Consider the following 115,343-nt stretch of genomic DNA (forward strand, 5'->3'; position numbering starts at 1 on the left):
GTTACGAGATAGATAAAAGTGGAATCCCTACTTTTTTGAGGAAAATGGAATCCAAAGTAATCATGGATAAAATGGTTCCATCTACAAATGAACGAAAATTAAACCGAACTATATTAACTAGCGGTGAAGGTGAAATTTGGCATAAAGTTGCATCAGGAGAAGCTATAGAGAAGCTCCCGGATGGTTCATATATCGTTAACGACGAAAGTTATTTTGTGAATTTTTCAGACGACAGTCTTGTTCCTACAATTAGTGAAGCGAATGGGATTGATGAACTATTGGTGAAAATTCCAACAGGAGAGCAAAAGGTTGAGTATAGTATCATTTGGTAAAAAACAGAGCATGCAGACTTTATATAAAACAATATTTTTTTTAGTACTATTTGGTAGTTGTCAATTTGGAGTGGCTCAATCGGCCATGGCCAAAAAAGAAGCTCAATTCTATGACATTGTTGATGTGCCCATTCCGGATGATGTTATTTTGGAGGTTGGTGGTTTAGCTCTTACAGACGATGATAAATTGGGTGTTTCAACCAGAAGGGGGGAAGTTTGGGTTATAGATAACCCGTATAGTAAATCGCCTTCCTATACAAAATTTGCGAGCGGGATGCATGAAGCTTTAGGTCTAAATTATAAAGACAAAAGTTTTTATCTCGCACAAAGAGGTGAGCTTACCAAGCTAACGGATAAGGACAATAATGACGTTGCAGACGTGTACAAGACCATTTATTCCTGGCCGCTTTCGGGTAATTATCACGATTATTCGTACGGTCCAAAATTTACGGAGAATGGTGATATGTTGGTCACGCTGAATTTATCTTGGATAGGTCATGGAGCTAGTTTGGTAAAATGGCGAGGATGGATGTTGAGAATAACACCGGAAGGACAAATGACTCCGATCGCAACTGGTTTGCGTTCCCCATCAGGATTTGTTATTAATGGTGCTGGAGATGTTTTTTACTCGGAAAACCAAGGAGACTGGGTAGGCTCAGGAAGAATAACCCACTTAGAGAAAGGAACCTTTGCTGGTAATCCTGAAGGGTTGGTTTGGACAGGTGACCCTCAATCCCCATTAAAACTTAAAAAAGAGGATATTGAGGAACAATCTGGATTAAGTCTATATGAGTATTCAAAAAAAGTTCCGGAATTAAGAGCGCCTGCTATTTGGCTGCCACATACTATATTGGGTATTTCTACTTCGGATATGATTTATGATACCACTGAGGGCAAGTTTGGCCCATTTGAAGGACAAATGTTCGTGGGTGATCAGGGACATAGCAAAATTATGAGGGTTTACATGGAGAAGATAAATGGAGTTTACCAAGGTGCCGTTTTCCCCTTTGTAGAGGGATTCTCATCCGGGATTTTAAGAATGTTATGGGGAAGCGATAACAGTATGTTCGTAGGGATGACAAGTAGAGGTTGGTCATCTACAGGAAGAAAAATGTTCGGTTTACAGAGATTGAAATGGAATGGAAAGATTCCTTTTGAGATTAAAACCATGAAGGCCGAAGATGATGGTTTTCTTTTGGAGTTCACGAAGCCTGTAAATAAAAAAATGGCCACGGATATTTCTAGTTACCAAATTACAACCTTTAATTATTTGTACCATAATACTTATGGTAGTCCTATTGTTGACCAACAAAAGGCCAAGGTAACAAGCGTCAAAGTTTCGGAAGACGGCCTTTCCGCTCGTTTAACGGTTAGTGGTATGAAATTGGGTTTTATTCACCAGTTAAAAATTCCTGATCTAAAAGCAACTACGGGAGAAAAACTTTTACATGATACGGGCTACTATACGCTAAATGAGGTTCCTGGTGGTACCTTAAAATCTGTTCCAATTGAAACTGAATCCGGTAAAGGTGGTTTGGCGCAGCCTAAAAGAGTAAACGAGATGCCGTTAACTTGGGTTAATGGACCGGACAAGAAAATCGTAATCAGTACTAAGCCAGGTCTTAAATATGATATAACCGAGTTAAAACTCAAAAGAAAATCCAAGGTAGAAATTACGTTTAATAATAATGATGATATGCTTCACAATCTCGTGATTACGGATAGAGGAGAAAGTTCGGTAAACGAAGTAGGCGATTTGGCGCTGCACTTGGGGCTTGATGGGGCGGACTTAAATTATGTACCCGATTCCGATTTGGTATTGGTTCATACCGGTATCGTTCAACCAGAATCAGAAGAGACTATCTATTTTGATACTCCCCAATTTGCCGGTGAATATTGGATTGTTTGTACTTTTCCCGGACACTCGGCTTCAATGCGTATTAAACTAATCGTTGAATAATCGATTTCAAGTTTTTACAGGACTTTCATGTAATGGCAGTAAAAGATTTCTTTTGAAAAAACATGAGGAAATAGTGCTTCATTCTAAAGTGGAGCACTATTTTGTTACAAATAGAGGCTCATGTATTTCTGTTTGTTGAATTACTTAAAACCTTCTGTAATCTTGACCTTTAACATACATCTCACTTTATAAAAAGATTTTCTTTATTATTTTAAACGATGCCGGTTATCACTGGTTTCTCATGTATTTGATCACTGTTTAGTGTATCTTTAAACGATATTAGTATAGCATAAAGATTTTGTGTAGAATGAAGTTATTTACATCCCCTATTTTTCTTGGTACCCTCCTTATTTTTTTGACTAATTGTACAACTTCTTATGATGAACCACGTATCTCTTTAGAGGGTTATGAGGTGGAATCCGGTTTTGAGTTGGATGTTGTAGCTTCAGAACCCTATTTAAAAGCTCCTGTAGCTATTGATTTTGATAATCAAGGTAGAATTTGGGTGGTACAAATGCCGGGTTATATGAACGATATGCAGGGCAGTGATGAGACCAAACCGATAGGAAGTATTGATATATTGGAAGATTTGGATAATGACGGAATTGTAGATCATACCAAAACTTTCCTAGATAGTCTGGTAATGCCTAGGGCTCTGGCCCATGTATATGGGGGACTGTTATACTCAGAACCTCCTTTTCTTTATTTTACAGAGATAAATGATGACAAGCCGGTTAATAGGGTAGTGGTAGATTCAATTTATGCCGTAGAGGGTAATCCGGAACATCAACCAAATGGTTTAATGATGAATGTGGATAACTGGATTTATAATGCAAAATCCAATTTCCGATACAGACGTGAAAATGGGGTGTGGAAAAAAGAAGCCACCACTTTTAGAGGGCAGTGGGGAATAAGTCACGATAATTTTGGAAGACTATATTTTAACGATAATTCAAGACAGTTGTTAGGGGACCATGTATTGCCCAATGTACTGGTGAAAAATAAATACTTTACACCGGAATTTGGAGTGAATAGAATGTTGACGAAGGACCAACGTGTCTATCCTAAACACGCAACTACAGTGAACAGAGGTTATGCAAAAGGAGTTTTAAATCAGGATAGTATACTGGTAAAGGCTACTGCAGCCTGTGCTCCTTTGGTGTATAGGGGGGGTGAGTTTTCGGCGGAGTATGATGAGAACGTTTTTGTCTGTATCCCCGAAGGTAATCTCATTAAGAGAAATATTTTAACCTTTACAGGAGACTCAACTATTGCGAAACAGGCTTACGAAAACAAAGAGTTTCTAACTTCAACGGACGAAGGGTTCAGACCGGTAAACTTAAACAATGGCCCTGATGGAAGCATGTATATAACGGATATGCATAGGGGTATGATAGGCCATCATGCATATTTGAGTCCTTATCTAAAGAAAAAAGTTGCAGTCAATAAACTGGATACCTTAATTAACTTTGGACGTATACTTAGAGTTAAGAAAATGGGGCAACCAAAGAAGACTTTACAAAACTTTGATGACTTGAAGTCTATGCAACTTGTTGCATTGTTGAAAGACAGCAACGGTTGGGTTAGGGACCGTGCCCAGCAAGTACTTGTTTACAGGCAGGATAAGAATGTAGTAGGAGAGTTGGAGGGGCTTGTTCTAGGTGAACAAAATTCAGTTTCTCAAATACACGCGCTCTATACCCTTGAAGGTCTTAGCGCACTATCTTATGACCTTCTAAAAGAGGTTGCCCTAAAAGGTTCTCCGGAACTTGGAGCACATGCACTTGTACTTATTGAGCCCTTTCTAAAAGAAGCTGGCGCGAAGAAGAATATGGAGTTGGTCAAAGAACTTATAGCAAGAAATAACGTAACGATAAATCTTTATCTCAGCAGTATAATGGGTAGTTTGGTTTCGTTGGATAAAGAACAGTTTTTGCCAATTATGGAAGAATTGAGCAGTTTATATTCAAAGAAACCCATTTTTACCGAGGCTTTGGTGAGTGGGGTAAAAGGCGATGAACAAATATTAAAAGAAGCAATAGCACCTACAAATAAAATGCTTGCTGAAGCCTTAGCTACAAGTGATGAAAAGCGAAAAGAAGATAAGGTCAACCCTATTTTCGCTAGAAAATCCTTGGTAGAGGACACAAGAACAAGTGGAGCTAAAATGTTCTATGAGATTTGTGCATCTTGCCATGGAGTAAACGGGCAAGGTATTGAAGGGCTTGCACCACCGTTAATGGGCTCTGAGCATGTAGCAAACACAGAAAGACTTGGTCTTATTATTCTGCATGGGCTTGAAGGTCCTGTTACGGTTAAGGGAAAAAGGTATGATTTAAATCTAGCTATGCCAGGCCTTATTCGTAATGAAGATATTTCAAATAAAGATATTGCCGATATTATCTCCTATGTGACCAACGCATTTTCTGATGTGCCAAGTAGATTAAAACTGGAAACAATAGAAGAGTTACGCAACACAAAGCCTAAAAGCGGAGCGGAGTACACGGAACAAGAATTATTGGACTATTCTAAAAAATAATACTTTGCTTAGTTGATAGCTTCTGTTGTGGAGCCCTGTGGGGCTTCAAAAACAGATTCGTCAGTTATTTTATCCAAAAAGCGAATGTCGCTAAAAAGGCGTACATGGTTTGTGCTTTCTCCAAGTTCTCCGTCCTTCCACGCAAAATTTTCCATTTTTGTTGGCATCATTAAACCTTGCACCTCTATATAGTCTGAATATACTTTTGCCGAATTTATTGATGCGTTCTGTTTATCAAAGAAGGAAACTGAATAGGTAAGTATCTCCAACCGAAAAGTCTCAGGGTTTAAGAAGAGGTAATATACGTCCTCCGGGGTAAGCCCAACTTCTGAGCCAAAAGTGATTTTTAAAGTTTCGTAGGCTTTTCCGTTAATAACGGATTCTCCCTCTTCGGAAGCAATTACGCCCGGGTCTTTCAGTAAGAAAGGCACTCCAATAAAGTAAAAGTCTAAATTATAGTAAAACGCCGCAGATTTGCCCGGTACTTTAGAAGCATCGGGTTTGGCCCATGCCACTTTACCATCAAAGCCTACCTCGTAATCCTTAGATTTTAGGTAGGCTCTGCGGTCCTTAATATTAGTAAGTTGGTAAACAGTCTTGCCCTTTTCGGTTAGGTTGTACGAAAGTCCGGTAAATGACCTCCAAGCATCGATGCCGCCGTGTGCGTTGATACATTTGTCTAACAGGCTTATGTCTTCAATTGTTACGGATGTTTCGGAAACATCTGGAACTTTACTTTTAGGTTTTTTTTCGGTCTCTTTGCATGAGATTAATAAACAAAAAAGCGCTACTGTAATGGTGGTATGAATTGTTTTCAATTTGCCGTTTTAAGCAAAATTAGTCCAACCTTATCTATTTTCCTATTGGGGAGTCGTCGCATTTTAAATCGCCCACTACATATTGCAGTCCGTCCAAGAAAAATTGTAATAACTCCGGATGGTCTAAACTTTGCGCATTGTGAGATGGCGAGCTATAAAAAACACGGCCTTTTCCATGTCTTTTTATCCACGAAACATAATTGACTTTTTCATCAACTTCTTTTCTCATTCCCTCCAATTTATCTATTTCAATATATAGCAGTGGTCTAAAGTTGTAATCAAAGTAAGCGTTATTAAAAAAATATGGTTCATCTACATGTGTAAGTCCGTTTCCGTTAAATGCTCGCACTAAAGGATGTTTTGGGTCTACTTCCTTAACGTGCATTTCTTGCTGTTTAGGATGGTAGTCAAAGCTTCCGCCTGTCATTTCACTAAACTTTTTGGAATTGTTCTGAACGGTAATAGCCCCGTGCAATATCATAAGACCACCGCCTTTGGCCACATAGTCTAACAAATTGGTCTCATATTGCTCGGCTAAAACTGCTATTTCATTATCGGGAAGGTTGGAGTTTTTTTGTAACAAATCCCAAAATAAATCCCTTTTAGGACCAGAAGGATTACAATTGTTAAATACGACAGCGTCATATTTTTTTAGGTTCTTTTTGTCAAAACTTTCAATGTCATACGCTATATGAACCTCGAATGCACCGGATTTTGTGCCAAGTATTTTTAACATTTCTGCATTATGGGGAATGGTCCAGTGATCAAATCCTGTTGCTTTTGAAAAAACTAAAATTTTCTTTTTGGAAACGTTTTTCACTGTAGGTTCGGACGGAGCCAGTTTTTCTATCTTGGCCAGCCATTCTTCGGTAATTTTAAAATCTTCAATTTGTTGGGAAAAAATTAGTCCCGTAACAAGTAAAAATAGTGCGGTAATACTCTTTTTCATGGGTGGTAGTTGTCTTTAAATTTTAGTAGATTCTCGTTTTATTAATTTGTGTTTGATAAGTATTTGATCCGCGGATTGAATGTTAATGGAGCCGCTTAAGTGGCTTATAATGCTCTCTCCTGCAAGAATTCCCATTTTGTATCCAGGATATTCTATGGTACTTAAGTTGGGTGATATTACTTCTGAGACAGGGTCATTGTTAAACCCAATAACCTTTATTTCTTCAGGAATGCTGTAGCCCTCTTTTTTTAATTCCTTTATGCAGTGCACGGCAAAGGTGTCGTTAGAAACGAAAATACCATCTACCTTGTGTTCGGAATTTTTTATTCTAGAAATAATGTCCTTTACGTTTTCTATGTTTAAATCGCTTTCGTACAGGTTTTCTTTTCTAAACGGAATGTTGTTTGAGTAAAGAGCTCTTTGGTAGCCATCAAACCTATTGACATATACGTTACGTTTAAGGTTACCACTTATATGAACAATATTCTTACAGCCCTGCTCAATTAAATGTTGTGTTGCGTCAAATCCTGCGGCATGGTTGTCTATGGAAATAGTAGGGCAGTTGGGTAAATCACATACCCTGTCAAAAAATAGGAGCGGAATTTTCCGATCTGTATAAGTAGTAAAGTGATCAAAATTTTCCGTTTCGTAAGCAAGGGATACTAGCAAGGCATCTACGCCACTGTCAAAAAGGGTCTTTGCATTGAGCTTCTCCTTTTCTTCGGACTCTAAAGATTGACTAATAATTAGATTGTAACCAATATCATTGGCTATTTTCTCAATACCGGATAAAACCGTAGACATGAAATTGGAGTTCAGTTTTGGTACGATTACCCCAATAGTATTGGATTTTTGTTTGCTAAGGTTGGCTGCGAATTTATTGGTCCTATAGCCGGTTTCTTTTGCAACCATTAATACCTTGTCCTTGGTTTTCTGGCTAATGGCCGGATGGTCGTTTAAACTTCTGCTGACCGTGGCCGGAGAGATATTTAGTTTCTGTGCCAGGTCGTATATCGTTACTTTTTTTGCCATTTTTGGTTAGTGCAATGTTACTGCAACAATATTACGCAACAAATTGAAATATACAAGGGTATTTCCGTAATAATTGTTTTAAAGAGGTTAAATTCGGGTAAATTCAAAGTTTTTGTGTGCAATTATAATGTAATTAACAAGTTTCGTGTAATTAATTTACGCAATCGGTTGCGTAATTCATAAATTTTTATAGTTTTGTTTTTTGTCAATTAGACCTAAATAATCAAACCCAATTTTAACTCACTCTTTATGAAACAATTATTAAGTGATTTTAAGCTCTTAAGACAATCGTTATGTCTCGTGGGGCTCGTATGGATTTTTTCGTTTTCGGCTTATGCTCAAGATGAATTTACTGTTACAGGAACTGTGACAGATGAATATGACGCTCCACTTCCCGGTGCTACTGTGGTAGAGAAGGGAACAACTAATGGCGTGTCTACAGATTTTGATGGAAACTATTCCATTTCCGTGGCTAATCAAAACTCAGTAATAGTAATTAGCTATATAGGTTATGCGGCTCAAGAAATTTCCGTGGCCGGAAATACTGAGGTAAATGTTTCGCTTGATCCCAGCGCTTCTTCATTGGATGAAGTCATTGTTGTAGGTTACGGAGCGGTCAAGAAAAAGGATTTAACAGGGTCGGTTGCTCAAGTTGATGCAGCTGAACTATCCAACCAATCCGTAAATTCGGTTACTGATGTTTTGCGCGGTAACGTAGCGGGACTTAATATAGGTTTTTCTGCATCACCAAAAGGAACGAGTCAGATTCAAATCAGGGGTAATAATAGTCTAACGGCAGGTACTAGCCCATTAATTGTTGTAGATGGTATACTTTATACAGGTGACCTTTCAGATATTAACCCGGCAGACATTGATAAATTAGATGTGTTAAAAGATGCTAGTTCAGCGGCTGTATATGGTGCGCGTGGAGCTGGTGGTGTCATCTTGGTAACTACTAAAAAAGGGTCTAGTGACAAACCTGTTATTACAATCAATTCCAGTGTTGGTTTTGCAAGTGAACAGAACCCGGTTAGGCCTTATAGCCCAGACGGTTATGCTAATTGGCGTGTGGATGTTTTTAAAAGTAGTAGAGGTCAGCTAGCCTCTGAAAACCCAGGTATATTTGATAATCCAAATAACCTGCCCGATGGTGTCTCAGTAGATGAGTGGCTGGCTTATACCGGTGCACAAGGAGACCCGACAACAGCATGGTTGACAAGGATAGGGTTTCAAGATGTTGAAGTGCAGAATTATCTAGCTGGCAAAAGTATTGATTGGTATGATAAAATAATGCAAACCGGCTTTAGAAATGAACAAAATGTAAGTATTTCCGGTCGCAACGGAGGATTGAATTATTACTGGTCTATTGGTCGGACATCCAATGAAGGCATTGTTGTTGGGGAAAAATTTGAAGCACTGCGATCGCGCTTAAATTTAGATGCCAAAGTAAATACTTGGCTAACCGTGGGAATGAACACCCAATTTGCGAAACGAAATGAAGGGTTTATTCCTGCTGATCAAAACCAGGTCTTTAGTTCCTCCCCTTGGGGTTCGGAATTTAATGATGAGGGTACTCTGTTAAGGATAAGCCCTCAAGATGATCCAGGAGCGGGTGCCTCATCAGCTTTTTTGCGACCAACTTATGATGATTTAGTTGATTTGGAACACACTTTCAATTCAAGGGTGTATGCTAAGGTGCAGTTGCCTTTGGGCTTTTCTTATGAACTTGGCTTTACGAATAGGTTGGATATTGAAGAATACTTTGTTCATGCATCTTCTTTAAACCCTAATAATGTCGTAGGACGCGCACAGAGGTGGAATAGAAAACAAAAGGAATATCAGTTGGATAATATTATACGCTGGGACAAAATAATAAATAAGCATACGTTTGGTCTAACGGCCCTATTTTATGCAGAAAAGTTTGAAACCTATACCACCATAGCTAACGCGAATACCTTTGAACCTAGTGATGCCTTAGGCTTTAGCAATTTACAAGCGGGTACAAATCAAACTGTGTTTACTGATGATGAAGAGACTACGGGAGATGCTATTATGACCAGGTTCAATTATAACTATGATTCTAGGTATAATTTGAGTTTAACTATGAGACGAGATGGGTATTCCGCATTTGGTCTTAACAATAAAAGAGCCTATTTTCCTTCTGTTGGAGGAGCTTGGACGGTATCTGAAGAGAATTTTTTTAAATCCGATTTTGTTACCTTTTTAAAACTGAGAGCATCCTATGGTGAGAATGGGAACAGAGGTTTTGGTAGTGCTAGAGGAATTAGTACTAGTCCTGATCCCGGAGGCTTTAGATCGTTCAATAATGAAAGAGGCTTGGGTGCATATGCGCAGTTGTCAGAGTTGTCCGGAGGTAATTATCTCAATGTAGATGGCGGCACCGTTGTTCCAGTTCCAACATTTAATAACAATACCATAGCAAATCCTGATTTGAGATGGGAAAGAACAAAGGCGGTCAATTTAGGACTTGACTTTAGCTTTGCGGGAGGTATTGTAGAGGGGTCTATTGATGCCTACCGAAATGTTACTACGGACTTAATCGTACGTAGGCAATTGCCAAGTGTAATAGGCTTTAACGAAGTTTTTACAAACTTAGGAGAAGTTCAGAATAAGGGTCTTGAATTTGTAGTTTCGACCCAAAACTACAACCGGGAGAACTTCAGCTGGAATACGAGTTTCAATTTTTCATTGAATAGAAATAAAATCAACGCCCTGTACGGAGACTTGGATGAAAACGGAAATGAACTTGATGATTTAACTACCCAAAGATTTATTGGTCAGGCAACGGATGTTATATGGGATTACGAGGTTTTGGGAGTTTGGCAAAACAATGAAGCGGCCCAAGCTGCGGAGCTTGGTTTTGAACCAGGTGATTTTAAATTAAGGGATGTTAATGGAGATGGCATTTTTACAGATGATGACAAGGTTTTTGTTGGCAACCGTTCACCTCAGTTTAATATGGGTATGTCCAACCGTTTTTCTTTTCTGAAAAATTTTGACTTTTCTTTTGAGTGGTATGCTAGACTCGGTCAAAAACGAGTATTCAATGAGGCAAAAAATAGAAACGGTTTTGTTGATAGGGTAAACTCACCACAAACTCCTTATTGGACACCGGATAATCCACTTGATGATTATGCCCGTTTGTTTTCAAATGACGGTCCGGGTTTTAATGTTTATAGAAGTAGTTCATTCGTTCGCTTAAGCAATATAACACTGGCCTATAGACTTCCGGAAACAATTTTGTCAAAATTATCAATGTCTAGTGCACGTATTTATGCAAATATTAGAAATGCGGCTGTTTGGGCTCCGGATTGGGATTTTTATGATCCAGAAGGTTCAAACGTAAATGGAGCATCAAGAGGTTCTAATGGTCTCTTCAGTGCCAATGGTCGAGAACCAACACCAAGATTCTTTACGGTAGGTATCGATTTAAGTCTATAACAATAAAAATCCAGCAGTAAGATGAAAAATATAAACACATATTATTTGAAAAACCTGATACGATTCTTTCTGGTCGCTCTATTTGTTCCCATTTCCTGTAGCAAGGATTTCTTGGATCAAGAACCAAAATCATTTTTCACACCTGAAAATGCTTTGAATACACCTGAAGGATTAAATGCGATTCTTTCACAAGCGCTTACCGGAATCCGTGGTGAATTTTATGGAGATGGTGCACCAATGATTACAGAGAATATTTTTTCTGAGGTTTCTATTGAGGGTACAACGGATAAGGCTGGCCCTGCTCAAGATTTAAATGCTCAGATTTTACCAGACGCCAATAACAATAGTAGTAATACTAATAAAATTAACTGGTATTGGGAGAGTTTTTACGAGGGAATCAAATTTGCAAATACGGTTATTGATAGGTTGGATGATGCAGAGTTTGAAAGTGCCGAACAGCGAGCGGATATTTTAGGTAGAGCCCTTTTTCATAGAGCATACCGTTATTATCGATTAACGCATCAATTTGGTGATATACCTTTGGTACTGGAAGAAATAAGTGGTCCAAAATTGGATTTTGTTTCAACTGAAAGAGATGTTGTTCTAAGAAAAATTCAAGAAGATTTGAATATGGCAGCTACCATGGTCAATGAAGTGGCACCTGGCGGAGAAGTTACAAGAGGAGCCGTCTTACACCTATTAACAAAAGTAAATCTTGCTCTGGGTGATTTTGATGCAGCCATAACTTCGGCATCTCAAGTTATAGATGGCGGTCAATATGCTCTAATGACAGAAAGGTTTGGTATTAATGCAAACGATGATACCAAAGATGTAACTTGGGATTTACATCGCGTTGAAAATAAAAGTATACCAGGTAACACTGAAGGAATTTTAGTGGCAATAGACCGTTTGGAGTTTCGTGAACAAGGAGCTACAGGTGGAGGTACTAGTATTCAGAGACAAGCGGTGCCTTTATGGTGGCGTTTTATCAATACCCCAGATGGTCAGAATGGAATGTCAGACTCTCCTGAAGCAGAAATTAATTTGGTTACAGATATAGGCAGAGGGATAGGTAGAAACAGAGGAACCAATTATAGCACTAAAGAAATTTGGAAAGATGCTAATGATGATCAAAGACATAAGCTTGGTAACTGGTACGATATGGAAGATTTGGTATATAACGCGCCAAGTTTAAAAGAAGCGGGAAATTCCTTTTATGGTAAAAACCTAGAGCTTTACCTTCCGGACGGCACGCCACTTTGTTCTGATACTATTAGAAATTGGTACGGATTCCCTCAATATAAATTTTTGGTTCCAGATCCAACCGCTACAAGACCAGCGGGCGGGCATGGAGACTGGTATGTCTATCGTATTGCAGAAACCTATTTGCTACGGGCCGAAGCTTACTTTTGGAACAATAATAATGCTTTAGCGGCGGCAGATATAAATGCGGTGAGACAAAGAGCAGAAGCTGACCCTATAACCGCAACAGACGTTAATATAGATATGATTCTAGATGAGCGTGCGAGAGAGCTGTACTATGAGGAAAGTAGAAAAACAGAACTTACAAGAATTGCATACATTTTTGCAAAAACAGGAAGAACTGCCTACAATGGAAAATCATATAATTTGGATAATTTTTCCCAAGATAACTTTTGGTATGATCGGATTATGGATGTTACGGATTTTTATAACGTTCCAGGTCTTAAGACTATTTTTGGCGTGTCTTTCACCATGAGCCCTTACCATGTTTTATGGCCTATACCAGCGTCCGCAATAAACGCCAATACCCAAGGGCGAATCAATCAAAATGAAGGATATCCGGGAGCTGAGCTTAACATTGCTCCTCTGACTAGTATTCCTGAATCAGATAATGATAATTAGAGTTGAGTTTGTTTTTGTTTAAATTCCGTCATCTAAATACTGTTTATGCATAAAATTGTTCTATTTATTCTTATTACGGCCGCTTGGTCATGTAATACTAAAAATTCAATCCGCTTTGCGGTAAAAAAAGGTGACGGAGTTTTTTTGGCCCAACCTGTACATTTTGATTTAAAAAATGCTGATGCCAATCAAATTGATTTTAACGAAGCTATGGTCCTTTTTCAGGAAACCGGAAAGGAAGATATTGAGGTTCCGTTTCAATTAGACGAAAATGAGAGTAGAATCTGGTTTGTTCCGGTCGTAGATAATGGTGAAGATGAGACTTTAAATTTTCGCTTGGAAAACGGGATGTCAGCATCAAAATCCGGCACGGGTGTTTCTAATCAAAAACAAAACGGGAATTTGCAGTTAAGGCTTCAGGACAAACCAGTTATTTCATATCGGTATGAGATCACGTATCCACCGGTAGGTGCAGATTCTATTTTTAGAAAATCGGGATATATTCACCCAATTATTACTCCAAAAGGAGATACGCTTACGCGTATTCAACCAGATGACCACTATCATCATTATGGTCTTTGGGGACCATGGACACATACGCAAGTAGATGGTGAGCGGGTAGATTTTTGGAACTTGGGCGAAGGTATGGGTACGGTTCTTTTTAAGGAATTTAAAAAAGAGGAGTCAGGTAATGTTTTTACTTCGTTTACCGCGGCCCAAGAACATATAGACCTGAAGACCAAAGAGGAGCCCCAAGTGGCCCTAAATGAAAATCTTAAGGTGCGTTTATGGGATTTGAACAGACCGGACCGCTATATGTTCGATTATAAAAGTGAGTTCAGTTCGCCTTTGGAAAATGGTATTTTGTTTGAAGCGTACCGCTACGGTGGAGGATTGGGACTTCGGTTTAACGAACGTTGGAAGGCTGATAATTGTTCGGTTTTGACTTCGGAAGGCAATGATCGTTTAACGGCAGACGGTACAAACGCCAGATGGTGTATTGTATCAGGGGAAGCGTCGGACGGAAAAGGGACCAACGGCATTTTGTTCATAAGTCACCCAAAGAACAGAAACCATCCGGAGCCCATGCGTATATGGCCTATAGATGCTAATGGAGGTAGGGGTGATATGTTTTTTGAGTTTTGTCCTATTCGTCATGAGGAATGGAAAATAGAACCGAACAAAAATTATGAATTAAATTACCGTATGGTTGTGTTTGATGGTACTTTAAATGCTGAGGAAGCAGAAGCGTACTGGCAATCGTTCGCAAGTGAAAATCAAATAGAATTAATCAATAAATAAAATACGTATTACCAACATGGAGAGAAGAAAATTTATAAACAGAACTGCTTTAAGTACTGCCGCTTTGGTGGGTTTTCCAAGTATTGTACCGGCCCATGTTTTGGGTAAAAATGCGCCTAGTAATAAAATAAACATAGGTCAAATCGGTTGCGGTCGTATCGCCAGAAGTCATGATATTCACGATACTATACGTTTTGATCAGGCCAATTATTTGGCCGTGTGCGATCTTGATTCTAAACGCGCTGCAGATGCCAAACTTCTAGTAGACGGGTTTTACCAGAAGAAAACGGGTAAGGCTAAATATGACCGAACTAAAGTGTACGAAGATTATCGCGAAATGCTTTTGAACAAGGATATTGATGCCGTAGTAATTAGTACGCCCGATCATTGGCATTCACAGCCTGCTATGGAAGCTGCTTTAGCAGGGAAGGACATCTATCTTCAAAAACCTACTTCCTTAACGGTAAGGGAGGGTCAGCAATTGCGCGAAGTTATTCAGAAAACGGGTGCTATTTTGCAAGTTGGAACACAACAACGTGCCATGCCACAATTCAGGGTTGCAGCAGAATTGGTGAGAAATGGACGTATTGGTAAAATCCATACGGTAAAAATTGGTTTGCCCGGTGATCCTGCCGGTCCTGAGGCTCCAGCAATGCCCGTACCTTCAAACTTGAATTTTGATATGTGGTTGGGCTCTACGCCAGAAGTTCCGTATACTGAAATAGGCGTACACCCCCAAGCTGATTATAGTAGACCGGGCTGGTTGCGTTCTCGTAATTATGGAGCGGGAATGATTACCGGTTGGGGTCAGCACCATTACGATTCAGCGGCATGGGGAATGAATACAGAGTTAAATGGACCGGTTTCTGTAGAAGCCCTAGCCGAGTTTCCAAAATCCGGATTGTGGAACGTTCATGGCGATTTCTTCGTTAAGCATGAGTATGACAATGGCATTACTGTATATACCAGTGGAGGGTATACCAACGGAATTCGTTATGAAGGTACAGACGGATGGATTTTCGTTTCCCGTGGTTCTTATCAAGCTTCGGCCACGGACCCTGTGGATAAGGAAAAGAGTAGTAGAGCATTAAATGCTTCGGACCCTAAAATTTTAGAATCGGTTATTGGGGAAAACGAAATTCACCTAGAAAAAATTGATGATCAACATGGGAACTGGTTAGATTGTATCAAAACTAGAAAAGCACCTATTTCACCTATTGAAAAAGGGCATAAGGCTTGTGCTATTTGTTTGATCAGTGATATTGCCATGCAGTTTGATAGAAAACTGGAATGGGACTATGACAAAGAAGTGTTTATTAACGATGATGAGGCCAACGCCATGTTACGCCGTGAGCAAAGAAAGCCTTACGGAACGGATACGGTAAAGTATTAAATTAAGAAAAGCCCGCTCAATGTGAGCGGGCTTTTTAAGCAACTTCCTAAACATTTATTATATAGATAGAAGAACCTTTTGCCGATATTTGGTAAAAGGCAAAGACTAACAACCTATACATGAAAAATAAGATTACATTTTTAGTTTTGCTGCTCTGCATTGCTTGTGGTGAGAAAAAAACAGATGATAAAATGGTCAAAGAGGAGTCTCCTGATAAAGTAAAAATGATGACGCTGGATCCAGGGCACTTTCATGCGGCATTGGTTCAAAAAAAAATGTATCCCCAAGTAGACTCCACTATTTATCTTTTTGCCCCGAAAGGTCCGGAAGTACAGGATTTTTTAAATAAAATAAACTCGTATAATTCTAGGAAAGAGGCCCCTACGGCTTGGAAGGTAGAAAAATATTTAGGCGATGATTATTTGGAAAAAATGATTACCGATAAACCCGGTAACGTTATGATCGTAGCGGGTAAGAACAGTAAAAAAATAGATTATGTTCTTGAGGCGGTAAAGGCTGGATTGAACGTCTATGCAGACAAGCCTTTGGTTATAAATCCGGAGGGGTTTAAAAAATTACAACTGGCTTTTGATATTGCGGAAAAGAACGGGGTATTGATTTATGACATCATGACCGAGCGTTTTGAGTCTACAACCTTAATGCAAAAAACCTTTTCAACGTTGCCCGATGTTTTTGGGGAATTAGTGAACGGTACGCCAGATGAACCTGCAATTAGCAAAGAGAGTGTACATCACTTTTTTAAATATGTTTCCGGTCAACCATTAGTGCGTCCGGCCTGGTTTTTTGATGTAAACGAAGAAGGCGAAGGCATAGTAGATGTAACCACCCACTTGGTAGATTTGGTGCAATGGGAGGCTTTTCCCAATCAAGTAATAGATACTAATAATATAGAAATGGTAAAGGCCAAACGTTGGCCTACTGTACTTACAACAGACGAATTTCAGAAGGTTACCGGTCTAGAGGGATATCCAGGTTATTTGGAAAAGGATATTAAAGACGATAAGCTACATGTTTTCTGTAATGGAGAAATGGTCTATAAAATAAATGGAAAGCACGCCAAGGTATCCGTAATATGGAATTATGAAGCGCCTGAAGGCACAGGCGATACTCATTATAGTATCATGCGAGGCACCAAAAGTAATCTTGTTATCAAACAAGGAAAAGAAGAGGGGTATAAACCTGTCCTGTACATTGTACCACATCAAAAAGACGGATTTGAAGAGGTGTTGAACAAAGCTATTTCTGATAATATAGCAAAGCAGTTTAAAGGTACCACAATGGGGAAAATGCAAGGTGGGAGCTATAAAATTAATATTCCCGACACCTTTAAAATTGGACATGAGGCTCATTTTGGCCAGGTAACCGAAAATTATTTGAAGTATTTGAAGGCCGGGAAACTGCCTGAATGGGAAGTGCCCTATATGATCAGTAAATACTACACGACTACCAAAGCCTATGAAATGGCCAAGAAAAACTAGATATGAACGACCTTTTTGATTTAAAGAACAAAACCATTGCCTTATCTGGAGGAACCGGAGTTTTAGGAGGTTCCATTGCTGAGTACTTAGTTAAGAATGGTGCTGGTGTAATACTTCTGGGTAGATCGGCAGATAAACTGGATAATAAAAGAAATGCACTAAATCGTATTTCCCGTAATAGCGCTATTTCTTACGTAGTAGATGTAATGGAGGAAGAGGAATTGATTGCTCTAAAGGAGAAAATAAAGGAATCCCATGGTGCAATTGATGGTCTGATTAATTTGGCCGGGGGTAATCTGCCGGGAGCAACACTTCGCCCTGATCAAACCGTTTTTGATATTTCTCTGAAAGATACCAAAGAAGTGGTAAACCTTAACCTTTTTGGGAGTGTACTCCCCACAATTGTAATGAGCCAATTAATGGCTGAGCAGGGCAGTGGTTCTATAATCAATATTTCATCTATGGCATCAAAACAGTCTATAACCAGGGTGTTGGGCTATTCCATGGCCAAAGCGGGTATTGATATATTTACCAAATGGATGGCTGAAGAATTGGCGACAAAATTCAGTGATAAAATTCGCGTAAATGCTATAGCTCCGGGATTTTTTATAGGGAATCAGAACAGAAAAATTTTGATTAACGAGGATGGTTCCTATACGGATCGCAGCAAAAAAATATTGGCAAAAACTCCAATGAACCGTTTTGGCGATGCCTCCGAACTCAATGGAATGGTGCATTACCTCTTAAGCGAAGCATCTTCGTTCGTAACCGGTACCGTTTACGATGTAGATGGTGGTTTTAATTCTTTTACGGGAGTCTAATATGGAGTATTTAAAGAAGACCTACCGTTGGTTTGGGCCTAATTTTGGAGTAACCTTGGCCGATATTGCACAGCTAGGGGCTCAAGGTATTGTTACGGCTTGCCACAGCATACCTACGGGTGAGGTGTGGCCCGTAGAGGTCATTGCCAATGTGAAGAATCAAATCGAACAGCATGGTATGGAATGGTCCGTAGTAGAGAGCGTAAACATCCATAATGCCATTAAATACGGACTTCCTGAAAGGGATATGTATATTAACAATTATATCCAAACACTTAAGAATCTTGGCCAGTATAACATTTATACAATTTGTTATAATTTTATGCCCCTTATAGATTGGACGCGTACCAATCTAGATTACCAGTTACCTAATGGAACATCCAGTTTACTTTATGACCCTATCGCCATAGCTGCTTTTGACCTCTTTATACTGAAAAGGGAGCATGCCGCTGAGGTATATGAAGAGCGAGTGGTAACTAAGGCGGAAGCCTATTTTAGCAGTTTGTCCGCGCAAGAAAAGAACACATTGGAGAAGGCCATTCTTGCCGGTATACCGGGAAGTAAGGAGTCAATTGAGATGTCCGTTTTTAAGGAAAAATTAGCGATGGTAAGCCGGATATCAAAGAGGGAACTTCAAGAAAATTTGGCGTATTTTCTTAAAGCTATATTGCCAGAGGCTGAAAAGCTGGGTATTCATATGGCCATTCATCCAGATGACCCGCCTTTCTCGGTTTTTGGTATTCCAAGAATCACTTCAACCTACGAGGATTTGACATTTATTCGTGATTGTTACCCTTCAAAACATAACGGTTTTACCTTTTGTTCCGGTTCATTGGGAGCTTCTCCCAATAATGATTTGGTGAAAATTATAGAGGACTTTGGAGACCGTATTCATTTTATCCACTTAAGGAATGTACAATTAAGTGCTTCAGGTGAGTTTTATGAGGCCGAACACCTTAATGGTTCCGTGGCAATGGATGATGTAATGGAAGCCTTTATAAAAGAACAGCTAAGACGAAAACAGTCCGGAAGAACAGATGTAGCCATTCCTTTACGGCCTGATCACGGCCATGTTTTGCTTGATGATAAAAAACGACAGAGCGATTTCTATCCTGGGTATTCATTAATTGGTAGGGCTTTGGGTATGGCACAGTTAACAGGGCTTGAGAAAGGAATTCGGCATCAGATGAAATTGGTTTGATGCTACACTAAAACCTCCCTAAAATCTTCAAAGAACAGTTCTACTTGGACCATCTGTTGACTAAGGAAAATCATAGTTTCTTGCCAAGTATTTTTATTGTGGATAGAAACGTTTTCTAGGGTCACGTATATTCTTGAAATTTCTTTTCCGTTGGAAAGAAAAAAGGCTTCATCAAAGACCGCTTCCGGAAGGTATTCTTCTGACTGTAGAAGAGATTGTAGAGATTGGAATTTCTCCCAAAGGGTAATGCGTCTTTCAAGGTCATCGGTCTCTATATCAATGGAAACCATCGCCTTTTTAAGATCAAAATGAAATTTAAAGACCAGACCTTTCACTTTGGTGTTGTACAGTATCCACTTTCTAGGATACGATTTTCCAAAAGCGATCCAGAAGTCTTCCCGTAATTTTTTTGATTCCGCTTTGCTGAACATCCTATAAAAAATATGCGATTGCAATACCAAAAATAATGGCGATTATCTTGCGGAGGTTAAAGGTATGGCCCTCGGAACTTTCAAAGAGTATAACCGTAGAAATATGAAGGAACACACCTATGACCAATGCATTAATTGATGCAAAGTAAGTGTCTGCATAATCCGTATGGTTCGCAATATAACTCCCTAAAGGTGTCATTAAAGAAAAAATGGTAATGAACAAAAATGCCTTGGTAATCGGGATTTTAGAATTTAATAGAAAAATGCTTAAAATTATGGCTATGGGCACCTTGTGAATTAAGATACCGTAAATAATGGTGTTGTGGTGGTGTATGGGAAAGCCTTCCAGAAAAGAGTGAAGACAGAGACTTCCAAAAAGTAACCAAGGGAAAAGTTTCTTTTCTTTGTCCAGGTGAACGTGTCCATGTTCCGCTCCTTTAGAAAAGAACTCCAGAATAATTTGAAGCAAAATTCCAAGCATTACGAACAAGCCTACATTTTTTGCGTTGCCATGTTCGTACACAGAAGGAAAAAGTTCAAATAAAGTAAGAGCCAAAAGAAAAGCACCACTAAAGGCCAGGAGTAATTTAAAATGGCTCTTGTTGTCAGGTTTCACAACATAAACAAAAGCAAAGCTCAACAGAACGGCAAAAATTGGTAAAGCGTAATTCATTAACGGAAAAATCGTTTATATAGAGGCTCTTAGTCTTGAATTCTAGCGGTAATTACAGCTATGAACCCTATTTTTTTAATGTTTCAGAAAAGCAATTTTATCCTTCCGGTATTGAAAGGACGAACGGCATTTAAGAAAGCAATGGGCGGGTTCGTATTTCTCCGGCTAAAATACTGTATTTTTGCGGCAACTTTAGAATAAGACATGAGTAAAAATTTTAAAATGGTCGCCAAGACCCTCTTTGGTTTTGAAGAGATTTTGGCCAAGGAAATCCGTAACTTAGGTGGCGGCAATGTAGTAGAAGGAGTAAGAAATGTTGCTTTTGAAGGTGATACCGGCTTTATGTACAAGGCCAATCTGTGTTTGCGTACAGCTATAAAGATCATTAAACCTATTCATTCTTTTTCGGTTCGTAGTGAAAATGATCTATATAAAAAGATATATGCCATGGATTGGACGGATTATCTTTCGGTAGATACCACCTTTGCTATAGATTCTACGGTAAACTCGGATAATTTTACACATTCACTTTATGTGTCCCAAAAAGTTAAGGATGCCATTGTAGATAAGTTTAGGGATATGGATGGAAGCCGGCCTAGTGTAGATGTAAAGTTTCCGGATGTACGCATCAATATACATATTCATAATGACCATTGTAATGTGTCCTTAGATAGTTCAGGCAGGTCCTTGCACCAAAGGGGCTATCGTACGGCTACCAATATAGCACCGATCAATGAGGTATTGGCAGCGGGCCTTTTGCTCATGAGCGGATGGGACGGGCAGTGCGATTTTCTTGACCCCATGTGTGGTAGTGGCACCATGCTTACCGAAGCGGCCATGATTGCTTGTAACATTCCGGTAAATATCAATAGAAAGGAATTTGCTTTTGAAAAATGGCATGATTTCGACCAAGATTTGTTTGATAAGATTGTAGATGTAAGTCTTAACAAGGTTCGTGAATTCCATCATAGAATAATAGGGTATGACAAAGCCCCTTCTGCGGTTCGCAAGGCAACTGACAATGTTGAGAATGCTAACCTCTCCGAATATATATCCATTGAGCGAAAGAACTTTTTTGACACCGAAAAGTTTACCGATGGCAAGCTACACATGGTTTTTAACCCGCCTTATGGAGAACGATTGAATTTGGATATGGAGGATTTTTATGCATCCATTGGCGATACCTTAAAGCAAAAGTACCCAGGTACGGATGCTTGGTTTATTACTTCCAATATGGAGGCACTTAAGTATGTAGGCTTAAGACCGTCGCGAAAAATAAAGGTATTCAACAGTCATTTGGAATCTCGCTTGGTAAAGTATGTAATGTACGAAGGCAGTAAAAAAGCTAAGTACATGAATAAAGACAAAGAGTAGTTGTCTAACTCTATTTTAAAGCTATTTGCTTATTGCTTTTTAGGCCTGTCTTTTCCGTTAGGTTTTGGTTCGGGCTGGGGTTGGGGTTCTTCTTTTTTAGGCTCGTTTTTCTTTTTGTAAAGCGGAATGAGATAACTGAGAGAAAAGTTGTAGCCTACACCAAAGCGACTACCATCGGTAACTTTGTTAAAGCCAGGAATAAATAGATCGTCAAGCTCGTTTTCTGGGCGTTTATTGGTTATTAAAATGCCTAAGCGGGCACTTGCACCAAAATAGAGATTTCTTAAAACTTCGGCCTTAACCCCTGCAACAAATTCCAACCAGGATTTATTTCGGCCTTCGTATTTACCAAGGGCATCGGTTGCTGCAGCAAAATCCTCAGGGTGCCAATAGCGGTTGGTATCAAAAATCTTATAAGCGTCCAGTTCTTGGCTAAACGTGCTAAACGCAAAACGGCCACCAATATATATCATGTTTTGTTCACCGTACCAATTGCCGTACGTATTATAATCTATACCCGCTTTAATATAACTGCCAGACGTTGTAAAGGTATATAAATCCCCACTTTCTATGTCAACATCAGGACCTAAGGGTGTGCCAATAGTTTTTTTCTCGTTGCCCAGTTCGGCGGCCAAATATAGGTTTTGGGTAAGCCTATAATCTCCCACTAGTTCCAACCCTGTGTAATTGTCCTCAAAAAAGGAGACCACAAGTCTGCTTAAATCAACACCAACTCTAAGGCCATAACGTTGCTTATAAACGGTGGTATCTTTTTTGTTCAGGTCTATAGGTTCGCTTTGGGAAAATCCCGTAGCAATAATCAAAAGAAAAAAGAGACTAGTGAAATATCTTAACATGGGCTGAAGCTGTGTTTTCAATAAGTGCATTATCAACATCTATGGTCTGGACCCAAACGGAATCGTCTTGTTGTACGGTTACCTCTAAGTTCTCAAAATTGGCAATGTAACCACAAGCTCTGGACTCGTAGATTTCTTTTACGTCATAGCTAAAGGTTAATGTATCCACATTTACATCATCAATACTCAACTGTCTGGACATGGCGAACGTAGTGCTGCTGGCATCCACGCGCAAGGGCAGAACAATACTATCTAGTGCTATATTGTCTATGGTGTCTTTACCTTGGTTATCTAAAATGCCCCAAACAATTAGGTTTTGAACATCTTTAAACTCTGTTGGGTTGAGCGCATCATAAAAGCGAATGACCAATTGGGGTGTATCCGCATCCGTACAAATATCATCTTTTTCGCAGGCAGAGAAGGAGAGAATTCCCAAGGCGATTATAAAAAGTATTTTGAGTTTGTTCATAAAGCTATAGCTTTTTCAAAAGTACAATATTTTCAACATGATGGGTTTGCGGGAACATATCCACCGGTTGAACTTTTACAACTTGGTACATATCTTTCATTAGGGCCAAATCTCGGGCCTGTGTGGCGCTGTTACAACTCACATAAACCACTTTTTCAGGTGCAATGTTCAAGATTTGTTGTACCACATCTTTGTGCATACCATCCCTTGGAGGGTCCGTAATAATAACATCCGGAGTACCATTGGCGTCTATGAACTCTTGGTTGAAGACGTTTTTCATATCGCCCACAAAGAAGTCTACATTGCTAATTTCGTTTCTAAGGGCATTGGCCTTGGCATCTGCAATAGCTTCCGGCACGGATTCTATACCTACTACTTTCTTTGCTTTTTTGGAAACAAATTGAGCAATGGTCCCGGTACCGGTATAGAGGTCGTATACGAGTTCGTTTCCTCGTAAATCTGCAAACTCACGAGTAAGTTTGTACAATTCGTACGCTTGTGCCGAATTGGTCTGGTAAAATGATTTTGCGTTGATTTTAAATTTCAACCCTTCCATTTCTTCAAAAATATGGTCGCGACCGGAGAAGCAAACAATTTCTTGATCGTAAATAGTATCGTTCTGCTTTTGATTAATTACGTATAAAAGCGAAGTGATCTCAGGAAATGTCTCTCTAAGGTGATTTAAAAGCAGCTCTCGTTTAGCCTTGTCATTTTCATAAAACTGTATCATGACCATAAGTTCACCCGTAGATGCTGTTCGTATCATAAGGGTGCGCAATTGGCCATGCTGATTTCGCGGATTAAAAAATGTGAGTCCGTTTTTAATTGCAAAATCACGGGTTTCTAACCTAATGGCATTGGACGGATCTTGCTGAAGATGACATTTTTTAATGTCCAATATTTTGTCCCACATTCCCGGAATATGAAAACCCAAGGCATTTTTATCCGCAATATCTTCGTTAGATTGAATTTCTTCCAAGGTTAGCCAGCGGCTATCCGAAAAAGAGAACTCCATTTTGTTACGGTAAAAATATTGATCCTCAGAACCTAGAATAGGAGTGGTTTCCGGCAGTTCAAGATGTCCAATTCGTTTCAGGTTATTCTCAACTTCCTTTTGCTTGTAATAGAGTTGGTGCTCATACCCCATATCTTGCCACTTGCAACCTCCACAAACGCCAAAGTGTTGGCATTGTGGTTCTGTACGCTTATCTGAATAGCTGTGAAAAGACGTCGCAACACCTTCAAAATAAGCTTTTCTCTTTTTAGTAGTCTGTACATCAACTACATCACCAGGTACGGTATTGGTCAAAAATATGACCCTCCCATCGGGAGCTTTACCAATTGTTTTTCCTTTTGCACCGGCATCTACAACCTCTATGTTCTCGAATACCTGTCGCCTGTTCTTTCTTCGCATGCGGCAAAAGTAAGCATCCCATGGCATTTATTATAACTCTCTTTACGATAGGGCTTATTAAAAATAGTTAAATATGGATTTTATACTTGTAGATCTGTACAGAAAAACAATAATGAAGGTTATTTTAATTCTGAAACCATAAAATTTATGCCTTCCCTAAAGTCTTGTTAAATAAACATTTGGTCGCTTTTTGGCAGGTTCTTTTAGAACTGATAACTAAATTTTATAGATTTGCAATTCTACAAGGATGATTTCTCTCCCACGCTGAATTTTCGAATCTTCGAAAGGATAAAGGTATAGAAGGAATTACTGAAGTTTTATTTTAAAGTAATTTTATCATGTCAGTTTTAGAAAAAATCACATCTGAAAATGCTATTGCATTGGAAGAAAAGCACGGAGCACACAACTATCACCCATTGCCTGTTGTACTTAACAGAGGTGAAGGTGTACATGTTTGGGATGTTGAAGGAAAAAAGTATTACGATTTTCTTTCGGCCTACTCCGCAGTAAACCAGGGGCATTGTCACCCCAAAATTGTTAAGGCCATGACCGATCAGGCACAGACCTTAACACTTACCTCAAGGGCATTTTATAATGATATGTTGGGTAAGTATGAAAAATATGCGACCGATACATTTCAGTTTGACAAGTTGTTGCCTATGAACACTGGGGCCGAAGCAGTTGAAACCGCTTTAAAACTTTGTCGTAAATGGGCATATGAGAAAAAAGGCCTGAATGAAAACGAAGCACAGATTATTGTTTGCGAAAACAATTTTCATGGTAGGACCACTACTATTATTTCTTTTTCTAACGACCCTGTGGCCCGTAAGAATTTTGGACCGTATACGGCAGGTTTCATTAAGATTGAATACAATAACCTTAAAGCATTGGCAGATGCTTTAGAGCAAAATAACAATGTTGCAGGTTTCCTTGTTGAACCAATTCAAGGTGAGGCCGGGGTTTATGTTCCTTCTGAAGGATATTTACGTGAAGCAAAGGCGCTTTGTGAGAAGCACAATGTTCTGTTTATTGCAGATGAGGTACAGACCGGTATTGCCAGAACAGGTAAGATGTTGGCCGTGGATCATGAAAACGTAAAACCGGACATCCTTATTTTAGGAAAGGCACTTTCTGGCGGGGCATACCCTGTATCCGCAGTTTTGGCCAATGACAATATCATGAACGTTATTAAACCGGGGAATCACGGAAGTACTTTTGGAGGTAATCCTATTGCTGCCGCCGTAGCTATGGCTGCCTTGGAAGTAGTGAAAGATGAAGAGTTGGCTAAAAACGCCGAAGAATTGGGTGTTTTGTTCAGAGCAGAACTTAGTGAGTTCATTAAAGGGTGTAACATAGTTAACGGGGTTAGGGGTAAAGGTCTCCTGAACGCTATACTTATTAATGATACGGAAGAGAGTTCTACCGCTTGGGACATTTGTATGGCCCTCAAGGAAAACGGACTTTTGGCAAAACCTACCCATGGTAATATTATTCGTTTTGCACCACCATTAGTAATGAACAAAGAGCAGTTACTAGATTGTGTTCAGATTATTAAAACTACATTGAAACAGTTTGAAAGATAATCTTGAGATAACAATAAAAAAAAGCCTGAAACTTAGTTTCAGGCTTTTTTGTTTAGAATAGTATTTCAGTTTTAAAAATCACCTCCAGAAGCTGCGGAAATAAGTATAGCGGCTATAGCTCCAAAATAAATGATGCTGATCAGCAAGTAAACGGCTGCTAGGGCCAAGCCTACATAGGATAGCGTTTTTCCCGTTTTAACATTTTCAATACCTGTATATTCACCATTACTTTGGTCAAAAGTGCGTTGCGCAGTTTTAGCGTGCGATAAACCAATGAAGCTGAAAATAGCACCAAAGGGGCCACAACAAAGCAGGGTCAATACAATTGAAAGAATTCCAAAGGTTAGGGCGTTACTCGCTCCCGGTAAGGGTTGTTGCATAGTTTTATCCTAAAAGTTCTTCCATTTTTTCACGCATCATTTCTGGGTCTTGCATTTCATCAAATCCAAAGAAAGCAATCATACCAATAGTCATCAATAAATAAAGAACACTTAGCACTATACCTATAATAGCAAGTATTTTTCCGGTTTTTACATTTCCGTAATCTGTGTAGTTTTCAGGGTTTTCTAAATATACGGCAGTTGCTTTTTTGGCCAAGACCAATGCTACTATACCAAATATAAGACCAAGAATACCATAACAACAGCAAGTAACTATTGAAAGGATTCCAAATACAAGAATTAGCGTGGCGTTGGGTAGTTTGTGTTGTTCCATTTTTTAGTGGGTTAGGTGAGTCATTTTTAGAATATAGTTAACTAATATAATAGTACCGCTCAGTATTCCGAGGGTCATTTTTATATACGTGTCATAACGAAACTTGGTAAATTGACTTGCAATTGAAAACAATACAAGTGGTATAAGAGTGAAAATTGCCGGATACATATCAAAGGCAGCGCCAAAATCTCCTTTAAAAAAAAGAACAATAGAACGCTGAAGCCCACAACCTGGACAATCAATACCAAAAAGCTTTTTGTTTAAGCATGGTAGCATAAAGTCTTCAAGAACCAAAAGAAACGTGGCTAACTGCATTTTTACCGTTTAGCAATTCTATCAGGAAAATTACCATTATTTTTGTGGATACAAAATAAATTATGGCCGTTTTTCAAATAGGGGACAAGGTAGAGACCATAGATGATGTTATCTCGGGCAAGGTTACAAAGGTTTCCGGCGGAAGTATAACTATAGAGACCAATGACGGATTTGAGCTTGATTACGAGGCCAATGAACTAGTTAAGGTAGATACTGGAGATATACGTGTTAGCAATTTCGAAATCAACCAAGTAAAGGCGCAAAAGGAACTTCCAAAGAAAAGAAAGTCCCAAGGTTTAAAGCCAAAGGAGCGCAACGCGCCAAAAATGGAAGTGGACCTTCATATTCATCAATTAACAAGGTCTAGCAAGGGTATGAGCAATCATGAAATGCTCAACTTACAATTAGACACGGCAAGACGTCAACTGGAATTTGCTATGCGCAAGCGCATTCAAAAAGTAGTGTTTATTCATGGGGTTGGCGAGGGCGTGCTCAAAGAAGAGCTTTATTACCTTTTTAGACGCTATGATAATGTGAAATATTATGATGCAGATTATCAGAAATACGGCCTTGGCGCCACTGAAATCTACATATACCAAAATAGCTAGTTCCCCACGGTAGTATAGGTTCCTAGAACAAAGTTGTCAAGAGCGGTAAGTGTTACATCGGCAACGTCATCACCATTCCCTTTTAATACAAGTACGGTGGCATCTAAGGAAATTGTGTGCGTATAAGTAATTGCTCCCGCACCATCAGGTTCCCCGGCTACTGTTTCAACATTTATGGCTCCTCCCGAGGAAACAAAATTATGACTAATGATTTCTTCCGAAAGGGGAGAGGAAGTACAGACCATTTCATCGGCTACGATAGTATCCAGTACCGTATAGTTAAATTCACCATTTTCTAATGTAGAGGTCCTAGGTTCGTCTACCATAGTGACTTCATTTGCTAAAGCCGGTAAAGGAATATCAAGAGAAACAAATTCATCATTTATGATTTTGTACAATCTAAGACTACCGTCTACAATAGCACTTTCACATTCTGAAAAATCAGTTATAGACTCATAGTTGGAAAAAGGAACCTCAAGTTTAAAACTGGTAGGTGTGGAGGTCTTAAAAGTACCATAGGTTAATGTAGAGGCATCCGTAATACTTTCATTTTGGTCATTGGTCAAGGCCAAGCCATTTATGAGAATAGTGTGCGAATAGGTTTTTACATCTTTAGAAACGGCGGTTACTTTAGTGTTTACAGCTATATTTCCTGCGGTTGCCGTATTTTCACTAATTACCGTAGGTTCCAATACAGGAATGGTAGAACAAAAATAATCGGACGAAACGTCATCGGAAAAAAGGCGGTAAACCAAACTAGAAGAACCTCCTATGGTACTGGTTAGCGTACCTTCCGTAGAGCTTTCGTTAAGCAATAGTCCGCTTTCCAATTCTAACAAAAATGCTTCGTCTCCATCAATCTTAAAGAAAAAAGTAGTGTCCAGAGGGTCGTCTTCATCGCCGCAAGAGGAAAGAGCAACGGAGTCAAAATCCACACGTTCAATTTGTAGGTCACCATCGTCGCAAGCAGATAAAATGGCCAATAGACCTAAAAGTAGCATTTTTTTCATGTGTCAAATTTAAAGGAAATAAAGGACAAGTTTATTCTGAATTAGGGAGAAATTAACTTTAATTCCGCTAATTTTGGAGGCTCTTAATTGAATTTTTTGGTAATGGAAAAGGTTTATTTGGATAATGCGGCCACTACGCAAGTACGTGATAATGTTATTGTAAAGATGCAGGAGGCACTTGCTAATTTTTACGGTAACCCATCATCTACGCATAGTTTTGGACGTTCTGCAAAAACTGCTGTAGAGAGTGCTAGAAAAACCATAGCTAAATATATGAACGCCCATCCGGCAGAGATTATTTTTACTTCCGGTGGTACTGAAGCGGATAATATGATTTTGCGTTGTGCCGTACGCGATTTAGGGGTGGAGACTATCATTACTTCTAAAATTGAACATCATGCCGTTCTCCATACAGTTGAGGATTTGGCAAATGAAAAGGGTGTAAATGTGGCGTATGTTGATTTGGACGCTTACGGGAACCCTGAACTTTCTCATTTGGAAAAGTTGTTAACACAAGATGATTCCAAAAAATTGGTGAGTTTAATGCATGTTAATAACGAAATAGGTAATAAGATCGATATTGCAAAGGTCTGTACGTTATGTCATGCCCATGGGGCCCTTTTTCACTCGGATACGGTACAGTCTATTGGGCATTATGCTTGGGACGTTAAAGAAGTACCTGCTGATTTTCTAACTGCGGCAGCGCATAAATTTCATGGTCCAAAGGGAATAGGTTTCGCTTATATAAAAAGAAATTCAGGATTAAAACCATTCATATCCGGTGGGTCTCAGGAACGTGGTTTTAGAGCCGGAACGGAATCTTTCCATAATATTGTTGGATTGGAAATGGCCTTTACGGAAGCCTATGATAATTTAGAAGAAGAGACAGCTTATGTTAGCGAACTAAAGTCTTATTTTATTGATAGGATGAAAAAGGAAATTCCCGGAGCCAAGTTTAACGGGCATTCTGGAACTATGGATAAAAGCACGTTTACATTGGTGAACGTTTGTTTACCCATTGATTCGCAAAAAGCGTTAATGCTCTTATTTCATTTGGATATAAAAGGAATAGCTTGTTCCAAAGGAAGCGCATGCCAATCCGGTAGCGATTTGGAATCCCATGTTCTAACGGAAATTTTATCGGAGGAAGATCTTAAAAAACCTTCGGTGCGGTTTTCTTTTTCAAAGTATAACACCAAAGAGGAGCTGGAATACACCATTCAGGCATTAAAGGAGTTTGTAGAAAAATAAAACTCCCTTTAAGGGGAGTTTTCAGTTTTACTTTTGTTTCCTGTCTTTTCGTTTTTCGCGGTCGTAAGGAAACTTACGTGCCGCCAGTTTCATCATGCGGTCAATAAGGTCTGTTGTGTTCTTTCCCGACTTTTTATTGATTTTCTTTTCGTATTTCCAAAGAAGTTTTCCGCTGGTGCCATCACTTATTTTTACACCTATTCTCCCATAATTGGCATCGCCGGAAAAGTAATCCATAAAGCTGAACTCGGTAGGTATCCCTTTGGACAGAAGGACGTTTAAATCCATGTTTCCACTTATAATACCATCTACTCCCAGAATTTCACTCAACTGTTTGGTTGTGTAGACATCAATATTATTGTAGTCAATTTTATTCTGGGCCAATATGGCGTTGGTGTTTTTTACATCTTGAAAATCTACCGAAAATTTCTTCTTCTTTTTCCTTTTTGAAAAATAGGTTTCAAGGGCGTTTTGCACCGCATAGCCTTCTTTTTGTTCAAGATCGTTCAATTCTTCTTTTGAAATATCGTCCTTAAGTTCAAGATTAGCTAAAAAAGGAATAATTGCCAACACTTCGTGCGAATCGCTCAGGGCATCAAATTTATCACTTTCGTAAATATTCTTTTGTGCGTTAGCTAAAACGGATGTTAGTAAGAGTGCGGCAAAAAAAATCTTCTTCATTAGTTAGTTTTCTAAAAGCGCATGCGTAGCCTAAGGTTAAACACACGGCTTGTCATGAAATTGGGAACGGCAAATTGTTGCTTGCTATCAACATCCCTCACCCACGTATTTGTTATTGAATTTTGATTGTTGAACAGATTAAATATCTCAAATCCTGCACTTAGCTCTTTAAATCTGTGAAGCCAGTGGTTTTTGGGATAGGTTCTGTTTCCGCCAACAAAAATATGCGAAATTCCTAAATCCGCCCGTTTATAATCAGGTAATCTGTTATTGTAATTATATGGGTCGGCATAATTTGGGGAACCGCCGGGTACTCCCGTATTATAAACTAGGTTCAGGTACATTTTAAAATTGGGGAATTCAGGTATGTAATCTTGAAAAAGAACACCAAATTTTAACCTTTGGTCAGAAGGTCTGGCAATGTACCCACGGTTGTTGCTATTTTCTTCGGTCTTTAGATATCCAACACTTACCCAAGATTCCGTTCCTGGTACAAAAGCTCCGTTCAGCCTTAAATCAAGCCCCTGTGCATAAGCTTTGGCATTGTTATTGGCTACGTAGCGTATACGTACATCCTCTAAAGTGTAGGTGTTTACATGGTTCAATCTTTTATAGTAGACTTCGCTCATTAAGGTAAATGGGCGTTCCCAGAGGTTAAATGAGTATTCGTTTCCAAGAACAAAATGAATGGATTCTTGAGCCTTTATATTGGGGTTTACCGTTCCGTTTTGGTCTCTTAGTTCCCTATAAAACGGAGGTTGATGGTAGAGGCCGCCGGAAAGACGAAAAACCATATCGCTTTTCCAGTTGGGTTTAAAGGAAAGTTGTCCGCGAGGGCTTATAACCGCCTGCGATACGGATTTGCTGTTTTTGTCATTAATGGACCAATAATGGGCACGTAACCCAAGATTGTAATAAAAATCATGTACTCCCACGTTCATGCGGTTGCTGAATTGTATGTAACCTGAAAATCTATCGGTCTTTACAAAATTTCTTGCGTTTACTCCGTCATAGGCAACAAGAGGTGAATCAAAAGGTTCTTCGGGCTGATTATTGCTGAATTCAGTTAAGGGTGGCCGAACAAAAAAACCAACGGAATCAATAAATTCCGACTCGCGTAATTGGTCCCGAATGTCTTCGTGTGTATATTTTGCGCCCCATTCCAATACTTGGTTTTCTTTGATGTGGCTTCCCTTGTGGGAGAGATTGAAAATTAGGGCATCCAATTCATTTCTGGCGCGGTTAAATTGGGTACCTATTCCGCGTAAGTTAGTTGCATTACCTAATGAGTTTCCGGAAAGGTCATTGTCTATATTCCCAAGGGTGTATTGGGCAATTACATTCTGAATATTCTTCTTCGGTAGTGTGGTAAAGGGATGCAATGAGCTTCAAGACCGTATTGTCATTCAGGTAATAATTACCTTTTAGCGCTCCTAAGACGGTATTGTAGCGATTGTTTTCTTCACCTTGATAATAGACTATCAAAGTTTTTGGTTCGGTTATAGTCCCAAAATTAGTTTGCCTGTTTAGAGGTTCGTTCTGGTAATCGTTTATGGAAATAGTTCCCAAAAAGTCCAAATGAAACTTTTTAGAGAACTTGTAGCTTGCATAGGTTTGGGCATTTGCAAAGGTTGGGTTGAAATTGGTGTTGATTTCTTGGCTATTGACTAATAAGCTATTGTTTCTATAACGAATACCACTTATAGTGCTTAGCTTTTGGGTTTTGGAAACAGTTTCTATAGATGCACTTGCTCCTAAAAAACTAAGGTCTAACTGTACACCGGTTTCCGAAGGTTTTTTATAGGTGATGTCCAAAACAGAGGAAAGTTTATCTCCATATTTGGCCTGGAACCCTCCCGAAGAAAAACGCACATTCTGTACCATATCACTATTTACAAAGCTCATTCCTTCTTGTTGTGCGGATCGAACCAAAAAAGGACGATAGACTTCAATCTCGTTCACATATACCAAGTTTTCATCATAATTGCCGCCTCTAACATTATACTGTGTACTTAGCTCGTTGCTAGAGGAAACACCTGGTAGCAATTTTAAAATATTCTCTACACCTGCATTGGCACCGGGTATATTCCTAACGATTTCAGGGCTGACGGTAGTAATGCCTTCCACTGTTTTTTTTCCCGTAGGGCTAACGGTAACTCCAGCAATTTGAATGGCACCTGTACTTAAAACCGGATTGAACTCAAAAATTTCGTTTGTGTTCAGAACCAAGTTTTTTAGTACGGCGTTTTTATGGCCTAAATGAGAAAAGGTAATGGTTATAACCCTATCTGCGGGAACCTGAAGGGTGTAAAATCCATTTGTATCGGAAGAGGTGCCAATTGTACCAGAGGTAATGTTTACTTCTTTTAAAGGCTCGTTGGCACTGTTCATAACAAGGCCGGTAAGTGTAGCGGTCTGTGCACTCGTGTAAAGTGTAAAACCGAATATCAAAAAAAGAATAACAAGTTTAGAGCACTTCAAAAAGGTTTTATTTTCTGTAAAAAGTACTGGTCATGGTGTTAGTATTACCAACATTGTCCGTTACCGTTACTTCAAGTTTGCATTCTTTCTTATCTAAGATAACATCATCAAAATTATAGGTAAGCGTAGCCGTTTTAGGCTCATACTCCATTAGGATCCATTCTCCGTTAATGGTAGCGGAATAGGTGTCTATACCACTAAGGTCATCGGTAATACGAACACTAAGATAGTGGTAATTGTTCAGCCATTGTTTTTCCTTAAAATTCTTGGGCCTAATTTTTGGGGCTACGGTATCTTTTGCCAAAGTGTAGGTGCCCAAGTTCCTAGTGCGCGTTGTAAAAGTATTCCCTCGTTTATAGGTAGAAGCGTGAGACGGTCTCAATTTACTGTCAAGTCTTGCAATGAACATTTGCTTTCGCTCTGCTTCAGGATATTTAGAAACATCAAAAGTAATGGTAAAGTTACGGTGCGCAGGAACACTGGCGTTGTGTATCTTAACCGTGTCATCGTCTTTCTTTAAATCAATGTAGAAATTGTCGTAAAATGTGTTTGCCGGGAAATATACTTTGGCCGCACCTAAATCATAGTTATTAGGCTTTTTAGCAATGACATAATTTTCTGTCTTCTCTTCTTTTTTATCAACTTTTACAGGTTCTTTTTTTCCTTCAACAGGTATAATAGCCTTTGTTAAGTTGCCTTCAAAATCTTTTATCAACAGCTCTACTTTGTAGCTTAGTCCTTCACGAACATCAATTTTACCATCATTTTCTAATGTGTTGTAAATGCTAAGTTTGTTTCCGGGGGCCTTGTACAATAATTGAATACGTTGGCGGTATTTACTGTAGTGATAATAATCAATAAGAGTATTTATGTATCTGGTTTCGCCAAAGGAGAAGGACTCCAGGTCGTAATCTGTGTAGACTTTTCCATTTACTACTTGCTGAACGGAATACACACCGTTGTGGTTGGCCGCAAGGTCTTGACGGTCGTAACCTACAAATCCAAGTCCTATGGTGCCAACGGCATAAATAGGGTCTGCCAGGAAAGTACCGTCTTTTTGCCTTTTAAAATTAAGGGGTGTTGTGTTTTTATTTTGATTGATTTGAGCATCATCGGACAATGGGAAGCCATATAACTTCTGTAAAATTGGATTGGTAGCATCCCGAACATCAAAGCCATAAAGCAAAGGGTTGGTGGGCTTTTCGGAAATACTGCTTCTAATTTCAAAATGAAGGTGGGGACCGGATGATCCTCCGGTATTTCCGCCGTAGGCGATAACTTCTCCCTTTTCAACCTTTATCTCGGAGTACCCGGGAAAATCCTCCACTTCGTATGATTTTTTCTTGTACTGCAGCTTCTTTATGAATTCTTGGATCTTGGGAGAAAATTTTTGAAGGTGTCCGTAAACGGATGTATAACCGTTGGGATGTGCTATGTAGAGCACTTTTCCATAACCCCAATGAGAGACTTTAATGCGGGTTACGCTTCCGTCGGCAATGGCGTAAATGGGTAAACCTTCACGTTGCTCGGTTTTAATATCTATACCCGAATGAAAATGGTTGGAACGTAATTCACCAAATGTTCCCGCCAGAATCAAAGGGATATCAACAGGTGATCTAAAGGCATCTTGTGGGTATTTTTCTTGGGAGATGCCAACAGCGCTGATAAATGCAAAAAGGCCTATAAAAAGTTTTCTCATAATTCTTTGGACAGAGATACGAAATTAGCCAAACGGTTTCAATTCTTGAAAATATAGAGCATCAAAAATGATATCTCTTATGTAACCAACGTTATTTAAAGGGTTAAAGTATTACTTGAAGAATAATTCAAAAAAGTATTGCTAAGTAGGGGCAGGTATGTTAACTTTGTGTAAAATGCATTGCGTTTGATTTATGAGTGAATTAGTCAAAGTCGTAGACTCTTTAGAGAATAAAATAAGCAAGCTTTTGCATAAGTTGGAGGTGCTTCACCAATCCAACAATAAATTGCAAGAGGAGCTTAACGCTCTAAAAGAAGACAAAGACAAGGTGTTGGATTCCGTTTCTATGTGGGAAGAGAAATACAACTCGTTGAAGCTCGCAAACTCAATGCTTGGCAGTAATACGAATAAAACAGAAGCTAAGCTTAAAATAAATACATTGATCAGGGAGTTGGACTATTGCATAGCGCAACTTTCGGAATAATGTTCAAACAATAACATGTCAGAAAAGCTAAAAATTAAGCTTTCCATAGCAGATAGGGTGTATCCTTTGACCATTGATCCAAGCCAAGAAGAAGGCTTGCGAAAGGCGGCGAAGAACATTGAGCAGTTGGCAAAAAAGTTTGAACAGAGTTACGCGGTGCGGGACAAGCAAGATGTTTTGGCCATGTGTGCCTTACAATTTGCCTCTAAAATAGAGCAACGCGGTATTGATCAGTCCGAGGGAACCCTTAACGCAACCGAGCGTCTAAAAGCGCTAGATGAACTGGTGACCTCAAAGCTTGGATTAAAATAAATACGTTCTTTAAAATACATAAGTTACTGCCCACATTGGTAATACCTTTTGACAAACTCAACATTAATTTTGTTTAAAAAGGGTGAGTTTAGATTGTAAAAGCAGGCCCTACTCGTATAGGGATCCTTGATCAGTCTTGTAGCCCTAAACCTGTTTATTGGAGTTTGTACAAAACTTCTCTGATGTGGGCTTTTTTTATGGATTTGTTTGAGTAACTGCGGCGGTACAACTTTCTTATGTACGGCTCTGGCCTCTCAAGCACGTTCAAACCTAAATTTATAGTTATATGGATAGTGCAACACTTATAATAGCCGCAATTGTCGGCCTTGCGATTGGATTTGCCATCGCAAAATTTTTGGAAAAGGGTAAAGCCTCTAAAACCCTTTCCAATGCCAAAAACGAGGCAAAGACCATAATTAGTGCCGCTAAGACGGAAGGTGAAAACATTAAGAAAGACAAAATTTTTCAGGCTAAAGAAAAGTTTTTAGAGTTAAAGGCCGAGCATGAAAAAGTAATCATTAACAAGGATAAGAAAATTGGTGAGGCCGAAAAGCGTACCCGTGATAAGGAGTCTCAGGTAAGTAATGAATTGGCGAAAAGCAAAAAGCTTAACAGTCAACTAGATGCTAAATTAAAGGAGGTAGCCCATAAAGAGGAATTCCTTGAAAAGAAGCAGAGCGAACTGGAAAAGCTTCATAAGAACCAAGTACAGCAATTGGAAGTTATTTCCGGACTTTCCGCAGATGATGCAAAAGGGCAGTTGATGGAGTCCTTAAAGGAAACGGCAAAAACAGATGCCATGGCCTACATTCAAACTACTGTAGAAGAGGCAAAACTTACGGCCCAACAGGAGGCGAAGAAAATTGTTATCAACACCATACAACGTATAGGAACGGAAGAGGCAGTAGAGAACTGTGTATCTGTTTTTAACTTGGAATCCGATGATGTTAAAGGTAGGATTATTGGTAGGGAAGGTAGAAACATACGTGCTTTGGAATCTGCTACAGGAGTAGAAATAATTGTTGATGATACTCCGGAAGCAATTATTCTTTCTTGCTTTGATTCGGTACGTCGTGAGGTAGCTAGGTTGTCTTTGCACAAGTTGGTAACGGATGGTAGAATTCACCCTGCACGTATTGAGGAAATCGTTAAGAAAACGGAGAAGCAGATAGAGCAAGAAATTGTTGAGGTAGGTAAACGTACCGTAATAGATTTGGGTATTCATGGGTTGCACCCGGAATTGGTTCGTGCAGTTGGTAGAATGAAGTACCGTTCTTCTTACGGACAGAACCTGTTGCAGCACTCTAGAGAGGTTGCCAAGTTATGTGGCGTGATGGCCGCCGAACTAGGACTAAATCCAAAATTGGCCAAACGTGCCGGACTTTTACATGATATAGGTAAAGTTCCTAATACCGAGGCGGAAGTAGAAACCCCACATGCTATTTTAGGTATGCAATGGGCGGAGAAATATGGCGAAAAACCGGACGTTTGTAATGCTATTGGGGCTCACCATGATGAAATTGAGATGAAGACCCTTATATCGCCAATAGTTCAGGTTTGTGATGCTATTAGCGGCGCAAGACCAGGAGCACGTAGACAAGTATTGGATTCGTACATACAGCGTTTAAAGGACCTAGAAGAGATTGCCTTTGGTTTTGGAGGTGTTCAAAAAGCGTACGCCATTCAAGCGGGTAGAGAACTTAGGGTTATTGTTGAAAGTGAAAAAGTGAATGATGAAAAGGCAGCACAGTTGTCTTTTGAGATTTCACAGAAAATTCAAACGGATATGACGTATCCAGGACAAGTGAAAGTAACTGTAATCAGGGAAACACGTTCCGTGAACGTAGCAAAATAACCACTGATAAGTATATAAAAAAAGAGCCGCATTATGTGGCTCTTTTTGTTTTTCTAAATGATAAGTCTTATTTCTCGTATGGAGATTCTACTAGCTTATCTACTTCAAACGTTTCATCGTATTGAGGCATACGGCCACTTTCCCATAGTTCTAGGTCTTTTTTGGAATACACCCACAATGGTTTTACAAACGTATCTGTCCATGCTTTAGTCCTGGCTATCATTTCCTTTAAGCGTTCAGGATATCTACCGGATAGGTTCTTTTCTTCGCCTATGTCCTCGGTAATATTATGGAGTCTCCATGGTTCGTTGCCCATTCTCGTAATCTTCCAATCTCCTTGGCGCGCACCTACATCGTTATAACCTTCACGATAGCGTAACGAGTAAATCATCTCATCTTTATACGGCTCCGTTTTGTTTATAACATGGTCTATAATGTTTTTACCGTCTAATTTTTTATCCTGTGGAATTTTTGCATTGGCCAAGTGAGCAAAAGTAGGGTAGAAGTCCAAAGCAGAAACAGGATGGTCAAATGTTTGGTTTTCTGCCAGTTTTTTTGGCCAATGGAAAAACATGGGTACACGATATCCGCCTTCCCAAGTATCTCCTTTTGTTCCTTTAAGCGGGTAGTTGTTGGCACCATGATCAAAATTACCTCCGTTATCACTTAAAAATACAATAAGGGTATTGTCCAGTTGATTCGTTTCTTTTAGGGTTTTGACAATGGAACCAATACCTCTGTCCACTGCATAGACCATTGCGGCGTAGGTTTGTCTGTCCTTATCCTCTATATGGGCAAACTTTGCCATATCCTCGGTCTTGGCCTGTAACGGAACATGTGGGGCGTTGTAGGCAAGATAAATGAAAAATGGCTGTTTTTTCTTTGCTGCTGTTTTGATACTGTTATTTGCTTCCCTAGAAAAACCGTCGGTAATATACTCGGTTTCGTTTGCTGGTTTTCCGTTGTGTTCCATGGGGAAAACATAATCACGAATATTCTTGTTACCGGCTTTTACCTGTTCTGTATAGGTTTTCATGTATGTTTTGGGAAAGTAATCATGCCCTCCACCTAAAAAGCCATAGAAATTATCAAAACCTCTTTTGTTAGGGTGAAATTTTGGAGCGGAACCTAAATGCCATTTACCTATGGCACTGGTATAATAACCTGCCTGTTGAAGTACTTTGGACATATAGGTTTCCTCTAACGGAACCCCCATATTGTCTTCGTCTTTGTCACTACTATTGTGGAACAGGTTATAAGGTGTACCGGTAAGATGTGGGTAACGACCAGTTAGTAGTGCGGAACGGCTAGGACCACAAAACGGGTGTGCCACATAGGCCGATGAAAAAATTACTCCTGCCTTGGCCAGTTTGTCCATTTCAGGTGTTACAATATCCGTAGAACCGTTAAAGCCAACATCGGCATAACCAAGGTCGTCACAGAGAACAACAAGGATGTTGGGGCGAGTTTCTTGGGCATTGGCGCTGTTTACAAAAATGGAGCAAACCATGAGCCACAATAGTTTGTGAAGTGTGAGATGAGTTTTCATTTGAAATGATTTTGTGTTAATGCTAATTTTAATGTTAGTTACTTCTGTTTTTAGATTGTTGTGAATTAAAAAGCTTTAAGAGGTTAGCGGTAACATTGGGATTGCTATTTGCTATGTTTTTAGTTTCTTCCGGATCTGTCCTATGGTCATAAAGCTCTAGATAAATGGGCTCTGAGTCTAAATTCTCACGGTCTTTCCAAACAATAAAACGATATTGGTCCGTTCGCATGGCATACCCCATAATTTGGTTCTCGAATAGTTTTCGGTCCCATTTTTCTCCTTGTTGCTTTTTGATTTTTAGTTCTACCTCTTCAAGTAGTGTTCCAAAGTAGGTTTCCCGCATAGCGGGTCTTAATGGGTATGAACCCCATTCCCGTAACGCCGGTGAAGGAAACTGACTGAATACAGCGGTTTTCCAATCTTGTTTTGGGTTGTCAAGAAGAGGTACAAAACTTTTTCCTTCCACATGACTTGGTTTTTCAATTCCGGCCAGTTCGCAAAGGGTAGGGTACATATCTATTAACTCTACCAATGCTTCGCTTTGAGCACCTCTATTTTTAAGGGGCATATCCGGTGTCCATATCATAAGAGGGACCCTTGTGGCAATTTCGTAGTTAGTGGCTTTGCCCCAGATGCCCATATCACCTAAATGGTAGCCATGGTCGCTCCAAACAATAATTATCGTATTATCCCGTATACCTGCATCTTCCAGTGCTTGTATGGCTCGGCCAATTTGGGCATCAACGTAACTTATACAGGCCAAGTAAGCGTGTTTCAGGGTTTTTGAAAGTTCGGACGGCAATTTACCCGTTTTTGGTATGCCCGAACGTACACGTAATTCAAAAGAGGGGTGAAGCCCCATGGTTGCCCCGTCATGTGGAGGGACGCTATCCAATGCCATAGGAATTTTGGATTCATCATAAAGGTCCCAATACTTTTTTGGGGCTACCCAGTTTAAATGAGGCTTATGAAACCCGAGACCTAAAAAAAAAGGTTGATCGTTGTTCTTGGCCATTTCTTTTATGTCCGCAATGGCAAGGTCTGTATTATAGCCGTCGGCATAAGTGTTGTCTGGAACATCGGCAGATTCATAAGCGGGTCCCATGGCCAAACCGTATTTTGCTACATTACCGTACTTGGAAAACATTTCTTTTCGGGTTTCTTCTTTTATTTGCTGATTTTCAGGAAGGGCAAAACTTACCACAGATTTTGGATGGGAATCCGGTACCCGACTCCATGATAGAGAATCGTCCAAATCGCCATGATGGAATATCTTTCCGTAATAGGCAGACTCGTAGCCATTGTTTTTAAAATGCTGAGGTAACGTAACAATATCCGGGTGTAGTTCCCGTATTTTTAAATAATTATGAAAAATGCCACTGGTCTCTGGCCGGAGTCCCGTAAGAACGCTGGCTCTTGATGGTCCACAAATTGCCTGTTGGCAATACGCCCTATTGAATTGTAAGCCTTGGCTTGCCAGCTTATCCAAATTAGGACTTTGGGCTATTTCAGAACCATAAGACCCTAATTCCGGCCTAAGATCGTCTATAGCTATAAAGAGAACGTTAGGGCGTTGCTTTTGTCTGTTGGCCATACCGGTTTCCTGCTTACAGCTAAAGCAAAAAGATAGGAGTATTAATATGGCTAGCATTTTTTTCATATTCAGTAAAACTATTCCCAAACTACGGGTAACCACACGCTCATTTCACTCGCACCCCTGTTCGCCCAAGAAAAATAGGGGACAAGTTGTACTTCACTGGTTTCCCAAGTAGGTTGGGTAACCTCTGTATACATGCCTTCTTTTGTGTCTTTTCTTAGCTTTAAGTTTCCGGTAATGGTAGAAACTCCACCTAATAAATCGGGTTTAAATGTGGCTGTTAGGTTAGATTGAACAGGTAGATAAACATCTAGAATATCTGTGTTTTCTGGTAAATCCGGTGTTTCTACACAATAAACAACTGGGCCTCTTTTTACGGCTACTTGGTTGCGAACCTCTTCAATTAGAGGGTTACCTTCCAACAGCTTTACATCCATTGGCATATCTAGGGTAATGACATCTCCCTTTTTCCATTTTCTGTTGATAGTAGTATAAGTTCCAGTAACTACACCTTCACCAATACCTACACCATTTATTGAAATTTTAGACCCGCTTGCCCATTCCGGAATACGTAGCAAAATGTCAAAAGCTTCTTTCTTCGCCTTTTCTACAGTAATATCCACTTTGCCTTTCCATGGGTATTGTGTTTCTTGTTTTAGTTGGATTTTAGAGCCATCAAGTAATTTAGTTGCCAATTTATTTCCACCGTATAGGTTAACGGAAATCCCGTTTTCAGATAAACTATAGGCCCAGTTTGATATTTTTGCTATGGTACGGACTAGATTGGGAGGACAGCAAAAACAAGGTATATAAGGCTGACGAACGTCAAACTCCGTATCGTTTCCTGGGTCGTGACCTTTATGGCTAACGCGCAATGGGTTTGCGTAGAAGTAGTCTTTTCCTTCAATACTTATACCGGATAGAGCGCTATTAAAAAGAACCAACTCCATAATGTCTGCATATTTAGACTCTCCATGCAATCCTAACATTCGGTAATTGAACATAGAGTTACAAACGTTTGCACATGTTTCATTGTAAGCACTTAGGTTGGGCATCATGTACTCGCTTATGAAGCCTTCGTGTATCATATCTACATGCGAAGAAGAACCATGATGTGTTTGTCCACATGCTCCGGTTACGTACATTTTTTTGTTTACCACATTGCCCCAAAGACGGTCTAGAGCATCTATTAACTCTTGCTCTCCGGTTTCTGCGGCTACATCTGCCGCGCCGGCATAAAAGTATAGGGCCAATACGGCATGCCCTTCAGCAGTTTGTGCTTTTCTTATGGGTGTTCTTTCCTGTACCATATCGCCAATGAACTTAAAATTAGCAGTTTCATCCGGCTCAACCTTGTGCTTTCCTCTCATGTTTATGAATAGTTCCGCTAACTCTAGATATCGTTTATCTCCGGTGGTACGGTACAATTCAACAAGGCCCATAATTTGAGTTTGATTGAATCCAAACCGTTTTAAATGGTCCGGTTCCGATATAAATGTATCATATAAGAAGTTGGCATTTTTTATGGCTAGGTCCAAAAAGTTTTTCTTGCCCGTAACCCTGTAGTGAATACATGCGCTGGTATATAGATGTCCAAAATTGTACATTTCATGATGCTGTCTGTTTCCAAAACGGAACATATCATCCTCAATTTGAACCTTGGTATGAATATATCCGTCTTCTTCTTGGGCCTTGGCGATTATTGCAATGTATTCATCTAAATCCTCAAGTATTTTTGGGTCCTTGTTTTGGGCATAAATGTAAATGGAAGCTTCCATCCATTTATAAAAATCACCGTCATGCCATTTCATGCCTTGGTGTTTTCCTTCCTTAAGGCCTGCCGCAATTTTAAAATTGTTTAGAGCATGCCCTTTATCTCCCGTTAACAGTTCTCCCATATAGGGAACCATAGTTTCTTCGGCTACCTTAAATTTTTCGGCCCAGAAACCATCAGTCCATTGGCAATCTTCAATATTGATGCTTTTTAGTTTTACGTGTTTACTCTGGCTATTATTTATTATTCCTTGTTGTTGGGCATAACCAAAACAGGAAATAATGAGGCTGCAAGCGATTAGTATAGAGGTTTTCATATTTTCTCTTTTTATAGAAAATTAATATTGTAAAGGCAACCAAACGGACATATCGTTAACCCCTCTATTCGCCCAGGCAAAATAGGGTATCATCTTAATGGGGGTTTTCTTAAGTTCCGGTTTTACCAACGGCTTATATAATTGGTTGGCCCAATCCTCTTTTGGTAGGAGGTTGGCCTCTCCTTCCAAAATAGTAACACCGGATAAAAGATTGGCCTTGTATTTTGGCTGTAGGGTAATATTCGTAGGCACTACAATATCATTTATACTCGTACCACTCTCTAAATCCGCACTCTCCAAACAATAAACTAATGGCCCACGTTTTACGGCTACTTGGTTTCTGGTTTCCTCCACATTTGGGTCTGCAGTAATTAAAAGAGGGGTCATGGGCAATTCTAGTTCTACGATATCGCCCTTTTTCCATTTTCGGTTAACCTCGGCATAAGAACCCGCTTTTAGAGATTGGTCTATTTTTTCTCCATTTACCGTAATACTGGCCCCTTTTGCCCAAGATGGGATACGTAGCATTAGAGCGTATTCTTTTTTCTTTTTGGAATCAATAGTGATTTTGATATTTCCGTCCCAAGGATAATTGCTCTGTTGTGTTAGTTTGATGTTACTGCCATCTGCTAAATCGGTATCAAGAACGTTACTTCCGTATAGGTTGACCCAAACTCCTTTTTCTGAAGTACTATAGGCATATGTATGCATTTTGGAAATTGTACGTATGATATTGGGCGGGCAACAAAAAACCGACATATATTCCCCACGCTTACCTCCATCTTTGGTGTTTTGAGGGTGTCCTTCAATAAAACGCAAAGGGTTGGTATAAAAGAAATGTTCACCATCTAAAGAAATGCCGGACAGGGCGCTGTTGTAAAAAATAAGCTCCATAAGATCGGCAAAACGCCCTTCGCCGTTCATTAGGAACATACGCCAGTTCCACATGGCGTTTCCAATATTGGCGCAGGTTTCATTATAGGCCTTAATGTTGGGCAATTCATAGTCCATTCCATAAGCTTCGGATACCAATGCATGGTTAGAAGTCCCAAAATGGTGGGGTCCTGTTCCACCATGCAAAGACATTTTTCGAGTGGTAACATTGGTCCAGATACGTTCTAGGGCGTCCTTTAGGGCTTGATCACCGGTTTCCGCATACAAATCGGCTACACCGGCATATAAATAATTGCCATGACCGGAATGGCCCACCGCTTTTGATTCTTCCCTAATGGCGGTTCCCCTTTGGCTGTGATCCATGCCACGATGGTCTCCAGGTTTTTTTGGTGCTGTACCCAGCATGTTTACGAAAGACTCCGTAAGCTCTAAATATTTTTTGTCCCCAGTGGTACGGTACATTTCTATTAACCCCATATAGTGAGGTGGGTTCCAGTCAATACGGGCAAGTTCTGGAGAAGGGTTTTTGAAGTGGTCGTAAATATTATCGCTCGCCTTGATAGCGATGTCTAGAAAGTTCTTTTTTCCTGTAACTCTATAGTGTACGCAAGCTGCGGTCATTAAATGACCAAAGTTGTAAAATTCGTGTGAAGGACCATTGGTATATGGTTTTTCATCGCTTTTAAATGGATGTGCGGATTCATGAAGAAAACCGGCAATACCGTGACCAATTTGAATTTTAGTGTGAATGTAACCATCAGGACGTTGTGCTTTACCTATCACAGAGATAATCTCATCCATCTGTTGGTTTATCTTTTCGTCTTTGGTCATGGCATAGGCATAGGCCAAAGCCTCAACATATTTGTAAAAATCCCCATCTGTAAAAGACCATCCTCTAAATTCGCCTTCTTCAAGACCGGCGGCTACTTTAAAGTTGGTATAGGCGTGGATGATTTCGGGGTCGTCCATGAGTCTTCCTAAATTAGGAATCATTACGTCATGGGCAGACTTTACTTTATCGGCCCAAAAACCGTCGGTCCAATGACAATCATCAATGTCAATGGTCTTTAGGTTCATGTGCGGGGATTTAGAATTGTTCATAACCCCGTGTTCCTGTGCCAAGCAGCTAATAGATATGAATAAGGCAGCGGCAAGTGAAATTGTTCTTTTCATGAGTTGAGTTTTAAAAAGATAAATGTTCTAGTTAAGTTGAGATGGTTGCTCGGGATAGTACCCTGAGTCTCACAAATAAAGCACTAAAACAAATGTTTCTATTTACACGGGTTAACTGCCATTAGCATTATTTTATCTATTTGGTCCGGTCTAGTCTGTTTTTATGTGTTTTTTTGAATTGTCTAATTAATCTTCCCATACCACAGGCATGAATACGGTCATTTCGGCCTGCCCGCGATTACTCCACGAAAAATAGGGTACAAGTTGGGTTTTGTAAGGTGTCCATTCGGGCTTTTGAACGGTTCTATAGATACCTTCGCCTTTATCTTTTCGGATTAAGACTTCTCCTTCAAGAGTGGTAATTCCACCTAAAAAATTGGGTTGATAAGTAGGTTCCAGCTTTTTATTTCCGTTAAAGTAAATATCCAGAATGTCTGTATTCTCAGGTAAATCTGGCGATTCAATGCAGTATACTATTGGACCACGTTTTATGGCTATTTGGTTGCGTACTTCTTCAATTCTTGGATGACCTTCTACAAATTCAACTTCCATTGGCATATCAAGAACAAGTACGTCCCCGTTTTTCCAATTGCGTTCAATTTGGGCGAAGCTTCCGGGAGTTAATGAGTTTGTTAGTTTTTCTCCGTTGAGTGTGAGTGTTGTGTTTTTGGCCCATTTTGGAATTCGTAAACCAATGGTAAAAGCATCTGCTTTACATTCTTCGATATTCAATTTTACCGTTCCTTGCCAAGGATATGCCGTTTCTTGCGAAATTTTAATGGGAGAGCCATCCTGTAGCTGCGATACTAAATTATTGGCACCATAAAGATTTACGGTTACCCCGTTTTCAGAAAGACTATAGGCCCATTCCGAAACCGTGGCAATGGTACGCACCAGATTTGGCGGGCAGCAGAAACAGCTTAGATAGGGTTCCCTGTTAGGGGTTTCCGTTACGTTTTCATGCGCATGGTAATCTCTGGTGTTGTTTAGCATCCGTAAGGGATTTGCATAAAAATATTCCTTTCCTGTTACGCTAATTCCGGATAGGGCACTATTGTAAAGGACCAGCTCAACAATATCTGCATATTTTGCTTCGCCTTTTAGATTTAGCATGCGGTAACTGAACATGGCGTTACATAAATTGGCGCAGGTTTCATTATAGGCGGTCATATTGGGCATCATGTATGCATCTATGAAACCCTCTTCTATCATATCACGATTTACCGAAGCGCCATAATGAGCTTGGCCCACGGCACCTGTTACATACATTTTTTTGGTTGTAACGTTTTCCCAAAGGCGATCTAAGGCGTCAATAAGGGCTTGTTCTCCTGTCTCGGCATAAACATCTGCAGCTCCTGCGTAGTAATATAGGGCAAGCACAGCGTGGCCTACGGCTTCATTAGATTCCCGTAAAGATGTACGTTCCTGTACCATATCGCCAATAGGGTAGCCCTCAGTAGTTGGGTGATGTTTTACTTCATATTTCCCACGGTTATCAATAAACTTTTCGGCAAGAGCCAAATACTTTTTATCACCTACTGTACGATACAGTTCAACCAAGCCCATTATCTGCGTCTGGTTGAAGCCAAAACGACCATAATGTTTGGTGTCCGGCATAAAAATGGTGTACAGTAAATCTGCATGTTTTATAGCGATATCCAAAAAATTACGTTGACCGGTAACCCTGTAGTGAATGCAGGCGCTAATGAGCAAATGACCGGTATTGTACATTTCATGGTACTTGCGGTTTTCGTAGCGGTCTACGCCTTCTCTCAATTGAATTTGGGTCTGTAGGTACCCATCTGTTTCTTGTGCCTTGGAAATGATTTCTATGTATTCATCCAACTCCTTTAAAAGTTCATTATTTTGGGTTTGGGCGTATACATAGGTCTTGGCCTCCATGAATTTGTAGAAATCCCCATCATGCCAAAACATGCCTTGGTGTTCCCCTTGTTTTTCTCCGGCCGCTATTTTAAAATTGTTGAGCGCATGGCCTACATCTCCACATAATACATCGCCCATATAAGGTACCATGGCATTGGCACAAAGCTTAAATTTATCGGCCCAAAAACCATCTGTCCACTGGCAATCTCCAATATTCAGACTTTTTAGTTGGGTATACGGGCTATTTATATTTGAGGGTGTGGCTTGTTTCATTTCTGTTTATTTTTTTCGTCTGGTGGCCAGTGCCAATTGTACTTCTTCTATAGTCATGTTTTTGGTCTCCTTTAAATAGATATAAAGAATGACCAAGCCAATGCTTACTACAATGGCATAGAATAATAGGGTAGAGCTTATGCCCATGGTAGCTAATTGCCATGGGAAAAATTTTTGCACCAAATAACTTACAAAACTGGTGATCAAGGTGAAAAATGGGATAGCTATACCTCTTAAGGAAATAGGGAAAATTTCAGAAAATAACACCCACATCACCGGACCTACGGAAAAATGAAAGGCTCCTATAAAACTTAGAATACCCAATAAAATAAGAAGGGCATTTATATCTGCTGCTTTTTGCAACAATAGGCCCGAGTAGTCTCTGGCATCCGTTTCTCCCAATGTTTCTATAAGTGCCGCTTTAAAGCTTATGTCACTATCATAAGGTATGTCTATTAATTGGTTTAACCTATCTGCATTAGGTATGGAAGACATATCTGAAATAGCACTTTCCGTAATGGTGTAGTTGGCGGTTTTGAATCCGTAGAAACAAACCCCAAGACTTAATACGATCCAAAGCATACCCCAAATAATCATTGGTCTACGGCCTATTCTATCTACCAAGAGCAGCCCTAAAACTGTAAATACGATACTGGTAAGTCCAATATAGATGGCTTGGGCAAAAGCTGCATCCGTTCCTATTCCCAATTGTTCAAATACGGTAGGGGCATAAAAAAGAATGGCATTTATTCCGGTGGCTTGCTGGGCAATGGCAATGGTCATTGCAATAATCATGGTAACCCGCATTGGTTTGCCAAAAATTTCTTTAATCTGAGTGCCTACGGAGCGGTCTTGGTTACTACTCTCAAGACTGGAGTGCATCTGTGTTATTTTGGCTTGAATTTCATTTTCCGGGGTTACTTTTTGTAGTGTTCTTATGGCTTCCGGTTCACGTCCTTTGTACAATAACCAAGCTGGACTTTTAGGAACAAAAAACAAAAGTATGAACCATAACAGGGCAAAAATAACCTCTGTGCCCAGCATCCAACGCCATGTATTTGTATCCAATCCCCATTCTTGTACCCATGGAGCTTCCGAGTTTGCCCAACCCAAGATGAGGTAATTGATAAAGTAAGCAGCGGAAAGACCTACAACAATATTTATTTGCGTCATAGATACCAATTTTCCACGCCATTTTGGAGGGGCTATTTCACCAATGTACATAGATGCCAAAGAAATAGAACTAAAAGCCAAACCGCCCATAAAACGGGCTACTAATAGTGATGCGTATGTGGGTGCCAATGCAGAAGCTACTGCCGAACCAAGGTAGAGGGCAGCGGCAATCATTAAAGTGGTTCTCCGGCCATATTTGTTACAGGCATAACCCACAAAAACGAGCGCCAGGAGCACTCCCATTGCGGGGGCTCCCACTACCGATCCCAATTCTAGATCGGTAAGCGAGAATTCCTGTGTAATAAATTTTATAGTTCCGGATATTAAAGCGGCGTCCAACCCAAAGACAAAACCGCCCATAGCTACTATAGTTGCGTACGTAAAAGCATTCCGTTTATAAGAACCCATAAGAAAAGTTTAAGTTAAGATGTTATGAGCCATTATAGATGCTAATTCCAGATTACAGGAAGGAAAACCGTCATCTCTCCTTGACCTCTATTGCTCCAAGCATAGTAAGGTATAAAATTGGTTTTAAAAGATTGAAATTTAGGAGAGCTTACTTCTTGGTACATTTCACCAGGTTTGTCTTTTCTAATTAAAATTTCACCTTCCAAAGTGGTAACACCTCCCAAGAAATCCGGTCTGGAAGTAGGATTCAGTTTTTTGTCGGACGAAAGATAAACATTGGTGATATCTGTTTTTTCGGGTAAATCTGCTGATTCTATACAGTACACAACCGGGCCTCTTTTTAGAGCTACTTGGTTTCGAACTTCTTCAATGCGAGGGTGACCTTCTATGAACTTGGTCTCCATGGGCATATCAATGGTAATTTCGTCACCAGCAGTCCATTTTCTTTCAATTTTGGCGAATGTACCCGGAGCGGCATCGGCTACTTTTGTTCCATTTACCTTAATTTGGGTTCCTTTTGCCCAGCTAGGTATACGAAGGAGGACATCAAAAGCATCGGCTTTACATTCATCAACTGTAATTTTTACGGCACCGTCCCAAGGGTAATCTGTCTTTTGCGTAAGTTTTATTGTTGAACCGTCCAATAGGGTCGTGTTCAATTCGTTTCCTCCGTATAAGTTAACCGCAATTCCGTTTTGGGATTTGCTATAGGCCCATCCCGGAGATTTTGCAATGGTACGTACTAAGTTTGGAGGACAACAAAAACATTTAAGATAAGGTTGTCTTTCGGGAAACTCAACGTTCATTTTTTCATAGTCTAGCGCACCTTCAATTTTCCGAAGAGGATTGGAGTAGTAATAATTCTTTCCGTCCAAACTAATGCCTGATAGTCCGCTATTATGCAACACAAGTTCCATAATATCGCCGTGCTTAGCATCACCGGTAAGGGTAAGCATACGGTAATTGAACATAGAGTTACAAATGTTGGCACAAGTTTCGTTATAGGCAGTCATGTTAGGCATCATATACTCATCAATAAAACCTTCTTCAATTTTATCTAGACGGGAAGAACGCCCATAATGTGTTTGGCCAATGGCTCCCGTGATGTACATTTTTTTGTTGGTAACATTGTCCCACAGGCGCTCCAATGCATCTATTAATGCTTTTTCGCCTGTTTCGGCATATACATCGGCAGCTCCGGCATAGAAATAAAGCGCTAGTACGGCATGACCTACGGCCTCGGTTTCCTTACGAAGAGGAACACGTTCCTGAACCATATCTCCAATAGGATACCCTTTTGTGGTCTCATCATCTTCAATTTTATAAGTACCTCGCATATTTATGAATTGCTCGGCCAACTCTAAGTAGCGTTTGTCTGTGGTAGTACGGTACAATTCTACCAAGCCCATAATCTGTGTCTGGTTAAAGCCAAAGCGTTTTAAGTGGTCTGGTTTTGGAGAGAATAATTTGTACAGATAATCGGCATGCTTTACCGCAATGTCCAGAAAGTTGGTCTTACCCGTTAAGCGGTAATGAACACAGGCACTGGTAAGTAAATGCCCGCTATTGTATAGTTCGTGATACCTTCTGTTAGTGAAGGGGTCTATGTCATCTCTAATAATTGCTGGAGTAGAGAGGTAACCATCTGCTTGTTGTGCTTGCGCAATGACATCTATGATTTCATCTAATTCTTCAACAATTTTTTCGTCTTTATTTACACCGTAGATGTACATTTTGGCTTCCATCCATTTATAAAAATCGCCATCATGCCACCAGAAACCTTTGTGTTCGCCTTCTTTGAGTCCCGCTGCTATTTTAAAGTTATTATAACCGTGACCTATATCGCCTTTAAGGATTTCACCCATGTGCGGAATCATGGTTTCTTCTGCAACTTTCCATTTATCGGCCCAAAAACCTTCGGTCCATCTACAGTCACCTATATCAATACTTTTTAATTGAACATGTGGACTGTTGGTATTATTTATAATACCTTTTCCTGTATCAAGGTTGGCAGCATAGTCTCTAGTTGCTATGGTTTCTGTGTCAAGGTTTTTGTCCGGCCCGTTTTGCTTGCAAGAAAGCAGGGACAAAAAGACGCAAATGGAGAGGGTTATTTTTTTCATAATCAGATGGTTTAAATGGAACGCTGCTCGTTATTTTTATAGTGATCCGTAACTATATGGACAAAACTGTAGCGCAGCGTAGCATACAAATAAAAGGTAATAGGCTAGAAGTAGATTTGTAGATTTTATCCGCTTGCAGCACTATTTTAACCTTATTTGTTAATAAACTGATTAAAATATGGTACTTGAGTATGATGCAATATTGTGTATGAAGAAGCAGCGAAGCTCTTTAAGGGCTAGTCAACCCGCTCAACATCTACGAACAATGGGCCTTTAGCAAGTCTTTCGGTTTTGATAAAGGCATGAAAGTTTCCTGTTCCCTCAGGAAGTGTAACATTTGAGAAAGAGACCTTTGCTTGGTTCTTGCTCACAGGAAGCTCTATATGCACGTCTTTGTATTTTAAGTGTGCAATTCCATCTTTATCAAGTTTTGGAAGGTCTAAGCTTACGTTGTATGTGCCGGCTTCTGTTTTTACGCGCCAGTGGCCTAGGTCATTTTTTGAGATGACCCTAGGGCCGCCCCAATCAAACTGGGATAAGTTGGTTGAGCGCTGCATTGAGCTGCCAAGATAAATACGTTGAATGCCTTTGGAGTCTCTTTCTTCAGTAACCTCGTCAAACCAATTTTCATAACGGGCTAGAAGTTTTTCTACAATATCTGGATGGTTATTGGCTAGATTGATACGCTCACTTGGGTCATTTTCTACATCGTATAATTCTAGGTTTGCCAGAACTTCTTTTAATTCTTCATCCTTAGGTTGATACAGGATGTGGTGTGGGTCATCATGTGGACTTACCAGTTTATATTTTTGGGTACGAACGGCAAAATGCATGTACTTGAACACGGTTGGCCCGTAATGCATTTGGGTGATGAATTCCCTGTCGCCAAAGTTGGTTTTCTCACCTTTCCATAGCGGAAGTAATGATGTGCCGTCTAATTTAATACCTTGTGGAGCGTCAATATTACAAACGTCCAGGATTGTGGGCAATACATCTATTACCGCACCCATTGTGCTGTTCTGTTGTGCCTTTTTGATGTTTTTTGGCCACCTAACAAAGAAAGGTACACGTGTGCCACATTCGTATACACTTGTTTTGGTTCCTCGTAAATTTGAAACCCATCTTCCTGGGTAAACGTCGTTTTTGGTGCGTCTGTTCCTTGGCCCGTTATCCGAGAGGAAAATAACTATTGTATTATCTTCAATGCCCAACTGTTTTAATCGTTTTAGGACCCTGCCTACGTTGGCGTCAATATTATCTATCATGCCGTAAGTTTTGGCATTGTCTTCATGAAGCCCCAATTTTCTATAAGGTTCCGCTTTTTCATCCGGTACTTCTAGCGGAAAATGAGGGAGATTGGTAGCTAGATACGTAAAAAATGGCTTATCACTTTTCGCGCTCATAAAATCCAGAGCGGCATCGGTAAAAATATCATCGCAATACCCTTTAAACTTTTTAGGCTGATTGTTATGCTCAAGAATGGGGTCAAAATAGGTGTTGCCGGCAGGCCCTGCAGCTTGCCCTATTCCGCCGCCTTTATGCACCAAAGCTTCTTGAAATCCTTGGTCAGTAGGACGCATGGGAGCATTGTCTCCCAGATGCCATTTTCCGAAAATACCCGTGCGATAACCATTTTCAACTAAAATCTCGGCTAGTGTTTCCTCGGAAGTATTCATAAAGTGATCCACTTGCGTAACTCCTGTAACTCCAGTCCGGTAAGGATAGCGGCCCGTTAAAATTGCAGCTCTAGTGGCGGAACAATTTGGATAGGAGAAGAAATGGGTCATTTCAAGACCTTGTTCACCTATTTTCTCAATGTTTGGTGTTTTTAAATAAGGGTTACCATGAGCGCTAATATCGCCATAGCCTTGGTCATCGGTAAGCATAATGAGAACGTTTGGACGATCTTGAGCCCGTAAAAAAGTGTTGCTAAAAAGTAGTGCAACCAACAAAAACGGGAGTAAAACGGTATTCAATTTGGTCTGTTTTAATGTTATTATACCTTTTTCCATATCTGTTACCATTTTATTTCCGTTCTTAAAAACACTTTTTAGTCCATATGCAGGCTCACCTGAAAATGACCGGTCTTAACACTGCCATCTTTCATCTTTATTCTATAGCCGTATCCAGGAATGGAAGTACCATCTTCTATCTTTTGGGCTACCGGGCCTAAGTTGGCAACTACTTCGGTGCCACTGGAAAAGCGACTTCTCTGTACTTTATAATCAGCACTTAGGTATTCGTGGCTTTTTAATTCCGAATAGAACGTTTCCTTATGAACAGGGCTAACCAAATCTCTGGCCATTTCTATCATTGGGCGCATGCCTTCAAATTCGTAAGGTGCAAAGAATATGGTGGTACCTCGGCCAAATAGCATACTTCTTAAGGCTTTGATTCTAAAATCGCCATTAGCGGTAACTTCATTGTCCGGGTCTTGAATTTTTCCAAAATTGGCTATAGCTTCATGATATACCAAATTGAAAAGCGGAGCAGGGTGGGAGATGACCGAAAGTGGGCGGTCTTCTAAATAGGTCATTCCTTCAAACATATCAAAGTAAGGAATCCACTGTTCTTGACCATGCTCGGTTCCGTTTACTAGATTAAAGCTGTCAATGTATTTGGCCAGCTCAATACGGCCTTCCTTACCGTTTTCGCGATAAGCGGCAAAAGTAATATCCGTAATATCGGCCTCTAGGCCTAAATATGAGATTTCGTTTTCAATATTTTCTTGCGCCAGTCCTTTTTGAAATTTTGGGTCTACACGTGCCCAACGACTTCCGGTATTCATCAATTTTCCTTCGGCATCACGCTGCATAAGGTCCGTTGTAAAGTTAGGGTCGTTCTCCAGCATTGGTGAGTAGGCGTGGTATGATGAGTACAAGTATCCATAAGATTTTGCTAAATCTACTGCGGCCTTCAATTTTTTAGGTCCGCCCAAAGCTTCACTAATCGGGTGGTTGTGTGGAACAAAGTTGGAAAAGGTTCCCCAAGCATGTACAAAAGCTTCATTTACTTTTAAATCATCATGAATAGTCTGGATTGTATTTTTTAACTCATCAAAAGTAAAGGCCATACCTGGCATGTTTACATAATGTGGGTAACCTCCGTAAATTCCAAAATATATTGCTCCCGGTAGCTTATCTACATTGGGATTTCTTTTTAATTTATCTTTTAAGGAAACAAAGTGCCCACGGGCCTTGGCCTCCTTCTGATATTCTTTGGCCATATCTACGTAATCGCCACCGGGAATAAAATGGTAGCTCATGCGCATCTTACCTTTTTCCTCGTTCAATTTCCAGATAGGGTCAAGAAAAACAATACGTTGGTATGTAGACATTTCTCCTTTAAAAAGGTATTGTCCGTTATTATTGATATTGTATTGCATGAGGGGTCTGGCAGATTCATCTACAATACCCATTACGGCAGATTTTTCATTATACGTACCCCACCAAGGCATGGTAAGTCCGGTGCCGTTGTTGAACAACTCTAAAAAACCTTGTGATTTATTGTTGTAAGTGGCATCGTCCCATTTGCAAAACCGCCCTCCGTTCATGGGAAAAATATATGAGGGACAGATAACTCCCTGCTTTTGTGGGATTACAGCTGCGCCCTTATCCTCGTCCGTTTTTAAGCTAAAAGCCCGTGCAGGGTAACGCAAGTCCAATAGTTTAAAATTACCGGAATTATGCTCTAGAACCTCTACATCTAGTTGGGCTGTTTTTGCATCCAACCTTATTTCTGTGGCGATAGATACCCCGGTTGCCGTGGAGCCATCTTCAAGAATAGGGTCTATGAATTTAAGCGATACGGTATTATCGGAAGCTTTTGAAACTTCAATTTTCTTGCTCTTGGAAATGTTGATCGTATGTTTTTTTCCTTTAGAGTCAGTTAAGGTTAACAGACCCGCAGCATTTTCCCACGGGTCCGATTTCCAAATGTGGCCCGAAGTCTTTTCGGTAACCGAAAAACAGCCGGTCTTTGAGTCTACCGTAACGTTCAACTTTTCATTTTCCAAAACAACGGGGTCTGAACCCTGTGTATTCATTGCAAAAGCGCTAAATACAGGTAAACAGGTAATTGCTAAAAGTAGAATAGTTTGTTGTATTCTTTTTTTATTGTTTTTCATTTTTGGAAGAATTGATTTAGTCGAATATGTGCATGGGTAGCTTGTTACCACTTGCTTAAAAATTATTTTTTTACAAATTCTTTGATTTCATTTTTCATCTTAGCGAAATGCTCTTCAAGACCTTCGTAATTTCCTTCGCGAAGCATTTTTTTGTCAAAAAGAGAACTTGCCATACCGGCGCCAACGGCTCCTGCTTGAAAAAACGATTTAATGTTATCTACGGAAACGCCTCCCGTGGGCAACAATTTTATCTCGTTTAATGGGGCCAAAACATCTTTAATGTATTGAATGCCCAGTTGCGTTGCCGGAAAAACTTTTACCGCAGATGCACCTAATGACCATGCTTTGTAAATTTCACTTGGGGTATATGCACCTGGGAAAATTGGAATTTTATTGGCTACACAATGCTTTATTACCTCTTCATCAATGATAGGAGTTACAATAAATTGAGAACCGGCCTCCAAAGCTTTGGTCAAATCTTGCATGGTACATACCGTACCGGCACCTACATTAAGTTCTGGATATTCTTTTGCCAAAGTTGCAATGGTCCGGGCAACTTCAGGAGAGTTCATGGTAATTTCAATAGTGTAGAAACCACTTTTTATATAAGAGGGAATAAGTTTAAGTACTTCCTCTGTGTTAAGACCTCTAAGGATACCTACTATAGGGTTTTGATTGTATTTATCCCATGAAAATATTTTATTATGCATACGTCTGTAATATTTGTTGTTGTCCTGTTAATAACGCTTGTTCTAATGTTTGCTCTTCAAAGCAAACAATCCGTTCTGCTGGTAAAAACGATTCCAATGCCAGTTTGTATAATATATTGTAGATACCGCTTGCTGCTAGAAAAATTGTTCCTTTTTTATTCTTTAAACCGGCCAGTTCGCCACCGATCATTAGGCCGGATAAAAAATAAAAATTTTGCTCACCAGAAACTTGGTTGATCAGGGTATTTGCCCTAATCGAGAACAAAGATTGCATTTGCTGATCTGCCAATCCTTTTTCCACTCCTTTTAAGAACATATCTTTAAAAGATTCATTCCAAGGGGCTGGGCTTAAAGAAGCAGATAAAATAGTGTGCTTGCTAATGGTGTCAAAAAGTTCACCTGTCATAAACGTGGTAAAATCTTTAAAAACATTTGCTTCAAAAGCTATATGCTTGCAATGCGTGCCCGGCAATAACAGAACACCTTTGTCATACTTAGAGAGCTCTGCAGACAGTCCAATTGCCTGAACTTCTTCGCCCCGCATAACATCTGCGTTGGTTTTAGCTCCAGAAACTAATAATAGGTCGGGCATATCATCAAAAGGAATGTATTTGCTAATCAAGTCCTTACCATTAAAAGCTAAGGGCATATTGGCGTATTCCAATTCATGCATGCCAATAGAGGACGAGAGCATTCCGGAAGCTACTATGACATAATCATTACTGATTGTGCCATCTAAATTTTTAATCTGTTCTTTTAGGTATGCTTCAAAGAACTGATTTTGAGATAAATGGGACTGATCCTTGAATTCACTAAAACATTTTTTTATGCCCATATCCGTCGTGTGTTCCGACAGGATTTTGAGCGTTGTGGTTTCAATTAAACGCAGCCGAAAATTGGTTGTTCCCCAATCGCAGCTAATAAACTTTTCGGGTAATTTCATTAGTGTTGTAAAGCTTTGGTTACTCTTTTTTTGGCAAGATAATCATCTAGCGCAAAAGTAGAGCAATCCACTCCAATACCACTGTTTTTGACACCACCATGCGGTAAGTATATGTCATATTTTACCCCGTTAAGCTGTACTTCTCCAAACTCTAGGGCGTTGGCAAAGAATTGAAGGGTTTCATTGTCCTTGGAAAACACATAAGAAGCTAGACCTGCATCTGTATTATTGGCCAGTACAATAACTTCTTCTTTTGTTTTAAATGGAACAATTAGTGCTACAGGACCAAAAACTTCATGTTGAAGGATTTCTACATCATTAGAATCAAATGTGATTGCCGTTGGTTCAAAATAATAACCGGGACCCTCAAGCGCATTGCCGCCATATACCAATTTACCACCTTGGGCAATGGCTGTTTCTACGATTCCCTTTACGTTTATAACGGACTGTTTATTGGCTAAAGGACCCATGTCCGGTTTGTTTTCTCTCCCAAAACCAAGTTTAGTAGTTTTAAACTTTGCAACCATACCAGCGGTAAACTCCTCTATAAGAGATTCATGAACAAAAAAGCGGTTGGGAGCTACACAGATTTGGCCGGAGTTGCCAACTTTAAGAGCGGTTCCAATATTAACGGCCAATTCTAGATCAGCATCTTCACACACAATAAAAGGAGCGTTTCCGCCACATTCCATGCTGTATCTTTTTATAGAAGTTTTTGCACTTTGTGCGATAAGCTTCTGAGCAGTTTCCGTAGAACCGATCATGGTAATCAATCTAGGTATTTTACTTTCGCAAAGCGGAATACCAACATCCTGCAAATCACCACAAATAACATTTATAACACCTTTTGGAAAATTAATTTCGGCGCATAGCTCTCCAATAATATAAGCTGATAAAGGAGAAAATTCCGAGGGCTTTAGAATTATACTTGAACCAGCAGCTAGTGCAGGACCTAGTTTAAAACCTAAATTCAAAAGTGGGAAGTTATAGGCAAGAAAGGCAACCGCAACCCCCAAAGGTTGTGATACAAAATGATGTTCGTGCGTACCTTCTTTATCTTCAATAGGAAGGTCATTGCGCTTTAATATTTCTTCAGAGTAGTACTGTAACGAATTGGTAATACTGGTAAGGTCTTCTTCTGAGCCTTCCCAAGTTTTGCCCATTTCATGCATAATGCTTTCGCGTAGCAAGTCGTTATTCTCTATGATTTTATTTCTAAGCTTATCTATCCAATCTAGGCGCTCTTGTATGGGGAGTTTTGACCAAGTTTTAAAACCTGATTCTGCAGCTTTTAAAGCTCTTTGGGTATCTTCTAAACTAGCCCAAGCAATTGTGGCAGTGGGCTTTTCGTCCGCTGGGCAAATAACCTCAAAAGTTTTATTGTTTGAGGCTTCAACAAGTGCACCATCAATATATAATTTCTTATGACCGAATTTTAACTGCTCCATCTTTATGTATTTCTTTATCTAAATAGTATTCTAATTTGTCCATGTCAACATCTACGCCCAAACCTGGTGCTCTGGGTACTTCTAAATGTCCGTTTTCTAGTTTTACGTTATGAAGGGTAACCTCGTCGCGGAGTGCATTTTCTGTTCTATCCAATTCCATAGTAGGAAGGTCATTGTACATTCTACCTGGATTCTTGTCTAGGTTGGCTACTAAATGAATAGCGGCGCTTATAGCGATCCATGTTCCCCAAGTATGCGGAACTACATCTTTATTATAGGCTTGTGCTAACGTTGTTATTCGCTTGGCTTCGGTTAACCCACCTGTAGCGCAAATATCCGGTTGGGCTATATCTACGCAGTCATTTTCAAAAAGTCGTTTAAAACCAAATTTCAAATATTCACATTCACCCCCTGAAATAGGTATAGTTGTGTTTTCTCTTAATCTGCGGTAACCGTCGTAATCTTCCGGAGATACCGGTTCTTCAAACCAAGAGATGTCATACTTTTCGGCCTTTCTGGCCAATTCAATGGCTTCTTTATAGGAATATGCGTGGTTGGAATCTATCATTAGTCGCATACTTGGCCCTATGGCCTTGCGTATGGCCGCAATGTATTTTAGGTCTTGTTGAATACCTAGTCCAACCTTCATCTTGGTAGCTTTAAACCCTTGGGCTTTGTAAAATAGAGCCTCTTCTACTAAAAGTTCTTCAAGGTTTTCGCAACGTGTAAAGTAAAGTCCGGTAGCATAAGGCTCAATAATAGGGTTTTTGATGCCTCCCAATAAAACGGATACAGGTTGGTTGAGCAACTTTCCCTTTATATCCCATAACGCAACGTCAATAGCACTAATGGCAGCTTGGAAAGCACCACTTCTTGCATAGTCCATAGAGCGCCTATACATTTCTTGCCATAGGACTTCATGTTCCAATGCGCCTTTTCCTAGAAGAAAGGGTGTAAAAAAGTCAATCCCGGATTTAATAACCTCCGCAGGCCCGTATCCTTCTCCCCATCCGTAAGTACCATCATCCAAAGTTATTTTTACGATACATATTTTTCTAGTATCATACTGCCATTGCGAAAAATAGAAGGGGGTATCTAGTTTGTATGTAATTACAAAAGGCTCAATCTTTTGGATTTTCATAATAAAATTGCTTATAGTTTTAAAAAAATGGTTGGCTTAATAATTGGCGTATCCTAAAATACAAATGGCAATGATAAGAACGGCAAGTCCCGTTAGTAAAATTTTAAAAGGCTTGTTCGCATTCTTCCATTCCCCTTCTCTAAAGCCCCAAATATTACTAATAATCAAAGCGAGCCCTAAAAGTATAGGCCATCCCACAACGGGGCCTAGATTTCCCATTAGCGCTGCTCCTTGACCATAAACACCCAAGGCTGCAAACCAGAAAATACCGGCTGCAATAGCCCATTTTAAGGCTTTCCCTTTATTGGGGACTGTATAAGCGCCCCATGATTTATTTTTGATAAAAAGATATATGGCGTACCCTCCGTTCATAACGAACGCTCCCAGTAAAACAACCACCCAAGAAGCCAAACTTGCATTTTGTGTTCCTACACCGTAATCGTTTACGGCTATAGCTGCAACTGGTGCTGCATTGGAAAAGCCAACGTTTAAAAAAGCGGATAAAACACCAGATGCAACGGCAATCAGTACCCCAATTTTTATGGATTTAGTACTTGTGGTTGAGTTATTGTGCAATTTATCTCTTTGTACACCGGCCACTGCAGTAATAGCAACTCCTACCAGTAACAAGGCTACCCCTAACATTATGATAGGAAAGGAAGGTTGGTCAAAGGCCCCATCAATCTGAAAAAGAGGAATAATGGAACCTACCGATGCCGCAAGACCCATAACAATGCCATAGGTAATGGAAATACCGGTTTTTTCCACACTAACCCCAAAGAGAATACCCCCAATGCCCCACAGAAAACCGTAAAACGCAGCTACGAACAGTGTTTGACTGTCTGCTTGGGAAATGATTTCAAAAAGATTGGGCATAACGATCAAGGCCCAGATAATAGGGAATGCAATCATGGCCGTAAATGCGTGAACTAACCACCAAGCCTCCCATTTTAATGGTGCAATATGCTTCATGCCAAGACCAAAAGTTCCTTGAAAAAAGCTTGCAAATAGTATTAAAATGATAGCCAGTAGATAGGTATCCATATGAGTTGATTTTATTTTATAGATGAATATAATAGAAGGGGGCAATCGTGTTCTAAACCTTCGTGAGACACAAAGAAAATTCAATATAAAGGAGATGGATTCCCGGATTTTACCCTAGTATAACATTATTTTATCCTAGTGGTGATTGCATTAAAGTTGCGTAAAGTAATATAATGCCAATACTAAAAGTCCGCCACTTAATGCGACTACACCGGATAGTAGACTAAATGATTTTAGCAGTCGAGAAACAGACACTTCGTGTACTTCTTTAAATAGCCAAAAGAAACTACTGTTTACGTGAATAATACCAAGAGAACCGGCTCCAATAGCCGCGGCGGTAAAGGTGGGGTGCAATGTGCCGTTGGAAACCAGTGGTGCAACAATAGATGCCGTAGTGATAAGCGAAACAGTAATTGATCCCGTAACAGTCGTAAAAAGGAAACTTAATAGAAAAGGTATAACTATGCCCATTGCAGCAATATCTCCCGAATTGGAAAACATAGAACCTACTATTTCTGTGTCTTTGATTACCTGTCCAAAAGCACCACCAGTACCGGTGATAAGAATAACGATAGCTGATTTTTCTCCCGAAGTCGTAAAAAATGAATTTAAACGGGTAGAAAAATTCTCTTTAGGAAGTAAAGGTAATGCAAAAAGTAGGCCTATGAGAAGTGCCCATACAGGGTTTTTTATAAATGCAATGAACCCGTTTTCCAAAGGGAAAATAGTGCCTATGGACATAAGAAACAATGGCACTAATAAGGCTGCAAAAGGCAACACTTTTTTGAACCCCGTTAGTTCTTTGGTTTGCGATGCTTCGCCCGTATTCGTGTCCGGTAATTTCAGGGCAAGATTTTTCTTGTTCAATTTTATCCATAATAACCCACCGGCTATCGCAGCTAGAGCTACCGCAATGTTAATGGGAATCATATCCCCAATATTAATTTCAAGAATGGCAGCTACCGCAAGAGGTCCTGGGGTAGGTGGAATCAAGGCATGGGCTACGGTAAGACTAATGGCCAATGAAAGTCCTAAGGTAAGTACTGAATGGCCTGATTTTTTTGAGAGGACGAATATGGTAGGGAGCAAGGTCAGATAGGCCACATCCATAAAAACCGGAATTCCTATCAAAAAGCCAATTACGGCCATACTTAACGGAAGGTACTTGGTACCGAATAAATTAATAATCGTATTGGCTATGACATCTGCACCACCGGTTTGCGCTAGAATTTCCCCCAATAACGTGCCAAATAGAATAATGAGTCCTATCCATTTTAGAGTATTTCCAAAACCGCTTAATAAGCTCTCTGTTACTAATTCTACAGAGCTCCCTGTTGTTAGCCCTAGAATCAACCCTGAAATAAGTAAGGCGGGAATAGGGTGTACTTTAAAAACAGTTACCGCAACAATGAGCAGAACAATGCAAAGGAGTAAAAATATTAGGCTGGTCACAAGGTCATTTTTAAGTTAGGTAGGCCACAGGCTATCCAAACAAAAATAGCAGAAATATACCATCGTGAAAATGCGTACATTAACCATTATAGGCACTATTGTAACCCCACTTGTGCTTTTTTAGATATATAAGAGTTTATACAACTTCTTTTTTCTCGTTATACTTTTGCATATACTCGGTTGGGGTAATGTTCATTAAAGCTTTAAACTGTCTATTGAAATTGGTGAGCGTATTAAAACCTGACTGATAACAAACGGTTGAGATTTGCATTTCTCCCTCAATCAACAACTTACAAGCGTTTCTAAGGCGTATTTCATTCAAATATTGTGTAAAGGATTTTCTAGTTTTCTTTTTGAAGTATCTACAGAATGCATTTGGCGTCATGTGTGCTATAGAGGCAATTTGTTCCAACTCTATTTTCTTTTCAAAATTTTCGGTCAAGAAATTTATGATTTTACGCATTCTGTCCTTTTCATTGCTGTTGTAAGTGTTGGCTATTACTTCTGAGCAGAGCAAATCATAATTTTCACTTATAGATAGTGTATCAAGAACTTTTAGAAGCCCCACAATGCTGGAAAGACCTTGGTCCCCGACCAAGCCTAGGATAAGGTTGTGAACCATATAGGTGGCGGATTCGGAAAATTTTATACCTCTTTCCGCTTGTTGAAAAAGATTTTTTAACCGCTTGGATTCGGTAAGGTCTAAAAAGTCGCTTCCCAAAAAGTTAGGTTCAAATTTTATTACGATCAGGTTAACCGCTTCGGTTTCCTGTTGGTCGTTATAATACTCCTTATGGTTGCGGAACAGGTGGGGAATATTGCTGCCAATGAGATACAGTTCTCCCGGAGAGAAGCTTCCAATAGAATTACCTACATAACGTGTGCCGCTACTTTTTATAAAGTATATAAGTTCTAGTTCCTTATGAAAATGCCAGTTCTGTTCTATACATGGTAAGCGGTCTTGCCGAGCTAAAAAGGAATTTTCGGGTCGTTTTTCGGTTTGTTTGTACGTCAGCTTCATAGTCTATTTCTTTCGTCAGGGATACCCATAATAAAACGAATTTTGAGGCGTAATTTTCAAGGATTCGTTTTTTTAGTGAGTATAAATTTTCATAAATATACAAAATTACCTCAAATATTATAAAATATTAATTTTAACGGTAGAATAGTGCAATGTAAAGATTTAGGGAAAATGCTATTTCCGAGAAAGAATAACTTAAAATCTTTTTGGAGCAACCGATAGAAGTGTTAATACTACTAACTCTAAATTCTAGGGTAATGTGTTTAGCTGATTGGTTATCAGTTTTCTAACTTTAATTTAAAGTTTTTCGGTACTGTTGGGCAGTACACTACAGGATAGTAAAGAAAAAATGCTTCATTAGTTTTAGGGACTTAGAAACATAAAAATAACCGTAAAGTTATAGCCATGTTTTTAAAACACCAACTCAACTCAATAGAATTATCGGTTCTTTAATGAACCTATATTCTATTTAAACAAAACTTAAAATGATTATAAATTTTTTAAGGATTAATAAGCTTAATCTTCTCCTTTGTAGTGTTTTGATTTTAGCAACTTCCTGTACGTCCGAGAAAAAAGCTGAAAATGAAACGGTTCAGTCCGATAACCCTAAAATAGCAAAGCTAAAATTACAGCCAGGTTTTGATGCAGAACATTTATATAGTCCTGGAGATAATAATATGGGGTCTTGGGTGGCCATGACTTTTGATAATAAGGGAAGATTAATTACTTCAGATCAATACGGTGCTTTGTACAGAATGGAAGTTGCACCAATAGGAGCGGACAATCTTACACCAAAAATAGAAAAGCTTAAAATTCAAACGGAAGCGAAAGTAGCAGATTCCATAATACAAATGGGTTATGCCCAAGGGTTATTGTACGCTTTCAATAGCCTTTATGTAATGGTAAACCATAGGGGCAGTGATGATTTTGAAAAGACTAGTGGCCTTTATCGTTTACAGGATACGGATAATGATGATCAATACGACAAAATAACACTTTTAAAGGCTTTGGACGGGGCAGGAGAGCATGGCCCGCACAGTATAGTTCTTTCTCCAGATGGGGAGTCGCTATACGTTATAGCTGGTAACCATACAGACTTACCGGAGATGGAAGGATATCGTCTTCCTAACAACTGGCAGGATGACAATTTGTTTCCTCAAATTAAAGACCCTCGTGGGCATGCCAATGACCGTGGGGCTCCCGGCGGTTGGGTGGCAAATCTTGACCCTGAGGGAAAACGATGGGAGCTTGTGGCTTCAGGTTTCAGAAATCCGTTTGATTTGGCGTTCAATGAATTGGGAGATATGTTCGTTTATGACTCGGATATGGAATGGGATTTGGGAATGCCATGGTATCGCCCTACCCGAATTTGCCATGTTACAAGCGGAGCGGAATTTGGATGGCGAACGGGAAATGGCAAATGGTCTGCTGCGTATCCTGACAATGTACCTCCTGTACTTAATATAGGTCAAGGGTCACCTACTAATGTAATGCATGGAAATGGAGCTGAGTTTCCTGAAAAATATCAACATAGCGTATTTGCGTTTGATTGGAGTTTCGGGATTATTTATGCCATTGAAATGAAAGCTAATGGTGCATCTTATATTGGTGAAAAAGAGGAATTTTTATCTGGAATTCCACTTCCGTTAACGGATGGGGTTATTGGCCCGGACGGAGCCATGTACTTTATGACCGGAGGACGTAGGTTAGAATCAGACCTGTATCGTGTTTATTATAAAAATTCAGATAAACTAACGGGGACCGTTGCGAATTTGGAGCCTACTAAGGAAAACGAAATCCGTAAAAAATTGGAGACTTATCACGGTGCTCCTAAGGATGGGGCTTTAGATTTTGCTTGGCCTTATTTAAATAGTAAAGACCGTTTTATTCAATATGCTGCCCGTATTGCTGTAGAACATCAACCTGTAAGCACTTGGCAGGAAAAAGTTTATGCGGAAACTAATGCGGTTAGAAAGATTCATGCAGCCGTTGCTTTGGCTAGACAGGGAGATAAAAGTCAGCGTGATCAACTATTGAATTCTTTGGTACATATTGATTATGCAAGTCTTTCTGAGCAAAACCAAGTAGATTTGGTTCGTGCCATAGAGCTTACTTTAGCGCGTTTTGGAAAACCTAATGCAGATATTAAAAGAAAAATCAGCGGATATCTTTCAGCCCATTATCCAGCGGATACGGATGTGTTAAATCAATTGTTGAGCAAAACATTGGTATTTGTGGATGATGCTTCGGTGATTTCAAAAACACTTGCCTTATTAGAATCCGAAGAAGGAGAAAATGCTTCGGTAATGGCTAATACGGCCACGGATGCGGCAGATTTGATTTTACGAAATCCGCAGTATGGAATGGACATCGCCGAAACCCTAAAAAATATGCCTTTGGCACAGCATACATATTATGGTCTGGTATTACAGGATGCCACAGTAGGTTGGACGCCGGAGTTAAGAGAGAAATATTTCAAATGGTTTTATAAAGCTTTTTCATTTAAAGCGGGCCGTAGCTATATTGGTTTTATAGATAAGGCAAGGAAGAAAGCGTTGACCCACGTGGCTGCGAATAGAAAGGAATTCTACAATCAAATGTCAGGAGATTCATTGCTGAGTAAATCCGGAAATGAGTTGGTTTCCAGTGCAGTGCAGCCCAAAGGGCCCGGCAAGAGATGGGAAGAAAAGGATATAGCACCCTTATTGGCCGATGGTTTGCAGAACAGAAATTTTGAAACCGGTAGGAACATGTTTTTGGCAACCAATTGTGTTACGTGTCATAGTATGCGTGGCGAAGGAGAGAATATAGGCCCGGAATTATCCCAAATCGGTACTCGGTTTTCTGCGGAAGATATTCTTAAAGCTATTATTGATCCAAGTGATGTAATTTCAGATCAGTACAACACCACGGTTTTTATGCTTAAGGATGGAAACTCTATTGTGGGTAGATTAATTGGTGAGGAAGGGGAAAATTATACGGTTTCTCAGAATCCGTATGCGCCTGATGTTCTTAGGACTATTCCAAAAGAGGAGGTAACGGGTACTAAAATGTCATCGGTTTCATTGATGCCGCCAGGTACGATTAATCGTTTGAGTGATGATGAGGTGAAAGACTTATTGGCGTACCTCATTGCTGGTGGTGATGCCGAAAACGAAATTTTTGCTAAGGAATAAGATATTTGGTAAGTCAGAATTACATTCACAATGCTCACGGAAAAAATTATACATAAAGGTAAAGACAAGATTGGGAATACCGCTCAGGTTGGTGGTATTGAGACTTCTGTCCTTGATAATGGTTTAGGGAGAGGAACACGCATTGCATGGATCAATACAGGAACGGGACTAAGATACAAGGTTGTTATTGATCGTGGGATGGATATTGCGGATGCCTTTTATAAAGAATATAATTTGGCTTGGTTGAGCAAAACTGGAGTAGTTCCTCCTGAACGATTTTCAGACAAGGGAATGGGCTGGATACGGAATTTTGGCGGCGGACTTTTAACCACTTGCGGACTATCGCATGTGGGAGGTCCAGAGGAAGATGAATATGGGGTAAGAGGGCTTCATGGCCTTATAAGCAATACGCCTGCAGAAATTATTTCTATTGTTCAGCCGGACCCAACTGCGGGAAAAATGGAAATGAGTATCACCGGTATTGTTCGGGAAGCTCAGGTTTTTGGACCCGTGTTGGAATTAAAGCGGACTATTTCAGGGAAATTGGGGCAAGCTAAAATTCACGTTCATGATGAGGTCCTTAATCGCGGGAACCAAACGGCGCCACATATGCTCTTGTACCATGTAAATTTTGGGTGGCCTTTAGTAGATGAAGGCACGGATTTACTTTGGAAAGGCAACTGGGAATCGCCAACACCGGACTCTGAACGCAAAATGTTTAAGGACGAAGTGAACTTTAGAAAATGTCCAGAGCCTTTAGAGGCGCATTCCGGAAAAGGAGAGGATGTTGCTTTTATTGATGCAGAAGCGGATACTGAAGGAAATTGCCACTGCGGAATTTATAACGAAAAACTCAATTTGGCCGTATCACTTCGCTTTCCTAAAAAACAATTACCCTGGTTGATCAATTGGCAACATTGGGGCAAAAATGAATATGTTACGGCCTTAGAGCCGGCAACAAATCCACCGGTAGGACAAAAAAAAGCACGGGAAGATGGCACACTTATTTTGTTGGAACCCAATGAAAGCAGAAGCTATTCACTGGAATTGGAAGTGTTATCACCGAAAAAAATAGAAACATTTATAACATCTTTTTTATAAAATAAATATTGAATACTATGGCAAATTCATCGGCTAGAAAGGCTTTGGAGCAGGGACAGGGAATTTTACGTTTGGCACCAACATGGGTACCGCGTTCTTTTTGTGTTCCGGGTAGAAGGATAAAATTGCACCCAGATGATTATTACGTTTTGGGAGGGGAGCGTGGAGGTATAGATGAACGTTGGTTTTCTTCAACGACACCTGCGGAAAATGGACCGTTAACCGGAGAGAACGAAGGTTTAAGTCCGGTTGTTTTTGAAGAAGATGGCAAAGAAGTGCAGATTCTTTTAAAAGATGTTATTGATGAATTAAAAGGTGAGATTATTGGAGACCGTTTATGGAACGAGTACCAAAGTTGGCCTATGTATTCCAAGTTTTTTGATAATATGGGACCGTTGCCACATCACATTCACCATAATGATGAGCATGCGGCCAAAATTGGTCAAAAGGGAAAACCGGAAGCATATTATTTTCCACCTCAGGTAAATAACCATGGAGGCGATTTTCCGTACACTTTCTTCGGAATAACTCCGGGTACGACCAAAGAGGAGATAAAAGAATGTCTAAAGAACTTTACCAAAGGAGATAACAAGATTACAAACTTTTCATCAGCCTTTAGATTGGAACCGGGAACGGGTTGGGATGTGCCGCCGGGAATGCTTCACGCTCCAGGTAGTATGTGTACCTACGAACCGCAAAAAGCATCCGATGTGTTTGCAATGTACCAATCTTTGGTAAATGAAGCTATTATTCCGGAAGAACTGTTGTGGAACGGAACTCCAGAGGATAGGAAAGGAGATTTTGACCAGCTTATGGAAGTAATAGATTGGGAATTGAATACGGACCCCAACATGTTGGAAACCCGTTTTATGAGGCCTATTCCTGTGAAACCTTTGGAGGAAATGGAGGCAGAGGGTTATGTTGATAAATGGATTTGTTACCGTTCCGATGCTTTTAGTGCCAAAGAATTGACGGTTCTGCCAGAGCAAACAGTCACCATTAAGGATAGTGCTTGTTATGGAATGATTATGATGCAAGGCCATGGTAAGATGGGTGTTTGGGATATAGAGACCCCGTCACTTATCAGATACGGACAATTAACACATGATGAATATTTTGTAACTGAAAAAGCTGCAAAAGAAGGTGTTACCATCGTAAATCATAGTAAAACCGATCCTATTGTAATGTTAAAACATTTTGGACCAAAAAATCCTGACCTTAAATTATAAATAAACCGTATTTTAGAGCAAGTGTATTTTTTACGTTTAAAATTACGCTAAAAGAAAGAAGTAAATACGTATAATTTAAAAGAACAGAAGTATGAAAGACAACACTTTTCCAAAACTCCACAATGCCTCATGGCCTGGTATTGTTGGTAAAGGACCAGATTCGGAACCGCCTATTTCGTTTGATCAAATGCTTGATATGACTGCAAATGCAGAAGTTAACGGTATTAAGTTTGATGGAATAGATATTGGGTTATTTGATCCACATGTTGATATTCATAGTTCTGATGATGACATTAAAAGACTTGCGGATAAGGTTGCTGGTCGCAATCTGAATATTGGCACATTGGTCGCACCTATTTGGGGCGGACCTACCTTGGGTTCAGATGAAGACCGTAAGACATTTGTAGCTATGGTACAACGTGCGTGTCATTTTGGAAAAATTTTCAGGGAGCACGGTGTAAGACAATATGGTGTTATTAGAATAGATTCTGCCTCTAGTTCGGAAGACTGGGCCAAGGATCCAGTAAACAATACCAAATTGATTGCTAAAACCTTTCGTGAGGCATGTGATGTAGCTGCGGATTATGATGAGAAATTAGCTGCAGAAGGTGAGATTTGCTGGGCGGGAATGCATAGCTGGAAGGCTATGGTAGAAACTTTAGAAGCTGTAGATAGACCCAATATTGGTTTTCAAGCAGATATGTCTCATACCTTATTATATCTATTGGGCTATAACGCGCCAGAAGATAGAATTCTGCCGCAGGATTTTGATTGGTCGGACAGAAAAACATTGGAAGCGGGTCTTAAAACCGTTACGGATGCTTTAAGACCATGGACCATAGATTTTCATGTGGCCCAAAATGATGGAACGGTACATGGTACCGGTTCACATGATAAAACTGGGCGTCATTGTCTGGCCACGGATCCAAACGGTAAATTAGATGTTGCTAAGGATGCCGGCTACTGGTTAAGAGACGGAAATGGCGAATTGACAAAAGCGGTTAAACATATTTGTTGGGATGGTTGCATGTTTGATAATGATGTGATGCTAAAACAGCAGACTTGGAACGATATTTTGGCAACCCTTATTAAGGTTCGCGAATTACATGGATGGAGTTAACTAACAACAAAAAAGAGAAAAACTATGTCATTTGTTACAGTTAACGGAGTTCAGTTAAATTACGAAATAAGAGGAGAGGGCAAGCCCTTACTTTTAATAATGGGTATTACGGCTGCATCGGCAGTTTGGGAAAAGCATGTTTCGCATTGGGAAAAGGAATACCAATGTATACTTTTTGATAATCGCGGAGTAGGATTGTCCGATAAACCGGAAGGACCTTATACCACGGCTCAAATGGCCGATGACAGTGCGGCGCTTCTAGATGCATTGAACATTACTAGTGCAGCTGTTGTTGGGGTTTCCATGGGAGGAGCTATAGCCTTGCAGATGTCTATTAGGCACCCTGAAAAGGTTTCGGCTATGGTAGCTATGTGTCCTTGGGCCAGTTGCGATAGAAAGGGTGAAGCTATATTTAGGCACATTACACATATAAAGGCGCATCTAAGGCCGGAGCAGTTTGCTAATTTTATGCAGTTGCTCATTTTTGACAAGCCCACTTTTGATGATGATGCCGAATTTGAAGGATTGCTAAGTGGCCAAAAAGGTGCTGCTTTAGAAGCTATTCAACAACCCCTACATGGATTGGAAGCTCAGGCAGAAGCCTGTATTAGTCACAACGTGGTGGCACAATTACCTCAGATTAAATCGCCTACGCTTGTAATAGGAGGTAAGCAAGATATGTTCGTACCGGAATGGATGGTACGTGAAGTGTCAGATGGGATTCCAAATAGCGAACTTCACTTGTATGATAATGCAGGTCACGCTTTCCATTGGGAGAAATTGGACGATTTTAATCCAAGAGTGTTGAACTGGTTAAAAGCCAACTATTAAGTCAGGTTATGTATGGAACGTTTACGGGTAATACCTATCGTTTTATAAATGACCCATCTAATCCTAACAAAAAATAATATTGCAATGTCAAAAATAAAAATTGGTTGCGAAACCTATACTTGGGCAATGTCCGGTGAAAAATATAAAAATAAATTAAACCATATAATTGAGGTAACCTCTAAAGCGGGGTTTAAAGGTGTTGAGCCAGATACGGGTTTCATGAACGGGTTTACAGATCCTAAAGTTTTCAAGGAGACCTTAGATAAAAACAATATTGAATTGTCTGTCCTATGTCATGTAGAAGACTGGAGGAATCCAAAGGAAACTGATGAGGAAAAGAGAAATGCCGATCAATGGATCGAGTTCATGAAGCATTTTCCGGAAGCCATATTGTTACTGGTGCAAATGCCAGGGCAAGACCGTGAGCACCTGCAAGAACGGCAACAGAATCTATTGAGCTGTGTAAATGAGATTGCCACTAGAGCGGCAGGGGAAGGTGTGGTGTGTTCGTATCACCCTAATTCTCCAATGGGCTCTATATATAGAACAGAGGAGGATTATAAAATTCTATTGAACGGTCTGGATAGTAATGTGATCAAATACACACCGGATGTGGGGCATATGGCCAAAGGGGGTATGGATCCCTTACCTATTATAAAACAGTATCGCGAATTGGTAAACTGTGTTCATTACAAGGATATGTATGATAATGGAAAATGGGCAGCAATGGGCGATGGTATAATTGACTTTAAGGGAATAACATCGTATTTAAAGGAAACCGATTTTGAGGGGTGGATTATTGTAGAGGATGAATGTGACGCTGCAATAACCGATCCAGACGGGGTTACTTTAAAAGATGGTATTTACATAGAAGAGGTTTTAAGGCCTTTGATATAAATGAATATAAACATTTTTTAAACTTAAAATTACAGCAAATGGCACACAAAAAGGAACTCCGTATAGGATTGATAGGAACTGGTTTAATGGCAAGGACGCACACAAATGGCTACAAACGTAGTGGTGATTTTTTTCCTGAACTTGAATACCGCCCAGTTTTAAAAACGGTGTGTGCCAGAACCGAGGAAAAGGTAAAAGCTTTTGCTGAGCAATGGGGATTTGAATCTTATGAAACCGATTGGAAAGCGGTTATTGCCAGAGAGGATATTGACGCTGTCGATATCTGTACTCCCAACGATATGCATGCCGATATTGCTATTGCTGCAGCCGAGGCCGGTAAAATGGTCCTTTGTGAAAAACCTTTGGCCCGTACCATTGCTGAAGCCCAGCCAATGGTAGATGCTATTAAAAAAGCAGGCGTAGCTAACACGGTTTTTTATAATTACCGTCGTATTCCGGCAGTAACCTTAATCAAACAAATTGTAGATTCCGGTAAGTTGGGCAAGATATTCCATTACAGGGCTAACTTTTTGCAAGATTGGACCATTAATCCGGAACTGCCTCAAGGCGGCGAGGCTTTATGGCGTTTAGATGCCGAAGCAGCAGGTTCCGGGGTAACGGGAGACTTATTGGCACATTGTATAGATAGTGCCATGTGGTTGAACGGGCCAATAAAGGATGTATCCGCGGTAACCGAGACATTTATTAAGGAGCGTGTGCATCAAGGAACGGGCGAGGTAAAAAAAGTAACTATAGACGATGCATGTATTTTTCATTGTCATTTTGAGAATGGAGCTCTAGGCTTGTTTGAGGCAACACGTTATGCTCGTGGGCATAAGGCCCTAAATACCTTAGAGATAAATGGGGAGCATGCTTCGTTACGTTGGGATCTGCACGATATGAACTATCTTGAAATGTATGACCATGCAGATGATGCCATAGTAAGAGGATGGAAAAGAATCTTGATTACGGACAGTGATCAGCCTTATATGGATAAATGGTGGATTCCTGGTACGTCTATCGGGTACGAGCACTCATTTGTACATCAAGTAGCCGATTTCTTAAAGAGCTTGGAAACAGGGGAGCCTTGTGAGCCTAGTTTTGAGAATGCTCTAATGACGCAAAAAGTTTGCGAAGCTGTAATCAACTCGGCCAATTCTAAAAGTTGGAAAGATACCGGTTTAGTTTAGAAAAGTAATTTTACATACTTTGTAAAACAAAATAAAATCCCGCTAGCCGATTAGGTTAGCGGGATTTTTATGTCAATAGATTTTGAGCAGTTATGCTGAACGATACCAGCTGTACATTTTCTCAATACCTTCTTTAAGGTCAATGTTATGTTTCCAACCTAAACCATGTAGTTTGGAGACATCGGTTAATTTCTTCATGGTGCCGTCTGGCTTATCGGCATTAAAATTTAAAGAACCTTTAAACCCTACCATTTCCTTGATTGATTCTGCCAGCTCGCGAATTGAAAGATCTTTACCTGTACCTATGTTGATATGGGTATTGCGAATCTCTTTTTCACCAGTGGCATAGGTGTCTTCAAAATTTCTGCTTTTCATGATAAATATACACGCATCGGCCATATCTTCGGACCAAAGAAATTCGCGCATAGGCTTGCCGCTTCCCCAAATTTCCACACTAATCTCGTTACCGGTCTTTTTAACACCGTATTTCTCAAGAATAGCATAGATATCGGATTCGCTAGCATTACCGTCTACACCTTCGATTGGACGTTCGTTCAAATCTTTTCTAACGTTGTCCCAATCTTGTGTCTCTAAAGCATTGCCCAAATGCATTTTTCGAATTAGTGCGGGTAGCACGTGCGATTTCTCTAAATCGAAATTATCATTGGGGCCGTAGAGGTTTGTAGGCATAACGGAAATAAAGTTTGTTCCGTACTGTAAATTGTAGCTCTCGCACAATTTAATACCTGCAATCTTAGCAATTGCGTATGGTTCGTTGGTGTATTCCAAAGTATCCGTAAGAAGGTAATCTTCTTTCATGGGTTGAGGACACTCCTTAGGGTAAATACAGGTGCTTCCTAGGAACAACAGTTTTTTTACGTTGTTTAAATAACTGTGGTGAACCACGTTATTCTGAATCATAAGATTAGCGTAAATAAAATCTGCCCTATAGGTGTTATTGGCAACAATACCGCCCACTTTAGCCGCAGCAAGAAAAACATATTCCGGTTTTTCTTCGGCAAAAAATGTGGCAACGGCATTAGCATCCGTCAAATCAAGTTCAGCATGTGTTTTCAAAACAAAATTTGAAAAACCATCTGCTTTCAGTTTTTTGAGAATGGCACTACCAACAAGACCTCTATGTCCTGCAATATAAATTTTTGCGTCTTTGTTCATGCTATTCAAAATAGTTCATGATACGATAGCCACCATCTTTCAGATAGGTGTCTTTCTTCATCAATTTTAAATCGCTTTGCATCATATCTTCAACCAAGTCCTTTAAATCGTACTTAGGAGTCCATCCTAGTTTGTTGTTAGCTTTGCTTGGGTCTCCAATAAGTAAATCAACTTCCGTAGGTCTAAAGTATCTTGGATCTACAGCAACTATTTCTTTTCCTATTTCTACTTGGTAATCCGGGTTACTGCAAGAAACTACAGTTCCTATTTCATCAACACCTTCACCTGAGAAAGCAACTTCTATTCCTGCCTGAGCAAAACTCATTTTTACAAAATCACGAACAGTGGTAGTTTTACCCGTGGCAATTACCCAATCCTCAGCTTCGTCAGCTTGAAGGATCATCCACATCATTCTAACGTAATCTTTGGCATGGCCCCAGTCTCTTTTGGCATCAAGGTTACCCAAGTAAACTTTGTCTTGAAGACCTAATGCTATTCTGGAAGCGGCTCTTGTAATTTTACGAGTAACAAAAGTTTCTCCACGAATAGGGGATTCATGATTAAAAAGAATACCGTTACATGCGTACATTCCGTATGCTTCACGGTAGTTTACCGTAATCCAATATGCATACATTTTTGCAACAGCATATGGGCTACGAGGGTAGAACGGAGTGGTTTCCGATTGTGGTACTTCCTGCACCTTTCCGTATAGCTCAGAAGTTGAAGCTTGGTATATTCTTGTTTTTTTCTCCAGACCCAAAAGACGCACGGCATCTAGGATACGTAATGTACCTATGCCATCTGCATTTGCAGTATATTCAGGAGTTTCAAAAGAAACGGCAACGTGGCTCATTGCGGCCAAGTTGTATATTTCATCTGGTTGAATCTCTTGAATAAGACGTATAAGGTTTGTACTATCGGTCATATCGCCATAGTGCAAATGAAGGTTTCTTCCCTCAACATGTGGGTCTTGGTATAAATGGTCAATTCTGTCAGTATTAAAAAGAGAAGATCTTCTTTTTAGTCCGTGAACTTGATATCCTTTTTTTAGTAAAAATTCAGCCAAGTATGCTCCATCTTGACCTGTAATTCCTGTAATCAAACATTTTTTCATAATGCTGAGTTCTAATGGTTTTTTATTTATAGTGGCAAAGATGTAGAATTATATCTTTAGACAAGTAAGATTTGCCTCAAAATTATCTAAAAATAAGGATATTAAGGTAGCAAGGTGTATACTTTGAGAAACCCATATTTTGATATCGGTTTTATAATAAAAATTGTAACCGACATAGGTTTTCCATAGGAATCAGGAAAATGTTTATTCCTTGAACATCTCTGGAAGCGGATGTTCCCAACCTTCCCTATAACCACGCTGAAGAAGTTTTGTTGCTTCAGGGTCATTTGCCACGGACAACTGTTTTTGGTCATAAACCAATGGCCTGTTTAGTTCCATGGCCATATTGGCCAGGATACAGCTAGCAGTAGAAATATGGGCTTCTTGAATATTGGCTACAGGCTGTGTTTTATGTTCTATAGCTTGTAGGAAATCTAGCATGTGGGCCCTTGTGGCCGGTGCTGCATGTAGTTCAATATCATTTTCCGTTAAGTCCTCCGGGTACTTTTCTCTTTCGTAGATAACATCGCCATGTATTTTCTTACCGTCACCATGAGGTACAAAATCATACTTTTTTACATCTCCGGAGAGTGTTCCGTTCTCTCCATAAAGTTTAAAAGACCAGGGATATTCAGGGTCGGCAGGTGTTCCCCAGGACCTATGGTTCCAAATGCAATCAAGCTCATCAAATTCAAAAACGGCGGTTTGTGTATCTGCAATGTTGGACTTCCCTTCTTTTTGAACATAAATGCCCCCTGTAGCACTTATTTTCTTTGGCCAACCTAAATCTAGCATCCACCGTACGGTATCTAACATATGTACACACATATCACCCGTTATACCATTACCATATTCCATGAAAGTACGCCACCAGCGTCTGTGAGGTAAACCGTCAAATGGTCTCAAGGGGGCTGGGCCTGTCCACATATCATAATCAAAAAAATCAGGTACCGGCACAACAGGCGGATTGCCATTGGCTCGCATATGGTAGTAACAACAAATTTCTACATGAGAGATTTTACCCAGTAATCCAGCATCTACAATATTCTTCTTGGCTTCTACCAAATGGGGTGTACTCTTTCTTTGCGTACCCACTTGCACAACTTTTCCGTATTTGTTTGCTGCGGCAACAAGGGCTTCCCCTTCCATTACATCTACACTTATGGGTTTCTGAAGATAGAGGTGAGCTCCGGATTTTAAGACATTTATACCCTGCAGAGCATGCCAATGGTCTGGACTTCCCACAAGAACAATATCCAAATCCTTTTCGGCGAGCATCTTTCTATAATCGGTGTACAGACGGGGAGTCTTTTTTGATTTTTGGCGAAGCGCAACCAATTTACCCGCTTCCTCCAGCATATGCCGGTCTACATCGCACAGGGAAATTACTTCAACATTCGTAACCTGCATAAGCCGGAAAAGATCACTCTTTCCATACCAACCTGTACCTATAAGCCCCACTCTAAAGGCTTTTTCCTTATGAGCAAAATCTAGTCCGTATGCTCCAAAGGTGGATAGGGCCATTAGACTAGAAGTATTTTTAATGAATTTTCTCCGGCTTATAGAATTGTTTCTCGTGTACATAGCTTTTAGGTTCGGTTCGCTTTCTAAAGATATTTAAATGATTACAATTAACACTATAGTATTGGGGTACTTTAAGAAAATAGTATATTTAAATCTTGATCCAACTAATATCCGATTTTTATGAAATTTAGATTTTTTATTGTTGCTTTTTTATTGATGTTGTCATGCCAATCGATTTGGGCGAAAATTGAATTGCCCAACCTGTTTTCCGATAATATGGTGATACAACGGAATGAAAAAGTTTTGTTCTGGGGATGGGGAAATACGGGTGAGGAAGTAACTGTTTTTACAAGTTGGGATAATAAAGAATATAAGGTAAAGGCCACCATAAATGCCAAATGGAAATTAGAAATAGATACTCCCGAGGCAGGTGGCCCGTATAACATTACGTTTAAAGGTGATGAAAATCAAATAAGGTTAAAAAATGTCATGATCGGTGAGGTTTGGTTGGCTTCGGGACAGTCCAATATGGAATGGAGTGCAACAACAAACAAGGGTATTGATAATGCCGAGGAAGAAATAAAAAATGCCAATTACCCTAATATTCGATTTTTTACGGTAGCCAGGCGTACATCAGATTTTCCGCAAGAAAATATTCCAGGGTCTTGGGAAGTATGTACCCCGGATACTATGAAAGATTTTAGTGCTGTAGCCTATTTTTTTGCAAGAAGGTTACAGGGCGAACTAGATGTGCCTATTGGTTTAATAGATAATGCATGGGGCGGTTCGCCAGCAGAGGTCTGGACTCCAAAATCGGTTTTTGACGCCCATGAAGATTTAAAACTTTCTGCTGAGGGTCTTGAAGAAACGCCGTGGAGCCCTGTATCGCCCTCGCAATTATATAATGGAATGGTTCATGCCATTACTCCGTTCAAAATTGCCGGAACAATTTGGTATCAAGGAGAATCCAATAGAGGTAGAGCCAATGTTTACGGTAAACTTTTTTCGGAAATGATAAGTTCTTGGCGAAACGCATGGGGCTCTGAATTTCCATTTTACTATGTGCAGATAGCACCATTTAATTATAACGAACCCGAACAAGGTGTTATGATAAGAGATGTGCAGAGACGTGTTTTGAAAACCATACCAAATTCTGGAATGGTAGTGGTTAGCGATATTGCTACAATTGATGATATTCACCCTACGAACAAACAGGACGTAGGTCTTCGTCTGGCAAATTTGGCGCTCAAAGAAACCTATGATAGTTATGATGGAGAGGTGTATGGTCCCCTTTTTAAGGAGGTAAACCTGCAATGGAAAAAGATTGAAGTGATTTTTGACCATGCAGATGGACTCATGTTTACCGATAAAAAGGAAAGCTATTTTGAAATTGCGGGAGCAGACGGAATATTTCATCCCGCGAAAGCGAAAATTGAAGGGAATAAGGTTATTTTGACCTCCAAAGAGGTGAAAGCACCTTTAAAAATAAGGTTTGCATGGGACAATATTGCAGAACCTAATCTCTTTAATGCAGCTGGTTTACCAGCCTCGGCTTTTATAAGTGAGTAACTTTGACCTCCCGCTTTTTTTTTGAATTATAACTCCCATTGTGATTTAGTTCTCACGGAATAAGAATAATATTATGACCTTACGATATTCTAGTATTTGGACCGGTTTTATGGCTTTGGCCATGTTTTTTGTTGTTTCCTGTAAAAGGGAAAAAGAGAAGCAAGAAGCAACGGAACATAAATATACCAATGCCCTTGCAAATGAAACGAGTCCGTACTTGTTACAGCATGCTCATAACCCGGTAAATTGGAGGGCATGGAGCCAAGAGGCTTTAGATGATGCAAAAAAAGAGAATAAACTGGTCCTGGTGAGTATTGGTTATTCTTCATGCCATTGGTGCCATGTCATGGAAGAAGAAACTTTTGAAAATGAAGAAGTCGCGAAAATCATGAACGACAATTTTATAAATATTAAAGTGGATCGAGAAGAACGTCCAGATGTTGACCAAGTATATATGACCGCATTGCAATTAATCTCCGGTAATGGAGGTTGGCCTTTAAACGTGATTACTTTACCAAATGGTAAACCTCTTTATGGCGGAACATACCATACCAAGGACCAATGGGAAAAAGTATTAACGAAAATCAGTGAGCTTTATAAAAATGATCCCAAGAAAGCAGAAGAGTATTCGGATATGGTAGCTGCCGGTATTGCAGAGGCCAACCTCATTGAACCAGCAAAAGGGTTTGATGCCATTACCAAAGAGGCTTTAAAAACCAGCGTTGCAAATTGGAAAGAGAATTGGGATGCCCAAGGAGGAGGTGAAAAGGGTGTCCAGAAGTTTATGATTCCTTCTAATCTAAATTTTTTATTGGATTATGCAGATTTGGCAAATGACGATAAGGCGAAAACTCATGTTAGAAATACCTTGGATAAAATGGCTCTGGGGGGAATATATGATCAGATCGGCGGTGGTTTTTACAGATACAGTACAGATGCTTTTTGGAAGGTACCTCACTTTGAAAAAATGTTGTACGATAATGCCCAAGTTTTAAGCCTGTATTCAAAAGCATATTCTGTTTTTAAAGATGATAGTTATAAAAATATTGTTTGGGAGACCGTAGATTTTTTGGATAGGGAAATGAAAGATGAAAATGGCGGATACCATGCTGCTTTGGATGCGGACAGCGAAGGGGAAGAAGGAAAATTCTATGTGTGGAAGGAAGAAGAGTTAAAGTCGGTTTTAGGAGATGGATTTGAACTTTTTTCAGCATATTATACAATTAAAAAAGAGGCTATTTGGGAACATGAAAACTATGTCTTACATAGAAAGGCAGATGACGCTGCGTTCGTGAAAAAGCATAATATAGACCAAAGCAAACTGAATTTTATAAAGTCTGAATGGAACAAAAAGTTGTTGGAGGCAAGGAATAAAAGAGTGCGCCCTAGGAGTGATGATAAGATTATAACGTCTTGGAATGCGTTACTTATAAACGGTTTTGTAGATGCTTATAAAGCTTTTGGTCAGGAGCAATTTTTAGATAAGGCAAAAAGTGTTTTCACTTTTATAAAATCCAATTCTTATCAAAACGGAAAGCTGGTTCATACGTTTAAAAAAGGAAGTCAGCGCAAAGAAGGTTTTATAGAAGACTATGCGTTCATGATAGATGCTTCGCTACAAATGTATGGGGTAACATTGGATACACAATATCTTGACTTTGCCAAAGAGCTGAATCACATTGCAGAAACCGAATTTGCTGATGAAACTTCAGGAATGTACCATTATAATGAGGGTAACGACCTTATCGCCAAAATAATTAAAACGGATGACGGAGTGCTGCCTTCCCCTAATGCTGTAATGGCATATAATCTTTTTAGGTTAGGACATATAGAATATAATGTCGATTTTACCAACAAGTCCAAACAGATGTTATCCGCAATGGTACCCGCTATTATAGAAAGCGCCCCTAGCTATTCCAAATGGAACGCACTGTTACTTAACAATACCTACCCTTATTTTGAGATTGCCGTAGTGGGCAAGGATGCACCTGTTCTGGTAAAGGCCTTAAATGAAATTCCAATGGCAAATGCTTTGGTGGTCGGAAGTAAATCTGAGAGTAGTTCCCCACTGTTTAAAGACCGCTATGTTGCAGATGGCACCTTTATTTATGTATGTCAAAATACCACCTGTAAATTGCCGGTAAAAACTGTAAATGAAGCACTTGGTCAAATGAGGAATTTTTAAATCACCAGAATTTACAAGCCGATTGTTAAAAAAGTGGTGCGTAAACACTTTTTATTTATAAATTGTGGCAACAAACTAACAAAAATTAACAATTTATGCAGATTAAGGAAAACCCGGAAGAATACGATGTTATCATCGTAGGCTCAGGGGCAGGTGGTGGTATGGCCACGAAACAACTAGCAGATGCCGGACTAAAGGTAGCTGTAGTAGAAGCCGGCCCTTTCTTCGACCCCGCAGACCCAAAAACAATGACCCAATTGAAAAACCCCTATGACTCACCACGTCGTGGAGCGGGTACCACCCGTGCCTTTGGGGAATGGGATATGTCCTATGGCGATTGGCACGTAGATGGAGAACCTTATACACATGCGGAAGGTACCACCTTTAAATGGTGGCGTTCAAGGATGCTCGGTGGCCGTACCAACCACTGGGGAAGGATTTCACTACGTTTTGGACCATTGGATTTTAAAGGCAAGACGCGAGATGGTTATGGAGAGGATTGGCCTATTGGGTACGAAGATGTAAAACCATATTATGATAAAGTAGATAAATTAATTGGGGTGTTCGGCACCAATGAAGGTCGTGAGAACGATCCCGATGGTTTTTTTCTTCCTCCTCCTAAACCAAGGCTACATGAACTTTTCTACATAAAAGGAGCTAAGAAGTCAGGTATTCCGGTTATTCCGGGAAGACTTTCAATGCTTACCAAGCGTATTAACAATGAACGTGGGGTATGTTTTTATTGTGGTCAATGTAATAGATCATGCTCCGTTTATGCAGATTTCTCGGCAGGTAGCTGTTTAATCTTTCCAGCGCAAAAAAATGGGGGTCAAGTAAAACTCTATGTAAATGCCATGGTTCGTGAAGTAACCACAAATGAAGAAGGAAGAGCTACTGGCGTATCATATATCAACAAAGAGGATAGAAAGGAATATAAGTTAAGGGGTAAGGTAGTGGTGCTTGCGGCTTCGGCCTGTAGTTCTGCACGAATTCTATTGAACAGTAAAAGTAAACAACATCCTAACGGACTAGGAAACAGCAGTGACCTTGTTGGTAAATACTTGCATGATTCCACAGGTAGTAGTGGTATGGCATTCGTGCCGGACTTAATGGACAGGGACGTATCCTATAACGAAGATGGTGTAGGAGGTATGCACGTATACAGTCCATGGTGGGGAGATAATAAGAAGTTAGGATTCCCAAGAGGGTACCATATTGAAGTTTGGGGCGGAATGGGACAACCTAATTATGGTTTTGGTTTTGATCAGGATAGCTTCAATAAACTGGTGGGGAAACCTACCGGCGGATATGGAGATAAACTTAGGGAAGACGTTAAGCGGTATTATGGTGCAATAGTAGGATTTGGCGGTAGAGGAGAAGGTCTAGCGGTAAAAGAGAATTATTGTGAGATAGACCCTACCACAGTAGATGATTATGGTATTCCCGTTTTAAAGTTCAATTATAAATGGTCCGATATTGAAGTGCGTCAGGCCAAGCATATGCAGGATACTTTTGAAGAGATTTCACACAATATGGGCGGAATCTATTTGAACAAACCAGGTAAAGATAAAGATTACGGCCTTCATGCTCCGGGAGAAATTATACACGAGGTAGGTACTACCCGTATGGGTAACGACCCTAAAACTTCGGTAACCAATAAGTTCAACCAATTACATGACGTAGACAATGTTTTTATAGTTGATGCTGGACCGTTCGTTTCGCAGGCTGATAAAAATTGTACTTGGACTATTTTGGCCCTATCGTGGAGGGCATCGGATTATATTATTGAACAACTGAAACAACAAAATCTCTAATGATGGACAGAAGAAAGAGTATACAGACCATGATTTTGGGTGCAGGGGCTTCTGCAATAGCCTTTCACGGATGTAAGACCGAAGGTGCGGAGCCAGCAATACCGGAAACTGCCGTTACTACGGATACCAATTATTATGGAAGGACACCCAAAGAGCTGGAGCGCGTAGAGAAGTTGAATGCAGAACAATTGTTCAATGAGCATGAAATGGAAACCATTGCCGTTTTGAGTACGGTAATCCTTCCTCCAAAAGAACCGCACGGAGGGCCTATTGAAGCCGATGTTCCTGAGTTTATTGAGTTTATTGGTAAGGATATACCTCAAATGCAGAATACGCTATTGGGCGGGTTAATGTGGTTGGATCATAAATCCAATACGGATAACGGCGTAGAGTTTAAAAGTGCAAGTTTGGAGCAACAAAAGCAAATTTTGGATACCATTTGTAACCACGATTTGGAGGTGCCGCTGGACGACCAACCGTTAGAAATCCAGTTTTTTGCGTTAATGAGAAACTTGGTGGTTACCGGATATTATACTTCAAAAGTAGGTATTGCCGACTTGGGTTATAAAGGTAACTCCCCCAATGTATGGGACGGCGTGCCGGATGAGGTGCTTAAAAAACACGGAGTGGAATATGACCCGGAATGGATTGCAAAATGCGTGGACCAAAGCAAAAGGAACGATATTGCGGAATGGGACGAACAAGGAAATTTATTGACCTAGCTAGGGGTTGGTAGAATAGAATTTTAACGGAAAGCTGAAACTTTAGAAAGTTTCAGCTTTCAACTAATATATAGAAAATGAAAAAACTAAATGTTTTTATTGCAACTGCTCTTTTTACGGTATCGCTATCGGCGCAAGAAGTGGGGCTGCAGTTGTACAGTTTACGTAATCAGTTTAAAACAGATGTGCCCGGTACTTTGGAAACCATCCAAGGGTGGGGCATTACCAAAATTGAAGGTGGTGAAACGTATGGTCTGTCTTTAGATGAATTCAAGAAGTTGTTGAAAACGAATAGTCTTGATGTAGTAAGCGTAGGAGCCAAATTTGGAGATTTGGAAAAGAATGTAGAACAAGTAGTGGAGAACGCTAAAGCATATGGAGCTAAGTATGTTATGTGTGCCTGGGTTCCACATGATGACAATAAATGGGATTTAGAAGAGACCCAACATGCTTCGGAGGTGTTCAATAAAGCGGGTAAAATACTAAAAGAGAACGGTATTACTTTGGCCTATCACCCACATGGGTATGAATTTAGACCTTATGAAGATGGAACTTTGTTTGACTATATGATTCAAAACGCTACGGATTATACTTTTGAACTGGATGTGTTTTGGGCGCAACACGGTGGTGCAGACCCTTTAGCATTGATGAAAAAATATAAATCCAAGTTTACACTTCTTCACCTTAAGGATATGGAAAAAGGTGTAAAGGGTAATAATACGGGACAGGAAGACCATGAAACTAATGTGGTTTTAGGTCAAGGCCAAATAGATATTGCGGGAATCGTTGCTGAAGCCAAGGAATTGGGTATTGAGTATGTGTTCATTGAGGATGAATCGTCTAGTGTAGTTGAACAGGTACCTCAAAGTTTGGAATATTTAAAAAGCTTGGATAAGTAAACAAGGCCAAGAGTATGCTATAAACTAAAAACCCTGCCTTTTAAGCAGGGTTTTTTATTTCTTGGTAAAACAATACCCTTTTATAGATTCGGAAAGAGTTTAATGCAATCAATTTATTCGCTTAAACAATAAAAGCCTGACATCGGCAACTTCGTCTCCAGTAACTTCTAGAGCTTTTAAAGTTAACGTTCCTCTTCCTTTTTTTAGAATCATAGTGCCTAATTTCATAGGCTTGAAATCTTTTGTATAAGATTCCATTCTTGGTATCCGGTCGTTTTCTGCGCCGCTTAAGGGAGGGTCGTGAGCTACGGATATTTTAGTGGCAATTTTACTGTTACCCATACCAAGTTCTATAATGGAGCCAATATTTTTTTCTGGAGAGGTGTAGAATAATTGAACTTCAAACTGTCCATCGGCAAGAACTTCAATGTCCCAAGTAATCGAGTCCTTTTTGCTTTTCCAATTGGTAAGAAATGTGTCGTTAGGGTACTTATTACTTCGTTTAATATTTCCGAGGGCAATAGCATCACGTGCGGGTAGTTGGGTAAATTGAAAATCAGGATGGCCAAGAGTAAAAGGCCTATCGTCAGTTTCTAAAGTAGACGGATTTACTTCTGTTAGCCAATTTTCCTTGGCTTTGATTAATGAATCAACAAGCTTCGGAAATCGTTTTGAAATATCATTGGTTTGTCCTCGGTCTTTTCTTATATCGTATAGACGGTTTTCGTTGTCCAGCCGATAATCTTGAGTCCGTACACTGGTATGGCCGTTCCAATGGTTAAAGATAGGTCTGTCTTCCCAACTGGGGTCATCTTTGAACAATAAAGGAGATAGATCCTTACCGTCAATGGGTTTGGTCTTATCAGTAGAGATATTTAGCATGCTGGTTACAGTAGGTAAGATGTCTATGGCACTAGCAAGTTGCAGTACTTTTTTTCCGGGATGGATAGCATCTGTCCATTGTATATATAATGGACTCCGTACCCCACCTTCGTCCGTTGAACCTTTTTTACCCCTCATGCCACCGTTCCACCTAAAACTATTTGGGCCGTTGTCCGTAAGGTAGATTACAATAGTGTCGTCATCAAGATATAATTTGCGCAATTTTGCAGTAATCCGGCCCACGTTGTAATCTATATTTTCCACCATGGCCAATGCCGCCTTTGTAAAATCTATGTCTTCATTGGTTTTATCATCGGAATATAACCTGAGTTCTTTCTTGGTAAAACGATTCCAGTACTCATCCGGTACTTGCATTGGGCTGTGGGGCGTGTTGTACGGTAGATATAGAAAGAAAGGGTCTTGCTTGTTCGTTTCAATAAAATTAAGGCCATGGTCGGTGAGGTCATCTACAAGAAAACCTGTTCCCTTTACAATTTCGCCATTATGCTCCAGCATAGGGCTAAAATAATTTCCCCAATGACCGGAGGCAAATCCGTAGAAATCATCAAAACCTTGTGAGTTGGGGTGGTAAGGCGGTTGCATGCCGTTGTGCCATTTGCCATAGGCAGCGGTTTTATAACCTGATTTTTTCAAGATTTCCGCCAACGTAGTTTCTTCAAAATCCATCCGCTCACCTCCCGAAGAAGTTGAGTAGACACCCGTTCTAGGAAAATACCTTCCGGTAAGTATTTCTGCACGGGTAGGGGAGCAAACCGGTTGTACATAAAAATTTTCAAAAGAAGCCCCATATTTGCCAATGGCATCTATATTCGGGGTTTCTAGATTGGTATTTCCACTACTACTTAAATCGCCCCAACCTTGGTCATCCGTTACAATCAAAATAATATTGGGAGGTTTGGTAGAACGGTCAGTTTTGGTGTTTTTTTCAGTTTTGTTCAAATCACCCTTACACGTTACAAACGATAAACTAAATATGCACAAGACGGATATTTTAAGTAATTGAGGTAGTACCATGCGTATAGTTTAAAAGAAGAATATGGTTAGGAGCTTATTTTTTTTCGATAGATATAACTCTAACAGCTCATGAATATAGTGATAAAACCAAATAGAAATTTGAAGATGAAATAGATTTTTCCATGAAAAAAAATACTTATATTATGATGATTTAAATTCAACGTACTACTTATGTGTTCCCACTTTTTTAAGCATTTTCCCCTAGGGTTCTATGCCCTTATGTTACTGTTCTGTTCCTGTTCGGATATGGAATCTTCCAAAAATTATGTTTTGGAGGGTTCTTTGCGTAAATGGCAGCCCGTGACATTGACTTTTAATGGCCCTGAAGTATCGGAAACAGACTCTATAAGTCCCTTTTTAGATTACTCGCTACTTGCAAAATTTTCAAATAAGGATACCACGTATATGGTACATGGTTACTTTGCAGGAGATGGTGAAGCGGCGGATACAAGTGCGGATTCCGGAAATAAATGGCGAGTTAAATTTTCTCCCAATACCGTTGGAAATTGGAAGTTTCAGGCGTATTTGATGGAGGGTGAAAACATTGCCGTAAAGCAGTTCTCCTTACCAAAGAAAAATAAAAGTATTTGGGATGTAAAGGGAAGTTTTGAGATACAGCCCGTAGATTCTACAGCAAAAGGATTTTATAGTACAGGAAAGTTGACTTACGATGGAACCCACTTTCTTAAGTGCAGTGAGGACCAAAAACCTTTTTTGAAAAATGGAGTAGGTAGCCCAGAAAACTTCTTGGCCTATTCGGAATTTGATGGAACATTTGACAATGGCGGTCCGGCCACACCAACATTAAATGATGGCCTTCATGAATATGCATCACATATTGATGATTGGAAGACTTCTGATCCGGTATGGGGTTTCTACAATGGTAAAGGAATAATTGGGGCTCTTAATTATTTATCGGAAAAAGGAATGAACAGTCTTTATTTTTTGGTGATGAATGAAAATGGAGATGGAAATGATGTCTGGCCTTGGATTGCACCCAAGGAACAAACGCGCTATGATATTAGTAAGCTGGACCAGTGGGAAGTTGTTTTCACCCATATGGACCAGCTAGGAATGGCCATGAACGTTTTTACCCAAGAAACGGAGAACGATACCATATTGAACAAAGGGGAACTGGGGTTAGAGCGAAAACTTTTCTATAAAGAACTCGTAGCCCGTTTTGGTCATCATTTGGGAGTTGTTTGGAATTTGGGAGAAGAGACCAACCGGAGTCCGGAACAACTAAAAAGTTATGCGGATTATATTCGTAAAATAGACCCTTATAATCACCCTATAGCTGTTCATAATCACGTTCGGGTTACTGGAGAGCGCAGAGAGGGTAGGCCCTTGGATCCTATTAAGGAAACGTTTACCCCTATGTTGGGGCATCGCAATTTTGAAATCCCTTCTTTACAGATGTATGACACTACAGAAGTGCATAAAGAAGTTAAGAAGTGGATAGATTTATCAGCCAAGAAAAAGAAACCTTGGGTAGTATATCTTGATGAAATTGGCCATTGGGATATTGGTATAACAACGGACACTGCAGCAAATAATAACCATGATATGGTTATGCACAGTAGTCTGTGGGGAAGTTTAATGTCCGGGGCGGCAGGAACTTCTTGGTACTTTGGGGGAAAAGATACACCCAATAATGATATTTCGGCCGAGGATTTTAGGGCTCGTGATGCTTGGTGGGATATTACCAATAATGCCAAAAAGTTCTTTGAAGACCACTTGCCGTTCCATACCATGCAAAATCATGATGAGTTGGTAAGTAATAACAAGGCGTACTGCTTTGCTAAAAAGGATGAGATTTATCTAGTGTACCTTCCGAAAAATGAAACTACGGACCTTGCCATTGGTGATGGGGCCTTTACCATTGCTTTTTATGACCCAAAAGCAGGAGGTATGCTTTATGATAAACAGAACGAAGGTTGGAAAATTACTAAACCCAACAGTGTAGAATTATCCGCCTACAATGGACAAAAAGAAAAAGATTGGGTAATTGTAATTGCTAGAAAGTAATATCTTGCATATATAATCTGAAACTCGGTTTACATCAATCTATACTAAGACCTATGTAATATAGTTTAGGCCGATAATTTATTTTTATGAGGAATTTTTATACTGTACTTACCCTAATACTTTTTTTTATTTCATGTGGGGAAAACCCAAAAACTAAAAAGAACATAGAGCAAAATACAGAAGTAAGTATAGACCAGATTGATACGGTGGTCAAGGAAAAACCAGCTCCGCAAAAGGTTTTCAGGACATTTAAGGATTTGACGGATACCACCTTTGTTCGCTTAGCCGATTTTAGTGATGGGTTTGCCTATGACTTACGTTATGCAACCAAGAATAATTTTCTTAAGGAAAAGGTCTATGATTGCGCAGAGTGCTATACCCGGGTAATAACGGTTAAGGCGCTATTGAAGGCAAATGAAGATTTCAAAAAGAATGGGGTTCGCATCAAGTTCTTTGATTGTTACAGGCCAAATTCAGTACAATATAAAATGTGGAAAATAGTTCCCAATCCCCAATATGTAGCCAATCCAAAAAAAGGCTCCATACATAACAAAGGTGGAGCCGTAGATATTACCTTGGAAACCTTGGAAGGTGAAGAACTGGATATGGGAACCGACTTTGATTTCTTTGGAAAGCGAGCATATCATGATAATTTTAATCTACCAAAAGAGATACTGGATAACCGAAAACTGCTAAAAGAAACTATGGAGAAGCATGGGTTTTGGTCCACTAGAACGGAATGGTGGCATTATAATTTAGAAGGGGCGCATAAATATCCTATTGCAAATTTTAAATGGGATTGTAATTAATGATAAAAATCAAAATGAAAAGACTAATATTCTTTACCGTTTTAATAATGAGTACAAACGCCTTTTCCCAAGACACTATAATACCGTTGTGGCCTAAAGATAAGATACCCAATTATATAGCTTCGGATGAAAAAGAGGAGCATGTTAGGGAGGATATTTTGCGTATAAGCAAGGTGCAAGACCCTACGATTGAAGTGTATCTGCCTTCAAAAAAAAATGCCAATGGTCAGGCTGTGGTTATATTTCCAGGAGGAGGATATCGTATTTTAGCATATGACTGGGAGGGAATAGATATTGCAAAATTTTTGAACAGTAAAGGAATTGCAGGTATCGTTGTCAAATATCGTTTACCATCATCTGTATCGCAGACCCATAAAGAAAATGTTCCTTTGATAGATGCCCAGCGAGCAATACGACTGGTGCGGAGCAAAGCAGAGGAGTTCAATATAGATCCAAATAAAATTGGTGCTATGGGATTTTCGGCCGGCGGACATCTAGCTTCTACTCTAGGAACTCATTTTGATGAAAAAGTATACACTGCAATTGATGAAGCCGATAAATTAAGTGCGAGACCGGATTTTTTAACCTTGTGCTATCCGGTTATTACTTTTAATCAATCATCTACACATAAAGGCTCTCAGAATAATTTGTTGGGCAATAATCCAAAACCGGAAACGGTTGATCGTTTTAGTAATGAAAAACATGTGACCTCCAATACTCCACCTACCTTTCTACTGCATGCGACGGATGATAAAGCCGTGCCAGTAGAAAACAGCCTAGCGTTTTACAAAGCATTAGTTGATCACAATGTGCCGGCCGCTTTACATATATTTCCTAGCGGCGGACATGGTTTTGCCTTGGGGTTGGCAGATGTGCATTTAAGAACTTGGCCAGAGCTTTTGTTCGGTTGGATGGAGCATCTAGAGTAGTTATTGCATTTTTTTTAAAAGATAGGAGAATATCTGCTTAACTTTTATATTTTTGCAATCCAATTTCGGGATGTAGCGCAGTCCGGTAGCGTACACGCCTGGGGGGCGTGTGGTCGCAGGTTCAAATCCTGTCATCCCGACAAATTAAGGTGTTTAAATACGATTTTAATGTAAAAACACAAAAGTCAGTAAATTTTTACTGGCTTTTTTTGTTTTTTAATGAGAAAAAGTTTCTACTCTCCCTTTTTGTAAAACATCTCTATTTGAATAAAGTAGGTTTTATAGCACTTTGGATGATTTTAAATTTAAATATGCATTTAGAGTAGTTTTGCATAAGATTTTCAGGTAATTTTTTTTCATAAGGGAGTATATGCTGGATTTATATTTACACTTTATAAATGCCAAGTTGACATTTACATTGCTCAATAACGTTAATTTTTCTCGATAGCGTTAAAATTTATTCAACAATAATTTTATTTTTAAAGAAAAAATTATGTTGAGATTAAGGGAAGATAATCCCTTGGAAATGCTACGTCAATTTTCAGTTTACTATGATGGCGACCTCATTGAAAATTTGGGTGCAGCCAAAATGTCAATTGATAATGAGCATGGTAAAGGGTACGTAAGTTTATATGAGTTGATGCCAGGTCTTACGGCATGGGTGTATAATATTGAGTTTACCCAAAATTTAGTAATCAATATGAACTTCTCCGAGGATAGGCCCTATTACTTTGGGTATAACGTATCAGGTCACCAATTGCAGAAGTTTCCTAATGAACCTGAACATAAGAAAATAAGGCAGGGGCAAAATTTTATTATTGTTAGTGAACCTAATACTAGCTCAGAATTTATTGTACCAAGTAATATTGCATATAAATGCTGTTATATTATTATCAATCCTAAGGAATTGGCAGAGGGGAATATAGCTAGTAAAAAAAGACTTCTTCAGGAGTTGGAGGCGAACTTTGATAATAAAACTAGTAAACACCCGTATAGATATTTTGGTGACATTGATACTAGGATTGGAACTTACGCCTCAATCATTGTTGAAAATTTACGCACAGACGTGGTTGGTAGATTAATTACGGAAGGCACTGTGCTCAGAATGTTGGGTTCGCAATTAGAGGCACATCAACATGACCGTAATAATGAAGAATTTCGACCTGTTTTAACTAAATCTGAGCTTTCCAGAATAACCCATGTTGGTGACTATGTGATCGAGCGTATTGCCGATAAATTTACCATAGATGATATCAGCCTCCACTTGCGTATTTCACCAAAAAAGCTTCAAAGCGGAATTCGTTTCCTGTATGGGTATTCTGCAAATGAATATCTCACAAAACTTCGTTTGGAACACAGCAGGGAGTTAATGCATTCAACCGAAATGAATATCTCGGAGATATGTCTTGCGGTGGGTTATCAAAGTAAAAGTTACTTTTCTAAGATTTTTTTGGATATGTACGGGTTTAGCCCAAGTGTTTATAAAAAGAGGTTTGAAGACGCCAATTTACTTTTTGATATAAGCTACCGCTCATTAGCTGTAGATACTATTAGCGGAAAGGATGTTGATGCTATTATTAAAACGGCAAGATCCTTAAACCCCGAATTTAATATAACTGGCTGTATCATTTATCACCGTAATATATTTTTCCAAATTATTGAAGGTCCCAAAAAGGATATTCTAACGTTGTTTGATAATATCAAGAACGATGAGAGGCATAAGGATATTAAGGTGATGTGGAAAGGTTACAAAATAAGACGGGAATTTAAAAATTGGGCATTGGCAACAATTAGTGACGAGGGTGTGTTAGATGTGCAAATTCAAGGAAGTGCCAAGAGTTTAGAACTAAGTAATGTTTTGGGTAAGTTGGACAATAGTGCTATAGACTCTGAAAACTTATGGAGAAAAGTTAGAAATATTATAAAAGTCCATACGGATAACTCCGCCGCTTGACTTCTATTAGTTACACCAATTTTAGATTTTTCTTTCTTTTGAACAATTCGTCTATCACCAATTTTAATTGATTGTGCATTTTATTTATAGAGGTCTCTTTTGTCAAAAAAAATAAGGCTCCCATTTCTAAACTTTTCCGTCGGTCTTCTTCCGATGAGGAAGTAGAATAGATTACAACCGGGATTTTAGTTAGTAATTGGTTTTTTTTAAGATGTGTTAAACACTCAAACCCGTCCATTACGGGCATATTTAAATCTAAAAAAATTACCTTAGGAAGTATACCCGCAGATAAAGTATTCAATATATGGGTCATTAGTAATTTTCCATTAGGAAATATTTCCATATTTATCTCAGGGAAAATATCTTGCATGGCTTCCGCAAAGAACATTCTGTCATCTTCATCATCATCTGCATACGCCAAGGGACTAAAAACACTGTAGTTGTTCATAAATGTGATTTTGGGGTATTTGTGATTTCTCACTAAATAAATGTAGTATTTTTAGTAAGCCTCTTATAACAATATACGATAAATATATAACACTATTCGGATTGCCGTAAAACAGGTTGTTTCACTTTAAAACTGGAACTCATTATTTTATTTTAGAGCAGATTTATGGGCAAACCCTTTTCGTAATATGATAATGATAGCAAACAATTTTTTCAGATAGTTTTCCACCTGATATAGTTAAACATCAAAAAGCTATCTCATTAAATTTCGTGTAAGTATTAAAGTCTAATTATAACTTACAGTGATGATGAAAACTCCAAAACTACTATGTGTATTTACACTATTTATGTTTCTAATAACTTCATGCAGAGAAAGTACGGAAAAGTCGTCAACCCCGGGAAGTGCTATGGATGGTGTTAAGGAAACACAACAAGAGGCCATGGAACGAGAAAAAAAATGGAAAAGCGAAGAACGTCTTGGAGCGGATACCGTAAATATAGATAGTGCAAAGACTAATGGAAAATTGAACGAGTAGCTCAATACCTACACTATACATTTTCTAAAATTTAATAATTGGAAATTTTATTTTTGAAAAATGCAGCATAGCTCATTGATTGTTTTAAGGGCAATTTTTCATCACCAAGAATAGAACTTAGGATATTATCGCTTAAATCAATATGTTCCTCCCCAAACCATTCAAGGGCAAAGGTATACCAGGTTTCACTTATTACTTGTACCCGAGTATATACAACCTGATATCCTGATGCAGAATATATTGATAGAGGTTGTATGTCTAACTGTCCATCAGTATCAATAATATTAAGGGCCAATCTATTTTTGGTTACCTCCAACCATTCGTTATTATCACAATCAGGTAAAATACTATTTTAAATTTTTGGGTCGTCTAATGTAAAGCTCCATTTTAGCCAGTTTTCACAGTATCCCATAGCTGTATGTACACGCGTTCTTGCAATTGGGACAGGTTCTCTTTGCTTAATTTCAATTCTATCTTCTCTAAGCTTAATATTAATGTTTTTAGTAAGCTCGCTGAAAATAAAATTGTAATTATCTTATTTTTTTTTCAATATCGCGGGCTTAAGCAAGCGGAAGGTACAGTCTGAAAATAGCCCCTTCACCTAAGCTGCTATTGGCGGTTATGGCACCATTGTGATTAAGCGCAATTTTCTTAACAATAGCTAGGCCAATACCGGTTCCTTGGTATTCCAACTTACCATGTAGTCTTTTAAAAATCTCAAAAATTCGCTCCTCATGTTCTTTTTCAAAACCTATACCATTATCGTGGAAACTGAGCTCTTGGTAGGAAAGTTCAGAATCCAATAACACATTTTTTATTTTGGAACCATGAATAGTTTTTACTTTGATATCAATTTGTGGAGGAGTATTTATCTTTGCAAATTTTATTGAGTTTTCTATTAGGTTTTGAAAAACTTGTCTTATTTGAAAGGGAATTACTTTTGCTTCGCCAAGTTCATCGTACGTAATTTGGGTATTGGTCATTTCAATCTTTTCGGAGAGGTTCTCAATTACCTGTTCTAATAATGATGTCAAATTCTGAACTTCAAACTCTTCTTGTTGTTTAGAGGTTCTTGAAAAGGCCAATAAATCTTCAATAAGGGTTCGCATACGTTCTGCAGCCGATATAACTCGGTCAAAATATTGCATACCTTTCTCGGACAAATTCTCGGATTCCATTTTTAATATGCGACTGCTCATCATCTGTATTTTGCGCAGGGGCTCCTGAAGATCATGACTTGAAATATAGGCGAAAGACTCCAACTCATCATTACTCTTCTCCAGCTCTCGTACGGTATCTTCTAATTTTTCATTTGCCTTTTTTAATAATTCTGTCCTTTCAAGTACTTGTTGCTCAAGTTCCTTTGAGAAGTTTTCTAACTTTTGTCTTGCCGCTACACTATTGGTTACATCTGTAACCGTTAACATAACCCCGGAGATTGAACCGTCTAACTCTTTAAGAGGTATATAATCAAAATCTACATAATACTCTTTTCTAACACCATTGCTTTCTACAATGGCATGAGACTCTTTAACAGACACAGGCTTACCGGTCTTAATAACCGAGCGTAGATAGGTAGGATATTCTTGAGAATTAAGCTCAGGAAACACTTCTAGAAGATTTTTGCCCAAAACCTCTTTCTTTTTCTTCCTCCAAAAGTGGTTCAATAATACCTCATTGGCCATCTCGATTTTTAAATCGGTGCCTCGTAATATTCCCATAGCAATGGGTGACTGTAATACTAAATTCTGAAATTCGGCTTCACTTTCTAAAACATGATGACGTGCAATAACGGATTCCGTTACTTCTGATGCAACGCATAAGATTGTGGCAACATTACCTTTGTCATCAATTGAGGGGCTAAATATAAAATTGAAATAGGCTGTAACTGTCTGCCCGTTACGCACCAGATTAAATGGGTATTCCATACCCGTCTGAGCAGTCTGCGTTTGAATAACGTTTTCAAAAATGGGACGAAGACCTGCTTCTATCTCTGTTAAAACATTAAAAATGGACCTTCCTTCAGCAAGATTTCTATTTGTATTCCAAATATCCAGAGCCTTATCGTTTACTAACTCAACCTTAAAGTCTTTGGCATTGATTATAGCGATACCTACAGGCACATCCTGAACAAGATTCCGGAATTTCTTTTCACTATCTTGAATTTTTTGTTGGGCTTTTTTATCATCGGTAATATCCTGCAAAATACCATTAAAGCGATATGCTATATTTTCATTGTTAAACCAGCTTCTGCCAACTGCCCTTACAATTCTTGTTTGTTTGGTCTTTTTATTTTGAATCGTGTAGCATATATCATACTTGCCTCCCGAGGTATAGTCTAGTGCCCTAGCAATAGCTTTGGACACGCGTTCTTGATCTGATTTTTGTATGGCGGCTATGGCATCATTCAATTGAATATGGAATTCCATAGGCAGGCCAAACCATTCTTTAAGACGCTCGTTACTTTTAAATTTATTGGTAAGAGGGTTGTAGTCCCATGTACAAAGTTCGGCAGCATCCATGGCAAACTGAAGATCACTTTCACTTTCTTCAAGATTTTGCATTGTTTTTACACTGGCTGTAGTTTCGGAACAGGTTACCAAAATTCCGTTTATTTTTCCTTTCTCTTCTTTTATGGGACTATAGCTAAATGTCCAGTAAGCTTCTTCAATAGTACCGTTTCTGTAGATTGGTATAAGCTGGTTTTCGCTCCATGTTGCCCCATTTCCTTTTGAAACATTCTGTAAAAGGGGGTATATAGTGTCCCAAATTTCAGGCCAGGCATCCTTGCCCTTCATGCCTAGAATGGAAGGGTGTTTTCCATCTTTACCTAAGCTAACCCTATAAGCGTCATTGTAAAACCCAATATAATCAGGACCCCAAAAGACATACATAGGAAATCTTGAATTTAGAACAATACTTAATGTTGTACGTAAACTTTGTGGCCAGGTACTAGGAGAGCCCAAAGCAGTTGACTCCCAATTTTTGTTACGGGTCAGTTCTCCCATTTCACCTCCGCCTTCCATAAATGGAAAAGTATGTTCCGTTTTGGCTTCCATAAAGGTTAATATTTGAGAACAAAATTATTGGAGGAAACTTCCTGACGAAATTTAAAATCTATAAACTCAATGCACTTTGTAAGAGCTAGTTTTAATTGGTCAAAAGTATTCGGTTTTTTTAGATAAAGGTCCGCGCCCTTGCTTTGTAGTTCAAGAACTTTTTTGGAATCTATAAGGGTGGAATAAATAATAACTGGAATCTGCGTAAATTTTGATTCTAGCCTAATATCGTTCAAACATTCTTCACCGTTCATCATGGGCATATTCAAGTCTAGGAAAATACAATCGGGTAGTTGTATTTCGGCATCCAGTAAATTTTTCATTAAATCAACACCGTTTTCAAATGATTTGAAAACGATATTTATACCAATATCGTTTATGGCTTCCTCAAACAATTGGCGATCATCGTAATCATCATCGGTTAGAAATATATTATATGTTTTACCACTCATCGTTACTATGAAAATTGAAAGGTTAAAAATTTATGGAAGTGCTCATAGGTTATCGCTTAGACTAGGCTTATTTGCAATTTCTAGAGAACTAATCATCGTCTAATCTTGTGGTAGATGTTTTCATAGATGGAAACTGGATTAATATATTCTATAAAAATATATAAGGTTGTCAAAAGTTTTGTAACCGAATAAATTTTTATTTGACTTGATAGAATATAAGTTTGAAAAATTTACTTCTATAATATTCATTTCATTGGAGCTGTTTCTTAGGGCCAACACGCAAAGCATTTGTGTAGTTGAGAGGGAATGGTGTCATTTTTTGATCCCTTTAAAGGTTTCTCAATATAGGGTTGGTCATCAATCAGACCCTTGAATTTGATGGCATACTCATGAATATTTGATTTGCGTTCCCGTATTTTATTTATGATTTCTTGGCCTTTCAAATTGAATATTTCTGTAGGCCAAACTTTAAAAGCATTTGCAATGTTCTGATCAGTAAGTCTGTTTTCGAGATATTTGGCCTCTTCTTCAAAAATTCGCCTATCTATTTCTTTTAAAAAATATACATCAAAATCCATTATTAGTCCAGGGAGATAATCAATTTCCTTTTCAAAATTTTGAAGATCGGGAATAAATACTTCGTTAGAAATAATAGTAGGAACTATACCTTCAATTTTAAAAAAGGCATTGTCTCGGTCGCAGGGTAGTGGTATTGCTTTTAGTTTGTCGTTCTTTTTCTGTATAATCCAGCCCCATTGCTTTGCATGACGGTCCCAGTCCCCAATTAATAGATCAAATAATCTAGACCTGACCAATAAGTTTTGGTCAATGATCAGATTTTTTCCATACTCTAGTTTCAAAAGTTGGAGCTCTTCGGTATCTACCACTTTCCAAGTGTTGGGTATATCACTCCATTCTGCATTGCCGGAATCTTCGTGTTCTAACAAGTATAGTCTATTACCGTATTTGGCGTTATATTTATCTAGTGTTGATTGTTTGGGAATGAACAAAAGCTGTGGCCTAGTTGATGAAATACCCACATCTTTAGCCAACTGCGCGACAACCAATGCCGCATATGGGTGTTGAGCGGAAATTCCATCTACAATAATATTTTCTAAGCCAAGAATCCGTGCAAATTCGGGGATTAAAGGTTCTGGGTTTTTGGTAACACTCCGTAGGGTAAATATAGTACCATTGGAGGTTTTTAATTTTAAAGAATGGGTTTGTTGCCCCCCGCCTTCATCAATAATTGTAAGACCTCCTTTTAAAGTATCCAAGAAAGCAATAGGAACTTTAATAGGTGTTTCCCATACCTTACGGTACTGTTCTCCTTGAATTATTTTTTTTAATGAATTGCCTTTGTATAAAGTGCTTGCAGCTACAAGTACCGAATCGTAATCACGAAAATTTACGGATTCTAACTGGTCAATATTCAAAATTTTGCAGGTGCTAAATTCTTTTTCAGTTGTGGATACAGAAAAATAAACGACTGTAATAAACAGAATCGCAATTGCAACGAAACCTAATATTATTTTTTTTAGCATGGTTTGGTTTTTCCTTCGAATGAGCTAATCTTAATTACTAGTCTATGCAAATAGAAAAAAAGAATAACTGCTTCAAGGATTGTATTAAGGTGATTATGGTTAACTGGTTTCAATTTAGTGAATAGGGTGATTCTTTTAAACGCTATCAAAATAGTTGTTGACCTAAAAGGACAGCTTAAAAAAAATTGATTTGCTTCTTTTTGTATTAAAAAAAAACGCATTTACAATAAGGCCTCCCAGTAGAAATGAAGAATTTAGAAAAGACATGGCGAAGGAATTTTCTATTGAAATTCCAGCTTTTAAGTAAAATGAACCTTTTAAATATTGATTATGAGTACTGGAGTTAATAAAGAAGAGATGAAGGCTAGTGAAAGTGCCCCTATGCCTACTAAGCAAAAAGATGATGGATCAGTAAGAAACCAGACTACCAATGTTCCTAGAACCCGTTTTCCTTGGGTAACTATCATTATGGTAATTGCCTTTTTAATGGTTTTTTGTGTTATTTATTTTGTTCTGGACTCTGCCTCATAAGAAAATTCATTGAGTTAAAAGCTGATAGGGGACGAGTTGCGCAATACCTGCGTAAATTGCAGAACTAAAGGAGATATAATAAAATCTTTGTTCACCAGCGGTTCGTGCATATACACTGCATTAGGCAACTATATAGATTAAATTATCTATAAAAAACTTGTGTTTTTAATCCTTGCCTGCACCCTGCTATGGGTGACACGGTATCCATACTAGATAGTTAAAGGAATTTAAGAATGTATACGGAACAAGGTGTCCGGAAATGTATAAAGATTAACTGTGAACTAAATAGTATATTGAGTTACTAAATAAGAATTATTCATTTTCAGCTACCCATTTTTCATATCTGATAAATTGTTCATCAGATAATATATTCTTCATTTGTCTAGAGCGTTCACTTTCAAAACTTCCTAGCATCTCGCCGTTTGGCATATTTCGCTTTTGACTTTCGAAATTTTCTATAGCCGATTTGTAGGAGTTGATTTGTTCTTCTGTCATATCCAAATGTGAAAACAATTGCGAATCTCCGGAGGTAATGTTTTGACTGTGTTGCGCATTGGCTTGTAAGTTATTCATGGCTCCTGTAGCTCCGTTAGCTTTGGCGGCAGCTCCACCGGATATTTGGGAATCAGAAGAAGTAGTGCCAATTGAGGTCTCGGTATTTTGTTTCTGGGCTATCTCGGAGTTGTTATTTGTTGCTTTTTGCTTGGTGCTTGTGCACGCTGTAAAGCAAATTATGAGTAACGTTGTACCTATTATATTTTTTAACATGGTTTCTATATTTTAATTATACTAAAATTAATCTACAGATGGAGAAATGATAGATGTTATTAAAAACAATGTTAGCTCAGTTGATTAGTAAACTGTGATTGTTTATATGGAATGGACTGTCTAATGGAATTTAACTTAGTGAAGAGATTTTTAATTACTCCGTTAATTCGCCCAATTCTAAACTAAGTTTTTGGATCTCTTCTGAATATGTCTATTAGATTAAATATCATTATGCAAAATATAACCCATATGAATCCGGCTATGAACCCCCCGGCAATATCTGAAGGAAAATGAACTCCCAGATAAATTCTACTGATTCCAATGCTCAATATGAGTGCAACCAAAAGAATAATCAAAGGGATTTTAAAAAGTCGGCCCATTTTTAATTTAGAGCATAGATATATTAGAAAACCATAAAATGCCATTGCGCTCATGGCATGACCGCTAGGGTAGCTTAAAGTTTCAACCGAAACCAGGTGCTCAATACCCGGACGGGCTCTATCAACAAATCGCTTTAATACCATATTAGAAATCGTAGCTAAAAAAAGAACAATTGTAATCTGTGAAACATATTTCCAATTTTTATAAACTACGGCAGAAAGTAATACGCCCAGACCAAGAATAATCAGATAGCCATATACGTCTCCTACATGGGTAATGAATACAAAGAAATTGGTAAGATTTGGTGAGCGATAAGAAATTATATAATCCGTAATACTAGTGTCATATGCAGTTAGGACTTCGTTTTTTAATTCTTCGGTAAGTTCCACGAACAAATTAATGCCACCAACTACTATAGCTGTAGAAGAAATAACAGCAATGATATAGGGTAAATAGGTACTGTACTTTTTGTAGTGAAGTTCAAGAAACCCTCTTAACTTTTGAATTAATTGGTATAATTTTTCTTTCATCTTAGAGTTTTAGTCAAACTAAACATACGCTTACGACGTTGAGGGCAGTTCATATATTTTCTGATATTTAAAATTAAGATTCTTCTTGAAACGGAATGCTGTCAAGCTCTTTCAGAATAGCTAGCCCGTATTCAATCTTTGCACAATGTTTTTTTAGAATCACCACAATTCTGGAAGGTAATTTCGTGTTGGAAAGAATGCTATTATATTCATCCACAGCTGCTTTTTCAGCTCTTAGAGCTTCTTTCAGTATAGTTTCATCGTCAGTTGCGGCTTGTATAGTTTTAAAATCTATCCAATTATATACTAAACCTTCCACCATATTTTGTAAATCTTTATCCGAAATATCACAGCTGTTCATTTCCTCGGTGAGCTCTATTTTGAAATCTCTTCTTTCATTTTTTCTAACATCAAACCATTGGGTCAGGGACTCAGCAGTTACTTTTTTAGACGCCATAAAAAAAACTCTTTCGGCCTGTATGTTCTTATTGATAAGACCATCAAGAGTTTTTGTAGCAAGTTTTGTCATCATAATTTTACCCTTTCATTCTGTAGCTTTAGGAAGAGATTTTAATTGGACCCGCATCAATTTTTGAGGCGCGTAATTCTTAATATTTAATTTTTTGAACCGATAAAGGTACGCTGGAAATAGTGTACCTATTACCCCCCAATTATCTCTCCGCCATTAATATGTAACACTTGGCCGGTCATATAACTACTATCTTCACATGCCAAGAATACATATGCTGGCCCAAGCTCAGAAGGTTGTCCCGGACGCCCTAAAGGAACATCTTTGCCAAAGCTCTCTAGTTCTTCCTTATCAAATGTAGCGGGAATTAGCGGAGTCCAAATTGGTCCGGGAGCAACAGCGTTGACCCGAATTCCGTCTGCAGCCAAATTCTTGGAGAGGCTTCTGGTAAAGGCAACAATTGCCCCTTTCGTGCTTGAATAGTCTATTAAATGTTCAGACCCTCTGTATGCCGTTATGGATGTTGTGTTTATGATGACATCACCTTTTTTTAAATGTTGTATTGCGGCTTGTGCTATATAAAAATAGGAGTAGATATTGGTTTCAAAGGTCTTATGTAGATTCTTAGTTAGAATATCATCTATGTTCTCGGAAGGAAATTGCATAGCGGCATTATTGACCACGATATTAATTTTTCCAAATTCTTCAATTGTTTTTTCTATAGCTTCTTTGCAGAATTCTTCGTCACGTACATCACCTTTTAATAAAAGACACTTTTTTCCCTCTGCTTCAACCGTGTTTTGCACTTCTTTGGCATCTTGGTCTTCTTCCAGATAAACTATTGCAACGTTAGCACCTTCTCGTGCAAAATGTACTGCAGCACTTTTACCAATACCGCTATCACCTCCCGTAATTATAGCTACCTTTCCTTCTAATTTGTTGCTCCCCTCATAATCCTTGCGTATAGTTTGGGGTGTTATTTCCATAGAATGTTGGTTGCCCGGTTGCTTATATTGCTTTTCTTTGGCAAGGGTCATTTGGTCATCTATTGTAGAGACCACATCATCAATTCTAGATTCATTATTATTATGTGCGTTAGTAGCGTTTTTATGTATATCCATGATTCAATATTTTGGCGAAGATTATTTGGTGTAAACAACCATAAAAGTGAAATTTAGCAACAGATAATCTTTGTGTGATTTTAAAATTTTACGTTTCTAGAATTAAATTTACATTAAGGGAAAAAATAGGATGAACCTTATGCAATATGAAAATATCCCAAATGAATTTTAATCTCGAAAGACCCATCATAAGAGAATTTCTTAAATAAAAATTATAGAAACATTCTAGAGGTTCTTGGAATCCTATGTTATAAATGGAAATGAGGGTTAAGCTTGTAAATCAATAAATAGCTTAATGGGGAAGTCTTCAGTTGTATATTACTTTTTAAAGATATAAGTACGCATCTTAAAATCTGCCTTTGCAAGTACTTTCTTTAAGTGATTGTTGTCCTTGTAAACAGGTGTATCCAAGACTTTGTATTCGGAATGGACTTTAAAGAAATCGGATTTAAAGGGCCAAGGTTCTACGGTAATGGAATTATCTTCTTTTTGCCTTAGATAGTATCTTTCATTATTTATAGTTTTATTGATTTCTACTTTACGACCAACTTCCGGTATTTTGTCTTGGCTTAGAATTAAGGAACAGCGGTCTGAAAAAAGCAATATATTATATAATTTGTCTTCAGTTTTTTTTGTTATTGCATAGAGTTTTCTTTGAGTTGAGCGCTTAGAGTCTATTTCTGAAAGGAACTGCTTCAAAGGCTCGTAGTCAACTGCTAACGATTCATAAAGGAAGGATAGGTGCCGGCCAATTAAAAGCGCGATTAACTGAGATTTTTGCATGGAGTTCTCAAACACTCTTTTAGCATGTTCTAAAGCATCTGAAGGGGAATTAGTATCCATTGTAAAATCTTTAGGACTACCATTTTGTGTCAAATAATCATGTTCTTCAAAATTTAAAAGATAGTCATCATGCTCTACAATAGCTGTTAGGGCATCAACCCAAAAACTTTGTGTTAGGCTTGTCTCTAATTGAGATGCTATCTTTCCAGCAAGAAGGCCATGAGCATATTGAGATATAATTTCCCAACCTGTTAATGTGTGTTTTACTATCATAAAATTTCATTTACTTTTCTCAGTAGTCTTAGTAATATTAAAACCTAGCAAAATATTCTAGTATGCAAATAGTGAGACTCTGATTAAAATTGTCTAACAAGTAACAGTCAATTTTAGCAATTGATTCTTAAATCTTATGACCCAAAAGAAATAATTTCTGTTTGGAATAGATATAGCAAATCACTTTTAATGGTTTAGCAAAATTGTTTGGGTTGGTTCTATTGAGAGCTTTCAAATTTTGGGAATACTAAATAAATGGCAGCTCTTTCCTTCTGGTTAAGAACATTTGAATTTAGAGTTGAATACATGGTCTGTAAAGGCCCAATTTTGGTGTAAGAACAAAAAATTACGGGTCTATTCAAATTGTTTTAAGGACCATGTGTTGTTAGGAATTAATCGGAATTATGTTGATTTGAATCAGTCGCCATTAAATTATTAAAGCTCATTTTTCTGAGTGTCTGGAATCCCAATGATTTGTATATACCTATGGCTCGGGTATTGATTTCCAAAACATGTAAAAACGGAGTTTTCCCTGACTTAAAAATAATATCAGAAGTATATTTAAGTAACTCTTTTGCATATCCGTTTCCGGTGTGTTCAGGATGGGTTACAACAGCACTTATCTCGGTAAAATCATTCATTTGTAGACGTTCACCAGCCGCCGCAACAAGTACATTGTTTTTATAAATCCCAAAATAGCGTCCTAATTCTGCAGTTTTTTTTGTAAAATAACCTGGCTGTACCAAACTAACCAACTCATAAAGTTCGTTCTTCTGTAGATTACTGGTTAAGGATGTTATTTGGTTTTTTAGTTTCAAATCAATTGGAGCTCTCAAAATCATTTGATCACAGATATATTCTTTTTGCAGCGTATAGAGAGGTGATGGTAATGGTTGACTACCTACCACAAAGAATTGTTTAATATGCTGGCTGTATTCTACAATGCTCTGCGTTGCTTTTTCAATGGCGTTGGCACCGCCAAACGGGCAATAGTCTGGTTTATAAAAAGCAATACCTTCTCCCACATGGGAAAATTGTGAATGTGTTTCATTTAATGAATACCATACGGGATTCTTCAATTTATCTTCCATTTAATACGCTTCACTTTTACAAAAGTTAAAAATAAAGGAATTGGGGATTGCTCGCACTGTCTATCGGAAAGAAATAGAATTTTAAACACTAAAAAGTTTATCCATTGGAATTTACAGATAACAATCTTAAAGCGTTAAATTCTATTCGTTCAAATTCATTTATCAAATTAACATATACATATAGTTACTTGGAACGGTTTTTTATTAACTTAACTTTTTTTCGGATAAAGGTGGTTATCCTTATCTCGTATAACTATTGAAAAACACAGGGGGACACTCGTTTCTATGGGGAAAAGATTACTATTTTATATATACTTCGTAAGCATATTAAGCTGGCAGGTAACGGCGCAAGATGAAAGAAAGAAATTAGATTTTTATAAGATTAAGGATGGTATTTCTCAGGTTGGTGTGCATACCATTGCTCAAGATAACAACGGGTTTGTTTGGATAGGTACGCATGGATCGGGTGTGTATCGTTATGATGGAATGGACTATGTCTCTTACAGGCCCAAGGATATTAATCATAAGACGTTGAACAGTAGTTTCGTATACTGTACTTATTTAGATCAACGCAATAGATTATGGGCAGGAACTAATATTGGACTTGCGCTCTATGATAGAGATAATGATGAATTTCGTCATATACCATTAATTTCCAAGGAGAACTCAAAATACGGTAATATAGGGGTTATAAGTTTGCAAGGTGATGGTAAGGGCAACCTGTATGTTGGAACCGGGGAACAAGGGGTATATGTCATGGACCTTGAAACATTAAAGCTTGAGGAATTAGCCTTTAACAACCCCAATTCAGAAACTTATCTTGCCGTAAATGAGATTAAGTTAACCAGTTCTGGAGTAATTTATGCCGCTACCAGTGGTGGCCTTCTAGAGGTAGACCCAAGAAATAAGAGGGTAGATTTTGCGCTATTCAGAGATGGAAAGGAGGCAAAGACTATTGCCGTGGGCATACAGTCATTGTTTATAGACTCGGATAATACCATTTGGGCGGGCTCTATTTCTAATGGTATTTATAGGGTAAAGTTGTCTGCAGATAGCCAAACACCTGCTGTAGATAATTTTAAGGTTACATCAAATAACATCTTCGCTATTGCAGAATCGCCATACGATGAGATTTTACTTGGAACGGAAAATGACGGACTTTATAGCCTAAACAAAAATGGAGGTGTAATTCATCATTATCTCTTTGATAAAAATGATGAGAAAAGTATTTTATCCAATTCTGTTTGGTCTTTGTATGTAGATGAAGACCAAAGAATATGGATGGGTTTTTACAATAGAGGTATTGTAGTCCATGATAAATTCCACAATAAGTTTAGTGAAATTCAAAGTATCTATAATAAGTCCAACTCATTGCAAATAAGTTCGGTAACCTCAATTATTGGAGACAATAATGGTAAGTTATGGATAGGAATGGATGGAGGTGGTATTGATGTGCTGGATAAAGCAACTAACTATTTCAAACATATCAATACAGGTGTCCGTTCAGAATACACGGGCTTGACCAGTGATTATATTCAGTCTTTGTTTATGGATAGCCAACAGAACATTTGGGTTGGTAGTTGGGATAAAGGTCTTTATTTTCTAAAAAAGGGAACTACAAAATTCGTCAATTACAAATTTCCTGTCATACGAAACAGAAAAGGCTCCGGCGCTATTATGAGCTTCGCAGAAGACGATTTCGGTAAGATTTGGGTTGGGACCTTTAATCAGGGTTTGTATTCGTTTCAACTTAATGATAAAAATGAAACCAATATAACTCCTTCATCGTTTGAGCTTCATGATTTGGCAGGGGAATATATAAATAAAGTAGAAGTAGATTCTCAAAATACCATTTGGATAGCAACAACTAATGGTCTGTTCAAATTGGATAAAGATACGGATGGCTCGTATAAACTGTTACGTATGAACAATTCTATATCTGCGGATAAGACCGAAAATTTGACCTATTATGACATAGTATCATTGTATGCAGATGGAGACATTCTTTGGGCAGGAACTAGGGGTATGGGGTTATTGCGTTTCAACACTCGGGATAGCTCTACTACTTGGTATAATAACGAAAACGGTTTAAGTATGCCTAACGTTATCGGAATTATTGGCGATTCCAATGGTAATTTATGGTTGGATGGTAATTCGGGCTTAGTATTGTTTGACACTAAAACCAATGAATTTACCAAGTTCACTAAAAACGACGGTTTGGTTTCTAGTGACTATAATAAGAATGCGTTATATAAGGACAATGATGGAAAGTTATATTTTGGGGGAACAGAAGGAATTGATTATTTTAATCCCAATGGCATAAATATATTGGAAACACCTCCTCAGGTCTATCTCAAAAAACTGAAACTATTTAATGAAACCGTGCAGCCTGCGGCCGAAGGTTCTCCTTTGGAAAAAGCGCTTTCACAAACGGATAGTATTACGTTAAACAGTAAACAGTCCGTATTCTCCATAGAATTTTCCGGAATAAATTATACACGAGCCGAAGAGAACCAGTATGCGTATTATCTGGATGGCTATGAAACCGATTGGAATTTTGTGGGTAAGGCAAGGAGTGCTACCTATACTAACTTAGATGCGGGCCATTACACATTTATGGTAAAAGCGGCCAATAATGATGGGGTGTGGAGTGAAACTCCAAAGAAGCTATACATAGAGGTGTTGCCTCCTTGGTGGAAGTCCAATTGGGCAATGTTTGTATATGCTCTTATTATTTTGTCCTTGCTGGGGCTGTTAAGGCAGTTTGAAAAAAAGCGAATTATAGACAAACAGCAGGTTGAAAACGAACGCCAAAAAAGGGTAAGGGAGGAAGAATTACACAAGGAGAGAATTCAGTTTTTTACAAATGTAGCCCACGAATTTAGTTCGCCGCTTACCTTAATTCTGAACCCTATTAGAGATATTATAAGCGAACCGAACACTAATTTTTCTAGCAGGCTTAAAATCAAGCATGCTACTATATATAAGAATACGGAGCGCTTAATTCGTTTGATCAATGAGTTGTTAGACTTTAGTAAACTAGAATCCGACAAAATTAAAATTCATGCCAGCAATCTAAATATTGTACCGTTTGTAAAAGGAATTGTAGACCATTTTAAAGAAGAAGCTTTTTCAAATCATATTGAGCTAAAGGTAAGTTCAAATCAAGATGTTATTAGGCTATGGGCAGATGAAGGAATGTTGGAGAAGATAATTTTTAATTTGTTGTCTAACGCATTCAAGGTTACACCAGAAGGTGGTTCCGTTCACGTTAATATTGAACAAAAAGAAAATCATGTAGAGTTTTCTGTGTCGGATACGGGACCTGGTCTAAAGAAAGGGGAACAGGATAAATTGTTTGAAAGGTTTTATCAAGCGGAACCTTTCAAAAAGGGATTCTATAACGGTACGGGTATAGGGTTGGAATTGGTTCATAATTTTGTGAAACTCCATAGCGGCAATGTAGAGGTCAATAGCCAACTGAATATGGGAACAACCTTTAACGTTTCATTTCCATTAGGAAATGCGCATTTTAAAGCTTCAGAAATTCTAACCGAAAACAATAGGGTGTCGTTTCCAAAACAAAGTTTAGTTAAATCTAGTTTTGTTCCCGAGGAAAATAGTCAGCCTTCATCAACAAAAACAACAAAAACCTTACTTATCGTTGAGGATGATGCAGAACTACGAAATTATTTGAGAACGGAGTTTAAGAGTCAGTACAAAATTCATATTGCAAAAAACGGAAAAGAAGGTTTACGGTTGGCTTTGGAACTTCTGCCCGATGTTATTATGACAGAATGTTGTTATGCCCGAAATGAACGGTTATGATTTCTGTGAAGCCATACGAACGGATATTAAGACCAGTCATATTCCCATAATGATGATTACCGCTAAATCTAAGGTGGATAATAGAATATCAGGTATTGAAAAGGGTGCGGACGTTTACTTGGAGAAACCTTTTGATATGAAATTGGTACAACAACATCTTAAACAGCTCATTCATAGCAGGGAGGTTATTTACAAGAAATATTTTAAGTCTATGGGAGAGATCCAAGACGATACCAGTGTTACATCTTTGGATAAAGCTTTTGTTGAAAAAGCGGTGAATTATATTCATGAGAACATCACTAACCCAAATTTAGGGGTAGAGTCGTTGGCCTCACATTTAAATTTGAGTAGGAGTCAGTTGTACCGGAAAGTAAAAGGACTGACCAACCAAACGGCTAACGAATTTATTAGGAACCAAAGACTTCAAATAGCTAAAAAACTTCTCGAAAACGGAAACAAAGACCTGACTGATGTTTGCTCCAAAGTTGGTATTTCATCTACAACCTATTTCTCCCAAAGATTCAAGGATTATTTCGGAATAGCTCCTATGGATGTGCAAAATAACAAAGCCTAAAACTTCATAGCCTATTTTCCCCTTTTCTGGGTAAATGCATCTTTCGTAACAATAACCCCTTGGATTTTTTTATTAGCAAAAATTTTGTTCCGTTGCAGTAGTTCTGTGAGTGTGAAACAAAACTAGGACCCTGTTTCTTGACTGTACTTTATAGTGTGTTCTTTTAGGTACTATTAGCTTCTTTAAAAGACTTAAATCAGCTCTGGTTATTTAGTTTTTCCATAACCCTTTCCGTTAAAATCCATATGTTATCGGTTCAAATACTCATGAGATTGACAGGGTTATGCGGTTTTTCTATTCGACAAGAATACAAATGTTGCACAAAAAATTACAAATGTTGCAATGTGCATCAAACGAGGAATAATTGCAACAAATAAAAGGCTAGTGGCATCATCCCTGTTTTTGTTTATTTGATTTTTTTTTAACATTTACAACAGGAAATTAACAATTATCTAACGTTCAATTGTGAATTTGAAAAGTCGTTAGGATTTATTTATGATTTTCAAGTAGCTCTTTGTTTTACCAGTTTCAATAAGTCTAAGTAAAGCCGGACTTTTTGATGATAATAAAAAGTTATACCAACCATAATTATACAAAGCTCAATTAAGAAATATCAACCCACATTATAGCGGTATGAAAAAACGGATTCCTTGTACAAAACAGTCTATATTTTGTTTTCATTTATTAAAGAAGATGAGAGTTTTAGTAGTGTTTATTTTGCTTTCTCCTATTATTCTTTCTGCCAATGATTACCCGCAAAGTAAGATTACGGTAACCGGTAATATATCGGAAGCGGATACCGGTTTGCCAATTATTGGTGCCAGTATATTGCAACAAGGAACCACAAATGGGGTAATGACAGATTTTGATGGTAACTATACTATTAATGTACCGGAAGATGCAATATTGGTTATCAGTTATATAGGTTATGCAAGACAAACCATTAACGTATCCGGACGAACAGAAATAGACGTTGTCATGCAGTCCGAGGCATCGGAACTGGATGAGGTGGTAGTTGTGGGGTATGGTACCCAGACCAAAGAGAGTGTTGTAGGGTCCATTGCGCAGGTAACCGGGGCAGACCTTATGCAGTCTGGTGGTGTTTCTACGGTAGGGCAGGCATTAACCGGGCGTTTGCCTGGTGTAACTACGGTATCTTCAACAGGTAGACCTGGTGATGAATCTCCCCAAATTTTTATTCGTGGTCAAAGCTCATGGAACGGTGGAGGACAACCTCTTATTTTAGTAGATGGTATTGAGCGTAGTATGAATGATATAGATGCGGGAGATATTGAAAGTCTTTCCGTTCTTAAAGATGCTTCCGCAACGGCAGTATTTGGTGTAAAGGGAGCCAATGGAGTTATACTTATTACCACTAAAAGAGGTAAGGAAGGTAAAGCGCAACTATCACTTACGGCAAGTTCCGCAATAAAGACATTGTCTAGAATTCCAGAAAAATACGATTCATATAACAGTTTAATGGTGGCCAACGAGGCCATTGAAAGAACGGTTCCCGTTCGCGAAGAAGCTTGGAGAAATTATACACCCGTAGATATTATTGAAAAATATCGTAATCCGGCCAACGAGTTGGAGAGAAGTATCTATCCAGATGTAGATTGGGTAGATGTAATGCAAAAGGATTTTGCTACAGATTATAGGCTTAATTTTTCTGTTGCCGGAGGAACAAAATCCGTTAAATATTTTGGAGCACTTTCTTACCAGCACGTGGGTGATATTTTTGATGCGGGAAGTTTCAATAACGGACGTGATTATGCGCCCAACTTTAATTATGATAGATTTAATTATAGAAGCAACATAGATTTTGATATTACGCCTACAACTCGTTTATCGGTTAACTTGTCCGGTTACTATGGGCTTCAGAATTCTAACCAGGCAGACCCACAATTGTTGTACAGCAGTATCTATTCATTGGCACCAAACTTATACACTCCTATTTATGAAGACGGTACTTACGGCAGGGCCATTACAGAGAATTTTGAGTTAAGTAATCCTGCCGTAATACTAACCGCAAAAGGTTCAACAAAAAACCATAGGGTACAGGTTAACAGCGATTTTGTCCTAGATCAAAAATTAGATTTCCTTTTAAATGGGTTAAGTTTTACCGGGCGTTTGTCCTATGATAACAATTTTAGAGGAGGTGGCGGAGTTGTTGAGGAAAATCCTGGAGGTTTAGATAACGTAGTGTACAAGATTTACGACCAAGACGGATCTGCTCAACTGGTTTCACCGGTAGGCACAAATCAGTTTGATTTTGTACTGAATCCTTGGGAACGCAATGGGCTTACCATACAAGATTGGGAAACAAGCAGACGGTTGTTTTATCAGCTTTCATTAAACTACAATAAAACCTTTGCTGAAAAGCACAATACCACCATATTAATGTTGATGAACAGGGAAGAATATGCCATTGGTAGTATGTTCCCGAGGTACCGTGAGGATTGGGTTGCACGTGCTACATATAATTACGATGGACGCTATTTTCTTGATGTAAACGGAGCTTACAATGGTTCGGAGAAGTACGGGCCAGGTTATAAATTTGAGCTGTTCCCATCAGTTGCTTTGGGATGGATGGTAAGTAATGAACCCTTCATGGAATCGGCAACGTGGTTGGACAAGTTTAAAATAAGAGGTTCTTACGGAGTTGTTGGAGATGATAGTGCCGGAGAAAGGTGGGCTTATCTGTCACAATGGTCTAGTGGAGGTAGTGCATTTTTAAATAATGTAAGTCCCTACGGCACGCGTTCACCATATACCTTTAGAATGGAGGATATAATTGGTAACCCCAACTTGCAATGGGAAACGTCCGAAAAAGCAAATATAGGTTTTGAGCTATCGGTTCTTAAAAATAGCCTTTCTTTAGAAGTCGATGTTTTTAAAGAGGACCGTCATGATATAATTGTGCCGGCAGATTCCCGCAGTGTTCCTAGCTTCTTCGGTTTTCAACCTGCTGATTTTAATATTGGAGAGACAACGGTTGAGGGTATTGAGGTTTCCTTGGACTATAAAAAACAGTTGACCCAAAACTGGGATATCTGGTCCAATTTCGCTTTTACCAAGGCAAGAGACGAGATTATTTTTAAAGAAGACCCACTTTTGAAGCAAAGCTATCAAAAAGAAGAAGGTTTTGCTATTGGTCAACCTAGGGTTAATATTAGGGGAGATATATTACAGTCTTGGGACGACGTGTACGGTGCAACGCCTCAAGAGAACAGTCAAGAAACCAGACGCCCCGGTTACTACGATGAAATAGATTATAACGGAGATGGGGTAGTAAATAGTGATGATGCGGTTCCTTTTGGTTATACCGTAAGACCACAGAATACCTATAACCTTACGTTGGGAACTGGGTACAAGAACCTATCCTTCATGGTTCAGTTTTATGGAGTGAACAATGCTACCAAAAATTTTACGGATAGAACCTTCATGCTAGAAACCCCTCTATTCTTTGAGTATAAATCTGATTATTGGAGTGTTGATAATCCAGATGGAGAAGAAGTACTTCCCGCTTGGTTGGGTACGGGAGGGGCAACCGATCCGTATAGAAATTGGTACGATGCTTCTTTTGTACGACTTAAAAATATTGAGTTGGCTTATACTTTTAAAACCGAAAACGGAAGTAGTTATAGGGTTTACGTAAGCGGTAACGACTTGGCCTACTGGTCAGATTTACCTGATGACAGACAGGATAACACCGGTAGTACGGCCTCTGAATATAGAGGTGATTACCCTACGTTCAAGAGATATAACATAGGGCTGAACATTAACTTTTAATATAGTAGACAATGCGTAAAATATTCAAACTGGTAATAGGAATATGTTTTCTGGGAATATTCGCCTCTTGTGAAGATTACCTAGATAAATCAATAGAGACAGAACTTACAAAGGAAGAAGTCTTTAAAAATTTTGATAGTGCCCAAGGCTTCGTTGAAGAGATGTATGCCATGATCGTAGATTACAGTACGGCGGCACATTGGCAACATTTTCACTGTTATGCAGAAGATGCGGTTGGTATTGATACATGGCAGTTTGATTATGCCATTGATGAAGGACGATATTGGGAATGGCAAAGAAGCGGTCCGGGAAGTATGTTTGATGGTAACACCAACACCGATGCTGAATTGCCTTTTGACAGGGCCAAACTATGGCCAAGCAGCTGGGCGGGTATTCGTAAATCCAATATTGTTATAGCCGATGCGGACAGCCTAATGACAGGTGCCAACCAGGTAGAAAAAGATGTGGTTTTAGGGCAAGCGTATTTTTTTAGGGCATTTTTTCATCATGAAATCATGAAGTTTTGGGGAAGCATTCCATATATAGACCAGGTTCTTGAAGATGATTGGAAGTTGGAGAGACCTGCGGAATGGTCCGAAACTGCTCTTAAAATAGACGAGGATTTTCAAAGAGCTGTTGATTTATTACCGGTTGATTGGGACGACCCTGATTTTGAGCCCGGATTAAAATCAAGAGGAGAAAATATGTTCAGGCTTACAAAAGGAGCCGCCTTGTCCTTAAAAGCAAAGAACTTGCTCTATGCAGCTAGTCCGCTCATGCAAAATAGTAGTAGTACGTATGATTATGACGTAGAATTGGCAAAACGTGCTGCGGATACCTTTGCAGAGGTACTTAAAATGTCTAGATACAGCCTTACACCTTGGGATGAGTATGAAAGTGTTTTCTATTCAACACAAGGTAGATATCCCTATTCTTCGGAGTATATTTTTAGCCAGGCAGGTTCTGTAGGCTGGTTTCAAAGTTTTCTGTCTACGAATTGGCAGTTGGGGGCAATTGGTCAAAATAACCTAGCGTCGTTCCCTACCCACAATTATATTGAGGACAATTTTGGAATGAGCGATGGATTGTCCTGTGAGGATAGCCCTCTCTATGACCCGGCCAATCCTTGGGAGAATAGAGACCCAAGACTTTACAAATGGATTGTTTTAGATGGAGATCAAATGGTGGAGAACCTTGGTGCCGCAACCGGTGAAAACGAAGTGCATCGTTATGCCCAGTTTTTTAGGGAAGGTGCACACCGCTATCCTAACAAAGGAAATGGATCTAGAACGGGATATGTAGCCAAAAAATGGTTTCCGGTGGGATTCAACAATTTTGACAATCAAGGTGTATTTGCATGGCGTCTTCATGTGAGGTTAACAGATGTGTATTTAATGTATGCGGAAGCTGCTTTGGTGGCTTACGGAATCAATGGAAAGCCACAAGGGTTTGAACTATCCGCACTTGATGCCATTAACAGAATTAGAGAGCGCGCAGTTCCGGATGGTAGCTTAAATGTAAAGCCGGAATACCTTGTTAGTGATAATGCTTTTATGGACGAAATACGAAGGGAAAGGGCTGTAGAACTGTCTTATGAATCTCATCGTTGGATGGATGTTAGAAGATGGAAATTGGGCACTCAAGAAAAATATAAGCTTAAAACAGAAATAATTTTTGACCGTAATGCCGAAGGTAAACCCATAAATTTTGTAGAAAGGGTCTTAAGAACCAAAGTTTTTGAGGATAAGCACTATTGGTTGCCTTTCCCTAAAAACGACACAGAAATATATGAAGGTTTTCCGCAAAACCCAGGTTGGTAATTAAAACTATTTCACCACTAGACAATAACCATATTTTATGATACAATTAAATATACTTACAAAACTTCTGCTTGGTGGGTCCTTCTGTATGCTCTGCTGCATGTCGGTAACGGCACAAACTATAGATTCCACCAGTACGGTTATTTTAGAGAACGCACCTAATGGGCTGGAGTCTTATTTAAACGAAGATATAAACTTGGGTTTCCACACCACGGAGAAAAAAGATATTGTAGGGTCTTCGTCTACCGTAAAACCAGGAGACTTTTTAAAATTTGATACTACACAATGGGTACGCGATGCCCTTGGGGGAAGACTTACCGGTTTATCGGGAGGTAGCAGTGTGCGTGGGTTAGGAGAGGCCTTGATAGTAGTTGATGGTATCCCGGGGCGTAATATAGACTTGTTAAATATGGAGGAAATAGAGGAAATCACCATATTAAAAGATGCAAATGTATCTGCCCTCTATGGCTCTATGGCCAGAAACGGTGTTATAGTAGTAACTACAAAAAGGGGTTCCACCCAAAAGCAGTTTAATATAAGTGCCAGTACTGGGGTAAGATTACCTATTAGCATGCCCAATTATTTGAACTCGGCAGATTATATGGAATATTTTAATGAGGCTCGCGCCAATGACGGTCTGGGCGAACTATATTCTGCAGAACAAATAGAAAACCACAGAAGCGGTGTCAACCCCTACAGATACCCAAATGTAGATTTTTATGACGATGGAAACTTTAATCCATTAACGCCGTATTCCAATGTTACGGCTGATTTTTCCGGGGGATCGGAAAATACCAAGTTCTATATTAATCTCGGGTTTAAATCGGATGGTAGTTTTCAATCGGTAAACCCTGAAAATGATAAAGGAGCAAAACGGTTCAATGTACGCGGTAATATAGATTTTAAAGTAAATGATTGGATTAAAAGCAGCTTAGATGTTGTGGCTATAATCGATAAAAATAAAACATCGCTTAGTAATATTTACGCATCGGGCGGTTTTATTCGACCTAACTTATATTCTCCATTACTGCCCATAAGCGAGATTGATTTTTCTGCAAATCCTGATTTACGCGGTGTTGTTGACGCGGCTAACCAGTATGATGGTTTTCTTTTAGGGGGGAACCAAGTGTTCAATGGTGGTGCCATTGCAAGTATTTATGCAGGCGGTTACCAAACGAACATGACCCGTATGAGTCAGGTGAACAATGCTATAGATTTTGACCTTAGCGCAATTACAAAAGGGTTGTCTGCAAAAAGTTATGTGAGTTTTGATTTTTACAACATTTACAATTTAAGTGTTCAGAATGAGTATGCGGTGTATCAACCTACTTGGAACGATCAGAACAAAATTATCGATTTGGTCAACGTAAGGGATAACGACCTTAAAGATCAGGTTGAAAGTGTAAACACAAACGTTTTTGCCATCAGGTATGGTTTTTATGGTCTGTTGAACTATGAAAAACAAATTAAGGATGACCATTTTATAGATGCATCATTAATCGGCTTTGCCAACAATACCTATGTAAAAGATGAAAAACAGTCCGCTAAAAACAGTCATGTAGCGCTTAGCCTTAATTACAATTATAAGAAGAAGATATACGCTAATTTCAGTGGGGCCTACGTAAACTCTGTAAAGTTGGCAGAGGGCAATAGAGGTAAATTTGCACCTTCGCTAGGCTTGGCATATGTATTGACTGAGGAGTCTTCCTTAATAGAATCATCATGGTTAGATTATTTGAAATTAAGATCATCCATTGGTGTGGTATATACAGATTTGGGTATTCAGGACTATTTTCTTTACGACGCTATTTACCAGCAAGATGGTGGGGGTTATAATTGGGGAGATACCAATGGAGCGGGCTATTACAATGCATCTACAAAAATTCTACGTGGTCAGAACTTAGGTTTGGATTTTGAGAAAAGAACGGATTACACATTAGGTTTTGAAGCATTAATGTTCAAAAAGGTTTGGTTAGAGGCCAATGTTTTTCAATCCGTAATGGGAGAAAAAGTTATTAGGGCTTCTACTTTATATCCTGATTATTACAATTCGTTTAGACCGTATAGCAATTTTAACGAGAATCAATATTCAGGTTTTGAGGTAGGTGTCAATTACCATACAAAAACAGAGAACTCAACTTTGGATATTGGGGCCAGGGTACTGTATACGAAGTCAAAAAGAACAAAAGTAGACGAGATTTACGAAGACGAATATCAAAATAGAAAAGGCACTCCCGTAGATGCTATCTGGGGCCTTGAGTCTTTAGGACTATTTGGTGTGGATGATTTTAATGAGGATGGAACCCTTAAAGGTGACTTGCCAACACAATATGGTACAGTTAAACCGGGTGATATTAAATATAAGAACCAAAATGGAGATGATGTTATAAATGATCAAGATATGGTCCAAATTGGATTGTACGGAGCACCTTGGAGTTTTGGGTCTGACTTTACATGGTCTTACAAAGCCTTTACTTTATTCGCTCTCTTTACTGCAGAAGTGGGTAGGGACGGACTCTTGTCCGGAGATTATTACAGACCTCAAGGAGACGCCAAGTACTCAGAAGTTGTTGAGGGCAGATGGACGGAAGCTACTGCGGATACAGCTACGTTTCCAAGGCTTTCCTCTATTGGGAACACCAATAATTTTGATAAACCCTCTACCTATTGGTTGTACAGTAATGATAACTTTAGGATACAACGGGTAC

Annotated in this window: 87 protein-coding genes, 1 tRNA gene and 1 other RNA gene (2 of these 89 only partly in view); 42 read left to right on the forward strand and 47 right to left on the reverse strand. The window is 39.1% G+C overall.

Annotation, left to right across the window (positions count from 1 at the left end; genetic code table 11):
* The 3 genes from SJY45_RS00030 to SJY45_RS00040 all read left to right on the forward strand — a co-directional run.
* Positions 1 to 332, forward strand: partial view of a family 16 glycoside hydrolase gene (locus SJY45_RS00030; RefSeq protein WP_400072783.1) — the 3' portion only. The gene continues 1,555 nt to the left of window position 1, outside the view; 332 of the gene's 1,887 nt are visible here — the last part of the coding sequence; its start codon lies off the left edge, out of view; its stop codon occupies positions 330 to 332.
* 10 nt (positions 333 to 342) lie between these two features.
* Positions 343 to 2,292 carry a sulfocyanin-like copper-binding protein gene (locus SJY45_RS00035; RefSeq protein WP_400072785.1) on the forward strand — a complete coding sequence of 650 codons (1,950 nt, stop codon included), beginning with the start codon at positions 343 to 345 and terminating at the stop codon, positions 2,290 to 2,292.
* A 307-nt stretch (positions 2,293 to 2,599) separates the two neighbouring features.
* Positions 2,600 to 4,831 carry a c-type cytochrome gene (locus SJY45_RS00040; protein ID WP_400072787.1) on the forward strand — a complete coding sequence of 744 codons (2,232 nt, stop codon included), beginning with the start codon at positions 2,600 to 2,602 and terminating at the stop codon, positions 4,829 to 4,831.
* Between the two features lie 8 nt (positions 4,832 to 4,839).
* Here SJY45_RS00040 and SJY45_RS00045 read toward each other — a convergent pair whose 3' ends face one another.
* From SJY45_RS00045 to SJY45_RS00055, 3 genes are read right to left on the reverse strand one after another with little or no spacing between them, the layout of a single operon-like run.
* Entirely contained in the window at positions 4,840 to 5,649 is an 810-nt protein-coding gene (locus SJY45_RS00045) for a DUF6503 family protein (protein ID WP_400072788.1), read from the reverse strand.
* Positions 5,650 to 5,683: 34 nt separating this feature from the next.
* Positions 5,684 to 6,598, reverse strand: a complete 915-nt coding sequence (locus SJY45_RS00050; protein WP_400072790.1) for a ThuA domain-containing protein — start codon at positions 6,596 to 6,598, stop codon at positions 5,684 to 5,686.
* A 15-nt stretch (positions 6,599 to 6,613) separates the two neighbouring features.
* The gene (locus SJY45_RS00055; RefSeq protein WP_400072792.1) at positions 6,614 to 7,630 is read right to left on the reverse strand and encodes a LacI family DNA-binding transcriptional regulator; all 1,017 of its coding nucleotides are present in this window, start codon (positions 7,628 to 7,630) and stop codon (positions 6,614 to 6,616) included.
* A 249-nt stretch (positions 7,631 to 7,879) separates the two neighbouring features.
* Between SJY45_RS00055 and SJY45_RS00060 the strand changes: the two genes are divergently transcribed.
* From SJY45_RS00060 to uxuA, 7 genes are all read left to right on the forward strand, one after another.
* Positions 7,880 to 11,092 (forward strand): SusC/RagA family TonB-linked outer membrane protein, encoded by a 3,213-nt coding sequence (locus tag SJY45_RS00060; RefSeq protein ID WP_400072794.1) that lies wholly within the window; start codon positions 7,880 to 7,882, stop codon positions 11,090 to 11,092.
* Positions 11,093 to 11,113: 21 nt separating this feature from the next.
* Positions 11,114 to 12,976: a RagB/SusD family nutrient uptake outer membrane protein gene (locus SJY45_RS00065; RefSeq protein ID WP_215914829.1), complete on the forward strand. Its 1,863-nt coding sequence runs from the start codon at positions 11,114 to 11,116 to the stop codon at positions 12,974 to 12,976.
* Between the two features lie 45 nt (positions 12,977 to 13,021).
* Positions 13,022 to 14,278: a PmoA family protein gene (locus SJY45_RS00070; RefSeq protein ID WP_400072797.1), complete on the forward strand. Its 1,257-nt coding sequence runs from the start codon at positions 13,022 to 13,024 to the stop codon at positions 14,276 to 14,278.
* A gap of 16 nt (positions 14,279 to 14,294) precedes the next feature.
* Positions 14,295 to 15,671 (forward strand): Gfo/Idh/MocA family protein, encoded by a 1,377-nt coding sequence (locus tag SJY45_RS00075; protein ID WP_400072799.1) that lies wholly within the window; start codon positions 14,295 to 14,297, stop codon positions 15,669 to 15,671.
* A gap of 119 nt (positions 15,672 to 15,790) precedes the next feature.
* Positions 15,791 to 17,170, forward strand: a complete 1,380-nt coding sequence (locus tag SJY45_RS00080; RefSeq protein WP_400072800.1) for a putative oxidoreductase C-terminal domain-containing protein — start codon at positions 15,791 to 15,793, stop codon at positions 17,168 to 17,170.
* A 2-nt stretch (positions 17,171 to 17,172) separates the two neighbouring features.
* Positions 17,173 to 17,991: an SDR family oxidoreductase gene (locus tag SJY45_RS00085; RefSeq protein WP_400072802.1), complete on the forward strand. Its 819-nt coding sequence runs from the start codon at positions 17,173 to 17,175 to the stop codon at positions 17,989 to 17,991.
* 1 nt (position 17,992) lies between these two features.
* Positions 17,993 to 19,192 carry a mannonate dehydratase gene (gene uxuA, locus SJY45_RS00090; RefSeq protein WP_400072804.1) on the forward strand — a complete coding sequence of 400 codons (1,200 nt, stop codon included), beginning with the start codon at positions 17,993 to 17,995 and terminating at the stop codon, positions 19,190 to 19,192.
* A gap of 2 nt (positions 19,193 to 19,194) precedes the next feature.
* Here the strand turns inward: uxuA and SJY45_RS00095 are convergent, their stop codons facing one another.
* Together SJY45_RS00095 and SJY45_RS00100 are read right to left on the reverse strand one after the other, a co-directional pair.
* Positions 19,195 to 19,623, reverse strand: a complete 429-nt coding sequence (locus tag SJY45_RS00095; protein ID WP_400072805.1) for a DUF4268 domain-containing protein — start codon at positions 19,621 to 19,623, stop codon at positions 19,195 to 19,197.
* Position 19,624: 1 nt separating this feature from the next.
* Positions 19,625 to 20,296, reverse strand: a complete 672-nt coding sequence (locus SJY45_RS00100) for a ZIP family metal transporter (RefSeq protein WP_215441718.1) — start codon at positions 20,294 to 20,296, stop codon at positions 19,625 to 19,627.
* A 204-nt stretch (positions 20,297 to 20,500) separates the two neighbouring features.
* On the opposite strand from SJY45_RS00100, the gene SJY45_RS00105 reads away from it, so the two are divergent.
* Complete coding sequence (locus SJY45_RS00105; protein ID WP_400072807.1) at positions 20,501 to 21,670, forward strand: class I SAM-dependent RNA methyltransferase; 1,170 nt, start codon at positions 20,501 to 20,503, stop codon at positions 21,668 to 21,670.
* A gap of 29 nt (positions 21,671 to 21,699) precedes the next feature.
* Here SJY45_RS00105 and SJY45_RS00110 read toward each other — a convergent pair whose 3' ends face one another.
* Genes SJY45_RS00110 through rlmD form a run of 3 tightly spaced genes read right to left on the reverse strand, consistent with a single transcriptional unit; the run spans position 21,700 to position 24,410 of the window.
* A complete protein-coding gene (locus SJY45_RS00110) occupies positions 21,700 to 22,527 on the reverse strand; it encodes a DUF6048 family protein (RefSeq protein ID WP_215914821.1) in 828 nt (275 codons plus the stop codon).
* Complete coding sequence (locus tag SJY45_RS00115; RefSeq protein WP_215441712.1) at positions 22,508 to 22,996, reverse strand: DUF6452 family protein; 489 nt, start codon at positions 22,994 to 22,996, stop codon at positions 22,508 to 22,510. The genes SJY45_RS00110 and SJY45_RS00115 overlap by 20 nt, the downstream gene beginning before the upstream one ends.
* Before the next feature lie 4 nt (positions 22,997 to 23,000).
* Complete coding sequence (rlmD, locus tag SJY45_RS00120; protein ID WP_400072810.1) at positions 23,001 to 24,410, reverse strand: 23S rRNA (uracil(1939)-C(5))-methyltransferase RlmD; 1,410 nt, start codon at positions 24,408 to 24,410, stop codon at positions 23,001 to 23,003.
* Between the two features lie 338 nt (positions 24,411 to 24,748).
* On the opposite strand from rlmD, the gene rocD reads away from it, so the two are divergent.
* On the forward strand, positions 24,749 to 25,993 hold the full coding sequence (gene rocD / locus SJY45_RS00125) for an ornithine--oxo-acid transaminase (RefSeq protein WP_215441708.1): 1,245 nt from the start codon (positions 24,749 to 24,751) through the stop codon (positions 25,991 to 25,993).
* Between the two features lie 71 nt (positions 25,994 to 26,064).
* Here the strand turns inward: rocD and SJY45_RS00130 are convergent, their stop codons facing one another.
* From SJY45_RS00130 to SJY45_RS00140, 3 genes are read right to left on the reverse strand one after another with little or no spacing between them, the layout of a single operon-like run.
* Entirely contained in the window at positions 26,065 to 26,373 is a 309-nt protein-coding gene (locus tag SJY45_RS00130) for a CCC motif membrane protein (RefSeq protein WP_215441706.1), read from the reverse strand.
* Positions 26,374 to 26,377: 4 nt separating this feature from the next.
* Positions 26,378 to 26,707, reverse strand: coding sequence for a CCC motif membrane protein (locus SJY45_RS00135; protein WP_215441704.1), 330 nt, complete (start codon positions 26,705 to 26,707; stop codon positions 26,378 to 26,380).
* Between the two features lie 3 nt (positions 26,708 to 26,710).
* Positions 26,711 to 27,022: a DUF2752 domain-containing protein gene (locus SJY45_RS00140; RefSeq protein WP_289063783.1), complete on the reverse strand. Its 312-nt coding sequence runs from the start codon at positions 27,020 to 27,022 to the stop codon at positions 26,711 to 26,713.
* Positions 27,023 to 27,084: 62 nt separating this feature from the next.
* On the opposite strand from SJY45_RS00140, the gene SJY45_RS00145 reads away from it, so the two are divergent.
* On the forward strand, positions 27,085 to 27,630 hold the full coding sequence (locus SJY45_RS00145) for a Smr/MutS family protein (RefSeq protein ID WP_400072813.1): 546 nt from the start codon (positions 27,085 to 27,087) through the stop codon (positions 27,628 to 27,630).
* On the opposite strand, the gene SJY45_RS00150 is transcribed toward SJY45_RS00145, so the two are convergent.
* Complete coding sequence (locus SJY45_RS00150; protein ID WP_400072814.1) at positions 27,627 to 28,640, reverse strand: hypothetical protein; 1,014 nt, start codon at positions 28,638 to 28,640, stop codon at positions 27,627 to 27,629. The genes SJY45_RS00145 and SJY45_RS00150 overlap by 4 nt on opposite strands.
* Positions 28,641 to 28,742: 102 nt before the next feature.
* Here SJY45_RS00150 and SJY45_RS00155 point away from each other — a divergent pair, with 102 nt between their 5' ends.
* Positions 28,743 to 29,891 (forward strand): cysteine desulfurase family protein, encoded by a 1,149-nt coding sequence (locus SJY45_RS00155; RefSeq protein WP_400072816.1) that lies wholly within the window; start codon positions 28,743 to 28,745, stop codon positions 29,889 to 29,891.
* Positions 29,892 to 29,918: 27 nt separating this feature from the next.
* On the opposite strand, the gene SJY45_RS00160 is transcribed toward SJY45_RS00155, so the two are convergent.
* Genes SJY45_RS00160 through SJY45_RS00175 form a run of 4 tightly spaced genes read right to left on the reverse strand, consistent with a single transcriptional unit; the run spans position 29,919 to position 34,752 of the window.
* Positions 29,919 to 30,572 (reverse strand): hypothetical protein, encoded by a 654-nt coding sequence (locus SJY45_RS00160; protein WP_215441694.1) that lies wholly within the window; start codon positions 30,570 to 30,572, stop codon positions 29,919 to 29,921.
* Positions 30,573 to 30,583: 11 nt separating this feature from the next.
* A complete protein-coding gene (locus tag SJY45_RS00165; protein ID WP_400072818.1) occupies positions 30,584 to 31,954 on the reverse strand; it encodes a hypothetical protein in 1,371 nt (456 codons plus the stop codon).
* Positions 31,875 to 33,023 (reverse strand): TonB-dependent receptor plug domain-containing protein, encoded by a 1,149-nt coding sequence (locus tag SJY45_RS00170; RefSeq protein WP_400072820.1) that lies wholly within the window; start codon positions 33,021 to 33,023, stop codon positions 31,875 to 31,877. Before SJY45_RS00170 ends, SJY45_RS00165 begins: the two co-directional genes overlap by 80 nt.
* Before the next feature lie 37 nt (positions 33,024 to 33,060).
* A complete protein-coding gene (locus tag SJY45_RS00175; protein ID WP_289063787.1) occupies positions 33,061 to 34,752 on the reverse strand; it encodes a M23 family metallopeptidase in 1,692 nt (563 codons plus the stop codon).
* 193 nt (positions 34,753 to 34,945) lie between these two features.
* Here SJY45_RS00175 and SJY45_RS00180 point away from each other — a divergent pair, with 193 nt between their 5' ends.
* The 4 genes from SJY45_RS00180 to rny all read left to right on the forward strand — a co-directional run bounded on the left by SJY45_RS00180 (position 34,946) and on the right by rny (position 37,403).
* Positions 34,946 to 35,236, forward strand: coding sequence for a hypothetical protein (locus SJY45_RS00180; protein WP_400072822.1), 291 nt, complete (start codon positions 34,946 to 34,948; stop codon positions 35,234 to 35,236).
* Positions 35,237 to 35,251: 15 nt separating this feature from the next.
* On the forward strand, positions 35,252 to 35,548 hold the full coding sequence (locus tag SJY45_RS00185) for a cell division protein ZapA (RefSeq protein WP_215441688.1): 297 nt from the start codon (positions 35,252 to 35,254) through the stop codon (positions 35,546 to 35,548).
* A gap of 55 nt (positions 35,549 to 35,603) precedes the next feature.
* A non-coding RNA gene (ssrS, locus tag SJY45_RS00190) (6S RNA) lies at positions 35,604 to 35,714 on the forward strand.
* A gap of 120 nt (positions 35,715 to 35,834) precedes the next feature.
* Positions 35,835 to 37,403 carry a ribonuclease Y gene (gene rny / locus SJY45_RS00195; protein ID WP_400072824.1) on the forward strand — a complete coding sequence of 523 codons (1,569 nt, stop codon included), beginning with the start codon at positions 35,835 to 35,837 and terminating at the stop codon, positions 37,401 to 37,403.
* 67 nt (positions 37,404 to 37,470) lie between these two features.
* On the opposite strand, the gene SJY45_RS00200 is transcribed toward rny, so the two are convergent.
* From SJY45_RS00200 to SJY45_RS00275, 16 genes are all read right to left on the reverse strand, one after another.
* The gene (locus tag SJY45_RS00200) at positions 37,471 to 38,952 is read right to left on the reverse strand and encodes a sulfatase (RefSeq protein WP_400072826.1); all 1,482 of its coding nucleotides are present in this window, start codon (positions 38,950 to 38,952) and stop codon (positions 37,471 to 37,473) included.
* A gap of 34 nt (positions 38,953 to 38,986) precedes the next feature.
* Positions 38,987 to 40,603, reverse strand: a complete 1,617-nt coding sequence (locus SJY45_RS00205; RefSeq protein WP_400072828.1) for a sulfatase — start codon at positions 40,601 to 40,603, stop codon at positions 38,987 to 38,989.
* Between the two features lie 20 nt (positions 40,604 to 40,623).
* Positions 40,624 to 42,639 carry a glycoside hydrolase family 127 protein gene (locus SJY45_RS00210; protein ID WP_400072830.1) on the reverse strand — a complete coding sequence of 672 codons (2,016 nt, stop codon included), beginning with the start codon at positions 42,637 to 42,639 and terminating at the stop codon, positions 40,624 to 40,626.
* A gap of 21 nt (positions 42,640 to 42,660) precedes the next feature.
* A complete protein-coding gene (locus SJY45_RS00215; RefSeq protein ID WP_400072831.1) occupies positions 42,661 to 44,706 on the reverse strand; it encodes a glycoside hydrolase family 127 protein in 2,046 nt (681 codons plus the stop codon).
* Between the two features lie 186 nt (positions 44,707 to 44,892).
* The gene (locus SJY45_RS00220; protein WP_400072833.1) at positions 44,893 to 46,863 is read right to left on the reverse strand and encodes a glycoside hydrolase family 127 protein; all 1,971 of its coding nucleotides are present in this window, start codon (positions 46,861 to 46,863) and stop codon (positions 44,893 to 44,895) included.
* Positions 46,864 to 46,869: 6 nt separating this feature from the next.
* Complete coding sequence (locus SJY45_RS00225) at positions 46,870 to 48,444, reverse strand: MFS transporter (protein ID WP_400072835.1); 1,575 nt, start codon at positions 48,442 to 48,444, stop codon at positions 46,870 to 46,872.
* Positions 48,445 to 48,485: 41 nt separating this feature from the next.
* Positions 48,486 to 50,567 (reverse strand): glycoside hydrolase family 127 protein, encoded by a 2,082-nt coding sequence (locus SJY45_RS00230; protein WP_400072837.1) that lies wholly within the window; start codon positions 50,565 to 50,567, stop codon positions 48,486 to 48,488.
* Between the two features lie 236 nt (positions 50,568 to 50,803).
* Positions 50,804 to 52,579 (reverse strand): arylsulfatase, encoded by a 1,776-nt coding sequence (locus tag SJY45_RS00235; protein ID WP_400072839.1) that lies wholly within the window; start codon positions 52,577 to 52,579, stop codon positions 50,804 to 50,806.
* 38 nt (positions 52,580 to 52,617) lie between these two features.
* On the reverse strand, positions 52,618 to 54,693 hold the full coding sequence (locus tag SJY45_RS00240; protein ID WP_400072840.1) for a DUF5696 domain-containing protein: 2,076 nt from the start codon (positions 54,691 to 54,693) through the stop codon (positions 52,618 to 52,620).
* A gap of 62 nt (positions 54,694 to 54,755) precedes the next feature.
* Complete coding sequence (locus SJY45_RS00245; protein WP_400072842.1) at positions 54,756 to 55,403, reverse strand: bifunctional 4-hydroxy-2-oxoglutarate aldolase/2-dehydro-3-deoxy-phosphogluconate aldolase; 648 nt, start codon at positions 55,401 to 55,403, stop codon at positions 54,756 to 54,758.
* Positions 55,396 to 56,346: a 2-dehydro-3-deoxygalactonokinase gene (locus tag SJY45_RS00250; RefSeq protein WP_215914801.1), complete on the reverse strand. Its 951-nt coding sequence runs from the start codon at positions 56,344 to 56,346 to the stop codon at positions 55,396 to 55,398. Before SJY45_RS00250 ends, SJY45_RS00245 begins: the two co-directional genes overlap by 8 nt.
* A complete protein-coding gene (locus tag SJY45_RS00255; RefSeq protein ID WP_400072844.1) occupies positions 56,346 to 57,794 on the reverse strand; it encodes an aldehyde dehydrogenase family protein in 1,449 nt (482 codons plus the stop codon). Before SJY45_RS00255 ends, SJY45_RS00250 begins: the two co-directional genes overlap by 1 nt.
* On the reverse strand, positions 57,769 to 58,935 hold the full coding sequence (locus tag SJY45_RS00260; RefSeq protein WP_215441666.1) for a mandelate racemase/muconate lactonizing enzyme family protein: 1,167 nt from the start codon (positions 58,933 to 58,935) through the stop codon (positions 57,769 to 57,771). The genes SJY45_RS00255 and SJY45_RS00260 overlap by 26 nt, the downstream gene beginning before the upstream one ends.
* 36 nt (positions 58,936 to 58,971) lie before the next feature.
* Entirely contained in the window at positions 58,972 to 59,979 is a 1,008-nt protein-coding gene (locus SJY45_RS00265) for an L-rhamnose/proton symporter RhaT (protein ID WP_400072847.1), read from the reverse strand.
* Positions 59,980 to 60,129: 150 nt separating this feature from the next.
* Positions 60,130 to 61,431: a GntP family permease gene (locus tag SJY45_RS00270; protein WP_400072849.1), complete on the reverse strand. Its 1,302-nt coding sequence runs from the start codon at positions 61,429 to 61,431 to the stop codon at positions 60,130 to 60,132.
* A 136-nt stretch (positions 61,432 to 61,567) separates the two neighbouring features.
* Positions 61,568 to 62,452 carry an AraC family transcriptional regulator gene (locus SJY45_RS00275; protein WP_215441660.1) on the reverse strand — a complete coding sequence of 295 codons (885 nt, stop codon included), beginning with the start codon at positions 62,450 to 62,452 and terminating at the stop codon, positions 61,568 to 61,570.
* Between the two features lie 485 nt (positions 62,453 to 62,937).
* On the opposite strand from SJY45_RS00275, the gene SJY45_RS00280 reads away from it, so the two are divergent.
* From SJY45_RS00280 to SJY45_RS00310, 7 genes are all read left to right on the forward strand, one after another.
* A complete protein-coding gene (locus tag SJY45_RS00280) occupies positions 62,938 to 65,628 on the forward strand; it encodes a c-type cytochrome (RefSeq protein ID WP_400072851.1) in 2,691 nt (896 codons plus the stop codon).
* A gap of 30 nt (positions 65,629 to 65,658) precedes the next feature.
* Positions 65,659 to 66,729, forward strand: a complete 1,071-nt coding sequence (locus SJY45_RS00285) for an aldose 1-epimerase family protein (RefSeq protein ID WP_400072853.1) — start codon at positions 65,659 to 65,661, stop codon at positions 66,727 to 66,729.
* Between the two features lie 17 nt (positions 66,730 to 66,746).
* Positions 66,747 to 67,958 carry a class I mannose-6-phosphate isomerase gene (locus SJY45_RS00290; protein WP_400072855.1) on the forward strand — a complete coding sequence of 404 codons (1,212 nt, stop codon included), beginning with the start codon at positions 66,747 to 66,749 and terminating at the stop codon, positions 67,956 to 67,958.
* 91 nt (positions 67,959 to 68,049) lie between these two features.
* The gene (locus tag SJY45_RS00295; protein WP_400072857.1) at positions 68,050 to 69,078 is read left to right on the forward strand and encodes a sugar phosphate isomerase/epimerase family protein; all 1,029 of its coding nucleotides are present in this window, start codon (positions 68,050 to 68,052) and stop codon (positions 69,076 to 69,078) included.
* A 24-nt stretch (positions 69,079 to 69,102) separates the two neighbouring features.
* The gene (locus tag SJY45_RS00300) at positions 69,103 to 69,909 is read left to right on the forward strand and encodes an alpha/beta fold hydrolase (protein WP_215441649.1); all 807 of its coding nucleotides are present in this window, start codon (positions 69,103 to 69,105) and stop codon (positions 69,907 to 69,909) included.
* Between the two features lie 84 nt (positions 69,910 to 69,993).
* Positions 69,994 to 70,806 carry a sugar phosphate isomerase/epimerase family protein gene (locus tag SJY45_RS00305; protein WP_400072859.1) on the forward strand — a complete coding sequence of 271 codons (813 nt, stop codon included), beginning with the start codon at positions 69,994 to 69,996 and terminating at the stop codon, positions 70,804 to 70,806.
* A gap of 38 nt (positions 70,807 to 70,844) precedes the next feature.
* The gene (locus SJY45_RS00310) at positions 70,845 to 71,996 is read left to right on the forward strand and encodes a Gfo/Idh/MocA family protein (RefSeq protein WP_215914789.1); all 1,152 of its coding nucleotides are present in this window, start codon (positions 70,845 to 70,847) and stop codon (positions 71,994 to 71,996) included.
* A gap of 90 nt (positions 71,997 to 72,086) precedes the next feature.
* Here the strand turns inward: SJY45_RS00310 and SJY45_RS00315 are convergent, their stop codons facing one another.
* The 3 genes from SJY45_RS00315 to SJY45_RS00325 form a co-directional block, all read right to left on the reverse strand.
* The gene (locus SJY45_RS00315) at positions 72,087 to 73,172 is read right to left on the reverse strand and encodes a GDP-L-fucose synthase (RefSeq protein WP_215441643.1); all 1,086 of its coding nucleotides are present in this window, start codon (positions 73,170 to 73,172) and stop codon (positions 72,087 to 72,089) included.
* A gap of 1 nt (position 73,173) precedes the next feature.
* On the reverse strand, positions 73,174 to 74,286 hold the full coding sequence (gmd, locus tag SJY45_RS00320) for a GDP-mannose 4,6-dehydratase (RefSeq protein ID WP_215441641.1): 1,113 nt from the start codon (positions 74,284 to 74,286) through the stop codon (positions 73,174 to 73,176).
* A gap of 204 nt (positions 74,287 to 74,490) precedes the next feature.
* A complete protein-coding gene (locus SJY45_RS00325; RefSeq protein ID WP_400072862.1) occupies positions 74,491 to 75,810 on the reverse strand; it encodes a Gfo/Idh/MocA family protein in 1,320 nt (439 codons plus the stop codon).
* A 180-nt stretch (positions 75,811 to 75,990) separates the two neighbouring features.
* Here SJY45_RS00325 and SJY45_RS00330 point away from each other — a divergent pair, with 180 nt between their 5' ends.
* The 5 genes from SJY45_RS00330 (at position 75,991) to SJY45_RS00350 (ending at position 82,999) form a co-directional block, all read left to right on the forward strand.
* Complete coding sequence (locus SJY45_RS00330; protein ID WP_400072864.1) at positions 75,991 to 77,379, forward strand: sialate O-acetylesterase; 1,389 nt, start codon at positions 75,991 to 75,993, stop codon at positions 77,377 to 77,379.
* Positions 77,380 to 77,452: 73 nt separating this feature from the next.
* On the forward strand, positions 77,453 to 79,564 hold the full coding sequence (locus SJY45_RS00335; RefSeq protein WP_400072865.1) for a thioredoxin domain-containing protein: 2,112 nt from the start codon (positions 77,453 to 77,455) through the stop codon (positions 79,562 to 79,564).
* 95 nt (positions 79,565 to 79,659) lie between these two features.
* Positions 79,660 to 81,378, forward strand: coding sequence for a GMC family oxidoreductase (locus SJY45_RS00340; protein WP_215441635.1), 1,719 nt, complete (start codon positions 79,660 to 79,662; stop codon positions 81,376 to 81,378).
* Positions 81,379 to 81,380: 2 nt separating this feature from the next.
* Positions 81,381 to 82,100 (forward strand): gluconate 2-dehydrogenase subunit 3 family protein, encoded by a 720-nt coding sequence (locus tag SJY45_RS00345; RefSeq protein WP_215441752.1) that lies wholly within the window; start codon positions 81,381 to 81,383, stop codon positions 82,098 to 82,100.
* Between the two features lie 77 nt (positions 82,101 to 82,177).
* Positions 82,178 to 82,999: a sugar phosphate isomerase/epimerase family protein gene (locus tag SJY45_RS00350; RefSeq protein WP_400072866.1), complete on the forward strand. Its 822-nt coding sequence runs from the start codon at positions 82,178 to 82,180 to the stop codon at positions 82,997 to 82,999.
* A 108-nt stretch (positions 83,000 to 83,107) separates the two neighbouring features.
* Here SJY45_RS00350 and SJY45_RS00355 read toward each other — a convergent pair whose 3' ends face one another.
* Positions 83,108 to 84,841 carry an arylsulfatase gene (locus SJY45_RS00355; protein ID WP_400072867.1) on the reverse strand — a complete coding sequence of 578 codons (1,734 nt, stop codon included), beginning with the start codon at positions 84,839 to 84,841 and terminating at the stop codon, positions 83,108 to 83,110.
* A gap of 246 nt (positions 84,842 to 85,087) precedes the next feature.
* Between SJY45_RS00355 and SJY45_RS00360 the strand changes: the two genes are divergently transcribed.
* The 5 genes from SJY45_RS00360 (at position 85,088) to SJY45_RS00380 (ending at position 90,636) form a co-directional block, all read left to right on the forward strand.
* On the forward strand, positions 85,088 to 86,944 hold the full coding sequence (locus SJY45_RS00360) for a DUF5060 domain-containing protein (RefSeq protein ID WP_400072868.1): 1,857 nt from the start codon (positions 85,088 to 85,090) through the stop codon (positions 86,942 to 86,944).
* 86 nt (positions 86,945 to 87,030) lie between these two features.
* Positions 87,031 to 87,753, forward strand: a complete 723-nt coding sequence (locus tag SJY45_RS00365) for a M15 family metallopeptidase (protein WP_215441627.1) — start codon at positions 87,031 to 87,033, stop codon at positions 87,751 to 87,753.
* A gap of 14 nt (positions 87,754 to 87,767) precedes the next feature.
* Positions 87,768 to 88,682, forward strand: coding sequence for an alpha/beta hydrolase (locus SJY45_RS00370; RefSeq protein WP_400072869.1), 915 nt, complete (start codon positions 87,768 to 87,770; stop codon positions 88,680 to 88,682).
* Positions 88,683 to 88,748: 66 nt separating this feature from the next.
* A tRNA-Pro gene (locus tag SJY45_RS00375) sits at positions 88,749 to 88,822 on the forward strand.
* Between the two features lie 353 nt (positions 88,823 to 89,175).
* A complete protein-coding gene (locus SJY45_RS00380; RefSeq protein ID WP_400072870.1) occupies positions 89,176 to 90,636 on the forward strand; it encodes a BLUF domain-containing protein in 1,461 nt (486 codons plus the stop codon).
* A 10-nt stretch (positions 90,637 to 90,646) separates the two neighbouring features.
* Here SJY45_RS00380 and SJY45_RS00385 read toward each other — a convergent pair whose 3' ends face one another.
* Entirely contained in the window at positions 90,647 to 91,084 is a 438-nt protein-coding gene (locus SJY45_RS00385) for a response regulator (protein ID WP_215438782.1), read from the reverse strand.
* Between the two features lie 346 nt (positions 91,085 to 91,430).
* On the opposite strand from SJY45_RS00385, the gene SJY45_RS00390 reads away from it, so the two are divergent.
* On the forward strand, positions 91,431 to 91,619 hold the full coding sequence (locus SJY45_RS00390) for a hypothetical protein (RefSeq protein WP_400072871.1): 189 nt from the start codon (positions 91,431 to 91,433) through the stop codon (positions 91,617 to 91,619).
* Between the two features lie 31 nt (positions 91,620 to 91,650).
* On the opposite strand, the gene SJY45_RS00395 is transcribed toward SJY45_RS00390, so the two are convergent.
* The 4 genes from SJY45_RS00395 to SJY45_RS00410 all read right to left on the reverse strand — a co-directional run bounded on the left by SJY45_RS00395 (position 91,651) and on the right by SJY45_RS00410 (position 96,566).
* On the reverse strand, positions 91,651 to 91,935 hold the full coding sequence (locus SJY45_RS00395; protein WP_400072872.1) for a hypothetical protein: 285 nt from the start codon (positions 91,933 to 91,935) through the stop codon (positions 91,651 to 91,653).
* A gap of 244 nt (positions 91,936 to 92,179) precedes the next feature.
* On the reverse strand, positions 92,180 to 94,678 hold the full coding sequence (locus tag SJY45_RS00400; RefSeq protein ID WP_400072873.1) for a PAS domain-containing protein: 2,499 nt from the start codon (positions 94,676 to 94,678) through the stop codon (positions 92,180 to 92,182).
* A gap of 5 nt (positions 94,679 to 94,683) precedes the next feature.
* A complete protein-coding gene (locus SJY45_RS00405) occupies positions 94,684 to 95,130 on the reverse strand; it encodes a response regulator (protein ID WP_215438788.1) in 447 nt (148 codons plus the stop codon).
* A gap of 266 nt (positions 95,131 to 95,396) precedes the next feature.
* Positions 95,397 to 96,566 carry a hypothetical protein gene (locus tag SJY45_RS00410; protein ID WP_400072874.1) on the reverse strand — a complete coding sequence of 390 codons (1,170 nt, stop codon included), beginning with the start codon at positions 96,564 to 96,566 and terminating at the stop codon, positions 95,397 to 95,399.
* A 438-nt stretch (positions 96,567 to 97,004) separates the two neighbouring features.
* On the opposite strand from SJY45_RS00410, the gene SJY45_RS00415 reads away from it, so the two are divergent.
* Positions 97,005 to 97,205, forward strand: a complete 201-nt coding sequence (locus SJY45_RS00415; protein ID WP_215438791.1) for a hypothetical protein — start codon at positions 97,005 to 97,007, stop codon at positions 97,203 to 97,205.
* Positions 97,206 to 97,517: 312 nt separating this feature from the next.
* On the opposite strand, the gene SJY45_RS00420 is transcribed toward SJY45_RS00415, so the two are convergent.
* From SJY45_RS00420 to SJY45_RS00445, 6 genes are all read right to left on the reverse strand, one after another.
* Complete coding sequence (locus SJY45_RS00420) at positions 97,518 to 97,973, reverse strand: hypothetical protein (RefSeq protein ID WP_400072875.1); 456 nt, start codon at positions 97,971 to 97,973, stop codon at positions 97,518 to 97,520.
* A 182-nt stretch (positions 97,974 to 98,155) separates the two neighbouring features.
* Complete coding sequence (locus SJY45_RS00425) at positions 98,156 to 98,884, reverse strand: phosphatase PAP2 family protein (protein ID WP_215438793.1); 729 nt, start codon at positions 98,882 to 98,884, stop codon at positions 98,156 to 98,158.
* 73 nt (positions 98,885 to 98,957) lie between these two features.
* Positions 98,958 to 99,416, reverse strand: coding sequence for a DUF2383 domain-containing protein (locus SJY45_RS00430; RefSeq protein ID WP_400072876.1), 459 nt, complete (start codon positions 99,414 to 99,416; stop codon positions 98,958 to 98,960).
* Positions 99,417 to 99,544: 128 nt separating this feature from the next.
* Entirely contained in the window at positions 99,545 to 100,390 is an 846-nt protein-coding gene (locus tag SJY45_RS00435; RefSeq protein WP_400074277.1) for an SDR family oxidoreductase, read from the reverse strand.
* A 402-nt stretch (positions 100,391 to 100,792) separates the two neighbouring features.
* Positions 100,793 to 101,530: a DUF3891 family protein gene (locus SJY45_RS00440; protein ID WP_400072877.1), complete on the reverse strand. Its 738-nt coding sequence runs from the start codon at positions 101,528 to 101,530 to the stop codon at positions 100,793 to 100,795.
* Between the two features lie 392 nt (positions 101,531 to 101,922).
* Positions 101,923 to 102,621 carry a GNAT family N-acetyltransferase gene (locus SJY45_RS00445; protein ID WP_400072878.1) on the reverse strand — a complete coding sequence of 233 codons (699 nt, stop codon included), beginning with the start codon at positions 102,619 to 102,621 and terminating at the stop codon, positions 101,923 to 101,925.
* A 285-nt stretch (positions 102,622 to 102,906) separates the two neighbouring features.
* Here SJY45_RS00445 and SJY45_RS00450 point away from each other — a divergent pair, with 285 nt between their 5' ends.
* The 5 genes from SJY45_RS00450 to SJY45_RS00470 all read left to right on the forward strand — a co-directional run.
* Positions 102,907 to 106,449, forward strand: a complete 3,543-nt coding sequence (locus tag SJY45_RS00450; RefSeq protein WP_400072879.1) for a two-component regulator propeller domain-containing protein — start codon at positions 102,907 to 102,909, stop codon at positions 106,447 to 106,449.
* The gene (locus SJY45_RS00455; protein WP_400072880.1) at positions 106,427 to 107,023 is read left to right on the forward strand and encodes a helix-turn-helix domain-containing protein; all 597 of its coding nucleotides are present in this window, start codon (positions 106,427 to 106,429) and stop codon (positions 107,021 to 107,023) included. Before SJY45_RS00450 ends, SJY45_RS00455 begins: the two co-directional genes overlap by 23 nt.
* 693 nt (positions 107,024 to 107,716) lie before the next feature.
* Positions 107,717 to 110,815, forward strand: a complete 3,099-nt coding sequence (locus tag SJY45_RS00460) for a SusC/RagA family TonB-linked outer membrane protein (protein WP_400072881.1) — start codon at positions 107,717 to 107,719, stop codon at positions 110,813 to 110,815.
* Between the two features lie 11 nt (positions 110,816 to 110,826).
* A complete protein-coding gene (locus tag SJY45_RS00465; protein ID WP_215438801.1) occupies positions 110,827 to 112,635 on the forward strand; it encodes a RagB/SusD family nutrient uptake outer membrane protein in 1,809 nt (602 codons plus the stop codon).
* A gap of 37 nt (positions 112,636 to 112,672) precedes the next feature.
* Positions 112,673 to 115,343: the 5' portion of a SusC/RagA family TonB-linked outer membrane protein gene (locus SJY45_RS00470; RefSeq protein WP_400072882.1), read on the forward strand. Its footprint extends 179 nt past the window's final position; 2,671 of the gene's 2,850 nt are visible here — the first part of the coding sequence; it begins with the start codon at positions 112,673 to 112,675; the stop codon falls past the right edge of the window.

Source organism: Zobellia russellii, from assembly GCF_044597075.1.
Lineage (GTDB): Bacteria > Bacteroidota > Bacteroidia > Flavobacteriales > Flavobacteriaceae > Zobellia > Zobellia russellii.

Excerpts from the sequence above, each read along its gene's own strand:
- SJY45_RS00035 (WP_400072785.1), top strand. The coding sequence starts at position 343 with ATGCAGACTTTATATAAAACAATATTTTTTTTAGTACTATTTGGTAGT.
- SJY45_RS00040 (WP_400072787.1), top strand. The coding sequence starts at position 2,600 with ATGAAGTTATTTACATCCCCTATTTTTCTTGGTACCCTCCTTATTTTT.
- SJY45_RS00050 (WP_400072790.1), bottom strand. The coding sequence starts at position 6,598 with ATGAAAAAGAGTATTACCGCACTATTTTTACTTGTTACGGGACTAATT.
- SJY45_RS00055 (WP_400072792.1), bottom strand. The coding sequence starts at position 7,630 with ATGGCAAAAAAAGTAACGATATACGACCTGGCACAGAAACTAAATATC.
- SJY45_RS00060 (WP_400072794.1), top strand. The coding sequence starts at position 7,880 with ATGAAACAATTATTAAGTGATTTTAAGCTCTTAAGACAATCGTTATGT.
- SJY45_RS00065 (WP_215914829.1), top strand. The coding sequence starts at position 11,114 with ATGAAAAATATAAACACATATTATTTGAAAAACCTGATACGATTCTTT.
- SJY45_RS00070 (WP_400072797.1), top strand. The coding sequence starts at position 13,022 with ATGCATAAAATTGTTCTATTTATTCTTATTACGGCCGCTTGGTCATGT.
- SJY45_RS00075 (WP_400072799.1), top strand. The coding sequence starts at position 14,295 with ATGGAGAGAAGAAAATTTATAAACAGAACTGCTTTAAGTACTGCCGCT.
- SJY45_RS00080 (WP_400072800.1), top strand. The coding sequence starts at position 15,791 with ATGAAAAATAAGATTACATTTTTAGTTTTGCTGCTCTGCATTGCTTGT.
- SJY45_RS00085 (WP_400072802.1), top strand. The coding sequence starts at position 17,173 with ATGAACGACCTTTTTGATTTAAAGAACAAAACCATTGCCTTATCTGGA.
- uxuA (WP_400072804.1), top strand. The coding sequence starts at position 17,993 with ATGGAGTATTTAAAGAAGACCTACCGTTGGTTTGGGCCTAATTTTGGA.
- SJY45_RS00095 (WP_400072805.1), bottom strand. The coding sequence starts at position 19,623 with ATGTTCAGCAAAGCGGAATCAAAAAAATTACGGGAAGACTTCTGGATC.
- SJY45_RS00100 (WP_215441718.1), bottom strand. The coding sequence starts at position 20,296 with ATGAATTACGCTTTACCAATTTTTGCCGTTCTGTTGAGCTTTGCTTTT.
- SJY45_RS00105 (WP_400072807.1), top strand. The coding sequence starts at position 20,501 with ATGAGTAAAAATTTTAAAATGGTCGCCAAGACCCTCTTTGGTTTTGAA.
- SJY45_RS00110 (WP_215914821.1), bottom strand. The coding sequence starts at position 22,527 with ATGTTAAGATATTTCACTAGTCTCTTTTTTCTTTTGATTATTGCTACG.
- SJY45_RS00115 (WP_215441712.1), bottom strand. The coding sequence starts at position 22,996 with ATGAACAAACTCAAAATACTTTTTATAATCGCCTTGGGAATTCTCTCC.
- rlmD (WP_400072810.1), bottom strand. The coding sequence starts at position 24,410 with ATGCGAAGAAAGAACAGGCGACAGGTATTCGAGAACATAGAGGTTGTA.
- rocD (WP_215441708.1), top strand. The coding sequence starts at position 24,749 with ATGTCAGTTTTAGAAAAAATCACATCTGAAAATGCTATTGCATTGGAA.
- SJY45_RS00130 (WP_215441706.1), bottom strand. The coding sequence starts at position 26,373 with ATGCAACAACCCTTACCGGGAGCGAGTAACGCCCTAACCTTTGGAATT.
- SJY45_RS00135 (WP_215441704.1), bottom strand. The coding sequence starts at position 26,707 with ATGGAACAACACAAACTACCCAACGCCACGCTAATTCTTGTATTTGGA.
- SJY45_RS00140 (WP_289063783.1), bottom strand. The coding sequence starts at position 27,022 with ATGCAGTTAGCCACGTTTCTTTTGGTTCTTGAAGACTTTATGCTACCA.
- SJY45_RS00145 (WP_400072813.1), top strand. The coding sequence starts at position 27,085 with ATGGCCGTTTTTCAAATAGGGGACAAGGTAGAGACCATAGATGATGTT.
- SJY45_RS00150 (WP_400072814.1), bottom strand. The coding sequence starts at position 28,640 with ATGAAAAAAATGCTACTTTTAGGTCTATTGGCCATTTTATCTGCTTGC.
- SJY45_RS00155 (WP_400072816.1), top strand. The coding sequence starts at position 28,743 with ATGGAAAAGGTTTATTTGGATAATGCGGCCACTACGCAAGTACGTGAT.
- SJY45_RS00160 (WP_215441694.1), bottom strand. The coding sequence starts at position 30,572 with ATGAAGAAGATTTTTTTTGCCGCACTCTTACTAACATCCGTTTTAGCT.
- SJY45_RS00175 (WP_289063787.1), bottom strand. The coding sequence starts at position 34,752 with ATGAGAAAACTTTTTATAGGCCTTTTTGCATTTATCAGCGCTGTTGGC.
- SJY45_RS00180 (WP_400072822.1), top strand. The coding sequence starts at position 34,946 with ATGAGTGAATTAGTCAAAGTCGTAGACTCTTTAGAGAATAAAATAAGC.
- SJY45_RS00185 (WP_215441688.1), top strand. The coding sequence starts at position 35,252 with ATGTCAGAAAAGCTAAAAATTAAGCTTTCCATAGCAGATAGGGTGTAT.
- rny (WP_400072824.1), top strand. The coding sequence starts at position 35,835 with ATGGATAGTGCAACACTTATAATAGCCGCAATTGTCGGCCTTGCGATT.
- SJY45_RS00200 (WP_400072826.1), bottom strand. The coding sequence starts at position 38,952 with ATGAAAACTCATCTCACACTTCACAAACTATTGTGGCTCATGGTTTGC.
- SJY45_RS00205 (WP_400072828.1), bottom strand. The coding sequence starts at position 40,603 with ATGCTAGCCATATTAATACTCCTATCTTTTTGCTTTAGCTGTAAGCAG.
- SJY45_RS00210 (WP_400072830.1), bottom strand. The coding sequence starts at position 42,639 with ATGAAAACCTCTATACTAATCGCTTGCAGCCTCATTATTTCCTGTTTT.
- SJY45_RS00215 (WP_400072831.1), bottom strand. The coding sequence starts at position 44,706 with ATGAAAAGAACAATTTCACTTGCCGCTGCCTTATTCATATCTATTAGC.
- SJY45_RS00220 (WP_400072833.1), bottom strand. The coding sequence starts at position 46,863 with ATGAAACAAGCCACACCCTCAAATATAAATAGCCCGTATACCCAACTA.
- SJY45_RS00225 (WP_400072835.1), bottom strand. The coding sequence starts at position 48,444 with ATGGGTTCTTATAAACGGAATGCTTTTACGTACGCAACTATAGTAGCT.
- SJY45_RS00230 (WP_400072837.1), bottom strand. The coding sequence starts at position 50,567 with ATGAAAAAAATAACCCTCTCCATTTGCGTCTTTTTGTCCCTGCTTTCT.
- SJY45_RS00235 (WP_400072839.1), bottom strand. The coding sequence starts at position 52,579 with ATGGAAAAAGGTATAATAACATTAAAACAGACCAAATTGAATACCGTT.
- SJY45_RS00240 (WP_400072840.1), bottom strand. The coding sequence starts at position 54,693 with ATGAAAAACAATAAAAAAAGAATACAACAAACTATTCTACTTTTAGCA.
- SJY45_RS00245 (WP_400072842.1), bottom strand. The coding sequence starts at position 55,403 with ATGCATAATAAAATATTTTCATGGGATAAATACAATCAAAACCCTATA.
- SJY45_RS00250 (WP_215914801.1), bottom strand. The coding sequence starts at position 56,346 with ATGAAATTACCCGAAAAGTTTATTAGCTGCGATTGGGGAACAACCAAT.
- SJY45_RS00255 (WP_400072844.1), bottom strand. The coding sequence starts at position 57,794 with ATGGAGCAGTTAAAATTCGGTCATAAGAAATTATATATTGATGGTGCA.
- SJY45_RS00260 (WP_215441666.1), bottom strand. The coding sequence starts at position 58,935 with ATGAAAATCCAAAAGATTGAGCCTTTTGTAATTACATACAAACTAGAT.
- SJY45_RS00265 (WP_400072847.1), bottom strand. The coding sequence starts at position 59,979 with ATGGATACCTATCTACTGGCTATCATTTTAATACTATTTGCAAGCTTT.
- SJY45_RS00275 (WP_215441660.1), bottom strand. The coding sequence starts at position 62,452 with ATGAAGCTGACGTACAAACAAACCGAAAAACGACCCGAAAATTCCTTT.
- SJY45_RS00280 (WP_400072851.1), top strand. The coding sequence starts at position 62,938 with ATGATTATAAATTTTTTAAGGATTAATAAGCTTAATCTTCTCCTTTGT.
- SJY45_RS00285 (WP_400072853.1), top strand. The coding sequence starts at position 65,659 with ATGCTCACGGAAAAAATTATACATAAAGGTAAAGACAAGATTGGGAAT.
- SJY45_RS00290 (WP_400072855.1), top strand. The coding sequence starts at position 66,747 with ATGGCAAATTCATCGGCTAGAAAGGCTTTGGAGCAGGGACAGGGAATT.
- SJY45_RS00295 (WP_400072857.1), top strand. The coding sequence starts at position 68,050 with ATGAAAGACAACACTTTTCCAAAACTCCACAATGCCTCATGGCCTGGT.
- SJY45_RS00300 (WP_215441649.1), top strand. The coding sequence starts at position 69,103 with ATGTCATTTGTTACAGTTAACGGAGTTCAGTTAAATTACGAAATAAGA.
- SJY45_RS00305 (WP_400072859.1), top strand. The coding sequence starts at position 69,994 with ATGTCAAAAATAAAAATTGGTTGCGAAACCTATACTTGGGCAATGTCC.
- SJY45_RS00310 (WP_215914789.1), top strand. The coding sequence starts at position 70,845 with ATGGCACACAAAAAGGAACTCCGTATAGGATTGATAGGAACTGGTTTA.
- SJY45_RS00315 (WP_215441643.1), bottom strand. The coding sequence starts at position 73,172 with ATGAACAAAGACGCAAAAATTTATATTGCAGGACATAGAGGTCTTGTT.
- gmd (WP_215441641.1), bottom strand. The coding sequence starts at position 74,286 with ATGAAAAAATGTTTGATTACAGGAATTACAGGTCAAGATGGAGCATAC.
- SJY45_RS00325 (WP_400072862.1), bottom strand. The coding sequence starts at position 75,810 with ATGGCCCTATCCACCTTTGGAGCATACGGACTAGATTTTGCTCATAAG.
- SJY45_RS00330 (WP_400072864.1), top strand. The coding sequence starts at position 75,991 with ATGAAATTTAGATTTTTTATTGTTGCTTTTTTATTGATGTTGTCATGC.
- SJY45_RS00335 (WP_400072865.1), top strand. The coding sequence starts at position 77,453 with ATGACCTTACGATATTCTAGTATTTGGACCGGTTTTATGGCTTTGGCC.
- SJY45_RS00340 (WP_215441635.1), top strand. The coding sequence starts at position 79,660 with ATGCAGATTAAGGAAAACCCGGAAGAATACGATGTTATCATCGTAGGC.
- SJY45_RS00345 (WP_215441752.1), top strand. The coding sequence starts at position 81,381 with ATGGACAGAAGAAAGAGTATACAGACCATGATTTTGGGTGCAGGGGCT.
- SJY45_RS00350 (WP_400072866.1), top strand. The coding sequence starts at position 82,178 with ATGAAAAAACTAAATGTTTTTATTGCAACTGCTCTTTTTACGGTATCG.
- SJY45_RS00360 (WP_400072868.1), top strand. The coding sequence starts at position 85,088 with ATGTGTTCCCACTTTTTTAAGCATTTTCCCCTAGGGTTCTATGCCCTT.
- SJY45_RS00365 (WP_215441627.1), top strand. The coding sequence starts at position 87,031 with ATGAGGAATTTTTATACTGTACTTACCCTAATACTTTTTTTTATTTCA.
- SJY45_RS00370 (WP_400072869.1), top strand. The coding sequence starts at position 87,768 with ATGAAAAGACTAATATTCTTTACCGTTTTAATAATGAGTACAAACGCC.
- SJY45_RS00380 (WP_400072870.1), top strand. The coding sequence starts at position 89,176 with ATGTTGAGATTAAGGGAAGATAATCCCTTGGAAATGCTACGTCAATTT.
- SJY45_RS00385 (WP_215438782.1), bottom strand. The coding sequence starts at position 91,084 with ATGAACAACTACAGTGTTTTTAGTCCCTTGGCGTATGCAGATGATGAT.
- SJY45_RS00390 (WP_400072871.1), top strand. The coding sequence starts at position 91,431 with ATGTTTCTAATAACTTCATGCAGAGAAAGTACGGAAAAGTCGTCAACC.
- SJY45_RS00400 (WP_400072873.1), bottom strand. The coding sequence starts at position 94,678 with ATGGAAGCCAAAACGGAACATACTTTTCCATTTATGGAAGGCGGAGGT.
- SJY45_RS00405 (WP_215438788.1), bottom strand. The coding sequence starts at position 95,130 with ATGAGTGGTAAAACATATAATATATTTCTAACCGATGATGATTACGAT.
- SJY45_RS00415 (WP_215438791.1), top strand. The coding sequence starts at position 97,005 with ATGAGTACTGGAGTTAATAAAGAAGAGATGAAGGCTAGTGAAAGTGCC.
- SJY45_RS00420 (WP_400072875.1), bottom strand. The coding sequence starts at position 97,973 with ATGTTAAAAAATATAATAGGTACAACGTTACTCATAATTTGCTTTACA.
- SJY45_RS00425 (WP_215438793.1), bottom strand. The coding sequence starts at position 98,884 with ATGAAAGAAAAATTATACCAATTAATTCAAAAGTTAAGAGGGTTTCTT.
- SJY45_RS00430 (WP_400072876.1), bottom strand. The coding sequence starts at position 99,416 with ATGATGACAAAACTTGCTACAAAAACTCTTGATGGTCTTATCAATAAG.
- SJY45_RS00435 (WP_400074277.1), bottom strand. The coding sequence starts at position 100,390 with ATGACCCTTGCCAAAGAAAAGCAATATAAGCAACCGGGCAACCAACAT.
- SJY45_RS00440 (WP_400072877.1), bottom strand. The coding sequence starts at position 101,530 with ATGATAGTAAAACACACATTAACAGGTTGGGAAATTATATCTCAATAT.
- SJY45_RS00445 (WP_400072878.1), bottom strand. The coding sequence starts at position 102,621 with ATGGAAGATAAATTGAAGAATCCCGTATGGTATTCATTAAATGAAACA.
- SJY45_RS00450 (WP_400072879.1), top strand. The coding sequence starts at position 102,907 with ATGGGGAAAAGATTACTATTTTATATATACTTCGTAAGCATATTAAGC.
- SJY45_RS00455 (WP_400072880.1), top strand. The coding sequence starts at position 106,427 with ATGCCCGAAATGAACGGTTATGATTTCTGTGAAGCCATACGAACGGAT.
- SJY45_RS00460 (WP_400072881.1), top strand. The coding sequence starts at position 107,717 with ATGAGAGTTTTAGTAGTGTTTATTTTGCTTTCTCCTATTATTCTTTCT.
- SJY45_RS00465 (WP_215438801.1), top strand. The coding sequence starts at position 110,827 with ATGCGTAAAATATTCAAACTGGTAATAGGAATATGTTTTCTGGGAATA.